The sequence below is a fragment of the Hydrogenophaga soli genome (assembly GCF_054777695.1).
The window spans coordinates 227,433-340,980 of sequence record NZ_BAAHAK010000002.1 but is presented as its reverse complement, the minus strand read 5'-3'; the positions used below and the strand labels follow the sequence as shown (position 1 = coordinate 340,980).

General features: G+C 66.9%; 105 protein-coding genes and 1 tRNA gene (2 of these 106 only partly in view). 34 read left to right on the top strand and 72 right to left on the bottom strand.

The window, feature by feature from the left end:
* Together ACYVB7_RS04710 and glmU are read right to left on the bottom strand one after the other, a co-directional pair.
* A protein-coding gene (locus tag ACYVB7_RS04710; protein ID WP_460505431.1) for a Dyp-type peroxidase crosses the window boundary here: on the bottom strand, positions 1-2,234 show its 5' portion. Its footprint begins 1,273 nt before the window's first position; the window shows 2,234 of its 3,507 coding nt (coding positions 1-2,234); the start codon lies at positions 2,232-2,234; its stop codon lies beyond the left edge, outside the window.
* 218 nt (positions 2,235-2,452) lie between these two features.
* Positions 2,453-3,877 carry a bifunctional UDP-N-acetylglucosamine diphosphorylase/glucosamine-1-phosphate N-acetyltransferase GlmU gene (gene glmU, locus ACYVB7_RS04705; protein WP_460505430.1) on the bottom strand — a complete coding sequence of 475 codons (1,425 nt, stop codon included), beginning with the start codon at positions 3,875-3,877 and terminating at the stop codon, positions 2,453-2,455.
* A gap of 360 nt (positions 3,878-4,237) precedes the next feature.
* Here glmU and ACYVB7_RS04700 point away from each other — a divergent pair, with 360 nt between their 5' ends.
* The 3 genes from ACYVB7_RS04700 to ACYVB7_RS04690 all read left to right on the top strand — a co-directional run bounded on the left by ACYVB7_RS04700 (position 4,238) and on the right by ACYVB7_RS04690 (position 9,296).
* The gene (locus tag ACYVB7_RS04700) at positions 4,238-7,081 is read left to right on the top strand and encodes a ribonucleoside-diphosphate reductase subunit alpha (protein WP_460505704.1); all 2,844 of its coding nucleotides are present in this window, start codon (positions 4,238-4,240) and stop codon (positions 7,079-7,081) included.
* Between the two features lie 119 nt (positions 7,082-7,200).
* Positions 7,201-8,367 (top strand): ribonucleotide-diphosphate reductase subunit beta, encoded by a 1,167-nt coding sequence (locus tag ACYVB7_RS04695; RefSeq protein ID WP_460505429.1) that lies wholly within the window; start codon positions 7,201-7,203, stop codon positions 8,365-8,367.
* A gap of 212 nt (positions 8,368-8,579) precedes the next feature.
* Entirely contained in the window at positions 8,580-9,296 is a 717-nt protein-coding gene (locus ACYVB7_RS04690; RefSeq protein ID WP_460505428.1) for a histone H1, read from the top strand.
* Between the two features lie 88 nt (positions 9,297-9,384).
* Here ACYVB7_RS04690 and ACYVB7_RS04685 read toward each other — a convergent pair whose 3' ends face one another.
* From ACYVB7_RS04685 to ACYVB7_RS04640, 10 genes are all read right to left on the bottom strand, one after another.
* Positions 9,385-10,629: a phosphopentomutase gene (locus ACYVB7_RS04685; protein ID WP_460505427.1), complete on the bottom strand. Its 1,245-nt coding sequence runs from the start codon at positions 10,627-10,629 to the stop codon at positions 9,385-9,387.
* Positions 10,626-11,969, bottom strand: coding sequence for a thymidine phosphorylase (gene deoA / locus ACYVB7_RS04680; RefSeq protein ID WP_460505426.1), 1,344 nt, complete (start codon positions 11,967-11,969; stop codon positions 10,626-10,628). The genes ACYVB7_RS04685 and deoA overlap by 4 nt, the downstream gene beginning before the upstream one ends.
* Before the next feature lie 150 nt (positions 11,970-12,119).
* Positions 12,120-12,950 (bottom strand): 2-deoxyribose-5-phosphate aldolase, encoded by an 831-nt coding sequence (deoC, locus tag ACYVB7_RS04675; RefSeq protein ID WP_460505425.1) that lies wholly within the window; start codon positions 12,948-12,950, stop codon positions 12,120-12,122.
* Positions 12,944-13,750, bottom strand: a complete 807-nt coding sequence (locus ACYVB7_RS04670; protein WP_460505423.1) for a purine-nucleoside phosphorylase — start codon at positions 13,748-13,750, stop codon at positions 12,944-12,946. Before ACYVB7_RS04670 ends, deoC begins: the two co-directional genes overlap by 7 nt.
* Complete coding sequence (locus ACYVB7_RS04665; RefSeq protein WP_460505422.1) at positions 13,747-14,205, bottom strand: cytidine deaminase family protein; 459 nt, start codon at positions 14,203-14,205, stop codon at positions 13,747-13,749. The genes ACYVB7_RS04670 and ACYVB7_RS04665 overlap by 4 nt, the downstream gene beginning before the upstream one ends.
* Positions 14,205-15,176 carry an ABC transporter permease gene (locus ACYVB7_RS04660; protein ID WP_460505421.1) on the bottom strand — a complete coding sequence of 324 codons (972 nt, stop codon included), beginning with the start codon at positions 15,174-15,176 and terminating at the stop codon, positions 14,205-14,207. The genes ACYVB7_RS04665 and ACYVB7_RS04660 overlap by 1 nt, the downstream gene beginning before the upstream one ends.
* Entirely contained in the window at positions 15,169-16,302 is a 1,134-nt protein-coding gene (locus tag ACYVB7_RS04655) for an ABC transporter permease (protein ID WP_460505420.1), read from the bottom strand. The genes ACYVB7_RS04660 and ACYVB7_RS04655 overlap by 8 nt, the downstream gene beginning before the upstream one ends.
* Positions 16,299-17,873, bottom strand: a complete 1,575-nt coding sequence (locus tag ACYVB7_RS04650) for an ABC transporter ATP-binding protein (RefSeq protein ID WP_460505418.1) — start codon at positions 17,871-17,873, stop codon at positions 16,299-16,301. Before ACYVB7_RS04650 ends, ACYVB7_RS04655 begins: the two co-directional genes overlap by 4 nt.
* A complete protein-coding gene (locus ACYVB7_RS04645; RefSeq protein WP_460505417.1) occupies positions 17,870-18,898 on the bottom strand; it encodes a LacI family DNA-binding transcriptional regulator in 1,029 nt (342 codons plus the stop codon). Before ACYVB7_RS04645 ends, ACYVB7_RS04650 begins: the two co-directional genes overlap by 4 nt.
* A 49-nt stretch (positions 18,899-18,947) precedes the next feature.
* Positions 18,948-19,928 (bottom strand): BMP family lipoprotein, encoded by a 981-nt coding sequence (locus ACYVB7_RS04640; RefSeq protein WP_460505416.1) that lies wholly within the window; start codon positions 19,926-19,928, stop codon positions 18,948-18,950.
* Positions 19,929-20,038: 110 nt separating this feature from the next.
* Between ACYVB7_RS04640 and add the strand changes: the two genes are divergently transcribed.
* From add to ACYVB7_RS04625, 3 genes are read left to right on the top strand one after another with little or no spacing between them, the layout of a single operon-like run.
* Positions 20,039-21,058 carry an adenosine deaminase family protein gene (add, locus tag ACYVB7_RS04635; protein ID WP_460505415.1) on the top strand — a complete coding sequence of 340 codons (1,020 nt, stop codon included), beginning with the start codon at positions 20,039-20,041 and terminating at the stop codon, positions 21,056-21,058.
* Complete coding sequence (locus ACYVB7_RS04630) at positions 21,055-22,008, top strand: carbohydrate kinase family protein (RefSeq protein ID WP_460505414.1); 954 nt, start codon at positions 21,055-21,057, stop codon at positions 22,006-22,008. Before add ends, ACYVB7_RS04630 begins: the two co-directional genes overlap by 4 nt.
* A 6-nt stretch (positions 22,009-22,014) precedes the next feature.
* Positions 22,015-22,953, top strand: a complete 939-nt coding sequence (locus tag ACYVB7_RS04625) for a pseudouridine-5'-phosphate glycosidase (protein WP_460505413.1) — start codon at positions 22,015-22,017, stop codon at positions 22,951-22,953.
* On the opposite strand, the gene ACYVB7_RS04620 is transcribed toward ACYVB7_RS04625, so the two are convergent.
* The 6 genes from ACYVB7_RS04620 to ACYVB7_RS04595 form a co-directional block, all read right to left on the bottom strand.
* A complete protein-coding gene (locus ACYVB7_RS04620) occupies positions 22,944-24,179 on the bottom strand; it encodes a DUF3426 domain-containing protein (protein WP_460505412.1) in 1,236 nt (411 codons plus the stop codon). The two genes, ACYVB7_RS04625 and ACYVB7_RS04620, sit on opposite strands and share 10 nt — an antisense overlap.
* A gap of 22 nt (positions 24,180-24,201) precedes the next feature.
* Positions 24,202-25,095: a 50S ribosomal protein L11 methyltransferase gene (prmA, locus tag ACYVB7_RS04615; RefSeq protein WP_460505411.1), complete on the bottom strand. Its 894-nt coding sequence runs from the start codon at positions 25,093-25,095 to the stop codon at positions 24,202-24,204.
* Between the two features lie 17 nt (positions 25,096-25,112).
* Positions 25,113-26,462 (bottom strand): acetyl-CoA carboxylase biotin carboxylase subunit, encoded by a 1,350-nt coding sequence (accC, locus tag ACYVB7_RS04610; RefSeq protein ID WP_460505410.1) that lies wholly within the window; start codon positions 26,460-26,462, stop codon positions 25,113-25,115.
* Between the two features lie 10 nt (positions 26,463-26,472).
* Positions 26,473-26,931, bottom strand: coding sequence for an acetyl-CoA carboxylase biotin carboxyl carrier protein (accB, locus tag ACYVB7_RS04605; protein WP_460505409.1), 459 nt, complete (start codon positions 26,929-26,931; stop codon positions 26,473-26,475).
* A 198-nt stretch (positions 26,932-27,129) separates the two neighbouring features.
* Positions 27,130-27,654, bottom strand: a complete 525-nt coding sequence (locus ACYVB7_RS04600) for a TlpA disulfide reductase family protein (protein ID WP_460505408.1) — start codon at positions 27,652-27,654, stop codon at positions 27,130-27,132.
* Entirely contained in the window at positions 27,651-28,268 is a 618-nt protein-coding gene (locus tag ACYVB7_RS04595; protein ID WP_460505407.1) for a hypothetical protein, read from the bottom strand. Before ACYVB7_RS04595 ends, ACYVB7_RS04600 begins: the two co-directional genes overlap by 4 nt.
* 56 nt (positions 28,269-28,324) lie before the next feature.
* Between ACYVB7_RS04595 and mpl the strand changes: the two genes are divergently transcribed.
* A complete protein-coding gene (mpl, locus tag ACYVB7_RS04590; protein ID WP_460505406.1) occupies positions 28,325-29,728 on the top strand; it encodes a UDP-N-acetylmuramate:L-alanyl-gamma-D-glutamyl-meso-diaminopimelate ligase in 1,404 nt (467 codons plus the stop codon).
* 34 nt (positions 29,729-29,762) lie between these two features.
* Here mpl and ACYVB7_RS04585 read toward each other — a convergent pair whose 3' ends face one another.
* The 7 genes from ACYVB7_RS04585 to rodA all read right to left on the bottom strand — a co-directional run bounded on the left by ACYVB7_RS04585 (position 29,763) and on the right by rodA (position 36,283).
* Positions 29,763-30,083 carry a hypothetical protein gene (locus ACYVB7_RS04585; RefSeq protein ID WP_460505405.1) on the bottom strand — a complete coding sequence of 107 codons (321 nt, stop codon included), beginning with the start codon at positions 30,081-30,083 and terminating at the stop codon, positions 29,763-29,765.
* Between the two features lie 70 nt (positions 30,084-30,153).
* Complete coding sequence (locus tag ACYVB7_RS04580; RefSeq protein WP_460505404.1) at positions 30,154-31,281, bottom strand: 3-deoxy-7-phosphoheptulonate synthase; 1,128 nt, start codon at positions 31,279-31,281, stop codon at positions 30,154-30,156.
* A 224-nt stretch (positions 31,282-31,505) separates the two neighbouring features.
* The gene (locus tag ACYVB7_RS04575; protein ID WP_460505703.1) at positions 31,506-32,093 is read right to left on the bottom strand and encodes an exosortase H-associated membrane protein; all 588 of its coding nucleotides are present in this window, start codon (positions 32,091-32,093) and stop codon (positions 31,506-31,508) included.
* Between the two features lie 16 nt (positions 32,094-32,109).
* Positions 32,110-32,598, bottom strand: coding sequence for an exosortase H (xrtH, locus tag ACYVB7_RS04570; RefSeq protein ID WP_460505403.1), 489 nt, complete (start codon positions 32,596-32,598; stop codon positions 32,110-32,112).
* A 34-nt stretch (positions 32,599-32,632) separates the two neighbouring features.
* Positions 32,633-34,126: a metalloprotease PmbA/TldD family protein gene (gene tldD / locus ACYVB7_RS04565; RefSeq protein WP_460505401.1), complete on the bottom strand. Its 1,494-nt coding sequence runs from the start codon at positions 34,124-34,126 to the stop codon at positions 32,633-32,635.
* A 71-nt stretch (positions 34,127-34,197) separates the two neighbouring features.
* Entirely contained in the window at positions 34,198-35,118 is a 921-nt protein-coding gene (locus ACYVB7_RS04560; RefSeq protein ID WP_460505400.1) for an NAD(P)-dependent oxidoreductase, read from the bottom strand.
* A gap of 10 nt (positions 35,119-35,128) precedes the next feature.
* Positions 35,129-36,283, bottom strand: a complete 1,155-nt coding sequence (gene rodA, locus ACYVB7_RS04555; RefSeq protein WP_460505702.1) for a rod shape-determining protein RodA — start codon at positions 36,281-36,283, stop codon at positions 35,129-35,131.
* Positions 36,284-36,301: 18 nt separating this feature from the next.
* Here rodA and ACYVB7_RS04550 point away from each other — a divergent pair, with 18 nt between their 5' ends.
* Entirely contained in the window at positions 36,302-36,910 is a 609-nt protein-coding gene (locus tag ACYVB7_RS04550; RefSeq protein WP_460505398.1) for a YqiA/YcfP family alpha/beta fold hydrolase, read from the top strand.
* On the opposite strand, the gene ACYVB7_RS04545 is transcribed toward ACYVB7_RS04550, so the two are convergent.
* Positions 36,911-38,110: a glycerophosphodiester phosphodiesterase gene (locus tag ACYVB7_RS04545; RefSeq protein ID WP_460505397.1), complete on the bottom strand. Its 1,200-nt coding sequence runs from the start codon at positions 38,108-38,110 to the stop codon at positions 36,911-36,913.
* Positions 38,111-38,241: 131 nt separating this feature from the next.
* On the opposite strand from ACYVB7_RS04545, the gene ACYVB7_RS04540 reads away from it, so the two are divergent.
* From ACYVB7_RS04540 to ACYVB7_RS04505, 8 genes are all read left to right on the top strand, one after another.
* Positions 38,242-40,344: a ribonuclease catalytic domain-containing protein gene (locus tag ACYVB7_RS04540; RefSeq protein WP_460505396.1), complete on the top strand. Its 2,103-nt coding sequence runs from the start codon at positions 38,242-38,244 to the stop codon at positions 40,342-40,344.
* Between the two features lie 42 nt (positions 40,345-40,386).
* Positions 40,387-41,319: an energy transducer TonB gene (locus ACYVB7_RS04535; protein ID WP_460505395.1), complete on the top strand. Its 933-nt coding sequence runs from the start codon at positions 40,387-40,389 to the stop codon at positions 41,317-41,319.
* A 41-nt stretch (positions 41,320-41,360) separates the two neighbouring features.
* A complete protein-coding gene (gene mtgA / locus ACYVB7_RS04530; protein ID WP_460505701.1) occupies positions 41,361-42,086 on the top strand; it encodes a monofunctional biosynthetic peptidoglycan transglycosylase in 726 nt (241 codons plus the stop codon).
* A gap of 10 nt (positions 42,087-42,096) precedes the next feature.
* Positions 42,097-42,717, top strand: a complete 621-nt coding sequence (locus ACYVB7_RS04525) for a lysophospholipid acyltransferase family protein (RefSeq protein ID WP_460505394.1) — start codon at positions 42,097-42,099, stop codon at positions 42,715-42,717.
* 25 nt (positions 42,718-42,742) lie between these two features.
* Positions 42,743-43,723: a phosphatidate cytidylyltransferase gene (locus ACYVB7_RS04520; protein ID WP_460505393.1), complete on the top strand. Its 981-nt coding sequence runs from the start codon at positions 42,743-42,745 to the stop codon at positions 43,721-43,723.
* A 64-nt stretch (positions 43,724-43,787) separates the two neighbouring features.
* Positions 43,788-44,336 (top strand): crossover junction endodeoxyribonuclease RuvC, encoded by a 549-nt coding sequence (ruvC, locus tag ACYVB7_RS04515; RefSeq protein ID WP_460505391.1) that lies wholly within the window; start codon positions 43,788-43,790, stop codon positions 44,334-44,336.
* Between the two features lie 114 nt (positions 44,337-44,450).
* Positions 44,451-44,903, top strand: coding sequence for a hypothetical protein (locus ACYVB7_RS04510; RefSeq protein ID WP_460505390.1), 453 nt, complete (start codon positions 44,451-44,453; stop codon positions 44,901-44,903).
* 37 nt (positions 44,904-44,940) lie between these two features.
* Positions 44,941-45,381 carry a hypothetical protein gene (locus tag ACYVB7_RS04505; RefSeq protein WP_460505389.1) on the top strand — a complete coding sequence of 147 codons (441 nt, stop codon included), beginning with the start codon at positions 44,941-44,943 and terminating at the stop codon, positions 45,379-45,381.
* Here the strand turns inward: ACYVB7_RS04505 and ACYVB7_RS04500 are convergent.
* The 34 genes from ACYVB7_RS04500 to ACYVB7_RS04335 all read right to left on the bottom strand — a co-directional run bounded on the left by ACYVB7_RS04500 (position 45,308) and on the right by ACYVB7_RS04335 (position 77,622).
* Positions 45,308-45,484 carry a hypothetical protein gene (locus ACYVB7_RS04500; protein WP_460505388.1) on the bottom strand — a complete coding sequence of 59 codons (177 nt, stop codon included), beginning with the start codon at positions 45,482-45,484 and terminating at the stop codon, positions 45,308-45,310. The two genes, ACYVB7_RS04505 and ACYVB7_RS04500, sit on opposite strands and share 74 nt — an antisense overlap.
* A gap of 25 nt (positions 45,485-45,509) precedes the next feature.
* On the bottom strand, positions 45,510-46,433 hold the full coding sequence (lpxC, locus tag ACYVB7_RS04495) for a UDP-3-O-acyl-N-acetylglucosamine deacetylase (protein WP_460505387.1): 924 nt from the start codon (positions 46,431-46,433) through the stop codon (positions 45,510-45,512).
* 5 nt (positions 46,434-46,438) lie between these two features.
* On the bottom strand, positions 46,439-47,665 hold the full coding sequence (ftsZ, locus tag ACYVB7_RS04490; protein ID WP_460505386.1) for a cell division protein FtsZ: 1,227 nt from the start codon (positions 47,663-47,665) through the stop codon (positions 46,439-46,441).
* 154 nt (positions 47,666-47,819) lie between these two features.
* Positions 47,820-49,049 (bottom strand): cell division protein FtsA, encoded by a 1,230-nt coding sequence (ftsA, locus tag ACYVB7_RS04485; RefSeq protein WP_460505385.1) that lies wholly within the window; start codon positions 49,047-49,049, stop codon positions 47,820-47,822.
* 38 nt (positions 49,050-49,087) lie between these two features.
* Complete coding sequence (locus ACYVB7_RS04480) at positions 49,088-49,915, bottom strand: cell division protein FtsQ/DivIB (RefSeq protein ID WP_460505384.1); 828 nt, start codon at positions 49,913-49,915, stop codon at positions 49,088-49,090.
* Positions 49,912-50,919, bottom strand: a complete 1,008-nt coding sequence (locus tag ACYVB7_RS04475; protein WP_460505700.1) for a D-alanine--D-alanine ligase — start codon at positions 50,917-50,919, stop codon at positions 49,912-49,914. Before ACYVB7_RS04475 ends, ACYVB7_RS04480 begins: the two co-directional genes overlap by 4 nt.
* 22 nt (positions 50,920-50,941) lie before the next feature.
* The gene (murC, locus tag ACYVB7_RS04470; RefSeq protein WP_460505383.1) at positions 50,942-52,402 is read right to left on the bottom strand and encodes a UDP-N-acetylmuramate--L-alanine ligase; all 1,461 of its coding nucleotides are present in this window, start codon (positions 52,400-52,402) and stop codon (positions 50,942-50,944) included.
* Complete coding sequence (murG, locus tag ACYVB7_RS04465) at positions 52,399-53,559, bottom strand: undecaprenyldiphospho-muramoylpentapeptide beta-N-acetylglucosaminyltransferase (protein WP_460505699.1); 1,161 nt, start codon at positions 53,557-53,559, stop codon at positions 52,399-52,401. The genes murC and murG overlap by 4 nt, the downstream gene beginning before the upstream one ends.
* Positions 53,560-53,672: 113 nt before the next feature.
* Positions 53,673-54,953, bottom strand: a complete 1,281-nt coding sequence (gene ftsW, locus ACYVB7_RS04460) for a peptidoglycan glycosyltransferase FtsW (RefSeq protein WP_460505382.1) — start codon at positions 54,951-54,953, stop codon at positions 53,673-53,675.
* Positions 54,950-56,599: a Mur ligase family protein gene (gene murD, locus ACYVB7_RS04455; protein ID WP_460505380.1), complete on the bottom strand. Its 1,650-nt coding sequence runs from the start codon at positions 56,597-56,599 to the stop codon at positions 54,950-54,952. The genes ftsW and murD overlap by 4 nt, the downstream gene beginning before the upstream one ends.
* A gap of 7 nt (positions 56,600-56,606) precedes the next feature.
* On the bottom strand, positions 56,607-57,785 hold the full coding sequence (mraY, locus tag ACYVB7_RS04450; protein WP_460505378.1) for an MraY family glycosyltransferase: 1,179 nt from the start codon (positions 57,783-57,785) through the stop codon (positions 56,607-56,609).
* Entirely contained in the window at positions 57,775-59,214 is a 1,440-nt protein-coding gene (locus ACYVB7_RS04445; protein ID WP_460505376.1) for a UDP-N-acetylmuramoyl-tripeptide--D-alanyl-D-alanine ligase, read from the bottom strand. Before ACYVB7_RS04445 ends, mraY begins: the two co-directional genes overlap by 11 nt.
* Entirely contained in the window at positions 59,211-60,872 is a 1,662-nt protein-coding gene (locus tag ACYVB7_RS04440; RefSeq protein ID WP_460505374.1) for a Mur ligase family protein, read from the bottom strand. The genes ACYVB7_RS04445 and ACYVB7_RS04440 overlap by 4 nt, the downstream gene beginning before the upstream one ends.
* Positions 60,872-62,608, bottom strand: coding sequence for a peptidoglycan D,D-transpeptidase FtsI family protein (locus tag ACYVB7_RS04435; RefSeq protein WP_460505372.1), 1,737 nt, complete (start codon positions 62,606-62,608; stop codon positions 60,872-60,874). The genes ACYVB7_RS04440 and ACYVB7_RS04435 overlap by 1 nt, the downstream gene beginning before the upstream one ends.
* On the bottom strand, positions 62,605-62,910 hold the full coding sequence (ftsL, locus tag ACYVB7_RS04430) for a cell division protein FtsL (RefSeq protein WP_460505370.1): 306 nt from the start codon (positions 62,908-62,910) through the stop codon (positions 62,605-62,607). Before ftsL ends, ACYVB7_RS04435 begins: the two co-directional genes overlap by 4 nt.
* The gene (rsmH, locus tag ACYVB7_RS04425; RefSeq protein ID WP_460505368.1) at positions 62,907-63,836 is read right to left on the bottom strand and encodes a 16S rRNA (cytosine(1402)-N(4))-methyltransferase; all 930 of its coding nucleotides are present in this window, start codon (positions 63,834-63,836) and stop codon (positions 62,907-62,909) included. Before rsmH ends, ftsL begins: the two co-directional genes overlap by 4 nt.
* A gap of 10 nt (positions 63,837-63,846) precedes the next feature.
* A complete protein-coding gene (mraZ, locus tag ACYVB7_RS04420) occupies positions 63,847-64,275 on the bottom strand; it encodes a division/cell wall cluster transcriptional repressor MraZ (RefSeq protein ID WP_460505366.1) in 429 nt (142 codons plus the stop codon).
* A gap of 442 nt (positions 64,276-64,717) precedes the next feature.
* A complete protein-coding gene (locus ACYVB7_RS04415) occupies positions 64,718-66,067 on the bottom strand; it encodes a hypothetical protein (protein WP_460505364.1) in 1,350 nt (449 codons plus the stop codon).
* On the bottom strand, positions 66,018-67,298 hold the full coding sequence (locus ACYVB7_RS04410) for an MbnH family di-heme enzyme (RefSeq protein ID WP_460505362.1): 1,281 nt from the start codon (positions 67,296-67,298) through the stop codon (positions 66,018-66,020). Before ACYVB7_RS04410 ends, ACYVB7_RS04415 begins: the two co-directional genes overlap by 50 nt.
* Positions 67,295-68,260, bottom strand: coding sequence for an MbnP family copper-binding protein (locus ACYVB7_RS04405; protein ID WP_460505361.1), 966 nt, complete (start codon positions 68,258-68,260; stop codon positions 67,295-67,297). The genes ACYVB7_RS04410 and ACYVB7_RS04405 overlap by 4 nt, the downstream gene beginning before the upstream one ends.
* A gap of 88 nt (positions 68,261-68,348) precedes the next feature.
* A complete protein-coding gene (locus ACYVB7_RS04400; protein WP_460505360.1) occupies positions 68,349-68,711 on the bottom strand; it encodes a hypothetical protein in 363 nt (120 codons plus the stop codon).
* A 131-nt stretch (positions 68,712-68,842) separates the two neighbouring features.
* On the bottom strand, positions 68,843-69,349 hold the full coding sequence (locus tag ACYVB7_RS04395) for a copper chaperone PCu(A)C (RefSeq protein ID WP_460505359.1): 507 nt from the start codon (positions 69,347-69,349) through the stop codon (positions 68,843-68,845).
* Between the two features lie 58 nt (positions 69,350-69,407).
* Entirely contained in the window at positions 69,408-70,073 is a 666-nt protein-coding gene (locus ACYVB7_RS04390; protein ID WP_460505358.1) for a cyclic nucleotide-binding domain-containing protein, read from the bottom strand.
* Between the two features lie 71 nt (positions 70,074-70,144).
* Positions 70,145-70,582: a DUF2946 family protein gene (locus ACYVB7_RS04385; protein WP_460505357.1), complete on the bottom strand. Its 438-nt coding sequence runs from the start codon at positions 70,580-70,582 to the stop codon at positions 70,145-70,147.
* An 8-nt stretch (positions 70,583-70,590) separates the two neighbouring features.
* Positions 70,591-71,076, bottom strand: a complete 486-nt coding sequence (locus ACYVB7_RS04380; protein WP_460505356.1) for a copper chaperone PCu(A)C — start codon at positions 71,074-71,076, stop codon at positions 70,591-70,593.
* Positions 71,077-71,111: 35 nt separating this feature from the next.
* Complete coding sequence (locus tag ACYVB7_RS04375) at positions 71,112-71,783, bottom strand: SCO family protein (protein WP_460505354.1); 672 nt, start codon at positions 71,781-71,783, stop codon at positions 71,112-71,114.
* A gap of 80 nt (positions 71,784-71,863) precedes the next feature.
* On the bottom strand, positions 71,864-72,289 hold the full coding sequence (locus ACYVB7_RS04370; protein WP_460505353.1) for a DUF2946 family protein: 426 nt from the start codon (positions 72,287-72,289) through the stop codon (positions 71,864-71,866).
* Between the two features lie 10 nt (positions 72,290-72,299).
* Positions 72,300-72,884, bottom strand: a complete 585-nt coding sequence (locus ACYVB7_RS04365; RefSeq protein WP_460505352.1) for a shikimate kinase — start codon at positions 72,882-72,884, stop codon at positions 72,300-72,302.
* Positions 72,881-73,630, bottom strand: a complete 750-nt coding sequence (locus ACYVB7_RS04360; RefSeq protein WP_460505351.1) for a lysophospholipid acyltransferase family protein — start codon at positions 73,628-73,630, stop codon at positions 72,881-72,883. Before ACYVB7_RS04360 ends, ACYVB7_RS04365 begins: the two co-directional genes overlap by 4 nt.
* Complete coding sequence (locus ACYVB7_RS04355; protein WP_460505350.1) at positions 73,627-74,952, bottom strand: dihydroorotase; 1,326 nt, start codon at positions 74,950-74,952, stop codon at positions 73,627-73,629. The genes ACYVB7_RS04360 and ACYVB7_RS04355 overlap by 4 nt, the downstream gene beginning before the upstream one ends.
* Positions 74,953-75,032: 80 nt before the next feature.
* Positions 75,033-75,995 (bottom strand): aspartate carbamoyltransferase catalytic subunit, encoded by a 963-nt coding sequence (locus tag ACYVB7_RS04350; protein ID WP_460505349.1) that lies wholly within the window; start codon positions 75,993-75,995, stop codon positions 75,033-75,035.
* A 66-nt stretch (positions 75,996-76,061) separates the two neighbouring features.
* Positions 76,062-76,595 carry a type I phosphoribosyltransferase gene (gene pyrR / locus ACYVB7_RS04345; protein ID WP_460505348.1) on the bottom strand — a complete coding sequence of 178 codons (534 nt, stop codon included), beginning with the start codon at positions 76,593-76,595 and terminating at the stop codon, positions 76,062-76,064.
* A complete protein-coding gene (gene ruvX, locus ACYVB7_RS04340; protein ID WP_460505346.1) occupies positions 76,592-77,035 on the bottom strand; it encodes a RuvX/YqgF family protein in 444 nt (147 codons plus the stop codon). The genes pyrR and ruvX overlap by 4 nt, the downstream gene beginning before the upstream one ends.
* Positions 77,032-77,622, bottom strand: a complete 591-nt coding sequence (locus ACYVB7_RS04335) for a YqgE/AlgH family protein (RefSeq protein WP_460505345.1) — start codon at positions 77,620-77,622, stop codon at positions 77,032-77,034. The genes ruvX and ACYVB7_RS04335 overlap by 4 nt, the downstream gene beginning before the upstream one ends.
* Before the next feature lie 37 nt (positions 77,623-77,659).
* Between ACYVB7_RS04335 and ACYVB7_RS04330 the strand changes: the two genes are divergently transcribed.
* The gene (locus ACYVB7_RS04330) at positions 77,660-79,204 is read left to right on the top strand and encodes a cryptochrome/photolyase family protein (protein ID WP_460505344.1); all 1,545 of its coding nucleotides are present in this window, start codon (positions 77,660-77,662) and stop codon (positions 79,202-79,204) included.
* 54 nt (positions 79,205-79,258) lie between these two features.
* On the opposite strand, the gene ACYVB7_RS04325 is transcribed toward ACYVB7_RS04330, so the two are convergent.
* From ACYVB7_RS04325 to ACYVB7_RS04300, 6 genes are read right to left on the bottom strand one after another with little or no spacing between them, the layout of a single operon-like run.
* Entirely contained in the window at positions 79,259-85,639 is a 6,381-nt protein-coding gene (locus ACYVB7_RS04325) for a hybrid sensor histidine kinase/response regulator (protein ID WP_460505343.1), read from the bottom strand.
* 55 nt (positions 85,640-85,694) lie between these two features.
* Positions 85,695-87,974: a methyl-accepting chemotaxis protein gene (locus ACYVB7_RS04320; RefSeq protein WP_460505342.1), complete on the bottom strand. Its 2,280-nt coding sequence runs from the start codon at positions 87,972-87,974 to the stop codon at positions 85,695-85,697.
* Between the two features lie 28 nt (positions 87,975-88,002).
* Positions 88,003-88,539 (bottom strand): chemotaxis protein CheW, encoded by a 537-nt coding sequence (locus ACYVB7_RS04315; RefSeq protein WP_460505341.1) that lies wholly within the window; start codon positions 88,537-88,539, stop codon positions 88,003-88,005.
* Positions 88,540-88,544: 5 nt separating this feature from the next.
* A complete protein-coding gene (locus ACYVB7_RS04310; RefSeq protein ID WP_460505340.1) occupies positions 88,545-88,907 on the bottom strand; it encodes a response regulator in 363 nt (120 codons plus the stop codon).
* Entirely contained in the window at positions 88,904-89,296 is a 393-nt protein-coding gene (locus tag ACYVB7_RS04305; protein WP_460505339.1) for a response regulator, read from the bottom strand. Before ACYVB7_RS04305 ends, ACYVB7_RS04310 begins: the two co-directional genes overlap by 4 nt.
* Positions 89,297-89,321: 25 nt before the next feature.
* Complete coding sequence (locus tag ACYVB7_RS04300) at positions 89,322-89,495, bottom strand: rubredoxin (protein WP_460505338.1); 174 nt, start codon at positions 89,493-89,495, stop codon at positions 89,322-89,324.
* Between the two features lie 133 nt (positions 89,496-89,628).
* Between ACYVB7_RS04300 and thiD the strand changes: the two genes are divergently transcribed.
* Positions 89,629-90,567 (top strand): bifunctional hydroxymethylpyrimidine kinase/phosphomethylpyrimidine kinase, encoded by a 939-nt coding sequence (thiD, locus tag ACYVB7_RS04295; RefSeq protein ID WP_460505698.1) that lies wholly within the window; start codon positions 89,629-89,631, stop codon positions 90,565-90,567.
* 67 nt (positions 90,568-90,634) lie between these two features.
* Entirely contained in the window at positions 90,635-91,936 is a 1,302-nt protein-coding gene (hemL, locus tag ACYVB7_RS04290; RefSeq protein ID WP_460505337.1) for a glutamate-1-semialdehyde 2,1-aminomutase, read from the top strand.
* A gap of 32 nt (positions 91,937-91,968) precedes the next feature.
* Here hemL and ACYVB7_RS04285 read toward each other — a convergent pair whose 3' ends face one another.
* The 4 genes from ACYVB7_RS04285 to dusB all read right to left on the bottom strand — a co-directional run bounded on the left by ACYVB7_RS04285 (position 91,969) and on the right by dusB (position 96,782).
* A complete protein-coding gene (locus ACYVB7_RS04285; RefSeq protein ID WP_460505336.1) occupies positions 91,969-93,654 on the bottom strand; it encodes an HDOD domain-containing protein in 1,686 nt (561 codons plus the stop codon).
* A 78-nt stretch (positions 93,655-93,732) separates the two neighbouring features.
* The gene (gene purH / locus ACYVB7_RS04280; protein ID WP_460505335.1) at positions 93,733-95,346 is read right to left on the bottom strand and encodes a bifunctional phosphoribosylaminoimidazolecarboxamide formyltransferase/inosine monophosphate cyclohydrolase; all 1,614 of its coding nucleotides are present in this window, start codon (positions 95,344-95,346) and stop codon (positions 93,733-93,735) included.
* A 96-nt stretch (positions 95,347-95,442) separates the two neighbouring features.
* Positions 95,443-95,703 (bottom strand): helix-turn-helix domain-containing protein, encoded by a 261-nt coding sequence (locus ACYVB7_RS04275; protein ID WP_460505697.1) that lies wholly within the window; start codon positions 95,701-95,703, stop codon positions 95,443-95,445.
* A 50-nt stretch (positions 95,704-95,753) separates the two neighbouring features.
* Positions 95,754-96,782, bottom strand: a complete 1,029-nt coding sequence (dusB, locus tag ACYVB7_RS04270) for a tRNA dihydrouridine synthase (protein WP_460505333.1) — start codon at positions 96,780-96,782, stop codon at positions 95,754-95,756.
* A gap of 109 nt (positions 96,783-96,891) precedes the next feature.
* Here dusB and ACYVB7_RS04265 point away from each other — a divergent pair, with 109 nt between their 5' ends.
* On the top strand, positions 96,892-97,374 hold the full coding sequence (locus ACYVB7_RS04265) for a YqaA family protein (protein WP_460505331.1): 483 nt from the start codon (positions 96,892-96,894) through the stop codon (positions 97,372-97,374).
* Between the two features lie 6 nt (positions 97,375-97,380).
* On the opposite strand, the gene ACYVB7_RS04260 is transcribed toward ACYVB7_RS04265, so the two are convergent.
* On the bottom strand, positions 97,381-99,918 hold the full coding sequence (locus ACYVB7_RS04260; RefSeq protein ID WP_460505330.1) for a cation-translocating P-type ATPase: 2,538 nt from the start codon (positions 99,916-99,918) through the stop codon (positions 97,381-97,383).
* 223 nt (positions 99,919-100,141) lie between these two features.
* On the opposite strand from ACYVB7_RS04260, the gene ACYVB7_RS04255 reads away from it, so the two are divergent.
* Positions 100,142-101,563, top strand: a complete 1,422-nt coding sequence (locus ACYVB7_RS04255) for an aspartate kinase (protein ID WP_460505329.1) — start codon at positions 100,142-100,144, stop codon at positions 101,561-101,563.
* A 179-nt stretch (positions 101,564-101,742) separates the two neighbouring features.
* On the opposite strand, the gene ychF is transcribed toward ACYVB7_RS04255, so the two are convergent.
* Positions 101,743-102,837, bottom strand: a complete 1,095-nt coding sequence (gene ychF, locus ACYVB7_RS04250; RefSeq protein WP_460505328.1) for a redox-regulated ATPase YchF — start codon at positions 102,835-102,837, stop codon at positions 101,743-101,745.
* A gap of 205 nt (positions 102,838-103,042) precedes the next feature.
* On the opposite strand from ychF, the gene ACYVB7_RS04245 reads away from it, so the two are divergent.
* From ACYVB7_RS04245 to ACYVB7_RS04185, 13 genes are all read left to right on the top strand, one after another.
* Complete coding sequence (locus tag ACYVB7_RS04245; protein WP_460505326.1) at positions 103,043-103,297, top strand: glycine zipper 2TM domain-containing protein; 255 nt, start codon at positions 103,043-103,045, stop codon at positions 103,295-103,297.
* A gap of 110 nt (positions 103,298-103,407) precedes the next feature.
* The gene (locus tag ACYVB7_RS04240) at positions 103,408-104,262 is read left to right on the top strand and encodes a tetratricopeptide repeat protein (RefSeq protein ID WP_460505696.1); all 855 of its coding nucleotides are present in this window, start codon (positions 103,408-103,410) and stop codon (positions 104,260-104,262) included.
* Between the two features lies 1 nt (position 104,263).
* Positions 104,264-104,719, top strand: coding sequence for a YccF domain-containing protein (locus tag ACYVB7_RS04235; protein ID WP_460505324.1), 456 nt, complete (start codon positions 104,264-104,266; stop codon positions 104,717-104,719).
* A gap of 34 nt (positions 104,720-104,753) precedes the next feature.
* Entirely contained in the window at positions 104,754-105,887 is a 1,134-nt protein-coding gene (locus ACYVB7_RS04230; protein WP_460505323.1) for an FAD-dependent monooxygenase, read from the top strand.
* Between the two features lie 69 nt (positions 105,888-105,956).
* Positions 105,957-106,697 carry a DsbC family protein gene (locus tag ACYVB7_RS04225; RefSeq protein ID WP_460505322.1) on the top strand — a complete coding sequence of 247 codons (741 nt, stop codon included), beginning with the start codon at positions 105,957-105,959 and terminating at the stop codon, positions 106,695-106,697.
* Between the two features lie 45 nt (positions 106,698-106,742).
* Positions 106,743-107,237, top strand: a complete 495-nt coding sequence (locus ACYVB7_RS04220) for a DUF3429 domain-containing protein (RefSeq protein ID WP_460505321.1) — start codon at positions 106,743-106,745, stop codon at positions 107,235-107,237.
* Positions 107,234-109,063: a M61 family metallopeptidase gene (locus tag ACYVB7_RS04215; protein ID WP_460505319.1), complete on the top strand. Its 1,830-nt coding sequence runs from the start codon at positions 107,234-107,236 to the stop codon at positions 109,061-109,063. Before ACYVB7_RS04220 ends, ACYVB7_RS04215 begins: the two co-directional genes overlap by 4 nt.
* A gap of 7 nt (positions 109,064-109,070) precedes the next feature.
* Entirely contained in the window at positions 109,071-110,270 is a 1,200-nt protein-coding gene (locus tag ACYVB7_RS04210; RefSeq protein WP_460505318.1) for a DUF3108 domain-containing protein, read from the top strand.
* 38 nt (positions 110,271-110,308) lie between these two features.
* A complete protein-coding gene (locus ACYVB7_RS04205) occupies positions 110,309-111,085 on the top strand; it encodes an enoyl-CoA hydratase (RefSeq protein WP_460505317.1) in 777 nt (258 codons plus the stop codon).
* A gap of 50 nt (positions 111,086-111,135) precedes the next feature.
* A tRNA-Met gene (locus ACYVB7_RS04200) sits at positions 111,136-111,212 on the top strand.
* Between the two features lie 76 nt (positions 111,213-111,288).
* Complete coding sequence (locus tag ACYVB7_RS04195; RefSeq protein WP_460505316.1) at positions 111,289-111,774, top strand: hypothetical protein; 486 nt, start codon at positions 111,289-111,291, stop codon at positions 111,772-111,774.
* A gap of 101 nt (positions 111,775-111,875) precedes the next feature.
* Positions 111,876-113,228, top strand: coding sequence for a MiaB/RimO family radical SAM methylthiotransferase (gene miaB, locus ACYVB7_RS04190; RefSeq protein WP_460505315.1), 1,353 nt, complete (start codon positions 111,876-111,878; stop codon positions 113,226-113,228).
* Positions 113,225-113,548, top strand: partial view of a class I SAM-dependent methyltransferase gene (locus ACYVB7_RS04185; RefSeq protein ID WP_460505314.1) — the 5' portion only. Its footprint extends 399 nt past the window's final position; the window shows 324 of its 723 coding nt (coding positions 1-324); the start codon lies at positions 113,225-113,227; the stop codon falls past the right edge of the window. The genes miaB and ACYVB7_RS04185 overlap by 4 nt, the downstream gene beginning before the upstream one ends.

The window sequence follows — 113,548 nt, the reverse complement described above, 5'->3', positions numbered from 1 at the left end:
TGGCCCGAACGGTGCAGCGCCATGCACAGCTTGTCGTCCTGGTACAGGATGGGGTGTGCGCCCCCGGCCAGCAGCGACTCGGCGGCGGCGTCCAGCACCTCTTGGGGCATGTCCTTGTAGACCCGCAGCGACAAGGTGGGTGCATTCACAGGGATGCGGCGTGCGGCCTTGAGGCACAACAGGGTGACGGGGTTGACGCCGCCCGTGGGCGTGGCGTCGTCGTTGGCCACGTAGCCGCCCACCGTGATTTGCTGCACCCACTGGTTGATGCCCCCGCCCTGCGGGAAGTTGCCCCCCAGGCCGCACACCGCCGTGGTGCCGTAGTTGACGTAGTCGGTGATGTTGGCGCGGTTGACGAAGGCGTTTTCGCCCATCTTGAGCCACAGGCAATCCACAATCTCCTGCGCCCGGGCCTCGTCCATGGGGTGTTTTTGCAGCAGTGGCCACAACATCTGGTCCAGCCGCCCGATGGCGGTCAGCTCGCCCAGCAGGTGCAGGCAGCAGTGGAAGGAGTAGATGAGCTGCACGCCGTCATGGAAATCGCGTGGCGGCTGGGTGCTGAGGTGGCGCAGGCGGGCGGCCACGTCCCGCATGTTCTGGGCGTCGTCGGGGGTGCTGGCTTGGGCCACGGCGTGCTCCGCGTGTTCGGCCCAGTTGCGCAAATACCCTTGCACCCCTTGCAGCGACCAAATGGCCCCTTGGTAGAAGTCGTGCTGGGCCGGGGTCAACCCCGGCTTGGCCATGCCCTGCTGCAACAGCGCCAGCAGCCCCTCCAGGCCCACGTCCAGCAGGCGTTGGTAGTGCGGCACCACATGGCCCATGGCCGACCACTCGTTCAGCTCTCCCTTGAGCCAGGCGGCAATGGTCTCTTCCTCGCTCAGGTAGGGCACCACCTCCTTGCCGCGGCCCAGGGTGAAGTCAGGGATGATGCCCACCAGCAGTTCTTCGGGGTAGATGCGCAGCAGCTGGTTGTCCCGCGCCAGGCGCGAGTGGGGGGCCGACAGCAACTCGGCCAGCGTCTTCTTGTTGGCCAGGCCCTTGCGCAGCGAGGCTGAGCCCTTGAGCACCGGGGCCTCGTCCGGCGTCACCAGGGTGGACAGGTGCGGCAGGCGGGGAAAGGGCTGGCGGCGCAGCCATCCGTCGTTCCAATGCGAGAAGGTGCGCCCCAGCAAGGCCAGCAGCCGGGGGCTGGGCGGGTCACCCGGCGCGTAGCCACCCTCGGCCATCTGGTGCAGATAGTCTTGCGAGTTGTAGAACAGGTAGCCGTTGCTGCTGCGCACGTCCCAGTGGGGGTCTTCTTCGGTGTCGGACACGCTGTGCACATGCGCCACCCCCAGCTCGGCGGCGGCCGGCACGTACCAGTACGCCCCGGCAACGCCTTGCACCACGCTCATGAGGCGATCGACCGGGCGATCGGGCATGTCGCCCATCAGGTGGTGGAGGATTTTTTCAAACCGCTCCTGCTCGTTGCAGAAGGCCACAAACATCAGCCCGGCTTCGCGGGCGGCATGGCCGGCCTGCTCGCCAAAGGGCAGCGCCTGCCGAAGCAGCTTTCGGTTGTCGCCATTGGCGTCGCGCACGTGGGCGCGGTGGATGTGGGCATCGGCAGGCCCCTGCGGCAGGATGGCCCCCTGGGTGTCGCGGCCAATCATCGCGTCCTCGCTGTCGGGGGACATGGCGGCGATGGAGCGCCAATCGAACAAAAACTTCTGGGTGAAGGCGAACGAGGCCCCTGGGTACGCGCCCGCCACCAGGATGTCTTCGGCCAGGCTCACCGGGTCGTTGGGGTTGGTGATGCCGTCCACATACCGCCCGCCGATGACGCGACCGTCTTCGCGCTTGCCCACTTCCACGGTTTCCATGTGGCTGGCCAAAGCGCCCAGCGCGGGCGTGAACGCGTCCAGCAGCTGGCGGGCGGTTTGCGCATCGGGTGTCTTCAGGAACAGCAACACGTCGCCCCCGGTGTCGCGCAGCTTGGGCGAGTGGTTGAGCACCTTGCGGCTGACGGGAATGGGACGCCCCTGCCATTGGCCCCACAACTCGGGCGCAAACGCCGCCACCAGCCCCGCGGGTTGTGCCGCCCTCTCGGCGGCTTGCGCCAGTTGGCGAACCAGCTCCAGCACCGCTGGCTGACTGGCGGGACCGGGGTCACGCAGGGTCAGCGTGATGACCTGGCCAAACACGGGCCTCAACAACAGGCCGCGCTGGGCCCCTTTGACGACATTGGCAAACATGCAATCTCCCTTCTTTCAAAAAAGGGAGACCCAGGTCGGCCAACCTCGCCGCCCCCATTCAAAAGCCTCCCCAGAGGGCGCAACGCTAACAGAGGTCAGCAACGCCCACCGCTAGGAATTACGCCCCCATGGATCTGGACGGAGGCGGCGCCCAAGGGAAATTCAATTTTGATAGCACCTTGCGCTTATGAATAAAGCGCAAGAGGCCAAAAACACACTCAAGCCTTGTTCTTGTGGGGCCGCTGCCAGTTGGCAATGCTGACCTGCTTGCCCCGGGCCACGCTCAGCGCACCGGGTGGGGTGTTCTTGGTGATGGTGCTGCCGCCGCCCACCGTGCCGCCCGCGCCGAGGGTGACCGGAGCCACCAGCACGCAGTTGCTGCCCACGTGCACGTCGGCCTCGATCACGGTGCGGTGTTTGTTGGCCCCGTCGTAATTGGCGGTGATGCTGCCCGCGCCGTAGTTGACACGTTCGCCCACGGTGGCGTCGCCCAGGTAGGCCAGGTGGTTGGCCTTGGCCCCGGCGGCCAGGGTGCTGTTCTTCACCTCCACAAAGTTGCCGATGTGCACCTCCGCCCCCAGGTCGGCCCCCGGGCGCAGGCGGGCAAACGGACCGATGAGGGCGCCCGGGCCGACCTTGACGCCCAGTTTCTCGCCGTCGATGTGGGTGAAGGGGTGGATGACCGCGCCATCGGCAATGGCGGCGTTGGCAATGACGCAGTTGGCACCGATGCGAACACCCTCGCCCAGGCTGACCTGGCCTTCGAACACGCAGTTGACGTCAATGTCCACGTCCTGCCCGCAGCTGAGCGTGCCGCGCAGGTCGAAACGGGCCGGGTCGGCCAGGCGCACGCCCTGGACCATCAGCGTCTCGGCCTGGCGGCGTTGGAAGGCGCGTTCCAGCTCGGCCAGCTGCAGCGGGCTGTTGACACCGGCCACCTGCACCGCGTCGGCAATGCAGTGGGCGCGCACGGGGCAACCGTCGGCCACGGCGAACTTGACCACGTCGGTCAGGTAGTACTCGTTCTGGGCGTTCTGGTTGTCCAGCCGGGCCAGCCAGCCGCGCAGCAGCCGGGTGGGCACGGCCATGATGCCGCTGTAAATCTCGCGGATGGCGCGCTGGGCCTCGGTGGCGTCCTTGTGTTCCACAATGGCTTGCACCGCCCCGTCCGCGGCCCGCACGATGCGGCCATACCCCGTGGGGTCGGGCATGTCCAGCGTGAGCAGGGCCAGTGCATCGCCAGCGCACAGGTCCAACAGGGCTTGCAGCGTGGGGGCCTGGGTCAGCGGCACGTCGCCCGACAACACCAGCGTGATGCCGTCGTCGGCCAGCAGCGGCACCGCCTGCTGCACGGCGTGGCCGGTGCCCAGTTGCGGTTCCTGGCGGGCAAAAGACAACAAGCTATTTTGGCCTCCAGCGCTTTTTCTGTTTGCAATGAATGCTTCCACTTCAGGAGCACCATGCCCGGTGATGACCACCACCTGCCGTGCCGACAGGCTGGCCGCCGTGTCGATCACATGCGCCACCAGCGCCCGCCCGCCCAGGCGGTGCAGCACCTTGGGGGTGCGGCTTTTCATGCGGGTGCCTTTGCCCGCGGCCATCACCACCACATCCAGCGGCGGGGTTGTTGTCTGATCGGTCATGTTGAACGCCTGTGCACGGAAGGGGTTGCCGATGATACGGGGCCGCCCGGCACGGTCCGGCACCGCCTTTCTGGGCTTTTCATCGCTTTTTCAGCAACCCCGCGCAAGGCCCGGGCGGCCTGAAAACCCTGCTCCCGTTTTGAGAGAAGTCAGCGTTTTCAGGGGTGCCGCATAGCATGTTTTGGGCCTGTTTTTGGGTTACAAAAAATATTCCAAAACACCATGGGTAGTGGTCCCAAAAGAAGCCAAACACTAGATATAGTGTCGTCCCGAAAGACAAGACATCTCCCAAAACGCCCCATAAGAGGAACCATGCAAGCCACCGCTTACCCGGACTCCGCCGCCCAAGCCGCCAACCCCATGCACACGCTCGACACCACCGAACGCGCCTCTTCGGCCACCAGCCTGAGCCACTACCAGATCATCCGCCGCAACGGCGCGGTGGTGCCGTTCGAGCCCAACAAGATTGCCGTGGCGTTGATGAAAGCCTTCCTGGCGGTGCACGGCACCCAGGGCGCGGCCTCGGCCAGCGTGCGCGAAACCGTGGAAGCCCTGACGCAAACGGTGGTCAAGGCCCTGATGCGCTCGCGCCCCGGTGGCGGCACCTTCCACATCGAAGACGTGCAAGACCATGTGGAACTGGGCCTGATGCGCGGCAGCCACCACGAAGTGGCCCGTGCCTATGTGCTGTACCGCGAACGCCGTGCGCAAGAGCGCGCCGCCCACGGCCAGGCCCCCGCCGCCCAGCCCACCGAACAGCTGCACGTGCTGGAAAACGGCCAACGCGTGCCCCTGGACATGACCGCCCTGACCGAGCGCATCCGCGCCGCCTGCGCCGGGCTGTCCACCGAGGTCAAGCCCGAGCCCATCGTGGCCGAAACCCTGCGCAACCTGTACGACGGCGTGCCGCTGGAAGAAGTGCACAAGGCCTCCATCCTGGCCGCCCGCACGCTGATCGAAAAAGACCCCGACTACACCTACGCCACCGCCCGCCTGCTGCTGCACACCATCGCCAAGGAAGTGCTGGGCCATGAGGTGACCTACACCGAGCTGGCCGAGGGTTATGCCGACTACTTCCCCCAGTTCATCAAGAAGGGCATTGCCAACGAACTGCTGGACGAAAAGCTGGCCCAGTTCGACCTGAAGCGCCTGGGTGCCGCCCTCCAGCCCCAGCGCGACATGCAGTTTGACTACCTGGGCCTGCAAACCCTGTACGACCGCTACTTCCTGCACGTGCGCAAGGCCCGCATCGAGCTGCCGCAAGCCTTCTTCATGCGTGTGGCCATGGGCCTGGCGCTGAACGAGATCGACCGCGAAGCCCGCGCCATCGAGTTCTACGAAGTGCTCTCCAGCTTCGACTTCATGAGCAGCACGCCCACGCTGTTCAACAGCGGCACGCGACGCAGCCAGCTCTCCAGCTGCTACCTCACCACCGTGGCCGACGACCTCGACGGCATCTACGAAGCCATCAAGGAAAACGCCCTGCTGTCCAAGTTTGCCGGCGGCCTGGGCAACGACTGGACCCGCGTGCGCGCCCTGGGCAGCCACATCAAGGGCACCAACGGCGAATCGCAAGGCGTGGTGCCCTTCCTGAAGGTGGTGAACGACACCGCCGTGGCCGTGAACCAAGGCGGCAAGCGCAAGGGCGCGGTCTGCGCCTACCTGGAAACCTGGCACCTGGACATTGAAGAATTCCTGGAGCTGCGCAAGAACACGGGTGACGACCGCCGCCGCACCCACGACATGAACACGGCCAACTGGATCCCCGACCTGTTCATGAAGCGCGTGATGGAAAAAGGCGACTGGACGCTGTTCAGCCCCTCCGACGTGCCCGACCTGCACGACCTGTACGGCACCGCCTTCGAAAAAGCCTATGTGGCCTACGAAGAACGGGCCGCCCGTGGCGACATCAAGCCGTCCAAGAAAGTGGCCGCCACCGACCTGTGGCGCAAGATGCTGTCCATGCTGTTCGAGACCGGCCACCCCTGGATCACGTTCAAGGACCCCTGCAACATCCGCAGCCCGCAGCAGCATGTGGGGGTGGTGCACAGCTCCAACCTGTGCACCGAAATCACGCTCAACACCAACGACGCCGAAACCGCCGTGTGCAACCTGGGCTCGGTCAACCTGGTGCAGCACATCACCAACGGCCAGCTCGACCACGCCAAGCTGCAACGCACCGTGTCCACCGCCATGCGCATGCTGGACAACGTGATCGACATCAACTACTACGCCGTGAAGAAGGCCCGCGACTCCAACCTGCGCCACCGCCCGGTGGGGCTGGGCATCATGGGCTTCCAGGACGCGCTGTACGCCCTGCGCGTGCCTTATGCGTCGCAAGAAGCCGTGGAGTTTGCCGACCGCTCCATGGAAGCCGTGTGTTACCACGCCTACTGGGCCTCCACCGAACTGGCCGCCGAGCGGGGCCGCTACAGCAGCTACAAGGGCTCGCTGTGGGACCGTGGCATCCTGCCACTGGACACGCTGAACATGCTGGCCGAGCAACGCGGTGGCTACGTGGAAACCGACCGCAACGCCACCCTGGACTGGAACGCCCTGCGCGCCAAGATCGCCAAGGACGGCATGCGCAACAGCAACTGCGTGGCCATTGCGCCCACGGCCACCATCAGCAACATCATCGGGGTGGACGCGTCCATCGAGCCCTCGTTCGGCAACCTGTCAGTCAAGTCCAACCTGTCGGGCGAGTTCACCGTGGTCAACAGCTACCTGGTGCGTGACCTCAAGCGCCTGGGCCTGTGGGACGACGTGATGGTCATGGACCTGAAGCACTTCGACGGTTCGCTGCGCGCCATCGACCGCGTGCCCCAGGACATCAAGGCCCTGTACGCCACCGCCTTCGAAATCGAAACCCAGTGGCTGGTGGAAGCCGCCGCACGCCGCCAGAAGTGGATCGACCAGGCCCAGAGCCTCAACATCTACATGGCCGGTGCCTCGGGCAAGAAGCTGGACGACACCTACAAGCTGGCCTGGGTGCGGGGTCTCAAGACCACCTACTACCTGCGCACCATGGCCGCCACACACGCCGAAAAATCCACCGGCCGCACCGGCCAGCTCAACGCGGTGAACAACACGCCCGAGCCGGTCATGGCCGCCCCCGTGGCCGCGGCACCCGCCGCCATTGAAGCGGCCACCGACATCAAGTTCTGCGCCATCGACGACCCTGGCTGCGAAGCCTGCCAGTGAGTGTGTGTGCCCATGCCGATGCATGGGCACAACACCCCGTTGACGGCTTGCTTTGGCGGGCGGCAAGCCGCTATGCAATTCAACCCGCCGCTTCCATAATGCAAGTGAAGGAACCCATCATGCTCACCTGGGACGACGACGTCACGCCCACCCCGCAAACTGCCCCTGTCCAACCTGCTTTCGGTGGGTCGGCCGTTCCTCCCTCCTCGGCACCCCAGCTCCAGCCCGTGCGGGCTGACGCCCCCCCAGCCGCCGTGGCCAGCACCGGCCGCCGCGTCAACGCCGCCGACAAACGCATCATCAACGGCCAGACCGACGTCAACCAGCTGGTGCCCTTCAAGTACAAGTGGGCCTGGGAAAAATACCTGGCCACCTGCGCCAACCACTGGATGCCGCAGGAAGTGAACATGAACCGCGACATCGCCCTCTGGAAAGACCCCAACGGGCTCACCGAGGACGAGCGCCGCATCGTCAAGCGCAACCTGGGCTTCTTCACCACCGCCGACAGCCTGGCCGCCAACAACATCGTGCTGGGCACCTACCGGCACATCACCGCGCCCGAGTGCCGCCAGTTCCTGCTGCGTCAGGCGTTTGAAGAGGCCATCCACACCCACGCCTACCAGTACATCGTGGAAAGCCTGGGCCTGGACGAAGGCGAGATCTTCAACGCCTACAACGAAATCCCGTCCATCCGCGCCAAGGACGAGTTCCTGATCCCGTTCATCGACGTGATCATGAACCCCGAGTTCAAGACCGGCACCCCCGAGGCCGACCAGACGCTGCTGAAATCCATCATCGTCTTCGCCTGCCTGATGGAAGGGCTGTTCTTCTACGTGGGCTTCACGCAAATTTTGGCGCTGGGCCGCCAGAACAAGATGACCGGTGCCGCTGAGCAGTACCAGTACATCCTGCGCGACGAGTCCATGCACTGCAACTTCGGCATCGACCTGATCAACCAGCTCAAGCTCGAAAACCCCCACCTGTGGACGCCCGAGTTCAAGGCCGAAATCACCGCCCTGTTCATGAAGGCGGTGGAGCTGGAGTACCAGTACGCCGAAGACACCATGCCCCGCGGCGTGCTGGGCCTCAACGCCAGCATGTTCAAGGGTTACCTGCGCTACATCGCCAACCGGCGTGCCACCCAGATCGGGCTGGACACCCTGTTCCCCAACGAGGAAAACCCCTTCCCCTGGATGAGCGAGATGATCGACCTGAAGAAGGAACGCAACTTCTTCGAAACCCGCGTCATCGAGTACCAATCGGGCGGGGCCCTGTCCTGGGACTGACCCCACGCCTGCCCGCATGCCGTCTTTTTTCCTGCTCCGCCCCCCGTCAACGGACACCGCCATCCGTTGGGGCGGCAGGTTCACCCCATTCAGCGCCCCGCTGCCGCCATCCGGCCTCACGGTCGAAGACTGCGGTGCACTGAATCGCTTCCCGTCAGTCCGGCTCCTCGGGGAGGAAGCGTTCTTTGCAACCCACTCCTGGAGATGACCCCATGGCAACTGCAAAAAAGACAGCACCCGCTGCAAAGAGTGAACCGGTGAAAAAAGCGGCTGCCCCCGCCAAGAAAGCGGCTGCCAAGGCAGCCCCCAAGGCCGCCCCCGCAGCCAAGAAGGCGGTGGCACCCGCCAAGAAAGCTGCGACCCCTGCTGTGAAGAAGGCCGCCGCCCAACCGGCTGAAAAACCCGCGGCCAAGGCCCCCGCAAAAGCCGCCCCCAAAGCCGCTGCCGCGAAACCCGCCGCAAAGGCCGCCGTCAAAGCCCCCGCCAAGGCCGCCACCCCCGCCAAAAAGGCGGCTGCACCGAAAGCTGCCGCCAAGGCTGCTCCCGCGGTGAAGGCCGCGGCCAAACCGGCGGCAAAGGCGGCTGCGAAGGCAGCAGCCAAACCCGCTGCTGCCGCCAAACCAGTGGCCAAGAAGGCCGCAGCCAAGGCTGCCCCTGCTGCAGCCCCCAAGGCCCCCGCCAAAGCGGCCGTCAAAGCCGCAGCCAAGCCTGCCGAGAAGCCCGCCAAGGCACCGGCCAAAAAAGCCGCTGCAGCCACAAAACCTGCGGCCAAGGCGCCTGCAAAAGCCCCCGCCAAAGCCGCTGCAAAGGTCGAGGCCAAGCCCGCTGCCGCAAAGAAGGCTGCGCCCGCCAAAAAGGCCGCTGCTGCGGCCCAAACCAAGCTCAACCCCCACGCCGCCTGGCCTTTCCCCACCTCGGCCAAGCCCTGAACCTGGCATCCGTCAGCCAAAGAAAAGCCCCGCATGCGGGGCTTTTTTCATGGGGAAGCGAGGGCTTTCCCCGGGGCCGGTACGCGCTTCAGCGCCAGCACGCGTGGCCGTGCGCCAGGGGCCCCACCCGCAGGTGCTGGGCCAGGGTCTGCCCCATGTCGGCAAAGCTGGTGCTCACGGGCAAGGCACCGCAGGGGGCACAGCCGGGGCCGCTGAACAGCATGGGCACGTGCTCCCGGGTGTGGTCCGAGCCGGGCCAGCTGGGGTCGCAACCGTGGTCGGCGGTCAGCAGCAGCAGGTCGCCCGGGCGCAGGCGGGTCTGCAGCTGCGGCAGCCAGGCGTCCAGGGCTTCCAGGGCCTGGGCGTAACCCGCCAGGTCGCGGCGGTGGCCGTACAGCATGTCAAAGTCCACCAGGTTGGCAAACACCAGGCCACCGTCCGGGCAGGCTTCCAGGGCTTGCAGGGTGTGCTCGCACAGGGCGGCATTGCCCTCGGCCTTGTAGACGTGGCTGATGCCCCGGTCGGCAAAAATGTCCGGGATCTTGCCCACGGCATGCACCTCGCGCCCGCGTTCCCGCAGGCGGTCCAGCAGGGTTTCGGACGGCGGTGGGGTGGTGTAGTCGTGGCGGTTGCCGGTGCGGCGAAAGGGCACCCCGGCCCCGCCGGTGAAGGGGCGGGCAATGACGCGGGCGATGTTGGCCCGGTCGAAAATCGGTTTGGCCGCTTCGCAGATGGCGTAGAGCCGTTGCAGGCCAAACGCGCCTTCGTGTGCGGCCACCTGGAACACGCTGTCCGCGCTGGTGTAACAAATGGGCAGGCCGGTGCGCAGGTGTTCGTCGCCCAGGCGTTCGATGATTTCGGTGCCGCTGGCATGGCTGTTGCCCAGGCTGCCGCTCAGGCCGCAGGCCTGGTACCACTCGGCCATGAGGTCGGCGGGGAAGATGCCCACACGCGCCGGGTCGCTCTCGGGCAGGTGGCGGGTGGCGGGGGTGGGGAACACGCCCCATTCGAACGGCACGGGACAGCCCATCATTTCCCAGTGGCCGCTGGGGGTGTCCTTGCCCAGGCTGGTTTCGCTGGCCGCCCCAAAGGCCACAGGGTGGCGCAACACGGGCAAGGTGGGCAGGCCCTCGGGCCAGTGCCCGCTGGCGACCTGCGCCGCGTGGCCCAGGCCCAGCGCCATCAGGTGGGGCAGTTGCAGGGGCTGGCCCTGCTGCGCCCGCCATGCGGCGATGTGGCCCAAGGTGTTGGCCCCCACGTCGCCAAAACGCACAGCGTCGGGCGTGGCACCCAGGCCAAACGAGTCCAGCACCAGCACCACGGCGCGGGTCATGCCTGGGCTCCGGTGGCTGGGGCCTGCACGCGCTGCACCAGCACGGGCTGGGCGCTGCACGCGGTGTCCGACAGGGTGAAGGCGGCCCGCAAGGCCTGCGCGGCGCGTTCGGCGCTGGTGGCGTCACGGGCGTGCACGGTGGCCAGGCGGTCACCGGCTTGCACGGGTTGGCCGATGGCGGGGAGGTGGGTGTAGCCCACGGCGTGGTCCACGGGGTCAGACGCTTTGCGGCGGCCACCGCCCAGTTCGATGACGGCCACGCCCACGTCCCGCGTGCGCACCGCCGACAGCCAGCCCGCGTGCGGCGCGGTCACCGTGAGTTGCACCGGGGCGGCGGGCAGGTGTTGGGCGCTGTGCGCCAGGAAGTCGGACGGGCCGCCCAGGGCGTGCACCATGCGCTCGAAGCGCTCGGCCGCGGCGCCGCTGTCCAGCGCGTGGTCCAGGCGGGTGAAGGCCTCGGCCTCGGTTTCCACCAAGCGGCCCAACAGCAACATGTCGGCGGCCAGGGCGCGGGTCACTTCCCACAGGCGGTGTTCGCGCTGGGCGCCGGTGAGGAAGTCAACCGCCTCCTGCATTTCCACCGCGTTGCCCGCAGTGGTGCCCAGCACCTGGTTCATGTCGGTCAGCAGGGCGCGGGTGGGCAGGCCCGCCCCTTGCGCCACGGTGACCAGGGATTGGGCCAGCTCCTGCGCCATGGGCAGGTTGTCGGCAAAAGCGCCGTTGCCCACCTTGACGTCCATGACCAGGCCTTGCAGGCCGGCGGCCAGCTTTTTGGACAGGATGCTGGCGGTGATCAGGGGCACCGACTCCACCGTGGCGGTCACGTCGCGGATGCCGTACAGCCGCCGGTCCGCCGGGGCCAAGTCGGCCGTCTGACCGATGATGGCGCAGCCCACCTGCGCCACGGTCTGGCGCAGCAGTTCCAGGGACGGGGCGGTCTGGTAGCCGGGGATGCTGTCGAACTTGTCCAGCGTGCCACCGGTGTGGCCCAGGCCGCGCCCGGAAATCATGGGCACAAACCCACCGCAAGCAGCCACCCAGGGGGCCAGCATCAGGCTGACCTTGTCGCCCACGCCGCCGGTGGAGTGTTTGTCCAGCACCGGGCCACCCAGGTGGGCCTGGCTCCAGTCCAGCACGTCGCCCGAGGTCATCATGGCGCGGGTCAGGGCCACGCGCTCGGGCATGTCCATGCCCCGAAAGAAGATGGCCATGGCCAGCGCGGCGGCCTGGCCCTCGCTCCACGAGCCATCGACCAGGCCGCGCACAAAGGCCTGGATGTGGGCGGCGTCCAGCGGAGCACCGTCGCGTTTGAGGCGGATGATTTCTTGAGGCAGCAGCATGGGAGGGGTGGGGTCAAAAAAAGGGGGCAAAGGGGTCTGGGGCATCGCGGCGGCCCAAAAATTCAAAGCCTTTTTGGCACATACCGCTTTATTTGAAAGCGCGAGAAGCTATAAATTTAAGAGCATTGATGGACCCACCCAGTGCAGGGGTCAATACCCCGAGGTGGCCGCGGGTGCACCGGGCGCACGGCCTTGCAGCACCGCCGCCAGCTCGTCCCACAGGCTGCTGGCCCCCACGCGAAAGCGCCGGGGGTTGACGGCATGGGTGCCCAGGGTCTGTTGGGTGAGCTGCATGTAGGGCCACACGTCGGCCAGGGTGCGCAAGCCACCCGAGGGTTTGAAGCCCAGCACCGCCGAGGCCCCCAGGGGCAGGGCTTGGGCGCGGGCCCGCAACACGGCCAGCATGGCCTGGGCCGCGGGCAGGCTGGCCCCTTGCGGGGTTTTGCCGGTGCTGGTCTTGATGAAGTCGGCCCCGCAGGCCAGCGCCAGCTCGCTGAGCTGGGCCACCCGCTCGGGCGAGGGCAGTTCGCCCGTTTCCAGGATGACCTTGAGCAGCAGGCCGGGGCTGGCCTGGCGCACGGCCAGCAGCAGGCCACGGGCCGCGGCCAGCGCCGCCGCCGAGGCCTCTGCCCCGCACAGCGCCTGGTAGGGCAGCACGCAGTCCACCTCCTGGCCGCCGCTGCGGGCGATCAGGTCCACCTCGGCCAGCACCTCGTCCACCCCGCCCTGCCCGGACGGGAAGTTGACCACCGCCGCCACCCCCACGTGCAGGGGCAGTTGCTGGCGGGCGTGAGCCACCAGGCGGGGCCACACACACACGGCGGCCACGGGGGGCAAGGCCCCATCCAGGCCGCGGGCCTTGTGGCACAGGGTGTCGATGGCGGCCTCGTTGCTGGTGGTGTTGAGGTCGGTCAGGTCCAGGCAGGCCAGCGCCGTGGCGGCGGCCTGTTGGCGCTGGGCCGGGGTGTCCAGGTTCACCATGTCAAACCCTCCACCACGGCGGTCAGCACGCGGGCGGCGTTGTCGCCCGCCAGGTTGGCCTGGGCCAGGGTGTGGGCGTGGCTCAGGTTTTCGTTGGACAGGCCAGCGCCCATGTTGGTCAGCAGCGAGATGGCCAGCACCTTCAGGCCCGCGTGGCGGGCGATGATGGTTTCGGGCACGGTGCTCATGCCCACGGCCTGGGCACCCAGCAGCGCGGCCATGCGGATTTCCGCCGGGGTTTCGAACTGCGGCCCCACGAACCAGGCGTACACACCCTGGTGCAGGGTGACGCCCAGCGCCTGCGCGGTGGCCACGGCCTGGGCGCGCAGCGCGGGGTCGTAGGCGTCGAGCATGCTCACAAAGCGGTCGTTGCCGGGCTCGCCGATCAGCGGGGAGCGTTGCGAGAGGTTGAGGTGGTCGCTCAGGGCCATGAGGCTGCCGGGGGGCATGTCGACACTGAGGCTGCCGGCGGCGTTGGTTTGCACCAGCACCTCGCACCCCCAGTCGCGCAGGGTGCGCAGGGGCAGTTTCATGCCGTCGGGCTGGCCGGTTTCGTAGGTGTGTTTGCGCCCGGTCAGCACCACCACCTCGTGCGGGCCCAGGCGGCCCCACACCAGGTCGCTGGCATGGCCTTGCACGCTGGGCAGAGGGAAGCCGGGCAGCTCGGCATAAGGGATGCGGACGGGGTCCTGGATGTGGTCCACCACCCCACCCCAGCCTGAGCCCAGCACCAGCGCCACGCGGGGGCGGGCCTGGGGCAGGCGTTGTTGCAGCACTTGCAAAGCGGTGGGGGTGGTCATGGTGCGTCGGCTTTCAGGGAGTCGGTCAGGTGGTCGGGGCCGAAACTGTGGGGCAGCAGGGTTTGCAGCGTCAGTCGGGCCTGCACGGTCTGGGTGTTGGCCACCCACACCGGCGTGTGAGGGGCGGCAAATTCGCGGATTTTCTGGCGGCAGCCGCCACAGGGCGTGACCCATTGCGCCCCGGAGCCCACCACCAGCAGGCCACGGATGTGCTGCCCACCCGCGGCCACCATGGCGCTGATGGCCCCGGCCTCGGCGCACACGCCTTCGGGGTAGGCGGCGTTTTCGACGTTGCACCCGGCGTGGATGCGCCCGGTTTCGTCCACCAGCGCCGCCCCCACCTGAAAGCGGGAGTACGGGGCGTGGGCGCGCTGCTGCACCGTCAGGGCCTGGGCCCACAGGGCGTGGGCCAGGGCCTGTTCGTCGTCGTCCAGGAAGAGGGGGGTGTCGCTCATCAGCTGCGTTCCTTCACATAGGGGGTGCCCAGGGCCTTGGGGGCCACGGCCTTGCCGATGAAGCCGGCCAGCAGCACCACGGTCAGGCCATAGGGCAGCGCCTGGATCCATTGCACCGGCACCTCGCCCACCACGGGCAGGGATACGCCTTGCAAACGGATGGCCACGGCATCCAGAAAACCAAACAACAAACAGGCCCACAGCGCCCCGGCGGGCCGCCATTTGCCAAAGATGAGGGCAGCCAGCGCCATGAAGCCCCGGCCCGCCGTCATGTTGGGCACAAAAGACGCGCTTTGGGCCAGCACCAGGTAACACCCGGCCAGCCCGCACAGCAGGCCGTTGAGGCTGAGGGCCGCATACCGCATGCCCTGCACCGACACGCCCGCAGCCTCCACCATGGCGGGGTTTTCGCCCACGGCCCGCAGGCGCAGGCCAAAGCGGGTGCGCCACAGCAGGAACCACACGGCGGGCACCATCAGCAAGGCCAGGTACAGCAAGGCGTTGTGGCTGAGCAGGCCCTGCCCCAGCACCGCACCCAGCCACGGAATGCCTTGCAGGGCGGCCACGGCCTGGGGCCACAGCGTGCCCAGGCGCACGGCGTCGCCCAGGGGCGGGGTCTGCCCGCCCTGGTGGAACCAGGCGGCCCCCAGCACCGCGGTGAGCCCGGCGGCAATGATGTTGATGGCCACGCCCGACACCACCTGGTCGCCGGTGTGGCTGACACAGGCCACGCCATGCAGCCACGACAGGGCCACGGCCACCGCCAGCGCGGCCAGCACGGCCCACACCAGCTGTCCGCTGAGGGCCCCCGCGGCGGCGGCGGCAAAGGCGGCGGCCAGCATCTTGCCCTCCAGCCCAATGTCCACCACCCCGCTGCGCTCGCTCAGCAGCCCGGCCAGGGCGCAAAACATCAAGGGTGCGGCCACGCGCAGGGTGGAGCCCAACAGCGAGCCCAGCATCAACTCATCCATGCGACACCTCCGCCCCCGCAGCCTGCCCCCGGCGGGTCCACCAGCCCAGGGCCCGCGCCAGCCACGGGGCCAGCACATAGGCCATGGCCCCGGAGAACAGCACGATGAAACCTTGCAGGGTGACCACCATGTCGCGGGTGAAGCCCTGCACCTCAAAAGCCACCTCGGCCCCGCCCTGGAACAGCGCACCGAACAGCAGGCTGGCCAGCACGATGCCCACCGGGTGGTTGCGGCCCATCAGCGCCACGGCAATGCCGGTGAAGCCCGCGCCCGCCACAAAGTCCAGCAGCAAGCGGCCCGACACCCCGGCGATTTCGTTCACGCCCACCAGCCCGGCCAGCGCCCCGGACAAGGCCATGGACCGCATGACCTGTTGGCGCGCATCGATGCCCGCGTACTGCGCCGCGGTTTCGCTGGAACCCACGGCCCGCAGGCGGTAACCCGAGCGGGTGCGCCAGAGGAACAGCTGCACCCCCGCCGCCGCCAGCACCGCCAGCAGCACGCTGGCGTTGAGCGGGGACGAGGGCCATTCCACCCCCACCCAGGCCAGCATCTCGTGCATGCCGGGCAGCTTGGCCGAATCGGCAAAGGGGGCGCTTTCCACCGCCATGGAGCCGGGCACCTTGAGCCAGTTGACCAGCAGGTACACCAGCAGGGTGGACGCCAGGAAGTTGAACATGATGGTGGTGATGACGATGTGGCTGCCGCGGTAGGCCTGCAGGTAGGCGGGCACCGCCGCCCACAGGGTGCCGAACAGCGCGGCGGCCAGCACCATCAGCGGCAGCATCAGCCACGCGGGCAGGTGGGCCGACCACCACAGCGCCACCAGCCCGGCCCCCAGCCCGCCCAGCACGGCTTGGCCTTCGCCGCCGATGTTGAACAGCCCGCCATGGAAGGCCACGGCCACAGCCAGGCCGGTGAACACAAAGGTGGTGGCGTAGTACAGGGTGTAGCTGAGGTTGCGCGGGGTGCCCACGGCCCCGTGGACCAGGGCGGCCAGCACCTCTGAAGGGCTTTGGCCCACCAGGGCCACCACGCCCCCGGCCACCAGCAGGGCCACGGCCAGGTTGACCAGCGGCAGGGCCACCACATCGGCCCAGCGTGGCAAGGTGTGGGGATGGCTCATGCGGCAGATCCTCCGGCCATCATCAGGCCCAGGCGGGTTTCGGTGCATTCGGCCACCGGCAGCTCGCCCGTGACCGCCCCTTGGCACATGACCACCACGCGGTCGGACAGGGCCAGGATTTCGTCCAGCTCGCTGGACACCAGCAGCACCGCGCAGCCCGCTTCACGCAGGCGGCGCAGCTGGCCGTGGATGAACTCAATGGCCCCGATGTCCACCCCCCGGGTGGGCTGGCCGATCAGCAGCACCGAGGGCGCCCGCCCCAGCTCCCGCGCCAGCACCAGCTTTTGCTGGTTGCCGCCGGAGAACTTGGCGCTGGTCAGCCAGGGGTCGCGGGGGCGCACGTCGAAACGCTCCATCATGTCGGCGGTGTGCGCCTGCATGGTGTGGGGATGCATCCAGCCCCAGGCGGTGGAGTAGTCGGGCCACTGCTCGTAGCCCAGCACGGCGGACTCCCAGGCGGCAAACCCCATGACCATGGCCCGCGCGTGGCGGTCTTCGGGCACGTGGGCCAGCCCCAGCTGGCGGGCCTGCGTGGGGTGCAGCCAGGCGGCGGGCTCGAAGGTGTTGCCGTTGACCACGAGGCGGCCCGTGCGCGGGGCCAACAGGCCGGACAGCACCTCCAGCAACTCGCTCTGGCCATTGCCCGACACCCCGGCCACGCCCACGATTTCGCCCGCCCGCAGCTGCAGGCTGACGCCCTTGAGGCGCTCCACGCCCCAGGCGTCCACCACCCGCAGGTCGTGTGCGTCCAGGCGCACCTCAGGGGGCGTGGCGGTGTCGGTCTGGGTGGCGGTGTTGGGGGCCATCAGGTGCACCTTGCGGCCCACCATGGCTTCGGCCAGGGCTTGCACGCTGGTGTCGGCCACCGGGGTTTCGTGCACCACGGTGCCCGCGCGCATCACGGTGACGTGGTCGCACAGGCCCACCACCTCTTTCAGCTTGTGGGTGATGATGATGACGGTGGTGCCCTGCTCGCGCAGGCGGCGCAGCACCTCGAACAGCTGGCCGATTTCCTGCGGCGTGAGCACCGCCGTGGGTTCGTCCAGGATGAGGATGTTGGCCCCGCGGAACAGGGCCTTGAGGATTTCGACCCGCTGGCGGTCGCCCACAGGCAGGTCGCCCACCGGGGTGTCCAGGTCCACGTGCAGGCCGGTGTCACGCATGAGGCCGTTCAGGCGCTCGCGGGCCACCGGCGCCGCCTTGCTGAGCCAGCGCGACGACTCGGCCCCCAGCATCACGTTGTCCAGGGCCGACAGGGTTTCAACCAGCATGAAGTGCTGGTGCACCATGCCCACGCCCAGCGCAATGGCGTCCTGGGCGTTGCGGATGCGCACCTCGCGCCCGGCCACACGCAGCGTGCCGCTGTCGGCCTCGTAAAAGCCGTACAGGATGGACATGAGCGTGCTTTTGCCCGCGCCGTTCTCACCCACCAGGGCATGGATGTGGCCCGGACGCACCCGCAGGTCCACGCCATGGTTGGCCCGCACCGCGCCAAAACGTTTGTGCACGCCGAGCATTTCCACCGCCCACGTGGGGGTGGCATCGGCCGTCGTCCTGCGGGTCTGTGTCATGCGGCCCCCAGTTCGGGCGCACGCCCGGTCGATTCGCGTTGCACCACGGCCATGGTGCGCCAGTGTTTTTGCAAGGGCATGTCGGGGTGCTGGATGCGGTTCAGCAGCATGTCCGCCGCTTCTTGCCCCACGCGCTGGAGCGAGCTGCCCACGGTGGTCAGTGCCGGGTGGGTGTAGCGCCCCAGGTCGATGCCGTCCATGCCGATGACCGAGAGGCGCTGCGGCACCGGCACGCCCAGCTGGGCGGCTGCACGCAGCACCCCCAGGGCCATCAGGTCGTTGCTGGCAAACACCGCCGTCACGCGCCCCTGGCGCAACCAGGCCGCGCCCTGCTGATGGCCGGACTCCAAGCTGAAGTCGCCTTCGGCCAGCCAGTCGGGCTCGGGCACCACCTGGGCCTCGGCCAGGGCCGCGCGCCAACCGGCCACGCGCTCCTGGCTGATGCTGAGGTTGGCCGGGCCACTCAGGCAGGCTATGCGCCGGTGCCCCAGCGCCAGCAGGTGGCGGGTGGCCTCGCGGGCGGCGTCGTACTGGTGGGCCAGCAAGGCGTCGCAGCGCAAGTCCGTGGGGTTGCGGTCCAGCAGCAGCAAGGGCATGCGCGCGCGCACCACCGAGCGTTTGAGCACCTGGGTGACGCGTGAGCTGTCAAACCCGCCCGCCACCACCACCAGCCCATCGACCCGGCGGGCAATGAGGCTGTCGATCTGCTGCTGCAAGTCGTCGGCGTCCAGGTCGGTGCTGCACAGCAGCAGCGAATACCCCGCACGCCGGGCGGTTTTTTCCAGCCCCAGCATCAGCTCCGCACAGAACGGGTTGCTGATGTCGGGCACCAAGGCCCCCAGGATGTGGGCCTTGCCCCCGCGCAGCGCACGCGCCGCGGCACTGGGCACGTAGCCGCTGTCAGAAATGGCTTGCAACACCCGCTGGCGGGCCACGTCGCTCACCCGGCGGGTGCCGTTGATGACGTGAGACACCGTGGTGTACGACACCCCCGCCAGGCGGGCCACATCCTTGATCGAGCTCATTGATGATGAAAAATGGCCCTAGCGCTTTATTGATAAGCGCCAGGTGCTATCAATATTTACAAGCGTTGTCGGCCATGTAGTCGGCCACCTTGACCTTGCCGCTGAGGATGTCGGCCTTGGCGTCTTCCACGGCCTTCTTCATCTCGGGCGTGACCAGCTTGGCGTTGTATTCGTCCATGGCGTAGTCCACGCCACCTTCCTTCAGGCCCAGCACGGTCAGGCCGGGGGTGTGCGCCTTGGCCACGTTGTAGATGGCCACGTCCACACGCTTGAGCATGGAGGTCAGCATGGTGCCGGGCTGCAGGTGGTTCTGGTTGCTGTCCACGCCAATGGCCAGCTTGCCCGCGTCCTTGGCGGCCTGGTACACACCCACGCCGGTGCCCCCGGCGGCGGCAAACACCACGTCCACCCCGCGGTTGAACTGGGCCTTGGTCAGCTCACCCCCACGAGCGGGGTCGTTCCAGGCCGCGCCGGTGGTGCCGGTCATGTTGGCAATGACTTCGGCCTTGGGGTTCGTGGCTTTCACGCCTTGTTCGTAGCCACACTGGAACTTGCGGATCAGCGGAATGTCCATGCCGCCCACAAAGCCCAGCTTGCCCGTCTTGCTGGCCTTGGCCGCCATCACGCCCACCAAGTAGCTGCCTTCATGCTCCTTGAACACCACCGATTGCACGTTGGGCAGGTTGACCACCATGTCGATGATGGCGAACTTCAGCTTGGGGAACTCCTTGGCCACCTTCTCGATGCTGGAGGCCTGGCCAAAACCGATGCCGATGATGGGACTGGCCCCACGCTCGGCCATGCGGCGAATGGCCTGTTCACGCTGGGTTTCGTTGGCGATTTCAAAATCCAGGTACTTGCCGCCGGTTTCCTTCTTCCAGCGCTCCATGCCCTCGTAAGCCGCCTGGTTGAAGGACTTGTCGAACTTGCCCCCCATGTCAAACACCACCGCCGGTTCGGCGTGGGCGGTCACGGCAGCAGCACACAGGGCGGCAACAGCGCCCAACTTGAAAGAAGCAAACAGCGTCATGGGATAGGCCCTCGGTTCAAAAAGCAACACCAAAACAGGGTGGCAAACGTTTGCCACGCACTTCATAATACTTGAGTTTTGCGTTTTCGAACCCCCACTCTTTCAACACCATGACCCAGTCTGTCACCCCAGCCCCTCAAACCACCGCCCAATGGCTGGCCCTGCCCAAAATCAGCCTGCACGAGCACATCGACGGCAGCCTGCGCCCGCAAACCCTGTGGGAGCTGTGCCTGCAACGCGGCCTGAGCCTGCCCTGCGCCAACGCCAGCGACGTGGCCGCCTGGATGTGGAACAACGCCAACGCAGGCAGCCTGGAAAAGTACCTGGAAGGCTTTCGCTACACCGTGGAAGCCATGGCCAGCGAAGCCGCCTGCGAACGCGTGGCCCGTGAACTGGCCGAAGACGCCCACGCCGATGGCTGCGTGCTGGCCGAGTTCCGGTTTGCACCCCAGCTGTTCATCGACCTGGGCCTGAGCCCCGAAGCCGCCACCGAGGCCGTGCTGCGTGGTTTTGCCCAAAGCCCCATCCCCTGCGGCCTCATCGTGTGTGGCATGCGCCACCACAACCCCAGCGTCACCCGCGAAGCCGCGGCGCTGGCCGTGCGTTACGCCGGTCAGGGCGTGGTGGGTTTTGACCTGGCCGGGCCAGAGTTTGGCTTTCCCGCCACCGACCACACCGACGCCATCCGCGTGGCCCTGGACGGCGGCCTGGGCGTGACCCTGCACGCCGGTGAGGCCGACGCCGGTCACCGGGTGCTGGAAGCCGCCCGCCTGGGCGCCACCCGCATCGGCCACGGCGTGCGCGTGGTCGACCAGGCCGACTGGGCCGAGGAAGCCCGCGCCCTGGGTCTGCACTTCGAGGTGTGCCCCACCAGCAACGTGCAGACCGGTGCCGCCCGCTCGGTGGCCGAACACCCCATTGCCGCCATGCTGGCCGCGGGCCTGAGCGTGTCCTGCTCCACCGACAACCGGCTGGTCTCCGGCACCACCCTCAGCCGTGAGCTGGAGCGCCTGCACACCGAACGCGGCATCGCCCTCCCCGCCCTGCAGCACATGCAGCAGCAGGCCCTGGCCGCTTCGTTCCTGCCTGCGGCGGTCAAGCAACAGGTGGCGCAACGCCTGAACGCTTGAGTCCAGACACCGCCGTGCCCCCACGCTTTGCCTGCATGGGCGCCGCCAACTGGGACCACAAGCTGGTGACCCAGGGCGAACTGCGCCCCGCCAGTTCCAACCCGGTGAGCGCCTGGCCGTCCACCCCGGGCGGCGTGGCCCGCAACCTGGCCGAAAACCTGGTGGCCCTGGGGGCCGACGTGGCCTTGGCCTGTGTGCTGGGCGACGACCCGGCCGGGCACGCCCTGCACGACCACGCCCGCCGCCACGGCATCGACACCCGCCCCGTGCTGTTCGAACCGGCGCAGCCCACCGGCAGTTACACCGCCGTGCTCAACCCCCAGGGCGGGCTGGAATGGGCGTTTTCGGCCATGCCCAGCAGCCAGCACCCACCGCCCGACTTCCTGCCCCGCGCACAGGCGGCCCTGGTGACCCAAGGCCGGGGCGTGGCCGACCTGAACCTGCCCCAGGCCTGGTTGCAGGCCCTGGTGGACCACGCGGCGCAGCTCCATTGCCCCTTGGCACTGGTGGCCGTGTCCGAAGCCAAGATGGCCCACCTGCCCCAGCGGCTGGAGGGCGTTGCCCTGCTGGTGCTCAACCAGGGCGAATTGGCCGCCCTGGGCGACACCCCGACTTCAGACGGCACACTGGCTGACCTCGGCACCCTGGAAGCGGTCTGGGCCACCCTGCACGCGCGGGGCCTGCAGCACCTGCTGGTGACCCGCGGGGCCGAAGGGGCGGCTTATTCCGACGGTCCGCGGTTGCGCACGCTGCCCGCACCGCGCCCGTCCCGCCACGCCATTGCCGACGTCACCGGCGCGGGCGATGCGTTTTCCGCCGCCGCCGTGTGGACCCTGATGGGCCTGCAACAACCGCTGGCGCAGGCCTGCGAAGCGGGCATCCAGGCGGCCATGCAGGTGTTGACCTCGCGCCACAGCGCCCTGCCCTCTTCCTCTCACACTGGACACTGAACCACCATGACCCACCCTCTGTTGCTGTCCGCCGAGGTGCAAACCGCCCAAGACCGCGGGCTGCCCATCGTGGCCCTGGAATCCACCATCGTCGCCCATGGCATGCCCTGGCCTCAGAACCTGGAGACTGCGCTGGCCGTGGAGCAGGTGGTGCGCGACCACGGGGCCGTGCCCGCCACCCTGGCGGTGCTGGACGGCCAGCTGTGCATCGGCCTCAACGCCGAGCAATTGCGCCGCGTGGCCACCAGCCCGGACATGGCCAAGGCCAGCCGTCGCGACCTGGCCCATGCCGTCTCCCAGCGCAGCAGCGCCGCCACCACCGTGGCCGCCACCATGATCCTGGCCCACCTGGCGGGCATTGAGGTGTTTGTGACCGGCGGCATTGGCGGCGTGCACCGTGACGCGGCCCAAACCTTCGACATTTCCGCCGACCTGCAAGAACTCGCCCGCACCCCCGTGGCCGTGGTGTGTGCAGGGGCCAAGTCCATCCTGGACATTGGTCTGACGCTGGAGTACCTGGAAACCCACGGCGTGCCGGTGCTGTCCTGCGGCCAAGACCACTTTGCGGCCTTCTACTGCCGCGACAGCGGCTTCAAGGCCGACTTCCGGCTGGACGACCCGGCCCAGCAGGCCAACTTTGTGCGCGCCCACTGGAACCTGGGTCTGGGCAGCGGCGTGGTCCTCAGCACCCCGGTGCCCGAAGCCCAGGCCCTGCCCCGTGCCGAAGTGGACGCCTGGATTGCCCAGGCCCTGGCCGAAGCCAAGGCCCAGCACATCACCGGCAAGGCCATCACGCCGTTCCTGCTGGCGCGCATCAAGGCCCTCAGCCAGGGCCGCAGCCTGGTCACCAACCAGGCCCTGGTGCTGCACAACGCCGAAGTGGGGGCCCGCCTGGCGGTGGCCCTGCAAGCCAACCGCCCGTCGCGGTCCACCGTTCAGGGGTAGAACACCAACACGCGGTACCCGGCGGAGCGCAGGTCCTTCAGGCCCAGGCGCACGCTCAGGACGGTGGTGGTTTGCGGCGGCAGGGTGGTCTGCGGCGCAGACCAATCGCCGGGCAGCAGCACCCGGCGCACCGCCACGTCGTCCTGGGCATCGGTGAGGCTCAGCTCCAGCGCGGGCATGGCCACCGGCACGTGGGCATGGCTTTTCAGCCCCACCTCCAACCGGTACACCCCATCGCGCTCGCGCACAAGGGCGGAACTGTCGATGGACACCGACTCGATGTGCCGCCAGGGCTCCACGGCACAGCCCACGCGCTGGCACACCGCGTCCAGCGCGGGCCGCAGTTCGGGCACCGCGGCAGCCAGCCAGTCGCGCCGGTCAAACGCCACCTGGGCGGCCAGCGCCAGCACCAACAGCAGCAGCGACACGGCCAGCCCCCCCACCACCCACGGGCGCTGCCAGAAGGCCTGGCGCCGGGCCTGTCGCACAAAGCCGATGCGCGACGTGTCCAGCACAGGGGCGGGTTCTTCCGCCAGGGCGTCCGGTCCATCGGGTTCGACGACCGGAGCCTCCTCGGCTGACACGGGTTGTGATGTCGGCTCAGGTTCGGGGGTGGCCTCCGGCCCGTCCAGGGACTCTGCCATGGGCTGGGTTTCGGGGGCAGACGCATCCAGCTTGGCGGAGGCGTCGGGTTGGGTGTCCGCGTTGGGCTGGGTGGGGGAAAAATCAGACGGGGCGGACGGCATCACCACCGGAAGCAGGGTCACCCGCGGTTTGAAAGCCGCCGACGGCTCCGATCGCGGCATGGTCAGCAGGAACCTGGGCACATCCAAGGGTGGAGTGCCTGCCGGGGGCAACGGAACGTCCGCCTCCATCGGGGCGGCACCCGGAGATGACTCTGGCTCTGGCTCTGGCTCTGGTGTCGGCACCTGCGCCATGATGGGTTCTGGAACAGGGGCCGCAACGGGAGCCGGAACAGGCGGCGTCGGCACCGGTTCTGGCGCGGGCACCTCCCGGGACTCCTGGCGCAACACGATCGACACCTGCGAGGGCACCGCCGCGGTGGGCGTGCGTGCGCCCGCGGGCTCCGCCACGCCCATGGCGCTGCGGGCGTCGAACACCTCGCTGCACTTGCCGCAACGCACCCAGCCCTGAGAGATTTTGAGCTGATCCGGCACCACCCTGAACCGGGTGCCACAGGCGGGGCACTGGGTGATGGAGGCCATGGGCAAACGGATCAGTGCAAGCTCAGTCGGCACCCGGCGCGGTGGCCGTCATGAGGATCCAGCCCTCTTGCTCATCGGCCACGTCCAGCCGCACATGGGGGGCGTAGGCTTCCTTGAGCTCATCGGCCTGCCGCGACAGGATGCCCGCCAGCACCAGCGATGCCCCCGGGGCCAGGTGGCCGCACAGCAAGGGAGCCAGCACCTTGAGCGGCGTGGCCAGGATGTTGGCCAGCACCACCTGGTACTGCCCTTGGGCACGGTCGGGCAAACCTGCGTTCAGCGCCACATGGTTGGCGGCCGCGTTGATCTGGGTGGACGAGACCGCGGCGGGATCGATGTCCACCGCGTCGGTGTCACCGGCGCCATGCAGCTTGGCGGCCATGGCCAAGATGCCCGAGCCGCACCCGTAGTCGAGCACGCGCCGACCGCTGAGGTCGTGACCGGCAATCCACCGCAAGCACATGCGGGTGGTGGGGTGGGTGCCGGTGCCGAACGCCAAGCCTGGGTCCAGGCGCAGCACCTTCTGTGCAGCGGCGGGCGGCTCGTGCCAGGTGGGCACGATCCAGAACGTGGGGGTGATGTCCACCGGGTCGAACTGCGACTGTGTCAAGCGCACCCAATCTTGCTCCGGCACGGGCTGAACGCCCACCACTTCCGCACCCTCAAAAAAGTCCTGCACCACCAGCAAGCGCGCGGCATCGTCGGCCTGCGCTTGGGTGGCAAACAGCGCCGTCACCGTGGACCGCTGCCAACCCGCCTTGGGCGCGGGCATGCCCGGCTCACCGAACAAGGCCTGCTCGTGCGGGGTTTGGGCATCGGCATCCTCCACCGACACACTGAGCGCATCCAGCGACTCCAGCGCCTCGCTGACGGGTTCGACGCCCTCTTCGGGCACGCGCAGCACCAGTTCAAACATGCAGATGTCCTACGGTTTCAGCGCTGGCGTTGGGCCAGCCACTCTTCCAGGTAATGGATGTTGGTGCCGCCGGTGATGAAGTTGGCGTCCACCATCAGTTCGCGGTGCAGCGGAATGTTGGTGTGGATGCCTTCCACCACCGTCTCGGCCAGGGCCGTGCGCATGCGGGCCAGCGCCTGTTCGCGGGTGTCCCCGTGCACAATGATCTTGCCCACCATGGAGTCGTAGTTGGACGGCACAAAGTAGTTGGCGTACACGTGCGAGTCGACCCGCACACCGGGGCCGCCGGGCGCGTGCCAAGTGGTGATGCGGCCAGGCGACGGCGTGAACTTGTAAGGGTCTTCGGCGTTGATGCGGCACTCGATGGCATGCCCACGCAACTGCACCTGACGCTGGGTGAAGGGCAGCTTCTCGCCGTAAGCCACCGCGATTTGGGTGCGCACGATGTCGATGCCGGTGATCCACTCCGTGACCGGGTGCTCCACCTGCACGCGGGTGTTCATTTCGATGAAATAGAACTCGCCGTTTTCGTACAGGAACTCGAAGGTGCCCGCACCGCGGTAGCCGATCTTCTTGCACGCGGCAGCACAGCGTTCGCCAATTTTTTCGATCAGGCGACGGGGGATGCCGGGGGCCGGGGCTTCCTCAATCACCTTCTGGTGGCGCCGCTGCATGGAGCAGTCGCGCTCGTGCAGGTACACCGCGTTGCGGTGCTGGTCGGCCAGCACCTGGATTTCGATGTGGCGCGGGTTCTGGAGGAATTTCTCCATGTACACCGCCGGGTTGCCAAACGCGGCACCGGCTTCGGCCTTGGTGGTCTGCACCGCGTGCAGCAGGGCCGCCTCGGTGTGCACCACGCGCATGCCACGGCCACCGCCACCGCCCGCGGCCTTGATGATGACGGGGTAACCAATGGCCTTGGCCGTGCGTTTGATGACCACCGGGTCGTCAGGCAGTGCACCTTCGGAGCCCGGCACCGTGGGCACACCCGCACGGATCATGGCCTGCTTGGCAGACACCTTGTCGCCCATCAGGCGAATGGATTCCGGGGTGGGGCCAATGAACTTGAACCCACTTTTCTCGACCCGCTCGGCAAAGTCGGCGTTTTCACTCAGGAAGCCATAACCGGGGTGGATGGCCTCGGCGTCGGTGACTTCGGCCGCCGAAATGATGGCCGGCATGTTCAGGTAGCTCTGCCCGGAGGGTGCCGGGCCGATGCACACGGCCTCGTCAGCCAGGCGGACGTATTTGGCGTCGCGGTCGGCCTCGGAGTAGACCATCACGGCTTTGATGCCCATCTCGCGGCAGGCCCGCTGCACGCGCAGCGCAATTTCGCCGCGGTTGGCGATCAGGATCTTTTTGAACATGGATGCGGGCTCACTCGATCACGAACAGGGGCTGACCGTACTCCACGGCGTCGCCGTTCTCCATGAGGATCTGGGTGACGGTGCCGGACTTGTCCGCTTCGATCTCGTTGAGGATCTTCATGGCCTCGACGATGCAGATGGTCTCGCCTTCCTTGACCGTGCTGCCCACTTCCACGAAGGGCTTGGCACCCGGGCTGGACGCACGGTAGAACGTGCCCACCATGGGGGACTTGACCACATGGCCGCTCGGTGCAGCAGGCGCTTCAACCACAGGCGCTGCAGCGGGTGCAGCGGCCAAGGCGACCGCTGGTGCCGGTGCCATTGCTGGGGCGTAGGCCACCACCGGGGCGACACCGCCCACCGGGCCCTTGACGATGCGAACCTTGCCTTCAGCTTCGGTGATCTCCAGCTCCGAGACGTTGGATTCGGAGACCAGATCGATCAGGGTTTTCAGTTTGCGCAAGTCCATGACATCTCCAGCGATTTATCAGCAATTGAATCGAATTTGAGCCAAAAATCTGACCTCAATCCATCGGGCCCAGGCACCCGAAGCCGGGCAGTTTACACGAGGCTTTCACACCACCGCGGACTTCCACCCTCTGCACGCACCAATCAAAAGTCGAAACTTATCGAAAAATCAACCCAGAAGGGTATCTTTCAATCCAATTCACAGAAGTTCCCAGGCCTTCAGATCATCCGGCGTCAGCTTGCCCAGCTTGCGCTGCACCACCGTGCCCGACGTGTCGAAAACCACCGAAAAAGGCAGGCCGCCACTCACATTGCCCAAGGCCCGGGACAACTCCACCCCCTGGGAGCCCGCCAACCCCACGGGGAACGACAGGGGTCGAGCCTGCAAAAAACGCTGAACAGGCGCCAACTGATCCACGGCCAAGCCCACCACCCGCCAACCCCGGGCCTGCTGCGCCCGGTGAAACGCGTCGAGCATGGGCAGCTCTTCCACACAGGGCGGGCACCAAGTGGCCCAAAAATTGAGCACCAGGCGCTGGCCACGCAGGTCGGCCAAGCGCAACACCCCGCCCTGCGGAGATTCGAAACCCTGCGACCAGAGCGCCTGAACCACGTCATCCTCCACCGGAGCGGGACGCATCCGCCACCAGGCGGTTCCAGCGCCAGCCAACGCGGCCAGCGCTGCCACCCCCAGCCAGGTTCGGCGATTCCGTGCGGGCATCATGGTCGACCCTTCCCTGCAACGGGCTCCGCCGCCAACAACGCACGCACCGCAGCCACATCGCCCCGCGCCTTGCGGCCCTGGGCATCGGGCCGGAGCGCCCCACGCAGGTCATCGGCGTCGTACAACACCAAGTGCACACCCACATCTTCGTTCAGTTCCGGGCAGCGTGCTGACACGCTCAACACCTCCACGGTACGCCCGGTGAACCCGGTGGTGGTCCCCACGTCGTACCGCACGCCACGGTTGATCAATTCGATTTCGGCGGATTTGGGGTCGTCACAAAACAACTGCAACCAGACATCGGTCAATCGGGTGGCCGTGCCGTTCCAGACCGCGCCCGTCAGGTGAGGGTGAAAAGCCTGCAAGCGCACCATCCACACCAAAGCCAAGGCCCGCAACGCGGCCAGTTCAGTGGGCTGGGTGTCGCTGCAGAACACCGCCAGGTGTTCGCGCACGGCAGCCTCCAGCACGTCGTTGTCGGGCAGGCGGGTACGCTGGGGCAAGCCCAACTGCTGCACGGCACGGCGTTTGGCGGGGCCGTATTCCAGCCCTTCGTCCACCACCAGCCGGGCGGCGGTGGCGGCGATTTCCAATTCAAGGGTGTCGGTTGACATGGGCGCATTGTGCCCGGGCAACCATCCCTCGGGTGGCGGGTTCTTAGAATCGCCCCATGCACATTCACATCCTGGGCATTTGCGGCACCTTCATGGGGGGTGTCGCCGCCCTGGCCCGCGAGGCCGGCCACCGCGTCACCGGTTGCGACGCGGGCGTCTACCCCCCCATGAGCGACCAGTTGCGGGCATTGGGCATCGACCTGATCGAAGGTTTTGGTGCCGACCAGATGGCGTTGAAGCCCGACGTGTTCGTGGTGGGCAACGTGGTGTCGCGCGCACGCCTGCCCGACGGCTCGCCCAAGTTTCCATTGATGGAAGCCATCCTGGACGCCGGAGCCCGCTACACCAGCGGCCCCCAATGGCTGGCGGAACACGTCTTGCACGGACGGCATGTGCTGGCGGTGGCGGGCACCCACGGCAAGACCACCACCACCTCCATGCTGGCGTGGATCCTGGAATGCGCTGGCCTGCAGCCGGGTTTTCTGGTGGGTGGTGTGCCGCTGAACTTTGGTGTGTCAGCCCGGCTGGGTCAGCAGCCTTGCTTCGTGATCGAAGCCGACGAGTACGACACGGCGTTTTTTGACAAGCGCAGCAAGTTCGTCCACTACCGCCCCCGCACGGCGGTGCTGAACAACCTGGAGTTTGACCACGCCGACATCTTCGACGACTTGGCCGCCATCGAACGCCAATTCCACCACCTGGTGCGCACCGTCCCCCCCAGCGGCCGCGTGGTGGTCAACGACCTGGAGGAAAGCCTCACCCGAGTGTTGCACCAGGGCTGCTGGAGCGAAGTGCGCAGCTTTGGCAGCACGGTGGCCGACTTCAGCGCCGATGGCGATGCCTCGGACTTTGTGGTGCGAACGGCTGCGGCCCACCCCGCCGAAGCGCCCCGTGTGCAATGGTCGCTGAGCGGCACCCACAACCAGCTCAACGCCTTGGCCGCGATGGCAGCAGCTGAACATGTGGGCGTGCCGCCCGCGGTGGCGGCAAAAGCCCTGGCCAGCTTCCAGAACGTGCGCCGCCGCCTGGAGGTGCGTGGCGAGGTGGCAGGGGTGACGGTGTACGACGACTTCGCCCACCACCCCACCGCCATCCGCACCACGGTGGATGGCCTGCGGCAGCGCCTGAACCGGGAAGGGCGTCAGGCCGATCGCATCCTGGCGGTGTTTGAACCCCGCAGCAACACCATGAAGCTGGGGGCCATGAAGGCCCAACTGCCCTGGAGCCTGGAAAGTGCTGACATGGCGTTTTGCCACGCCGCCGGTCTGGGCTGGGATGCAGGCGAAGCCCTGGCCCCCATGGGTGAACGCGCCCAGGTGGCGCAAAACATCGAGGCCCTGGCCGCTCAAGTGCTGTCAGCCGCCCGCCCCGGTGACCACCTGCTGTGCATGAGCAACGGTGGATTCGGCAACATTCACCAGATTCTGCTGGACAAATTGCTAAACAAAACGCAGCAATGAATTCAATCAGAAAAAGCGCTAGAGGCCAATTTCATCAATAACCAATGGTGAGCGTGGGCACATCCACCCTCACCACCGGTTTGGCCAGCGCCGCGCTGGCGGCGCGCGCAAACGCCTGGGCCCAGTCGCGATGTTCGGCATCTGCAAACCGATCCTGCCCTGCGCCCACTGCCACCGCCACCACCTTGTCGGCCGTCAGCACCTTGCCGGTGGCACGAACGGGCTCACATTCCAGCGCCACAAACTGCTCGTCCAGCCAGACGCGGGCGGCCTCGTGCGTCATGGGTTGCACTTCGTCCAGGTCGAAGCGGTACGTGGCTGCATCGCTCCAGCTGACGCTGACTTCACTTTTCATGGTGGCGATTCCTTGAGATCAGGGATGAGACGGATGCGTTTCATTGTGCACCAGCCCCACCCCCACCTCCTCAACGCTGGCGACGCGCCGCCACGGCGTTGGACAGCACCTCCAAGGCCTGGACGGAGTCGTCCCAGCCCAGGCAGGCGTCGGTGATGCTCTTGCCGTACTCCAGGTTGCAGGGATCGTCCTTGCCGGGCGTGAACTTCTGGGCACCGGCCTCCAGGTGGCTTTCGATCATCACCCCGAAGATTCGGGTGGACCCACCGGCGATCTGCCCGGCCACGTCACGCGCCACATCCAACTGCTTCTCGTGTTGTTTGCTGCTGTTGGCGTGGCTGAAGTCCACCATCAGGCTGGGGTGCAGCTTGGCCGCTTCGAGGTCTTTGCAGGCCACCTCGACGCTTGCGGCGTCGTAGTTGGGCCCTTTGCCGCCGCGCAGGATGACGTGGCAGTCTTTGTTGCCCTTGGTCTGCACGATGGCCACCTGGCCATTCTTGTGCACCGACAGGAAGTGGTGGCCACGAGACGCCGCCTGGATGGCATCGGTGGCGATGCGGATGTTGCCGTCGGTGCCATTCTTGAAACCGATGGGCGCTGACAGACCGGAGGCCAGCTCGCGGTGCACCTGGCTTTCGGTGGTGCGGGCCCCGATGGCACCCCAGGAAATCAGGTCGCCAATGTACTGAGGGGAAATCACGTCCAGGAACTCGCTGCCGGCGGGCAAGCCCAGGCGGTTGATCTCGATCAGCAGCTGACGGGCCATGCGCAGACCTTCGTCGATGCGGAAGCTGCCGTCCAGGTACGGGTCGTTGATCAAACCCTTCCAGCCCACGGTGGTGCGGGGCTTTTCGAAATAGACGCGCATCACGATTTCCAGCGTGTCGGCGTATTGGTCACGCACGGCCTTCAGGCGACGGGCGTAGTCAATGGCCGCCGCCGGGTCGTGGATGGAGCAGGGCCCGGTGACGACCAGCAGGCGATCATCCTTCCCGTTCATGATGCGGTGGATGTTCTGGCGCGTCTGGCTGATCAGTGCCTCCACCGCCGTGCCGTGGATGGGGAAGAAGCGAATGAGGTGTTCTGGAGGGGGCAACACGGTGATGTCCTGGATGCGTTCGTCGTCGGTCTGGCTGGTTTTTTCGGCGGTCGCATACCAAGAAGACGGTTGATGCTTGGGGTTCGCAGGGGCGTTCATGCAGGTTCTCCAGGAATCGATTCAGGCCAGGGACAAAAAAAAACCGCCGGGGTTTCCGGCGGTTGGCTTGAGGTGCTTGGGTGCGCTTTTTGAGGGCTCAGGCTTGCATCTCTCGACCGCCGTTGGGGCGTGAGAACCAAAAGTGAGCAAAGTAAAAGCGAGCCGTTTGCATGTCTTGCAATGTAGCACAGTCTGCGAGGAGCGCCGATGCCCATCCGCCGACATCAGCGAAGCTTCTGGCCAAGCGCTGCCGACAAACTGGCCTCCAACCAAACTTGCCTTACAAACTGACGATCCAAGGCCAGCCACAACAGCACAGGCATCAGCGGGGTGAGCATCAGAAAACCAAACTGATACCCATAGGCAATCACCTCCATGAACCACCGTGGCAAGCCCGTCTGTTGCCAAACGCCCGGATCGGTGGATAGCAGCGCTTCGCGCAACCACCGAAAACACATGCTCACAACCTGAGAGGGCACCAATACTGCGGTGCCCAAAGCCAGCTTCCACCACCAGCGCGGGGGGCGAGATGCCAGCAGCAATGCCCACAACAACGCCAAGCCGTAGCCGTACGTCCGGTAATTGACTTCTGGCGCAAGCTCTGCAGACAGCAGCCGCCCGTTCTGTGGCACCAGGACATGCAGTGATGTAAACAACGTGCCCACCGTGCCATGCCGTTCGAAGCCGTGCACCCAATCAAACGTGAACTGCATCACTTCACCTGCCACAGCGATCACCGGTGCCGCCAAATAGGGCGACAGGTAGTACCAAGGCATGATCAACACCAGCAAAACCCCCATGCTGGATAACACAAAACGCAAGATTCGGTTATGCCGTAGCAAGATGGACACCCGACTTGCGAGCCACAGTACGCATCCACAGCAACCACACGATCAACACATCCAGCATGATGAGTGCCTGCCAAAGGTAGAGGTGAGCAAATTCAAAGGCTTCCATGCTCCATTGCCCCAGGTAATACAAGCTGATCACCCGAGCCACATTGGCCACTTGCACGGCCAACAACCCCACGATCACACCCATCAGCTTCAGCAGCCATGGCGACGGAAAGGCCAACATGCCTGCCATGAGGATGATGGCAGCCTCCACCCCATTGCAACCTGCCTCAATGGAAACCCCCATCCCCGTGGCTTGGCTTTGCAACACCCGCCCATGGCTGACCACGTCTGCATCGAAACCGGTCATCAGCCATGCGCATGTCCGCGCCAAAAAATGCGTCCACGGCTCAATCACTGCCACCTGCACAGGATTGAGCATTTCAACCCCGAACAAGAGAGCCAGCACGATCACGAACAGCAAGAAAAAACGAGCCATCCTTACCTCATGACACGACTCACGCCGTTCCGCCCACGGTCAGGCCATCGATGCGCAAGGTGGGCTGGCCCACGCCCACGGGCACGCTCTGGCCTTCCTTGCCACAGGTGCCCACGCCACTGTCCAGCTTCAGGTCGTTGCCGATCATGCCGATGCGGGTCAGGGCCTCGGGGCCATTGCCGATGAGGGTGGCCCCTTTCACCGGATACTGGATCTTTCCGTTCTCCACCCAGTAGGCCTGGCTCGCGCTGAACACGAACTTGCCGCTGGTGATGTCCACCTGCCCGCCACCAAAGTTGGTGGCGTACAAGCCCTTCTGGATGCTGGCCACGATTTCCTGGGGGTCCTTGTCACCGGCCAGCATGTAGGTGTTGGTCATGCGGGGCATGGGCACATGGGCGTAACTTTCGCGGCGGCCATTGCCGGTGGGAGCCACGCCCATCAGGCGGGCGTTCAGGCTGTCCTGGATGTAGCCCTTGAGGATGCCGTCTTCGATCAGCACGTTCTTCTGGCTGACACAGCCCTCGTCGTCCACGTTCAGGCTGCCGCGGCGGTCGGCGATGGTGCCGTCGTCCAGCACCGTGACCCCCTTGGCCGCCACACGCTGCCCCACCCGTCCGCTGAACGCGCTGGAACCCTTGCGGTTGAAATCGCCCTCCAGACCGTGGCCCACCGCCTCGTGCAACAGCACACCAGGCCAACCCGGGCCCAGCACCACGGTCATTTCACCGGCCGGTGCGGGGCGCGACTCCAGGTTGACCAGCGCCGAGTTCACGGCCTCGTCCACATACTGGTCCACCAGCGCATCGTCGAAATGCGCCATGCCGAAGCGCCCGCCACCGCCGGACGAACCGGTTTCGCGGCGCCCGTTGTGCTCCGCAATCACCGACACCGACAGGCGCACCAACGGGCGCACATCGGCCGCCAGGGTGCCGTCGGCGCGGGCCACCAGCACCACGTCGTACTCACCCGCCAGACCGGCCATGACCTGCACGACGCGCGGGTCCTTGGCCTTGGCCTTTTTTTCCACCTTTTCCAGCAAGGCCACCTTGGCCGTGCTGTCCAGCGTGGCGATGGGGTCCAGACCGGGGTAGAGCGAACGCGAACGGGCCACCTTCTTGGCCCCCACCTTGCGGGCCACCACAGGATTCGACGCCACCTTGACCCGCTTGGTCTGTCCCTGCGCACCGATGGCGCGCACGGTCTGGGCGGCGTCGGACAGGGCGGCCCAGCTCAAATCGTCGGAATAGGCAAAGGCGGTTTTTTCGCCGCTGACGGCGCGCACGCCCACGCCCTGGTCGATGCTGAAGCTGCCGGTCTTGACGATGCCTTCTTCCAGGCTCCAGCCTTCGGCGCGGGTGTACTGGAAGTACAGGTCGGCGTCGTCCACCCCGGGTTGGGACAGGATGTCGCCCAACGCACGTTTGAGGTGGGCTTCGGTCAGGTCATAGGGGGCCAGCAGCAGGCTCTGGGCCACGGCCAGTCGTTCCAGGGTGGGTTCGCGTGAAATCATGGGGCCATTGTAGAAACACCCGAACGCAACTGCTTTCGGGTGGTTTTAAACACAGAAAACGGCTTCGCCGCTTATCTGACCTGCCCGTGCTGCTGCAAAAACAACAGCAACGCGCCATCGTCCAGATCAGACAAACCCCGCTCACACGCAGCGGCAAACACAGCGGCAGCCCGCGCCCCCAATGGACCCGCAAACCCGGAAGACGCTGCCGCCTGTTGCGCCAGGCCCGTGTCCTTGGCCAGCAGGCTCATGTGGGCACGGGGGTTCAAATCACCCTCAATGGCCCGGCGCATGCGGTCACTGCCAATCCAGCTCTGGCCGCTGGATTGCTCGATCACCTCCAGCGTCTGCCCCAGGTCCAGGCCCATCTGCCCCGCCAGGGCCAGCACCTCGGCGGCGCCCACCAGGTTGATGCCCGCCAACAGGTTGTTGACCAGCTTGGTCCGGGCCCCATCGCCCAGGCGCTCTCCCAGCCGAAACACGGGCTGGGCCAATTGAGCCAACACGGCCTCGTGGCGGGCCACCACCGCCTCGGCCCCGGCCACCATGAGGCTCATGGTGCCCGCGCGGGCCCGCACCGGGCCACCGGACATGGGGGCGTCCATGCTGTGCACGCCCTGTGTGGCCAGCCGATCGGCCATGGACACAACATCCTCAGGAGAAATGGTGGGGCACCACATCACGGTCTGTCCGGCTTGCAGCGTCGCAGCGGCAGCCTCATCCCCCCAGCTGTGGCCATCGGGAGTCGGTTCGCCCCACATCACGTCGCGGCATTGAGGGGCATCGACCACCGCCACCACCAACAGGCCATCTGCAGGCAAGGCGCGCACCACGGCGGCGGGTGTGGGCTGAACCGTCAAGCCCAAGGCCGACGCCTGATCGCACCGCGCGGCGTCAATGTCGCACACGTGCACCGCCCAACCGCCCTCCTGCAGCCTGGCGGCCATGGCCAGGCCCATGTTGCCAATGCCGATCACACCCACCTGTTTCATCGCGGAGCCCTCAGGTCTGCACCAGCCGCTTGGCCTTGGCGATGGACATCAAAATGCCCAGCCCCAGGCCCAGGGTCACCATGGCGGTGCCCCCGTAACTGATGAAGGGCAAAGGCACCCCCACCACGGGCAGGATGCCGCTGACCATGCCCATGTTCACAAAGGCATAGACAAAAAAGATCATGGACACCGCGCCGGCCATCAGCCGGGCAAACAGCGTCGGGGCTTCGGCAGCGATCATCAGCCCCCGTGCCACCAGGAACAGCAGGCAGGCGATGAGGGCCAGCACACCCACCAAGCCAAACTCTTCGGAGAACGCGGCAAAAATGAAATCGGTGGTCCGCTCGGGAATGAACTCCAGGTGCGTTTGCGTGCCCTGCATGAACCCCTTGCCCCACACCCCTCCAGAGCCGATGGCGATCATGCCCTGGATGGTGTGAAACCCTTTGCCGAGGGCATCGCGGGTGGGGTCCATGAGTGTGCAAACGCGCTGCTTCTGGTATTCCCGCAGCACTTTCCAGTCCACATCGGGCATGCAGAGCTGGTCGCTGAACGACACCAGCAAGGTCACGCCCACCACCCCCAGCAGCATCGGGGGGAGGATGAGCTTCCAGCTCAGACCGGCGAAATAGATGACAAACAAGCCCGCGGAAAACACCAGCAGGGCGGTGCCCAGGTCCGGCTGCTTCATGATGAGTCCAAAGGGCACCAGCAGCAGCACACCGGCCACCGCAAAGTCGAAGGGGCGCAGTTGCCCCTCGCGCCGCTGGAACCACCACGACAGCATGAGCGGCATGGCAATTTTCATGATCTCGCTGGGCTGGATGACCATGCCCACGTTCAGCCAGCGCGTGGCCCCTTTCTTGGTGATGCCAAACAGGGCGACGGCGATGAGCAGCGACACCCCGAACACGTACAGCGGAACCGCAAACCCCATCAGCCGCTGGGGCGGCACTTGCGCCACCACAAACACCACGGTGGCCGCAATCAGCATGTTGCGGGCATGATCAGCAAAGCGGGTGCCATGATCAAAACCCGCTGAATACATGGTCATCAGCCCCAGGCCGCACAGCAGCAGCGTGGCCAGAACGAGCCAACGGTCAAACCCCAGAAACCAGGGAGACAGACGTTGAAGGAGGGAGGGTTTGTTGATGACGGCAGACACCCGCCTATTATCCCGGCCATGGACCAGCCCTCTGCCGTCACCCACTTGCTTTACCTGCATGGCTTTCGCTCATCCCCTCAGTCCATGAAGGCGATGAAGATGGCGCAGTGGGTGGCCCAGCACCGGCCCGGGCTCACGTTCTGGTGCCCGCAGCTCCCCCCATCCCCCACCGAAGCCATGGCCCTGGTCCGCCAAACCCTGGACACCTGGCCCGCGCACATGGCGGTGATGGGATCTTCCCTGGGCGGCTTTTACGCCACCTGGGTGGCCGAGCACCTGCCGTCTGCCCGTCATGCTCCGGTGGTGTTGATCAACCCCGCCGTGGACCCCGCGCGGGACCTGGCCCGCCACATCGGCGAGCAAACCGCCTGGCACCACCCGGAAGAACGGTTTTTCTTCGAACCCCACTTTGTGGACGAACTCCGGCAGTTGGGCCAGCCGCCGCTGACCGACCCGCAGCGTTACCAGGTGTGGGCGGCCACGGCGGACGAGGTGCTGGATTGGCGGGACATGCAAGCGCGTTACGCGCACGGCCAACTGCAGGTGGTCCAGGGCTCGGACCACGCCCTGAGCGACTTCGACCAGCACCAGCCCCGGATGCTGAAGCACCTGGGGCTGGTGGGCTGATCAGCGGCCCAGCTCTTTCAGGTAATCGGCCCGGGCGGCCACGGCAGTGTCGGAAAAGTCAGAGAACAGGCCGTCGATGCCCGCACGGTAGAACAGCAGGTACTCGGACTTGGGGTCGCCCTTGAGGTCGGCGGTCAGGCGCTTGGCTTCGTTGCGGAAGGTCCAGGTGTGCACGGTCAGGCCCAGCTTGTGGGCATCGGCAATCAGCGTGGTGGGAGTGGACGTGCTGGCGTCCATGTAGTTGACCACGCCATCCTTGTTCACGTCCACCATCTTGCCGTCGGCGCCATAGGTGCCCTTGACGGGGATGATGTAGGGCTTCCAGGGGCCCACGCCATCGGCGTACTTGGCGATTTCAGCCAGCCCGGCGGGGGTGACCATGGAGCCGAACAGCTCGGTCTTGCCGACGCGGGTCCAGTCGTAGGGGCGGTCGAACGGTGCGGCAAAGGTGACGGCCCCGGTCTTGAAGTCGTAGTCGTCCCCGTCCACCAGCTGCACCAGGCGAACCTGGGTCTTGGTGCGCAGGTACTTGAGGTTGGCGGTCTCGAACGATTGGATGATGACCGGCGACGTTTTCTGGGTGTAGCCGTACTCGTTCAGGATGGCCAGCAGGCGGTCTTCCAGCTTCAGGCCCGCGTCCTCGTGGTAGGTGGGGTGTTTGGTTTCGGGGTACACACCGATGGTCTTGCCACGCTTGGCCCCTTCGGTCTTGGCCAGGTTCAGCACCTCGCGGAAGGTGGGAATCTGGTAGAGGCCGTTGTAGGCGGTGCTGCGGTCGGAGAGCGGCTGGATGGCGCGAAGGGTCTTGATCTCGGCCAGGGTGAAGTCGGTGGCAAACCAGCCGGTTTCGGCCACGCCATCCACCATCCGGGTGGTCTTGCGGCTGGCGAACTCGGGGCGGCTGGCCACGTCGGTGGTGCCGGTGATGTTGGGTTCGTGGCGGGCAATCAGTTCGCCATCCTTGGTGGCCACCAGGTCGGGTTCGATGAAATCGGCCCCCATCTCAATGGCCTTCAGGTAGCCCTCCAGCGTGTGGTCGGGCAGGTAACCGGCGGCGCCGCGGTGACCAATGACCAGCGGTTGTTGGCCGTTGAGGGTCTGGAAGGGCAGCGGATCGCTGCCACCACAGGCCGTCAGCGCGACCACCGCAGCACAAACCACGGACGGAACCAAGGCCCAACGATGGAGAAGGGATGACATGGACAAACTCCTGAACGGTGAAAGAAAGATGACAATCTAGTGAGCCAATGTGGCCGCTGTGTGACAGCGACGCGGCACCATCGGCGGGCTACACTGCGCCCTCGCTGACACTCCAACCCCGAAAGTTCCCCTTGTTTGTCCTGTTCGACGACGCCGGCAAATTCCTGACCGGCCGCATCCTGTCCGAAGCCGATGCCTCCCTCCAGGTGGAGCTGGAATCCGGCAAGCGGGTGAAGGTCAAGGCCGCCAACGCGCTGCTCAAGTTCGAAAAGCCCGAGCCCGCCGCGCTGATGGCCAGCGCCCAGGCGGTAGCTTCGGGCATGGAACTGGAAATGGCCTGGGAATTTGCGCCGGAAGACGAATTCGGCTTTGCCGACCTGGCGCGGGACTATTTCTCGGCCAACGCCCCGTTGTCTGAACAGGTGGGCACCCTGCTGGCCTTGTTCGAGGCCCCCCATTACTTCCGCCGTGCGGGCAAAGGCCGCTTCAAGAAAGCCCCGCAGGAACAGGTGCAGCAAGCCCTGGCCGCCATCGAAAAGAAAAAGGCGCTGCAAGCCCAGATCGACGCCTGGGTGGCCGAACTGGCCTCCGGTCAATGCCCTGAGGCCATTCGCCAGCAGCTCTACAAGATCCTGTTCAAGCCCGACAAGAACGCCGCTGAATACAAGGCCGTGGTCGAGGCCGCCAAACAAACCCACACCGCGCCCCTGGCGCTGCTGAAACAGGTGGGGGCCATCCGCAACGCCTACCAGTTCCACTGGCAGCGCTTCCTGTTCGAACACTTCCCCAAGGGCACGGGGTTTCCAACGCTGCAAGCCCCGCCCGTCACCGACGAGTTGCCCCTGGCCAGCGTGCGCGCCTTCTCGGTGGACGACTCGTCCACCACCGAGATCGACGACGCCCTTTCCATCCAGGGTCTGGGCACCGGCACGGTCACCCTGGGCATCCACATCGCCGCGCCGGGCCTGGCCATTGCACCCGACAGCGCCATCGACCAGGTGGCCCGCAGCCGCCTGAGCACCGTCTACATGCCCGGCCACAAGGTCACCATGCTGCCCGATGAGGTGGTGCAGACCTACACCCTGCAGGAAGGGCGCGACTGCCCCGCGCTGTCGCTGTACGTCTCCATCGACGAAGCCACCCTGGCCTTCACCGCCACCCGCACCCTGGCCGAGCGCGTCCCCATTGCCGCCAACCTGCGCCACGACCAGCTCGACGACGTGCTGACGGACTCCTTTTTTGAGAGCGCCTCACGCTTATCAGAAAAGTGCGAGGAGGCAAAAACACCTGAAGCCGACGCCCCCCACATCGCCCTGACCTGGAGCGACGAACTGCGGTTTCTGTACCGCCTGGCCAAGCACCTCAAGGCCCAGCGCGAGGTGGTGCGCGGCAAACCCGAAACCTTCAACCGGCCCGACTACACCTTCAAGCTGGTGGGCGACGCACCCTTGGCCGACGGCCCCCAGGGCACCGAAACCGTGGTCATCGGCACCCGCCGCCGGGGTTCACCACTCGACCTGATCGTGGCCGAGTCCATGATCGTGGCCAACAGCACCTGGGGCCAGTTGCTGGCCGGCAGCGGCGTGCCCGGCATCTACCGCAGCCAGGCCAGCCTGGCCCCGGGCGTGAAGGTGCGCATGGGCACCAAGGCCCAGCCCCACGCCGGCATTGGCGTCAAGTGTTACGCCTGGAGCACATCGCCCCTGCGCCGCTACACCGACCTGGTCAACCAGTGGCAAATCCTGGCGTGCGCCCGCAACGGCAACACCGCCGCGCTGGTGGCCCCGTTCAAACCCAAGGACGCGGCGCTGTTTTCCATCATCAGTGCCTTTGACGCCGCCTACACCGCCTACAACCAGTTCCAGAACGGCATGGAGCGCTACTGGACGCTGAAGCACCTGGAGCAGGCGGGCATCACCGAGCTGGAAGGCGCGGTCATCAAGGACGGCGTGGTGCGCGCCGACACCCTGCCCCTGGTGTTCAATGCCCTGGGCTCGGAGGGCTTGCCGCGCCACGCCCGGGTGAAGGTGCGCCTGGGCGCGGTGGACGAGATCAGCCTGGACCTGGGCGGCACCGTGGTCGAACGCCTGGACGCCCCGGTGACCGACGAGGCCACGGATGACGACGACCTGGACGCCGACGACCTGGGCGGCCCGCTGACCATCGCCGTGGACATGGACGATGCCAGCCCCGCGGCGACCACCGACACCCCACCCCCCACCGAAGCCGCCTGACCGTCCTTTACCATCGCGACCTGCACGCCACGTCCTGATCGCATGAGTGCCGCCACAGCCCCCACCGTCCACGCCCTTCCCGCCGCGTCAGCCGCCCCCGCCACCTGGGGGGGCTTGAGCGTGTTGCATTGGGCGTTGGCCTTGTCCTTGGCGGTGCATGGCGGCTTGCTGACTTGGCGTTTTGCCGCGCCACAAACCTTCAACCGCGTGTTCAAGGACACGCCACTGGAGGTGGTGCTGGTCAACGCCCGCAGCCACGAACGCCCCGACAAGGCCCAGGCCATCGCCCAGGCCAACCTGATGGGCGGTGGTGAGGCCGCCAAAGGCCGTGCCACCTCTCCCCTGCCCCCGCTGGCCCGCCTGCGTGCGGGTGAAGACGCTTCGGATGCCGACGAGCGCCGCCTGGAGGCCATGAAGGCCGAACAGACCTTGCTGCTGGCGCGGCTGAAAAAGGAACTGGCCACCTACGCCCCGCCGCAGCCCACCCCCCAAAACCTCACCCCACAACAGCAGGAGCAGGAGCGCAAGCGCCAGCAGATGGTCAAGCTGCTGGCCGAGATCGAAAAACGCGTCAACGAGGAAAACGCCCGCCCCCGCAAGCGCTTCCTCGGCCCCTCCACCCGCGAAGAGGTCTATGCGCTGTATTACGACGAGTTGCGCCGCAGGATCGAACACCATGGCACCTCCCACTTCCCCGAAGTGGGCGGCAAGAAGCTGTATGGCGAGCTGACCATGATCATCACCGTCAACCACGATGGCCGTGTGCTCGACACCGAAGTGGTGGAACGCTCGGGCAAGCGGGTGCTGGACGAACGGGCGCAAGCCATCGTGCGCAGCCTCAGCTTTGGCCCCTTCTCCGACGCCATGCGCCAGCGGGCCGACCAGATCGTGGTGGTGTCGCGCTTCAAGTTCACCCGGGACGAGGCGCTGAACACCACCTTGAGCACGCCCGTCGTGGCCAACACCCAACCATGAATCGGCCTCAAACGTCGCGGCACGGTGGGCTGTGGGGGGGGTTGGCGGCCTTGCAACGTTGGGTCCTGTGGAGCGTGGTGGCCCTGGTCGCCCTGCAACTGTTTTTTGCGGCTCGCATCGCCGCCATGGCCCACCTGGACCCGCACAGCACCGCCTTCATGCGCTCGGAAATCTGGCGGCGCACCCACCAGGCCACGCCTGGTCAAGGGCCGTGGAGCCAACAGTGGGTGGATGCCGAGCACATCTCGGTTCACCTCAAGCGCGCAGTCATTGCTTCCGAAGACGACGGTTTCGCCCAGCACCGCGGCGTGGACTGGTCGGCCATGGAATCGGCCTGGAGCAAAAACCAGAAGCAGGCGAAGCGCAACGGTGCGGAGCGGGCAACCGAGCGTCCCCTCAAGATCGTCGGGGGCTCCACCATCACCCAGCAGTTGGCCAAGAACCTGCTGTTGTCCGGCGAACGCAGCTTGGTGCGCAAGGGCCAGGAGTTCATCCTCACCCTGTGCCTGGAGGCCTTGCTGGACAAGCGGCGCATCCTGGAGCTGTACCTCAACAGCGTGGAGTGGGGCGACGGCGTGTTCGGGGCCGAGGCCGCCGCCCGACGCTACTTTGGCGTCAGCGCCCAGCAGCTCAACCCCGAGCAGGCCGCCCGCCTGGCCGTGATGCTGCCCGCGCCCAAGGCGTTTGAGCGGCGGCCCCAGTCCGCCTACCTCAGCCGCCGCACGGGCACCATCCTCGCCCGCATGGCCTCGGCCAACCTGCCCTGAGCCCCACGCCATGGCCCCACTGCCTGCCAAACTCTTCGGTTGGTTGCTGCTGGGTTTTGTGCGCCTGCTCACCGGGGCGCAGGCCCGCTGGCTGGGCTGTCCGGCCAAGGCCGAGCAGCGCATCTACTTTGCCAACCACCAGAGCCACGCCGACCTGGTGATGATCTGGGCCGCGCTGCCGCACGAGCTGCGCAACATCACCCGCCCCATTGCCGCCAAGGACTACTGGACCCGCGGGCGGTTTCGGGCCTGGATCACCCGCGAGGTGTTCAACGCGGTGTATGTGGACCGCCAGCGCACCGACGACAGCGACCCGCTGGAACCCCTGATCCAAGCCCTGGCCCAGGGCGACTCCATCATCCTGTTCCCCGAAGGCACCCGCGGGCATGAAGAGCTGCCGCAGCCATTCAAGGCCGGGCTGTACAACCTGGCCCGGCGTTTCCCCGAGGTGGTGCTGGTGCCCGCCTGGATCCACAACGTGCAACGCCTCATGCCCAAGGGCGAGGTGGTGCCGGTGCCCATCCTGTGTTCGGTGACCTTTGGTGAACCCATCGCCCTGCAAGCGGGCGAAGACCGCGGGGCCTTCCTCACCCGTGCCCGCGACGCCGTCGTGGCGCTGAAAGACGCCTGAAAGCCCGCTCCATGGACTCACGAGCATGAACCGTTTCCTGCGCAGCCTCAGCCCGGAGCAGCAGCTCAGCCTGCTGTTCGTGGTGCTGTTCGGCACGCTGCTGCTGGCGTCGTCGGCGGTGTTCCTGCTGTCGATGCGTGAGCGCCCTGACACCGACCCCGTGCGCTGGCGACTCAAACGCGTGAGCAACGGGTTGCGGCGCACCTGGGTGATGATGGGGCTGATCTGGCTGGCCCTGGCGCTGGGCAAGGTGGGGGCCTTGTGGCTGTTTGCCGTGGCCTCGCTGCTGAGCCTGCGCGAGTTCGTCAGCCTCACGCCCACGCGGCGAGCCGACCACAAGGCCCTGCTGCTGGCCTTTTTCGGCGTGCTGCCCGCCCAGTACCTGCTGATGGGCACCGGCCACACCGACCTGTTCACGGTGTTCGTCCCGGTGTACGTGTTTTTGTTGGTGCCCCTGGTCAGCAGCCTGGGCGACGACCCCCACCGTTTCCTGGAACGCAACGCCACGGTGCAGTGGGGCATCATGGTGTGTGTGTACGGGCTCAGCCACGTGCCCGCGCTGCTGTTTTTGCAGGTGCCGGGCACCCAGGGCTCCAGCGTGTTCCTGGTGTTCTGGCTGGTGATGGTGGTGCAGACCGCCATGGTGGTGCAACACGTGGCTGGACGCAGCCTGCGCCGCCCGGCATCGCTGCCCCACATCAGCGACGGCTTCCGTTGGCCCGCCTGTGCGCTGGGCGTGCTCGCCGGGGGGGTGATGGGCGGCATGCTGGCGGGATTGACCCCGTTCAAGCCCGGCCAGGGCCTGGCCATGGGCCTCATTGCCAGCGGTTCCGGGGCACTGGGCCACCTGGTCATGAAGGCCATCAAGCGAGACCGGGGTGTGCCACACTGGGGCGCCCTGGGGCGCTCGGTGACGGGTGCCGTGGGCTTGCTCGACCGGGTGGATGCCCTGTGTTTTGCCGCACCGGTGCTGTACCAGTCCATCCACTGGTATTTTCGCGCCTGAATTTTATAAACCTTTTTGACCTCTAGCGCTTTTACCGCTTGGGTTGTTTGCTAGGCTTTTTGCAATGCGCATTCTGGGCATCGACCCCGGCCTCCTCACCACCGGCTTTGGCCTGATTGACGCCGAAGGGGGCCAACTGCGCTACGTGGCCAGCGGCACCATCAGCACCGCCAAGGTGGACACGCGTTTGCTGCCCCAGCGCCTGAAGGTGCTGTTTGACGGCATTGGCGAGGTGGTGCAACGCTACCAACCCGACGTCTCCGCTTGCGAAATCGTGTTCGTCAACGTGGACCCCCAAGCCACCCTCAAGTTGGGGCAAGCCCGGGGGGCCTGCCTCACGGCCTTGGTGGCCAATGGCCTGGAGGTGAGCGAATACACCGCGCTGCAAATGAAAAAGGCCGTGGTCGGCCACGGCAAGGCGGCCAAGCCGCAGGTGCAGGAAATGGTGCGCCGCCTGCTGGACCTGCCCGGCCTGCCCGGCACCGATGCCGCCGACGCCCTGGGGCTGGCCATCACCCATGCCCAGGTGGCACGTTCCACAGCGGCCATTGCCCGGGTTGCGCCCCTGAACGCACGGGTCAGCGCCGCCTACAAGGCGGGGCGCAGCTACTGACCCTCGCCCCAACGTGGCGGCGGCGACGTTGACGCATGGCAAACAGCATCAGGATTTCCTGACATTCACAGGAATTCCTGATAGCCTATCCCCGTTCAGGGAAAGGACGCCACCATGCCATTCGAAGCCCACTGGCAGCATCGCTGCCTGTACAAGCGTTTTTTTGGAACGGTCACAGGCCGTGAGTTCTTGCTCTCGGTCCTGCACACCCACAACGACCCGCGTTACGAAGACCTGTCTTACTCGGTCAACGACCTGACCGACGCCCGCATCGCGGCGTTGAGTCCCCAGGACATGTCCCTGGTGACCGAGCGCACCATCGGCGTGGCCTTCAGCCAATGCAACTGGAAGCTGCGCATCGCCATCATCACCGGCGACGCCCAAGCGATGGCCATGGCCCGCCGGTTTGCGGAAGAAACCCCGCACGAAACGCATGTCTTCGAATCCCGTGCACACGCCAACGAATGGCTGCCGCCCATGTACCACTTGAAGTTGGAGCCCGCGCTGGTCCACCCCGCATGGATGGCCAACGCCGCGGCGGGGGCCCCCACCCACCTTCGTCATTGACGCTCCGGTTCTCTGCCGGGAAGAGGAGAAAACGCACATGGGCCTCGAAACCCAGTGGCAACGCCACTTCCTGTACAAGCGTTTTGTGGGGCATGTGACCGCTCAGGAGCTCATCCGCTCGGTGGAGCTGACGCACAACGACCCCCGTTACGACGACCTGAGCTATTCGGTCAATGACTTCTCAGACGCCGAACTGGGGCAGCTCAGCGATGAGCAGTTGATGTTGGTGGCGGCGGCCACCATTGGGGCTGGGTACAGCAACCGCAAGTTGCGCATCGTGCTGATCCTCAGTGACCCCCGAGCCTTGCGTCTGGCCGGGCAGTTCGCTGCACTGTCGCCGTTTGAAACCCATGTGTTTCCCGACCGTGCGCAAGCCAACGCCTGGCTGCCGCAAGCTCACCAAATCAGACCAGACGCTCCAGGATCAGCACCCCAAAAAAACCCATCGCCGCCAGCACCCCCCACTTCACCAGCTTGAAGCCCAGCGTGCGGTACTTGGTTTGGCCCGTGGCCACGTAAAACACCATGGACACCACCACGCCCAGCAGCAGGAACATCATGGCGAAGCGAAACAACAGCATGGCGCGCTCCCGATGAAAGTTCAGTTCACCACGCGGGCACCAGTTCGGTGAACCCGGCGGGGGCGTCCCGGATGCTGTCGAACGTGACCTCGTCCCAGGCATCCGGTTGCTTCAGCAAGGCGTGCAGCAACTGGTTGTTGAGGCCATGCCCCGAGCGAAACGCGCTGTAATGCGCCAGCAACGGTTTGCCCACGATGTACAGGTCGCCCATGGCGTCCAGGATCTTGTGCTTGGCAAACTCATCGCCGTAGCGCAGACCATCGGCGTTGAGAACCTTCTCATCGTCCATCACGATGGCGTTGTCCAGGCCACCGCCCCGGGCCAGCCCGGCGGCGCGCAGCATTTCGACATCGCGGGTAAACCCGAAGGTGCGGGCCCGGGCGATTTCGCGGGCGTAACGGCCGCTGCCCAGATCGAAGGTGACACACTGCCCGGTGGAGTCGACGGCCGGGTGGTCGAACTCGATTTCGAACGTGAGTTTGTACCCATGGTAGGGGTCCAACCGCGCCCACTTGAGGTTGCGCCCCTCACCCTCGCGAATCTCGATGGGCTTGAGCACGCGGATGAAGCGCCGCGGCGCGTCCTGGTTGACCACCCCGGCGCTTTGCAACAGGTAAACGAACGATGCCGCCGAGCCGTCGAGGATGGGCACTTCCTCGGCGGTGATGTCGATGAGCAGGTTGTCCAAGCCCAAACCGCAGCAGGCGGACATCAGGTGCTCCACCGTCAGCACCCGGGCGTCGCCCTGGGCCAGGGTGGACGCCATGCGCGTGTCGCTGACCGACGTGGCCCGCACCGGGATGTCCACCGGGCGGGGCAAGTCCACCCGGCGAAACACGATCCCTTGGTCGGGCGGCGCAGGGCGCAAGGTCAACTCCACCCGCTGCCCGCTGTGCAGGCCCACCCCCACAGCGCGGGTGACGGTCTTGAGGGTGCGCTGCTTGAGCAAGGAACTCAGTCGGCCTGCTTGCGCAGGAAGGCCGGAATCTCAAAGTCGTCCATGCCACCGGCCGACAGGGCGTCCACACGGGCGGTGGCCTGCGTCCGGTTGGTGCGCCACACGCTGGGGACAGAGACGGCGTCGGGACCGACCGCATGTTGCGCTGCCGAGCCCAGGGTGGGCATGGCCCCCCCCAGCGACAGGCCCTGGGGCTGAAGGGCCACGTTGTCGGTGCCGGTGCGCAGGACTTGCAGCGGAGGAGCGGTGCGACGTGCGGCCTGCGCCTTGGTCAGGCCCGTGGCCACCACGGTGACGCGGATGGCCTCGCCCAGGCTGTCGTCGTAGGCGGCGCCGTAAATGACATGCGCATCTTCGGCGGCATAAGCCTGGATGGCCGTCATGGCTTCCTTGGATTCCTTCAGCTTCAGGGTGCCCTTGGAGGCGGTGACCAGCACCAGCACGCCCTTGGCACCTTTGAGGTCGGCCCCTTCCAGCAACGGGCAGGCCACGGCCTGCTCGGCGGCAATGCGGGCGCGGTCCGGGCCGGTGGCCGTGGCGGTGCCCATCATGGCCTTGCCGGGCTCGCCCATGACGGTGCGGACGTCTTCAAAGTCAACGTTGACGTTGCCGTAGTCGTTGATGATTTCGGCAATGCCGCCCACGGCGTTCTTCAGCACGTCGTTGGCCTGGCCAAAGGCTTCGTCCTGGGTGATGTCGTCGCCCAGCTCGTCGAGCAGCTTTTCGTTGAGCACAACGATCAGCGAATCGACATGCTCTTCCAGCTCCTTGAGGCCGTTGTCGGCGTTGCCCATGCGGCGCACACCTTCCCATTCGAAAGGCTTGGTCACCACACCCACGGTGAGGATGCCCATTTCCTTGGCCACACGGGCGATGACGGGTGCAGCACCGGTGCCGGTGCCACCGCCCATGCCGGCGGTGATGAACAGCATGTGTGCGCCTTCGATGGAGGCGCGGATGTCTTCAATGGCGGCCTCGGCGGCTTCGCGGGCTTTTTCAGGTTTGCTGCCTGCCCCCAGACCGGTGGAGCCCAGTTGCACCACACGTTGTGCGGAGCTGCGAGACAGGGCCTGGGCGTCGGTGTTGGCGCAAATGAACTCCACGCCCTGCACGCCCTTTTGCATCATGTACTCAACGGCGTTGCCGCCGCCGCCACCCACCCCGATGACCTTGATTTGTGTTCCTTGGTTGAACTCTTCAATTTCGATCATTTCAATGCTCATGAGTGGCTCCTGCTATGAATTTTAAACGGCGTGGTTGGGGTAAACGAACGGGTCAGCGACCTTTTTTTGACCGGCGGACCGGTGTGCAAAAGGCCTGGATTTGGGTTGAGCGGCGGAGGCTGCTCCAGGGGGTTGATTGCTTGTTGAAACGCCATCAAAAGTTCCCCACAAACCAGTCTTTCACACGACCCAGCGCGCTTTGCACCGAGCCCGCCTTCTGCGCCACCTTGTGGCCGCGCATGCGGCCCAGCCGGGCCTCTTCCAACAGCCCCATGACGGTGGCCGCACGGGGCTGGGCCACCATGTCGGACAGGTGGCTGGCGTACTTGGGAATGCCACGGCGCACGGGCTTCAAGAAGATGTCCTCGCCCAGTTCCACCATGCCCGGCATGACGGCGCTGCCGCCGGTGATGACGATGCCCGAGGACAACACCTCCTCGTAGCCAGAATCGCGGATGACCTGCTGCACCAGCGCAAAGATTTCTTCCACCCGCGGCTCAATCACCCCGGCCAGCGCCTGCTTGCCCAGCATGCGCGGGCCACGGTCGCCCAGGCCGGGCACTTCCACCTGCGTTTGCGGGTCGGCCAGCAGCTGTTTGGCGCACCCGCTTTCCACCTTGATGTCCTCGGCGTCCTTGGTGGGCGTGCGCAAGGCCATGGCAATGTCGCTGGTGATCAAGTCGCCGGCAATGGGAATGACCGCCGTGTGCCGGATGGCCCCGCCCGAGAAGATGGCCACGTCGGTGGTGCCTGCGCCAATGTCCACCAGCGCCACGCCCAGTTCCTTCTCGTCGTCGGTCAGGATGGCCTGGCTGCTGGCCAGCGGGTTGAGCATGAGCTGATCCACCTCCAGGCCACAGCGGCGCACACACTTCATGATGTTTTCCGCCGCGCTTTGCGCCCCGGTCACGATGTGCACCTTGGCCTCCAGGCGGATGCCGCTCATGCCGATGGGCTCCTTCACGTCCTGCCCGTCGATCACGAACTCCTGCGGTTCGACCAGCAGCAAGCGCTGGTCGGTGGAGATGTTGATGGCCTTGGCGGTTTCGATCACGCGGGCCACGTCGGTGGGCGTGACCTCGCGGTCCTTGATGGCCACCATGCCCGCCGAGTTGATGCCGCGGATGTGGCTGCCGGTGATGCCGGTGGACACGCGGGCAATGCGGCAGTCGGCCATCAGCTCGGCCTCTTTCAGGGCCTGCTGAATGCTTTGCACCGTGGCGTCGATGTTGACCACCACCCCGCGCTTGAGGCCGTTGCTGGGTGCCACACCCAAACCGGCGAGTTTGAGCTGCCCGTCGAGGGTGACCTCGGCGACCACCACCATGATTTTGGAGGTGCCGATGTCCAGTCCAACCACCAGATCTTTGTAGTCCTTGGCCATGATGAAAGTGCGTGTCGGGTTTGGGTTGAAAGGGGTGTTCAGGGGTGCTTGGCCACGGGCTTTGCAGCAGGCTTTGGCGCGGTCTTGGGGGCGGGGGCGCCTGGCTCCACGGTGGTGATGCCTTGCAAGCGCACGGCGTATCCGGTCGGGTAGCGCAAATCGGCGGTCATCACCTTGCGGCCCAACTGCCCCGTGACCTGATCGACGGTGCCCAGGTACTGGTGCAGCCGGGCCTCCACCGCGGCGGCGTCGCCCCGGCCCAGTTCGATGCGAGCCCCGCTGTCCAGCGCCAGGCGCCAGCTGCCTTGGGCCGACAGCTCCAGCCGTTCAATCTTTTGGTCGTGTGCGGCGAACTGGGGCGACAGGCGTTCGTACAAGGCCATGACCTCCTGCGCGTGCCCCTCCGGCCCAGCCAGTTCGGGCAGGCGCTCGGTGTCCTCGTCGTCCGAGCCCACTTCAAACACCTCACCCTGCCGGTTCACCAGCAGGGAGCCCCCCGAATCGCCCCACCACGCCACGGGCTGGTGTTCGGAGAGCGTGACCTTGAGGCCGTTGGGAAACTGCCGCTGCACCACCGCACGGCGCACCCAGGGCACCGATTCAAACGCCTGCTTCACTTCGGCCAGGTCCAGGGTCACGAAGCTGCCCCGCAGCTTGGACGCCAGGTGGGCGCGGAAGGTGACCTCGTTCTGATGGGCCACGTCGCCCTGCACCTCAATCTGCCGCAAGGTCCACACGGGGTGGCGAACCGCCCACAGACCCACCGCCGCCAGCACCATGACCACCAGCGCCCAGCCCATGAGGCTGGTGGCCAGCCGCATGAGTCGGACGTCGAGGGGCAAAGGCCAGGCGGCAGCGTGGTTCATGACGCAGCACGCTCCGGTTGAGCGGCGGCCTCCCGGCGCTGGGTGTCCAGACTGGCCGTGCGCAGCAGGCCCACGCACAGGGCCTCGTAGCTCAGGCCCGCAGCCCGCGCCGCCATGGGCACCAGCGAATGGCCGGTCATGCCCGGCGAGGTGTTCATTTCCAGCAGAAACGGCTTGCCGTCCCGGGCACGGATCATGATGTCCGCCCGGCCCCAGCCGCGGCAGCCCAGCATGCGGTAGGCCTCCACCGTGATGCGCTGGATTTCAGCCTCCAGCTCGGGCGCCAGCCCGCAGGGGCAGAGGTAGCGGGTGTCTTCAGAGATGTACTTGTGCTCGAAGTCGTAGTTGCCGTCGGGGGCCTGGATGCGGATGACCGGCAGCGCCACCGCGTCGTCGCCCTCACCCAGCACCGCGCAGGTGACCTCGTCGCCCTCGATGAACTCTTCGCACAACACGTTGGCGTCGAACCCCGCAGCCAGCGTCACCGCGTCCAGCATTTCGCTGTAGCCCGTCACCTTGGTCACCCCGAAGGACGAGCCTTCGTGCGCGGGCTTGACGATCAGCGGCAGGCCCAGTGCATCGGGCACGGTGCGGCTGTGCGCCACGTCGTGCTGCCCGGCCCCCAGGCGCACCCAGCGCGGCGTGGGCAGGCCCTCGCTCAGCCACAGGCGCTTGGTCATGATCTTGTCCATGGCCAGGCTGGACGCCAGCACGCCGGAGCCGGTGTAGGGAATGCCCATCAGCTCCAGTGCGCCCTGCACCGTACCGTCTTCGCCGTGGCGGCCGTGCAAGGCGATGAAGCAGCGGTCAAACCCGGCGGACTTGAGCTCGGCCAGCGGTCGCTCGGCCGGGTCGAAGGCGTGGGCATCCACGCCTTGCGATTGCAGCGCCTTCAGCACCCCGCCACCCGACATCAGCGACACCGGGCGCTCGGCGGACGTTCCGCCCATCAACACCGCCACCTTGCCCAACGCGGACACGGGGGGCTGCACGGGTGCCAGCATGCGCGCCAGTGCGTTCGAACCGTCAGGCATGTGCAGCCTCCTGAGAATTTGGGGAAGTGCAAGCCGGGCCACCTTGTTGCAGCCCCAGCGTCACGATTTGCCCGGCCACCGCGCCGATGGAGCCTGCGCCCATGCACAGCACCACGTCGCCGTCGCGGGCGTTGTCCAGCACGGCCTGGGGCATGGCGGCGATGTCGTCCACGAACACCGGCTCCACCTTGCCCGCCACGCGCAAGGCCCGCGCCAGGCTGCGGCCATCGGCGGCGACGATGGGGGCCTCACCCGCGGCATACACCTCGGACAACAGCACCGAGTCGGCCTGGCCGATGACCTTCACAAAGTCTTCGAAGCAGTCGCGGGTGCGGGTGTAGCGGTGCGGCTGGAAGGCCAGCACCAGCCGCTTGCCTGGGAAGGCCCCGCGCGCCGCGGCCAGCGTGGCGGCCATTTCCACCGGGTGGTGGCCGTAGTCTTCCACCACCTGGAACAGCCCCCCGCCCTGCGCGGCGGGCACGGCCACCTCGCCATGGCGCTGGAAGCGGCGGCCCACGCCGTGGAACTCGGCCAGGGCCTTTTGCACCGCGGCGTCGGGCACGCCCAGCTCCACCGCCACGGCAATGGCGGCCAGGGCGTTTTGCACGTTGTGGCGGCCCGGCAGGTTGAGCACAATGGGCAGGTCGGGCAACTGGATGCCGTTGCGCCGCTGCGCAATGAAGTGCATCTGCGTGCCCACGGCCTGCACGTCCACCGCCCGCACCTGGGCGTCTTCGGCAAAGCCGTAGCTGGTGATGGGCCGCGCAATGTCGGGCAGCAGGCTGCGGATGGCGGGGTCGTCCACACACAGCACCGCCGCGCCATAAAACGGCATGCGGTGCAAAAAGTCCACGAACGCGCCTTTGAGGCGGTTGAAGTCGTGGCCGTAGGTGTCCATGTGGTCGGCGTCGATGTTGGTCACCACCGACAGCATGGGCAGCAGGTTCAGGAAGGAGGCGTCCGACTCGTCGGCCTCCACCACGATGTACTCGCCCTTGCCCAGGCGGGCGTTGGCCCCGGCGCTGTTGAGACGCCCGCCGATGACAAAGGTGGGGTCCAGGTCCGCGGCGGCCAGCACGCTGGTCACCAGGCTGGTGGTGGTGGTCTTGCCGTGGGTGCCGGCAATGGCCACGCCCTTCTGGCTGCGCATCAGCTCGGCCAGCATCACCGCCCGGGGCACCACCGGCAGCAGCTTGGCGTGGGCGGCCACCACTTCGGGGTTGTCGGCACTCACCGCGGTGGAGGTGACCAGACAATCGGCCCCGGCGATGTGCGCCGCGTCGTGCCCGAGGTGCACGCGTGCGCCCAGGTCGGCCAGGCGCTGGGCCGCCGCGCCCATGGACAGGTCGCTGCCCGAAATGGTGAAGCCCTGGTTGAGCAGCACCTCGGCAATGCCGCTCATGCCGGCCCCGCCGATGCCCACGAAATGGATGTGACGAATGGCGTGTTTCATGCCCGTCCCTTGGTGGTGGCGTTGGCCTGTGGGGTGGAGCCATGGCCGGGGCCGCGGCCCGCCAGCTGTTCGCAGGCACTCACCACGTCGGCCACCGCTTGAATTTTTTGCATCTTTTTGGCACTTTGCGCTTGTTTCAAAAGCGCAGAACGCTCTGATTTTTGAAGTATTTCAGCCAGTCCCTGAGGGGTCAGGTCCCGCTGCTGCACCAGTTGCGCCGCCCCGGCGTCCACCAGGAAGCGGGCGTTGTGCGTCTGGTGGTCGTCCACCGCAAACGGGAAGGGCACAAACACCGCCGCCGCCCCCACCGCGGCCAGCTCGGTCACGGTGCTGGCACCGGCGCGGCACAGCACCAGGTCGGCCTCGGCCATGGCACGGGCGGTGTCCAGGATGAACGGCACGGCCCGCACCTCGGCCACGCTGGACGGCCACGCCTCGGCGCTGGCGCTTTCCGCGGGCACGGGGTCCAGCAAGGCCACCCCGGCCTGGGCGTAGGCGGTGCGCAGCGCCGCCAGGTGCTGCTGGCCGCTCTGGTGCAGCACCAGGGGGCGGGCTTCGGGTGGCATCAGCGCCAAGGCGGCGGGCACGGCGTCGTTCAAACCCTTGGCCCCCAGGCTGCCGCCCAGCACCAGCAGCTTGAGCGGGCCTGTGCGACCGCCAAACCGCTGGGTCGGTGCAGGCTGCACCATGAATTCGGCCCGCAAGGGGTTGCCCACCCACTCGCCCCCGGGCAGGGCGTTGGGATAGGCGGTGAAGATGCGGTCGGCCACCTTGGCCAGCACCTTGTTGGCCAGCCCGGCCACCGAGTTCTGCTCGTGCAGCACCAGGGGTTTGCCCGCCAGCACGCCCATCATGCCGCCGGGAAAGGTGATGTAGCCCCCCAGGCCCACCACCACGTCGGGGCGCACGCGGCGCACCACCTTCAGGCTTTGCCAGAAGGCGCGCAGCAGCTTGAGCGGGGCCAGTGCCAGGGTGGCAAAACCCTTGCCGCGCAGGCCACCGAACTGCACGCCTTCAAACGCAAAGCCGCGGGGCACCACCAGGCGCTCTTCCATGGCCCCGGGCACGCCCAGCCAGTGCACGCGCCAGCCACGCGCCCGCAGCGCCTCGGCCACGGCCAAGCCGGGGAAAATGTGGCCGCCGGTGCCTCCGGCCATGACAAGTGCAACGCCCCCACGCTCACTGCGTTCGCTGCCCCCCAAGGGGGCGCTCGCCAGCTTGGGGCGGCCCTGCGCTGGCTCGGCTGCACTGCTGCGCTGAAGGTCCGTGGTCATACCCGGCCCCCCTTCATCAGCACGCGGTTTTCGGCGTCCACGCGCAGCACGATGGCGATGGCCGCCAGGTTGAGCAGGATGGCGGAGCCGCCGTAACTCATCAGCGGCAGCGTCAGGCCCTTGGTGGGCAGTGCGCCCAGGTTCACCCCGATGTTGATGAAGGCCTGGAAGCCCATCCACAGGCCCACGCCTTGCGCCACCAGCCCGGAGAACACCTGGTCCAGCGCAATGGCCTGACGGCCAATCTGCATGATGCGCCGCGTCAGCCACATGAACACGCCAATGACCACGAGCACGCCCACCAGCCCGAACTCCTCGCCAATGACGGCCAGCAGAAAGTCGGTGTGCGCCTCGGGCAGCCAGTGCAGTTTTTCGACGCTGCCGCCCAGGCCCACGCCAAAAATCTCACCGCGCCCGAAGGCAATGAGCGAGTGCGACAACTGGTAGCCCTTGCCCAGGGCGTGCTGTTCGCTCCAGGGGTCCAGGTACGCAAAAATCCGCTCGCGCCGCCAGGGGCTGGTGGCCACGATGAGGGCAAACGCCGTCACCACCAGCGCCGCCATCAGGAAGAACATGCGGGCGTTGACGCCACCCAAAAAGAGAATGCCCATGGCGATCACCACGATCACCATGAACGCACCCATGTCGGGCTCGGCCAGCAGCAGCATGCCCACCACCAGCACCGCCGCCGCCATGGGCAGCACGGCGCGGAAGAAGCGTTCCTTCACCTCCATGCGGCGCACCATGTAGTCGGCGGCGTACATCAGCACACCCAGCTTGGCCAGCTCGGAGGGCTGGAAGTTGATGATGCCCAGCGCAATCCAGCGCCGCGCCCCGTTGACGCCCTTGCCGATGAAGGGGATGAGCACCAGCACCAGCAGCACGATGGACGCGGCAAACAGCCACGGCGCCACTTTTTCCCATGCTTTCAGCGGCACCTGGAACACCACCAATGCCCCCACCCCGCCCATGACCATGGAGAAGGCATGCCGCACCACAAAGTGGGTGGACGCGTAGTTGCCAAAACGCGGGTTGTCGGGCAGCGCGATGGAGGCGGAATACACCATCACCAGGCTCCAGGCCATCAGCGCCACCACCACCCACACCAGGGGTTGGTCAAAGCCCAGCTCGCGCACGGCCAGCGGGCGGGTGTGCACAAAGTCATGGCTGCGGGTGCGCACCGGCAGGCCGTCGTGGCGTGCATCGCCCCGGCCCCCCACCCAACCGGCAAAACGGTCCCACAGCCGCACGACCGGGGTTTGTGCGGCGGCGCTCATGCCCCCACCCCCGTCACGCCCTGCTCGGTGGCCAGTTCGGCCACGGTGTCGCAGAACACCTGCGCCCGGTGGGCGTAGTTCTTGAACATGTCCAGGCTGGCACAGGCGGGCGACATGACCACGGCCTGCCCTTCCAACGCCTGCGCCGCCGCCAGCCGAACGGCCTGCGGCATGTCGGGGGCATCGAACAGTGGCACGCCCGTGGGGGCCAGCACCTCGCGCAGCAAGGGGGCGTCGCGCCCGATCAGCACCACCGCCTGCACATGGCGGCGCACGGCGTCGGCCAGCGGCGAAAAGTCCTGCCCCTTGCCGTCGCCGCCCAGAATCAGCACCAGGCGGCGCTCGGCCCCCAGGCCCAGGATGGCGGCCAGCGTGGCCCCCACGTTGGTGCCCTTGCTGTCGTCGAAATACTCCACCCCGCCGATCACGCCCACCGACTCCACCCGGTGCGGCTCGCCCCGGTACTCGCGCAGGCCGTGCAGCATGGGGGCCAGCGTGGCCCCTGCGGTGGTGGCCAGCGCCAGCGCGGCCAGGGCGTTGGACGCGTTGTGCCGCCCGCGGATGCGCAGCGCCTCGGCGGGCATCAGGCGTTGCAGCACCACGTCTTCGGGCTCGGCGGCCTTGCGGCGGCGGGTGGTCACCCGGGTTTCGTCACTGGGTTGGGCGCGCACCAGCCAGGTCATGCCGTTGACGGTTTCCAGGCCCCAGTCGCCGGGGCGGGTGGGCAGGTCGGTGCCAAAGGAGGTCCAGAGCACGGCGGCGTCGGCAGGGCGGGCGGCCATCACCGCGGCATCGTCGCGGTTGAGCACCCGCACCCCGGCCGCGCCATACACGCGCTGCTTGGCGGCGGCGTAGGCGTCCATGCTGCCGTGCCAGTCCAGGTGGTCTTGCGTGAGGTTGAGCACCGTGGCCGCCGTGGGCTCGAACCCCTGGGCCCCAAGGGGCACGCCGTCGAGCTGAAAGCTGGACAGCTCCAGCACCCACACCTGCGGCAAGGTGGACGCGGGGGCCTCGGTGGGGGGGGCATCGGCATTGGCGTCTGCACCGGCTTCCACAACGGGAACCGCTATGTTTTCAGTAGCTGTTTGCGCTTCATTTGAAAGCGCTGTAGCCGAATTTTCCTCAGCGTCCATGGCCTCACCCAGCACGTCCAGCAAGGCGGGGCCGATGTTGCCGGCCACCGCCACACGCCACCCGGCGCGTTGCAACAGCTGGCCGGTGAGCGAGGTGGTGGTGGTCTTGCCGTTGGTGCCGGTGATGGCCAACACCTTGGGGGCAAACCCGGCCTGGGCGTAGGCCAGGCGCAAGCCGTCGGCCCACAAGGCCAGTTCACCCAACACGGGCACGCCGCGCTCGTCGGCAGCGGCCTGAACCGCCGCCAGTTGGGCGGGTGACAGGCCAGGGCTTTTGCCGATCAGCGCCCAGGGTTGGCGCTGCACCAGGGCGGCGTCAAACGCGCCCGCCACCACGTCCACACCCGGCAGCCACTCGCGCAGTTGCGCCATGCGCTCGGGCTGCTCGCGGGTGTCGGCCAGCGTGACCCGCGCACCCAGGCGCTGGCACCAACGCGCCATGGCCAGGCCCGAAATGCCATGGCCCAGCACCAGCACGGCCTGGTTGTGGAGGGGGTGAGCGTGGAGGTCCATCACAGTTTCAGCGCAGCTTCAACGTGGACAGGCCCATCAGGCACAGCAGCATGGTGATGATCCAGAAGCGGACCACCACCTGCGTTTCCTTCCAGCCGCTTTTTTCAAAGTGGTGGTGCAGCGGGGCCATCTTGAGGATGCGGCGGCCCTCGCCGTATTTCTTCTTGGTGTACTTGAAGTAGGTGACCTGCAGCATGACCGACAGGGCCTCGGCCACGAACACGCCGCCCATGATGGCCAGCACGATCTCCTGGCGCACGATCACCGCCACGGTGCCCAGCGCACCGCCCAGGGCCAGTGCGCCCACGTCGCCCATGAACACCTGGGCCGGGTGGGCGTTGAACCACAGAAACGCCAGCCCCGCCCCCGCAATGGCGGCGCAGAACACCAGCAGTTCACCCGCGCCGGGGATGTAGGGAATGAGCAGGTAACGGGCAAACACGGCGTTGCCGGTCACATAGGCAAACACGCCCAGCGCCGAACCCACCATGACCACCGGCATGATGGCCAGGCCGTCCAGCCCGTCGGTCAGGTTGACGGCGTTGCTGGAGCCCACGATGACGAGGTAGGTCATGATCACAAAACCCAGCACGCCCAGCGGGTAGGCCACTTCCTTGAAGAAGGGCACCCACAGCCCCGCCGTGGAGGGCAGCGACACTTGGAAGCCCGAGGTGATCCATTCCAGGAACAGTTCGATCACCCGCAGGTTGGAGCGTTCGGAAATGGCAAACACCAGGTACAGCGCGGCCACCAGCCCGATGAGGCTTTGCCAGAAGTACTTTTCGCGTGAGCGCATGCCCTCGGGGTCCTTGCGCACCACCTTGCGCCAGTCGTCCACCCAGCCAATGGCCCCGAAGCCGCCGGTGACGATCATCACGATCCACACAAAGCGGTTGCTCAGGTCGGCCCACAGCAGCGTGGACAGCGCGATGGCCATGAGGATGAGCACCCCGCCCATGGTGGGCGTGCCGCTTTTCACCAAATGGGTTTCCATGGCGTAGCCACGCACGGGCTGGCCGATCTTGAGCGCCGTGAGGTGGCGGATGACCGCAGGCCCCGCCACCACGCCGATGAGCAGCGCCGTGACCGCGCCCATGACGGCGCGGAAGGTCAGGTACTGGAACACCCGGAAAAAACCGAATTCGGGCGACAGCCCTTGCAGCCATTGGGCCAGGTTAAGCAGCATGGGCCGTGTCTCCCTTTGTTGTTGTGGGGGTGACCGCGGGCCACGCTGCCTGCAGGTCGTGCACCACCCGTTCCATCTTCATGAAGCGCGAGCCTTTGACCAGCACGCTGCCGCCGCCCTGCACCGCCTCGCGCACCAAGGGCAGCAGGTCGGCGAGGTCGGCGCTGTGGGGCACAAAGCGGGCCTGGGGGTGGGCCCCGGCTGCCACCGCGTCGGCCATGTGGCTGCCGGTGCAGAACACACGGTCCAGACCCAGGGCCGCCGCACGGGCCAGCACCTCGGTGTGGAAGGCCAGGGCCTGGTCGCCCACCTCGCCCATGTCGCCCACCACCAGGGTGCGCGGCGCGGGCAAGGCGGCCAGCACGTCCAGCGCGGCCAGCATGGAGTCGGGGTTGGCGTTGTAGGTGTCGTCCACCACGGTCAAGCGACCGGCGGGCGTGGTGAGGGCAAACGCCCGGGAGCGGCCCTGCACCGGGGCAAAGGCACCCAGGCCCTTGACCACCGAGTCCAGGTCCACCCCGGCGGCCAGGGCGCAGGCGGTGGCGGCCAGGGCGTTGCGCACGTTGTGGCGGCCCGCCACTTGCAGTTGGGCGGTGGCCTGCCCCACCGGGGTCACCAGCTTCAGGGTCCAGGCCAGCCCGGTCCATTCGGCGGTGGCGGTCACGTCGGCCTGGGCGTCGGTGTCGCTGAAGGTGAAGCAGCGGCGGGCCCCGGCCAGCTCGCGCCACAGCGGCGTGTGGGTGTCGTCGCTGGGGAACACGGCGGTGCCGTCTGCCCCCAGGGCCGAGAGCACCGCGCCGTTTTCGCGCGCCACGGCCTCGACCGTGCCCATGAATTCCTGGTGCTCGCGCTGCGCGTTGTTGACCAGCGCCACCGTGGGCCGGGTCATGGCGGCCAGCGTGGCGATTTCGCCCGGGTGGTTCATGCCCAGCTCCACCACCGCCAGCCGGTGGCGGCGGGCCAGGCGCAGCAGCGTCTGCGGCACGCCAATGTGGTTGTTGAGGTTGCCACGGGTGGCCAGGGCATCTTCACCGTCGCCGCCCACCGCCACGCGCAGGATGCTGGCCACCATCTGTGTGGTGGTGGTCTTGCCGTTGCTGCCGGTGACGGCGATCACGGGAATGGTGTACTGCGCCCGCCACAAGGCGGCCAGTTCGCCCAGGGCGGCCAGGCTGTCGGGCACCTCCACCCCGGGCAGCCCGGCGTCGGCCAGACCACGCTCGGCCACCGCCGCCACGGCACCGCTGCGGGCGGCCTGGGGCAGGAAGTCGTGGGCGTCAAACGTTTCGCCCTTGAGGGCCACGAACAGGTCACCCGGCTGCAGGCTGCGGGTGTCGGTGTGCACGCGGTGGGCGGGCCATTGGCAACGGCCCACGGTGCGGGCACCGGTCAGCAGCGGCAACAGGTCGGTGAACGATGAGTAGGTCATGAAGCAAAGCCTCCCCGTGCGAGCAGGGCGGCGCGGGCGTGGGCCACGTCGGAAAAAGGATGTTTGACCCCGGCCACGTCCTGCGTGGTCTCGTGGCCTTTGCCCGCCACCAGCACCACGTCGGCCGGAGCGGCCTGGGCCACCACCTGGGCGATGGCGGCGGCGCGGTCGGGTTGCACCGTGACGGCCTGGGGTTGGCGCAGCCCAACCACCATCTGGGCCAGGATGGCCTGGGGGTCTTCGCTGCGGGGGTTGTCGCTGGTCAGGCACAAGACGTCGGCGGCGGCTTCGGCGGCAGCGGCCATCAAGGGGCGTTTGACCGGGTCACGGTCGCCGCCGCAGCCCACCACGCAATGCAGGCGCCCACCACGCACCGCCACCAGGGGGTGCAGGGCGGTCAGTGCCTGGGTGAGGGCATCGGGGGTGTGGGCGTAGTCCACCAGCACCAGGGGGGCGGCCTGCGCCGCTGCGCTGGCGCCTTCAGGGGTGGCGCTGACCGGTTCCATGCGCCCGGGCACCGCGCCCACACGGGCGCAGGCGGCCACGGCGTCGGCCAGGGGCACGCCCAGCGCCCGCAGCGTTGCGATCACGCCCAGCAGGTTGCTGGCGTTGTAGCGGCCCACAAAGGGCACTTGCAGGTGGGCCGAGGCACGCGGGGCCTCGGTGGCTTGGGCTGAACGGTGTTCCACCACGTCAAACGCCATGCCCTGGGCGGTGACGCGCAAGCCTGCAGCGTGCAGGTGACCGCCGGGGCCATCCAGGGGCACGGCATCTGGAGCCTGCGTGGCTCCATCGGCGGAGGTTACGGGAGCGTTCAGGCTGACGGTCCAGACCGGGGGGGTTTGAGACTGTGCGCTCCAATACAACCCCACCTCACGGGCCAGCGCGGCGCCCTGGGCGTCATCGGTGTTGATGACCACCGCCCCCAGTTCGGGCCAGGTGAACAGCCGGGCCTTGGCCGCCCAGTAGGCCGCCATGTTGCCGTGGTAGTCCAGGTGGTCCTGGGTGAAATTGGTGAACAGGGCCACGGCCACGCGAGTGCCGTCCAGGCGGTGTTCGGCCAGCCCGATGGACGAGGCTTCGATGGCGCAGGCGCTCACCCCGGCGTCCACCCACTCGCGCAGCTGGGCCTGCCAGGCCACCGGGTCGGGCGTGGTGAGCCCGGTGGGGCGGAAAGCGGCCAAGGGGTCGGTGTGGGCCCCGGGTGTGGGGGGCAGGCCCAGGCCCAGCGTGCCGGCCACGCCGCAGCGGCGGCCCAGCCCGGCCAAGGCTTGCGCCAGCCACCAGGCCGACGAGGTTTTGCCGTTGGTGCCGGTGATGGCCACCACGTCCAGCGCGTGGCTGGGCTCGTCCCAGAACGCCGAGGCCAACGCCCCGGTGTCGGCCTTCAGCGCAGGCAGGCTGCCCACGACGGCATCGGGCCAGGTGGCGACCTCGGGCAGCGCGGCCAGCCCGTGTTCGTCCACCACCGCGGCCACCGCACCGGCGGCCAGGGCCGAGGTCACGAACCGCCGCCCGTCCACGGCAAAGCCGGGCCAGGCCACAAAGGCATCGCCCGGCTGGATGCGGCGGCTGTCGGTGCACAGGCGGCGCACGCCCCGGGCACGCAGCCAGGCCAGGGCCTGGTCCAAACCTTGAAGTGGCAAGGGTGCGCTCATCAGAACGATTCCTCCACCGCCTGGGTGACGATTTGCGGCTTGACGTTCATGTCAGGCTGCACCCCCAGGATGCGCAGCGTCTGCTGCACGGTTTCGCTGAACACCGGGGCGGCCACCAGGCCGCCGAAGTACTGACCGTTGCTGGGCTCGTCCAGCATCACGCCCACCACCACGCGGGGTTTGTCGATGGGGGCCATGCCCGTGAACCACGAGCGGTATTTGTTGCTGGCGTAGCCCTTGCCCACCTGCTTGTGCGCGGTGCCCGACTTGCCGCCCACCGAATAACCCACGGTCTGCGCCTTCTGGCCGGTGCCGCCCGGGCCTGCGGCCATTTGCAGCATCTTGCGCACGGCGGCGGCGGTCTGTGCCGAGAACACGCGGTGGCCCACCACCGGCTCGTTGCTCTTGAGCATGGTGGCGGGGATGACCTGGCCATCGTGCGCAAAAGCGGTGTACGAGTGCACCATCTGGAACAGCGAAGCCGACAGGCCGTAGCCATACGACATGGTGGCCTGCTCGATGGGTCGCCAGTTCTTCCAGGGCCGCACGCGGCCGCTGACGGCGCCCGGGAACTCGATCTTGGGCTTTTGCCCGTACCCCAGCGCCGCGTAGGTGTCCCACATTTCTTGGGGGCTCATCTTCTGGGCGATTTTCAGCGCCCCCACGTTGCTGGACTTCTGGATCACCCCTTCCACCGTCAGCACGCCGTAGTTGTGGGTGTCGGTGATGGTGAAGCCGCCCATGGAGTAGCGGCCCGGCGATGTGTCGATGATGGTCTGCGGGGTGATGCGCCCGGCCTCCAGCGCCATGGCCACGGTGATGGGCTTCATGGTGGAGCCGGGCTCGAAGGTGTCGGTCAGCGCCCGGTTGCGCAGTTGCTCGCCGCTGAGGTTTTCGCGCCGGTTGGGGTTGTAGGTGGGGTAGTTGGCCAGCGCCAGCACCTCGCCGCTCAACACGTCCATCACCACCACACTGCCGGCCTTGGCCTTGTGCTGCTCCACAGCCTCCTTGAGCTTCTGAAAGGCAAAGAACTGGATCTTGCTGTCGATGGACAGTTGCAGGTCCGGCCCGTCCACCGGGGGAATGGCGTCGCGCACATCTTCCACCACACGGCCCAGGCGGTCCTTGATGACGCGGCGCGAGCCCGGAGTGCCGGAGAGCTGCTTGTTGAAGATCAGCTCCACGCCTTCCTGGCCTTTGTCTTCCACGTTGGTGAAGCCCACCACATGGGCCGCGGCCTCGCCTTCGGGGTACTGACGCTTGTAGTCCTTGCGCAGGTAAATGCCTTTGAGGCCCAGGGCCTCGACCTGCCGGGCCACGGGCTCGTCCACCTGGCGTTTGACCCAGACGAAGGTCTTGTCCTCGTTGGACAGGCTTTTCTTCAGGTCGGGCAGTTTCAGGCCCAGCAGCTTGGCCAGTTCTGCCAGCTTGGCGTCGTCCTTGTCCACGTCTTCAGGGATGGCCCAGATGCTTTGGGCCGCCACGCTGGAGGCCAGGATCAGGCCGTTGCGGTCCAGCACCCGCCCGCGGTTGGCGGGCAGCTCCAGCGTGCGGGCAAAACGCACCTCGCCTTGGCGCTGGAAAAAGTCGTTGCCCCACACCTGCACATAACTGGCCCGCACCGCCAGACCGACAAACGCCAGCCCCAGCGCCGCCACGATGAACTTGCTGCGCCAGACCGGCGTTTTGCTGGCCAGCAGCGGGCTGGCGTGGTAGGCAATGCTGCGCTGGCTCATGGCTTGCCCCCCTGGGCCTTGGCGTCGTCCGCCGCGGCACCTTTCCAGGTGGCGTACTGGGTGATGGCCGGGTTGGCCGGGCGCATCTGCAACTGTTGGCTGGCGATGCTCTGCACCCGGGCCGACGTGGCCTCGGCCCGCTTTTGCACCTGCAGCTGCTCGTGCTCCGACTCCAGCTTGCGGGCCTGGCTGCGGGCGCGGTCGATCTGGGTGTAGACGTGGCGCGACTCGTACTGGGTGTGCACCAGGTAGAAGGCGCTCAGCAGCACGGCCAGCAGCAGCATGAGGTTGAGGCGGGTCATGCAGCCACCTCGGTGCGCTGGGCCACGCGCATCACGGCGCTGCGGGAACGGGGGTTGGCCTGCACTTCGGCGTCCGACGGCATCACGCGGCCCAGGGCTTGCAGGCGCAGTGCGGCAGGGGCGGCAAACGGCACACGGCGGTCCACCACCTCGCGCGAGTGTTTGGCAATGAACTGCTTGACGATGCGGTCTTCCAGCGAGTGGAAGCTGATGACCACCAGCCGCCCGCCCGGACGCAGCACCGACAGCGAGGCCTCTAGCGCCTGTTGCAGCTCTTCAAGCTCGGCGTTGATGAAAATCCGAAAAGCCTGAAATGTGCGCGTTGCAGGGTCCTTGCCCGGCTCGCGGGTTTTGACCGCGCCAGCCACGACTTCGGCCAGCTCGGCGGTGGTTCGAAAAGGGCCCCGTTCTTGTCGGCGACGATCAATCGCCTTTGCAATCGGTTGAGCAAACCGTTCTTCGCCGTAGTCACGTATCACCTCCGTCAGGGTGGGGATGTCGGCCGTTTCCAGCCACTGCGCCACGCTCTGGCCCCGGGTGGGGTCCATGCGCATGTCCAGCGGGCCGTCATGGCGGAAGGAAAAACCGCGTTGCGGGTCGTCGATCTGGGGCGAACTGACGCCCAGGTCCAGCAGCAGCCCGTCGGCACTGGCCGCGGGCAGGTCACCCAGGTGGGCAAAACCTTCGTGTCGGATGGACAGCCGCCCCTGCCCTGCCCCTTGGGCCAGGGCCTGCGCGGTGGCGATGGCCAGCGGGTCCTTGTCGAACACCGTGAGGTGCCCGCCAGCGCCCAGATGCGACAGGATCAGGCGCGAATGCCCGCCACGGCCAAAGGTGCCGTCGATGTAAGCACCGTCAGGCTGAACAGAGAGGGCTTCGACCGCTTCGTTCAGCAGGACGGTTTGGTGGACCAACTCGTCTTGCATGGTGTCCCGGTCAGAAAGAGAAGTCCTTGAACACATCGGGCATTTCGCCCTTCATGGCCTCGGCCTCCTGGGCCGCGTAGGTGGCCGCGTCCCACAGCTCGAAATAGCCGCCCATGCCCAGCAGCACCGCGTCCTTCTGGATGCCGGCGGCCGTGCGCAGTTCGGGGGAGATGAGCACGCGCCCGGTGGCGTCCATCTCGACGTCCATGGCGTTGCCCAGAAAGATGCGCTTCCACCACTGGGCCTGCATGGGCAGCGCGGCAATGCGCTCCCGGAACTTTTCCCACTCGGAGCGGGGAAACAGCATGAGGCAGCCGTGGGGGTGTTTGGTGATGGTGAGCTGGCTCGCAGACGTTGCGCTCAGGACGTCACGGTGCCGGGTCGGCACGGACAGCCGCCCCTTGGCATCGAGACTGAGAGACGAAGCGCCTTGGAACACCTTGGATCAACCCTGAGAGAGCACTTTTCACCACGAAATTGCACTTCTCCCCACTTTATCAGCAAAACCCTGCAAAGCCAGGAGGTTGACCGGGAGAATTTCAATGAAATCAAATACTTACACCGCCTTTGCGGACAAAATGAAATATTAATTTTCCTTGCAAATGAAGCACTTACAAGCACCTGTGAAAGTGCCAGATCAGGGATTTGGGTCGCACCGCGTGCCGACGAGCGGTGGGAGAGCGGGCCGGAGCGGGGGAACCCCGCCGCCGCCGTCAAGGGCAGGTGCCCGGGCCACAAACGGACCACAAATGGGCCATGACCGGACGGCAACCGGGCATGCACGGCCAGGGTGCCGCGCCGCATACACAACAGAAAGAATAGCATCCACCGCTTTCATTGAAAGCGGTGGAGCCCATTTTCATTGAAAAAACGTCAAGCGCTCAACGCCCGGCCACAAACCAGCCATCCAGCCGCCAGATCCAGCGCAGCGCGGCGTAGCGCACCGACGGGGTTCCCGCCAGGGCGCCGCGCTCCTGCCCCAGCTCCAGCGCCAGGGTGTGCTGCGGCTGGGGTTGCCAGTTCAGCACCCAGGCGTTTCGGGTGGCGGCGCGCTGGGCCAGCAGCCCAGCGTCAGTCGCCACCAGACTGGCCCCGGCGCCTTGCAGGCGTTGCGAGGTCCAGGCCCGCTCGGTGCGCAGCCCCGTGTCCCAACCGGGGGCCACGGTCCACAGCGCTTGCAGCCAGGTGCCGCGCAGGCGGGCGCTGTACTGTGCCAAGCCGTTGGTCGACTCCAACCTGCCCGATTCCTGCCGCAGCCAGCCGCTGGCGGTGAGCGTCAGCGGCCATTGCAGTGCCGAACGGCGGGCGTCCCACACCGCGCTGGCCCCGGCCACGGTGCTGTGGCCGCCAAAGCACACCACATCTTTGAGGCTGGCGGTACAGGTCGGGCTGGCATGGGTGTGGCCGGACTGGCTGTTGACCCGGCTGCCCCGGTGGTCGGGGCTGACGCGGGCCACCCAGCCGTCCAGCGCCCACGCCCCGCCCTGCCAGCCCAGGTGCAGGCTGGGAGCGAGCGGACCGTCCTGCCCACCGGGGAACACGCGGCCACGCCACAGGCCCAGGTCGGCACGCCACTGGCCCGCGGGGCTGTTGGCGTCACCCGCGCCGCGCCAACCGAGTTGCAGGCCATCGTCGATCCAATCGCCGGTCAGGGTGAGTTGCTTGGCCAGGGGCATCAGGCCCCAGCGGTCCATGTGCCCGGCGTGGGACATGGCCGCCCCCAGCGCGGGGCGCTGGCGGCCTGCGGTCAGCAGCCACACGGTGTCGCCCTCGGGCTGGGCCTGGTCCCAGCGCCACTGCACCGAGGCCTCTTCCATGTGGGCGCGGTCGCTGCCGTGTTTGCCCAGCACCAGCTGGCCGCCCACGTGGTCGGTGGCGCGCCAGGCAGCCCCCACGGTGCCGTGCTCCAGCGTCAGGCCCTGGCGGTCGGTGCCCGCATCGCCTTGCAGCAAGAAGCCGCGCAGGCGCTGGCTGGGCAGCTCGGCCCGGGCGTCGAGCGCTGAGAGGGCCAGCGCGGCGTCCAGCCGCACACCGGGCTCGGTGGGCAAGGGATCGTCCATTTCGCCATGCGCCTGGGCCTGCATGGGCAGCAGGCCCAGGCCGCCGAGGCAGGCCCCCGCCGCCCAGGCCAGGGCCGTGCGGGGCCAGCCCATGCCGCTCCGGGGGATGCGGTGGGCGGCTTCACTGGGCCGGGAAGGGGTCGGCGTGTTGGGGGTTGGTGACGAATTCATGGTCGGTCAGGGTTTTGAGGAAAGCGACGAGGTCGGCCTTTTCCTGGGCGTTGAGGTCGATGCGGGCCACCAGGTCGCTCTTGTTGGGGTTGAGGCGTCCATCCCCTTTGTGGGGGCCGCTGGTGATGTTGCGTCCCCCGGCGGCGTAGAAGTCCAACACGTCGTCCAGGGTGGCGATGCTGCCGTCGTGCATGTAGGGCGCGGTCAGGGCCACGTTGCGCAGGCTCTGGGCGCGGAACAGGCCGCGATCGGTGGCCTTGGCGGTGAACTCGAACAGCCCCTGGTTGCCCATGGGGAAGCCGCCCGTGCCGTCCACGTTGTACAGCCCCGTGTTGTGGAAAGGCGTTTCCACGATGCGGCTGGCGGCGTGCACCACCTGGTCGTTGAAGTTGAAGCTGCCGTGGCAGTGGAAGCACTCGGCCTTTTCACCATAAAACAGGCGCATGCCGCGTTCTTCCGACGCGCTCAAGGTGGCCTTGCCCTGGGTGTACTGGTCGTACTTGCTGTTGCCGGAAATGAGCGTGCGCTGGAAGGCGGCAATGGCCTGGATGACGTGCACCCAGCTCACCCCCTCGGCGCTGCCCGGAAAGGCGGCGGCGAACTTGGGTGGGTACATCGGGTCGGCGGCCACGCGGGCCAGCACGGCGGCCTTGTTGCCGTCGTTCACGCCCATTTCCACCGGCGCATCGCCAAAAAACGGCACCTCCATCTGCTTTTCCAGCGTCACCAGGCTGGGGTTGGCCCAGGTGATGGTGGCGTTGTAGGCCACGTTGGCCAGCGGCTGCGGCCCGCGCACATGCGATTCGCCGGTGGAGCCCAGCCCCACGCGAAGGCCATCGGTGAAGGCCAGGGCCTGCTGGTGGCAACTGGCGCACGACTGTGTGCCGTTGCCCGACAGGCGTTTGTCATAGAACAGGAAACGCCCCAGGTCCACCTTGGCGGCGTTCATGGGGTTGCCCTCGGGCACCTTGGGCACCGGAAAACCGCTGGGCAGGTTCCAGGTCCACGCGGTGCTGCCGCCTCCGCTGCCGGGGGATGGGGTGGACCCGCCCGCGGTGTCCACCACCGTGGTGCCACCACCGCCGCAACCGCTGACCCAGACCACCCCCGTCACAGCCACCGCGGCCGCAACCACCCATGCTGCCGTCCCCAGGCCAGCACCGGCCACCCCGCGCAGGGTGGCCTGTGGGGCCGGGGCAGGCAGCGCCTCAGGACGCTGCCGGGCCGTCATTTGGCAATGGCCCTGAACAGGGTTTGTGCCGCGCCGCCGTTGATGGGCAGGCCCGTGCCGGTGCCGTCGGCCTTCCAATCCACGGCCAGGGCCTTGAACACGTTGTCGCACTCGGGGTCGGTGCCGCCCGACATGCAGCCTGCGGCAGCAGCCCTGTTCTGGGTGATGTCGGTGCCGGCCAGCAGGGCCTTCACGTCCACCGCCACCTTTTGGGTGGCCGGGTTGAAACTGGCCAGCTTGAAGTCCATGCGGTTGGGGGCCGAGCAGCTGCTGACCTGCGTGCCCGTGGCCGGGTTGCCAATGCAGCCGGTGGAGCCCAGGTGGAAGTTGAAGGTGGTGTAGGTGCCGGTGGCCGGTTGCGTCCACTTGCCCGCGGTGCCTGCGGGTGCTGCGGCCAGCGGGTCCGCCACTTCGATCTTGGCGAACTTGCGCCCGGCCTGCCAACTCCAGGCCATGGCCTGGATGTCCAGCGGGGCCTTGGTGGTGCTGGGGTTGGCCCAGTCGGAATGGTTGAGGGCAAACGGCACGCCCAGGGTCATCTTCACGCCCGTGTAGGTCCCTGCGGGCACGGTGCCTTTGATGAAGGCGTTGGTGCCCGTGGTGCCGGTGGAGGTGGGGCAGTCTCCGGTGGCGTTTTCCAGGTCGATCAGCGTCACGCTGTCGGACCCTGCCGTGTGGTTCCAGCTGTCGTTGGCGCTGAGGGTGAGCGGCACTTCCACGCCGTCGTTGCGCACCAGCTTGACCTGGGAGATGTAGAAGCGGAAGTCCTTGACGTTGCCAGAGGCCCCGGTGCTGCCCAGCCCGCTCACAGTGGAGCCGCAGCCGATGGCGGTGTCGCCCGCCACGGCGGCAAACTGGATTTCGACGTTCTGGGGCGAGGCGTCACCACCGCCACCGCCGCAAGCCACCAGGGTTGCGGCCAGGGCCACGGAAGACAGGGAGAAGAAGGCAATTTTTTTCATGGATGAAATGGATGTCGGAAAGAAAAAGAAAACATGCCGCCACAGCCCCCGCTCACCGTGGGCCGACCGGCTCAACAAGAACCATGGCTCAGCCCCGCACCGGCGGGGCCCGCATGGCCGACATCAACAACACCCGCTGCGCGGTGTCGGGCAGGTGCAGCACCCGCTCCAGCCCCAGCGGGCACGGCACGGGGTGATTCGCCCCGCACCAGCCGCCGCGCTCCCACCCCCCCCAGGCGCCCAGCGCACTGTGGGCGGCGCTCCAGGCGCAAGGCTTGGCCAGGCCCTGGGGCCAGTCAGACGGGGCCTGGGGCTGGCCCGCCTCGGTGGCATCCAGCACCCGCCACTGCAAGCCCTGCGGCGTGCACACCTCCACCACCCGCTGCGAAGGCGCGGCCAGGGCAGACACCACCCAAGCCCCCAGCAAACCCTGCAGGGCAGAAAACAGCATGGCCACCAGGCATGCGCGCAGCCACACCCGGCGCAGGGCAACGCCTGGCCGCCACGGCGTGGCCCGCCACAGACCTGAAGAAAAATCAGCCTTCACCGCTTGATTTGATTGCGCAGGTTGCTATCCATTTTTCAATGGTTGTGCTCACCCACCGAGCGGGCCTTTTGCACCCACACGTTCACCGTGTGTTCGCCCGCCCGCCGAAAGCGCAGGGTCACGGCAAAGCGGTCACCGTCCTTCAGCGGCTGCGTCAGGCCCTGCAACATGAGGTGGTAGCCCTCGGTCTGGTTGTGGCGAATCTTGAGTTCGCTGCGCGGCGGCAGGGCGATGGCATCGACCGCACGCATGCGCATGACGTGGCCGTCCATCTGCATGCGGTGCAACTCCACCGAAGCCGCTGCGGGGGTGGAGGCACCCAGCAGTTCGTCCGCCTCGTCCCCCGTGTTGCGCAGGGTGCGCAGGTACACGGCCCCCGCCGCCTGGCCGGGCACGGTGGGGGTGGCGTAGGGGTGATCGATGCGCAAATCGCCCGCCTTGAAGTCGTGCGCCAGGGCCACCCCGGGCAGCCCCGCGCCCACTGCGGCAAGGGTCAGGGTGAGGCAGGCGGCCTTCAGGCCACGGCGTTTCAATGCGTCCATGTGATGTGTCCTTGTGAATCGGTGTGCCACGGGGGCGGGTTCTGAGGCGCCTGGCGGGTCATCCCCAGGCGCCCTGCAGGGAGGCTTGCCCCTGAGAAAGGGTCACGGCCTGCCGCGAGAAGGCCTTGGGGCCGGGTTTGGGGCCACCCTTGCGGGTGCGTGGGGGCAGCAGTTGGGCCAGGGCGCGGCAAACGGTTTCGGGCTTGGCATCGACCACCTCGGCCAATTCGCGCAGCGGCGGCAGGCTGGAGCGCAGGGCGTCGGGGTCCAGCCCCGCGTGGTTCAAAAAACCGGGGGCGGGCATGAAGCCCAGCAGGCGCAGCATTTCGCCCACCCGCGCCAGCACCGGGCCGGTGCGCATGCGGGCCATGTCGTGGCTGCGCTGGGGTTGGAGCAGCAGGGCCTCCACCATCAACGCTTGGCGTTCGGCGTCGGTGCGGGGCGTCAGACGGCGCAGCCGGGCGGGCACCAGCACCGTGGCGTCGAACGAATGTGCTTGCCCCAGCAGGGTTTCATACCCGATGAGGTCGCCGGGCAAGGCCACCGACACCAGCACCGAGGTGTCTTTGCCGCGTTGGTCCAGGCGGATGACACCGCCGCTCACCCGCCACAGACCGTCCTGGCCGCCGCGCTGGAACAGCGTGGCACCACCGGCCAGGAACACGTCGTCTGCCGGGGACGAAGCCGATGCCGCGGCGGGCATCGCAAAGGAAAGGAATGACATGGGCACGTCCTTGAAAAATCCGTTGAACAGGCGGGAGGCCACACACCGAGGCCCCCGCCGCCGAAGGGGTTTCAAGACGCGACCGGCGGCCCGCGGGCCGAAAACTCCAGCGAAGGCGGCACCCAGCGCCGCGGGGGAAGGTGGGACACCACGCGCAGCGTGGCCTGGGGCAGGCCTGTCCAGGCCAGCACCGGGGGCAGCGGTGGGGTGAATCGGTCGAGCGCCAGCGAGCAATGCCCGCAGGCGTCCAGGTGAGCCAGCAGGCCGGAGGCCGGGTCTGACACGGGATCAACGGCATCGGCCCGGACCCAGACCATGCCGTCGCGGGTGCACACCTCCACCCAGTCGGACGGGGTGGCGCGGGCATGCGCCCCCAGGCGGGACAGGCCGGGCGCCAAGGTGGCCAGCACCCACAACGCCCACACCAGCGCCAGCAGCCAGCGCCTGGGCTGCCACGGCCAGGGCGCTGGCCTGCGGGCCAGGGGTGAACGGAGGGGTGCGAAGGTCACAGGGCAGATCAGTGCTTCATGGCACCGTGGTTGCCGTGCTGCATGGGCGCGGCACTGCTGCTGCCCAGGGCGGTGACGGGGGCCTTGATGTCTTGGGTGAAGGGCTTCTTGGCCTCGTCTTCAAACACCAGGGTGATGGGCACCACGTCGCCACCCTTGAGGGGTTGCTTCAGGTCCATCAGCATCACGTGGTAGCCGCCGGGCTTGAGTTCGGTGGTGCGGCCCGCGGGCAGGTCCAGGCCGGGGATCTGGCGCATCTTCATCACGTTGTCCACCATGGCCATTTCGTGGATTTCCACCACACCGGCCACCGGCGAGCTGGCCGACACCAGGCGGGCGTTCTTGTCGGCGGTGAGGCGCATGAAGGCGCCAGTGGCTTTCTGGGTGGCCACGGTGCCACGCACCCAGGCATCTTCGACCTTGACGGTCTGCGCCCACAGGCTGGACGCGGACAGGGCCAGCACGGCGGCGGCGAACAGGTTGGTGTGTTTCATGAAAACTCCTTGGTGAAAAACGGACACAAAAAAACTCAGGCCCCGGCCAGCAGGGCGGCAATGTCGGCGGTGTGGTCGGCGGCGGTTTGTTCGTGGCGCAAGGCCACGCGCAAACGGCCCTGGGGGTCGAACAGGTAACTCAGGGCCGAATGGTCCATGGTGTAGCTGCTGCCCGTCGGCACCTTTTGGTAGAAGGCCTTGAACTCGGCGGCGGTGGCCTTGGTCTGTTCGGCATTGCCACGCAGGGCCAGAAAACGCGGGTTGAAGGCGGCCATGTAGTGGCGCAGCAGTTCGGGGGTGTCGCGCTCCGGGTCCACGGTGACGAACAGCACCTGCACACGGGCGGCACGTTCGGGGCCCAGTTGGGTCAACACCTCGTTGGCACGGGTGAGTGCGGTGGGGCAGACGTCGGGGCACTGCACAAAACCAAAGTACAGCAAAACCACCTGGCCCTTGAAGTCGGACAGCGTGCGCGGCTGGCCGTGCATGTCGGTCAGGGCAAAGCCCTTGCCGTAGGGTGCGCCGGTGAGGTCGATGCCGCGAAAGGCGACCGCGGCGGCACCGCTTTCAGCGGTTTTTTGTGGCTCGCAACCCGCCGTCAACGCCCCCAGCGCAGCCACCACCGCCGCCAGCAAGCCCCCCCCGACGAACCAACGCCGCCCGCCCCGACGGGCGGAACCCTGCGTCACCGAAACATGAACCGACATGAAACGCTCCTCGAAACCGAACACCGGACCGGCCCCGCGCAGCGGCACTGCCGCTGGCCATGGCCAGCCCACCAGGGTGGTCAGATCGAGGAGGGAGGCGCCCGCGAATGGGCGGTGGACCAAACCGCCAGCAGGTGGGGGGCCTGGAGGAAAGCGTCGGGCACCCAGCGGGCACCGATGAGGGGGAGTGGCTCCAAGGCCGTCACCGGGGGCAGGCCCAGCGCAGGCGCGTGGGTGGCGCACCACACACAGCCCGGCATGGCCATGCCCAGGCTGCCTTGGGCGGGCGGTTGGGACCCGTCGTCCGACGCGGCCGACTCGGGGGCCTGTCGCACCCAGGCCATGCCGCTGACGGTGCACACCTCCACCCAGCCCTGGCCGGGTTGGGGCGCACGCACCGCGGCGTGGGACAACACCGGCAGCAAGGCCCCCAGCACCAAAGACCACAGCGCCAACCAGGCGGTGAGCCGCTGGCGCAGGGTGATGGACCTTGGGGGGGTGTGCATGGGGTGCAGTTTAACCGCCCGGTTGCTGCAACGCCCGCTGTTCCAACTGCATGGCGATGTGGTTGACCAGGGTGTGAACCGAAGGCCGCCCGGTCTCCACGCTGTGGTGGGCCACCTCGCGGTACAGCGGGTCGCGCACCTGGTACAGGTCCTTGAGCTTTTGCAGGGGGTCGCTCCCCTGGAGCAAGGGGCGGGTCTTGTCGTGGCGCAGGCGTTTGAACAGTTCTTGCGGACTGGACTTGAGGTAGACCACCCAGCCATGGACCCTGAGCACCTGGCGGTTGGCCGGGCGCAGCACCGAACCGCCACCGGTGGACAGCACGATGCCCCGCCGTTGCACCAGCTCGGCCAGCACCGCCTGCTCCAGGTCGCGGAAGGCCTGCTCGCCCTCGCGCTCGAAATACTCGCGGATGGAGCAGCCCAGGCGCTCTTCGATCACATGGTCGGAATCCACAAAGTTCACCCCCAGCCGCCGGGCCAGCTGGCGGCCCACGGTGGACTTGCCCGATCCGGGCAGACCCACCAGCACCACCGTGGGGGTGGCTGCGGCGTGGCCTGTGGGGGCGTCCGGGAGAGAGGGCGTCAGGGTGTTCATGGCCGGGCGTGCGGGCTCAACAGGTCTTGGATGCACCCGCGCAGGTCGGCAGCCCAGGTGCGGCGGTCACGCCCTTGGGCAGTTTCGGCCTCGCCCAGGGTGACGTGCACCTCCAGGCGCTTGGCGCACAGGGTTTGCCACAGCGACGAGAGCAGCGTGGTGTCGCCCACGTACAGCGCGGCGCTGCTGCGCTGGCCGCTGCGGCCATCGACATAGGCCAGGGCCACGGGTTGCACCGGCACGTGGGTGGCAATGGCGGCCTGCAACAGGTTGGCGTGAAAGGGCAGCACGGCTTGGCCGTCGCCCGTGGTGCCCTCAGGGAACACGGCCACCACGTCGCCCGCCCCCAGGGCCTCGGCCATGTGGTGGACCACGCGCATGGCGTCACGGCGGCTTTCGCGCTCGATGAACAGGGTACCCGCCCCCGCCACCAGCGCCCCCAGGACCGGCCAGTGCTTCACGTCGGCCTTGGACACGAAACGCGCGGGCTGCACGGCGTTCATCACCAGGATGTCCAGCCACGACAGGTGGTTGGCCACCCACAGCAGCGGCCCGTGGGCCGCATCAGCCCCGGTGCACCGCAGGCGCACCCCCAGGGCCGACAGCATGCGCTGCGACCACAGGCGCAGCAATGCCTGTCGCTGGGCGGCGGGCAGGCGTGCAAACCCGGTGTGCACCTTCCACACGCCCCACAGCACCCACAGCAGCACCAGGGCCAGGCGCCCCAGGGCGCGCAAGGCGGTCATCCGGCGCGGGCGGGTTCAGGGCGTTGGTGGGCGATTTGCCCACCCACCACCGTGGTGCGCACGCAGCCCGGCAGCTCCTGCCCCAGGAAGGGCGTGTGACGGCCTTGGCTGCGCAGGTTCTGGGGGGTGGGCGTCCACCAGGCGGCGGCATCGACCACACACAGGTCGGCCACGCCGCCTTCCACCAGCCGCCCGGCACTGGCTTGCAGGGTGCCCAGGCTGCTGCCCAGCACGCCCACCGGGCCGGTGGTGACGGTGGCCAGCGCCCTTGCCAGCGGCACACCGTCGGCCTGGGCCCAGTGCAGGGCCAGGGACAGCAGCAGTTCCACGGCGGATGCGCCCACTTCCGATTCGGCAAAGGGCAGCACCTTGGCGTCGGCCTCCACCGGGGTGTGGTCGGACACCAGGGCGTCGAGGGTGCCGTCGGCCAGCGCGGCGCGCAGGGCCTCGCGGTCGCGCTGCTGGCGCAGCGGCGGGGCCAGGCGGGTGTTGCTGTCGAAGTAGCCCAGGTCCACATCGATCAGGTGCAGGTTGTGCACGCTCACGTCGGCGGTGATGGGCAGGCCCTCGGCCTTGGCCTGGCGCACCAGCTCCACCCCCGCCGCGCTGGACAGGCGGCACAGGTGCACGCGGGCGCGGGTGCTGCGCACCAGCTCGAAGATGGTGTGCAGCGCAATCAGCTCGGCCGCCACCGGAATGCCCGACAGGCCCATGCGCGTGGCCAGCGGGCCGCTGGCGGCCACGCCCTTGCCCAGCCAGGCGTCTTGCGGGCGCAGCCACACGGTGTAGCCGAAGGTGGCGGCGTATTGCAGCGCCCGTTGCAGCGATTGGGTGTTGACCACGGGCACCTCGGCCTGGCCAAAGCCCACGCAACCGGCTTCGGTGAGTTCGACCATTTCGGTCAGCGCCTCGCCCTTGAGGCCGCGGGTGAGCGCGCCCAGCGGGAACACGCGGGCTTGGTGCAGCTTTTCGGCACGGTACTTGAGCATGTCCACCAGGCCGGGCTCGTCCAGCACGGGGTCGGTGTCGGGCGGGCACACCAGGCTGGTGACGCCCCCGGCCACGGCGGCGGCCATTTCGCTTTCCAGCATGCCAGCGTGTTCCTGGCCGGGTTCGCGCAGGCGCACCGACAGGTCCACCAGCCCGGGCAGCACCAGGCAGCCGGTGGCGTCGATGGTGCGGTTGGCTTCGAAGCCGCTGCCCGCTGCCGCCAGGCCAGGACGCATGGCGATGATGCGGCCTGCGGCCAGGGCCACGTCGCACAGCTCGTCGCGTCCGCTGGCGGGGTCGATCACCCGGCCACCACTGATCAGCACTTTCATGTTCGCTCCAATTTCAAGCTTTTTGGCCTCTAGCGCTTTATTTAAAAGCGCAAGCAGCTATCATTTTTATATCAACCACTTCAGGCGGAATGCCCGGCCACGATGCTCATGACGGCCATGCGAACCGCAATGCCGAAGGTCACCTGGTTGAGCACCACGCTGCGTGGGCCGTCGAGCACCGCCGAGTCGATCTCCACGCCGCGGTTGACCGGGCCGGGGTGCATGACGATGGCGTCGGGCTTGGCCCAGGCCAGGCGCTCGGGCGTCAGGCCAAAGCTCTTGGCAAATTCCTGGCTGGAGGGCAGCAGCGCACCGCTCATGCGTTCGTTTTGCAGGCGCAGGGTCATGACCACGTCGGCGCCGCTGATGCCTTCCTTCAGGTCGTGGCACACGCGCACGCCCATGGCCGCCATGTCGGACGGCACCAGGGTGCGCGGCCCCACCACGCGCACCTCGGCACAGCCCAGGGTGGTGAGGGCGTGGATGTTGGAGCGGGCCACGCGCGAGTGCAGCACGTCGCCCACGATGGCCACGGTCAGGTTGGCAAAGTCGCCCTTGAAGTGGCGGATGGTGTAGGCGTCCAGCAGGCCCTGGGTGGGGTGGGCGTGGCGGCCATCACCGGCGTTGACCACGTGCACATGCGGGGCCACATGCTGGGCAATCAGGTAGGGGGCACCGCTTTCGCTGTGGCGCACCACAAAGATGTCGGCGGCCATGGCCGACAGGTTGGCGATGGTGTCCAGCAGGCTCTCGCCCTTGGCGGTGGAGCTGCGCGCGATGTCGAGGTTGATGACGTCGGCACTCAGGCGCGTGGCCGCGATCTCGAAGGTGGTGCGGGTGCGGGTGCTGTTCTCGAAGAACAGGTTGAACACGCTTTTGCCGCGCAGCAGCGGCACCTTCTTCACCTCGCGGTCGCTGACCGAGACGAAGTTGGTGGCGGTGTCCAGGATGTGGGTCAGGATGTCCTTGGACAGGCCTTCGGTGGACAGCAGGTGGATGAGCTCGCCGTTCTTGTTGAGCTGCGGGTTGCGGTGGATCTTCATGGCAGGCGTCACCAGTCGGGGGAAGCGGACGGAAAAAGGAGCTTGGGGTGAGCGGCGGGCGGGGCGTCAGCCGCCCACCACGGCGTCCACCGCAAAGCTGAAGCGGCCCTGCTCGTCGCGGGCCAGTTGCAACGAGCGGTCGGCGGGCAGGGTGATGCGGGCGGCCGACCAGGCGGCTTCGATGGGCAGTTGGCGACCGTCGCGGTCCACCAGCACCATCAGGTTCACGCTGGCGGGGCGGCCGTGGTCGAACAGCTCGTTCAGCACGGCGCGGATGGTGCGACCGGTGTAGAGCACGTCGTCCAGCAGCAGCACATGGGTGCCGTTGACGTCGAAGCCCAACCGGGTCTGCACCGAGCTGGCCAGACCGCGGCGGGCAAAGTCGTCGCGGTGCAGGGCCGACGACACCACGCCCGGCTCGGCGTCCAGCCCCAGGTCGGCCCGCAGGCGCTGGGCCAGCCACACACCGCCCGAGGCAATGCCCACCAGCTGCACCGGCTGGCCCACCTGCACCAGCCAGCCGCGCACATGGCGCAGCAGCGACTGGTACAGCACTTCGGCCTCCAGGTGGATGGATTTTTCCGGGGTGGACACGCTCACGGCAGGCTCCTCAAAAACTGTTCCAGGATGATGCAGGCGGAGGCCGCATCGGCATCGGTGGCACCCAGCGACAGCGCCTCGGTGGTGCTGTAGCGTTCGTCCACCTCGTAGACGCTCAGTTTGGTGCGCTCGCGCAACTGGTTGGCAAATTTGCGGGCGCGCTTGGTGTTCTCGTGGGCCGCGCCATCGGGGTGGAAGGGCACACCCACCACCAGCGCGTCGGGCTGCCACTCCTTGACCTTTTGCACCACGGCCAGCAGCTGCGCCTCGCCGCTGGCCTTGATGCTGCCCTGCGGGCTGGCGCTGCGGGTGATGCGGTTGCCCGAGGCCACGCCGGTGCGCTTGATGCCGTAGTCCAGCGCCAGAAACATCTGTTGCCCGGCGGGCACGTTCACCGGTCCGGCCAGGTTGGCCCCGGGTGCGGTGGGGGCAGCGCTCATGAGTGGCCCGCCTCGGGGGAAATCATCCAGGCCTGCAAACCCAGCAGGGCCAGGGCGGCGTCGTAACGCTGCTCCACCGGCACGTCAAAAATGATGTCGGGCGACGCGGGCACGGTGAGCCAGCTGTTTTCGGCCAGCTCCGACTCCAGCTGCCCTTGGGCCCAGGACGAGTACCCCAGCGTCACCAACAAACGTTTGGGTCCAGCCCCGGCGGACAGGGCTTCCAGCACGTCGCGCGAGGTGGTCATTTCCAGGTCGGCCCCTTCCACCGTGAGGGTGGAGGCGTAGGCGTGCTGGTCGTCGGCGCCCATGGGCTCGTGCAGCACAAACCCGCGCTCGGTCTGCACCGGGCCGCCCTGGAACACCGGCTGGATGGCCAGCTCAGGGCGGTCCAGCGGCAGTTCCACCTTGGCGAACAGGTCGGACAGGTGGATGCCCGCAGGCTTGTTGACCATGAGGCCCATGGCACCGCGTTCACTGTGGTCGCACAGGTAGACCACGCTGCGTGCGAACACGTCGTCGGCCAGATTGGGCATGGCGATCAGGAAGTGATGGGTGAGGTTGATCGCGGCGGAATCCTTGGACATTGCCCGATTTTAAGGGCGGGGCTATGCTGGCCCGACCATGCCCCCAGCCCCGCCGTCACGCCACGCCGTTGCCCTCCACCCCACCGCCTCACCGCCGACGGGCGCGGGCTCACCCCGGCGGTACGACCGGGGGCTGGTCTGGTTGCGGCGCGACCTGCGTACACAGGACCACGCGGCGCTGTACCACGCCCTCAAAAGCTGCCGCCAAGTGTGGTGTGTGTTTGTGTTCGACACCGACATCCTGGCCCCCCTGCCCCGCGCCGACCGACGGGTGGAATTCATCCGCGAGTCGCTGGTGGAGGTGGACCAGCAGTTGCGCGACTGGGGTCCTGCCGACGGCTCGGCGCGCCTGCTGGTGCGCCACGGCCAGCCCCAGCAAGTGATCCCTCGGCTGGCCGTGGAGCTGGGCGTGCAGGCCGTGTTCGCCAACCACGACGACGAACCCGCCGCACTGGCCCGCGACGCCCGCGTGCGCGGCGGCCTGGCCCACCACGGGGTGATGCTGCACACCTTCAAGGACCATGTGATTTTTGAGCGCAGCGAGGTGCTCACCCAGCAGGGTCGCCCGTTCGGGGTGTTCACCCCGTACAAAAACGCGTGGCTGAAGGCGGTGACCGACTTTCACCTCAAGCCCTACCCCACCCAACGCCATGCCGCCGCCCTGGCCCCCGTGCCGCCCGGGCAGCCCGTGGGCGTGCCCACGCTCGCAGACATTGGCTTCGAGACCACCGACCTTCATCACCTTAAGTTGCCCCCAGGCTTTTCTGGCGCGGAAAGTTTGCTACAGGACTTTTTGCACCGCATCGGCCAGTACGGCCATGCGCGCGACTACCCCGCCGTCAAAGGGCCCAGCTACCTGAGCGTGCACCTGCGGTTTGGCACCGTGTCCATCCGGCGCTTGGCGGGCCTGGCCCACGCCCTGCACCTTCAGGGCCATGCCGGGGCCAGCACCTGGCTGAGTGAGCTGATCTGGCGCGATTTCTACCACCAGATCCTGGCCCACCACCCCCATGTGGTGGAGCGTTCGTTCAAACCCGAGTACGACGCCATTCGCTGGGAACACGGCGCCCATGCCCAGGCACTGTTTCAGGCCTGGTGCGAGGGCCGCACCGGCTACCCGCTGGTGGACGCGGCCATGGCCCAGCTCAACCGCACCGGCTACATGCACAACCGCCTGCGCATGGTGACCGCCAGCTTCCTGTGCAAGGACCTGGGGCTGGACTGGCGCTGGGGCGAGCGCTACTTTGCCGAAAAGCTCAACGACTTTGACCTGGCCGCCAACAACGGGGGCTGGCAGTGGGCCAGTTCCAGCGGCTGTGACGCGCAGCCCTATTTCCGCATCTTCAACCCGGTGAGCCAGAGCGAGAAGTTCGACCCCGAGGGCAAGTTCATCCACCGCTACCTGCCGGTGCTGGCCCACCTGCAAGGGCCTGCACTGCATGCACCGTGGCAGGCCGATGCACTGGAGCTGGCCGCTGCCGATGTGCGACTGGGGGACAACTACCCCCACCCCATCGTGGACCACGCCCAAGCCCGCGAAAAAACCCTGCAGCGCTACGCGGTGGTGAAAAAGCAGGGGTGAAAAAGCAGGGGTGAAACAGCAGATGTGAAAAAGGCCGGATGACCGGCCTTGGGTTCAAGCGTCCACCGCGGCGGCGATGGAAGTGGGCTGCTGACAGTAGTACTGGATCCAGTGCAGCAGTTCGTCTTCCGCGTAGGGCTTGCCCAGGTAGTGGTCCACCCCCAACTGGCGGGCGTGTTCGCGGTGCTTCTCGGCAATGCGCGAGGTGATCATGATCACCGGCAGGTCGGCCAGCGCCGGGTCGGAGCGGATGTTGCGCACCAGGTCGAAACCGTCCATGCGCGGCATTTCGATGTCCGACAGCACCACCGTGGGCCGTTCGCCTTGCAGCTTTTCCAGCGCTTGCAAGCCGTCAGCGGCCAGCACCACACGGTAGCCTTCCCGCACCAGCAAACGCTGGGTGACACGGCGCACAGTAATAGAGTCGTCCACCACCAAGATGAGCGGGGCCTGTGCCCGGGCGGCCGCCTCGCGCGGCACCAGGCCTTGCTCGGCCCCAGCCGCTTCGGCGGCCTCGGGTTGCTCGCCTTCGGGGGAAGGCGCCAACCAGGCCCGCACCTGTTCGCCATACACCGCCGACAAGGCCACCGGGTTGTAGATCAGGGCCACTGCGCCGGACGCCAGCACGGTGGTCGCCGCCAAGCCCGGCAGACGCGAGAGCTGCGGCCCCAGGTTTTTCACCACCACTTCCTGGTTGCCCAGCACTTCGTCGATGTGCAAGGCCACGCGCTGAGAGGCGCTTCGGAAAATCACCACCGGGTAGGTGCGCGCTTCCTGCGCGGTGCTGCGGCGTGAGGTTTGCAACAGCGCCCCACCCCAGTAGAACGGCACCGCCTCGCCCGCCACATTGAGCGTGTGTGCAGCCTGGGCGGCCGACAGCTCGGCGCCGCTGACACGCCGCACCACTTCCACCAGGCTGGCGGGCACCCCGAACGTGAACTCACCAGCACGCAACAGCACCACCTGCGTGACCGCCGTGGTCAGCGGCAGCACCATGCGGAACCGTGTGCCCTGGCCTGCATGGGTGGTGGTCTCGATGCGACCACCCAGCCCCACCACCTCGGCGCGCACCACGTCCATGCCAATGCCTCGCCCGGCCAGGTCGGTCAGCGTGTCGGCCGTGCTCAGACCGGGGGCAAAGATCAGCTGCGACAGTTCAGCCTCAGACGGCGCGTCGTCGGCAGACAACAACCCCAGCGAGACGGCTTTGGTCCAGATGGCCACCAAGTCCAGTCCACGGCCATCGTCGGCAAAGGCCACCGACACGTCGTTGCCTTCTTGGCTCAGCTCGATGTTGATGCGGCCTTCGGGCGACTTGCCTGCGGCTTCACGCAGCTCCGCTGTCTCGATGCCGTGCACCACGCAATTGCGCAGCAGGTGTTCGAACGCCGGGGTCATGCGGTCCAGCACGGCCCGGTCCATCTCGATGCGCCCGCCCACAATGTCCAGCCGCACCTGCTTGCCGGTTTCCTTGGAGGCCTGGCGCACCACGCGGTAGAGCCGGTCGGCAATGCCTTCGAACTCCACCATGCGCGTGCGCAGCAGGTCGCGCTGCAACTCGCGGGTCTGGCGGGCCTGGGCGGTCAAACCGTCTTCGGTGGCGTCCACGGCCTTTTGCAGGTTGCGCTGCACCGTGGCCACGTCGTTGACGGACTCGGCCATCATGCGGGTGAGTTCCTGCACGCGGGTGAAGCGGTCGAACTCCAAGGGGTCGAAGGCGTGATCGGCCTCTTTGGCCTGCGCCAAACGGGACTGCATCTGGCTTTCGGCCTGCAACTCGATGTCGCGCAGTTGGTGGCGCAAACGGTCCAGGTTGTCGGTCAAGTCGGTGAGGGAGCCACGCAGTTGGGCCAGTTCGGCCTCCATGCGAGAGCGGGTGATCATGACTTCACCGGTCTGGTTGACCAGGCGATCCAGCAGTTCCGGGCGCACCCGGACGGCTGCCGCCGTGGACGACGCATGCACCGATGCGGGCAGACGGGCCACCGCCATGGACGAGTCCACCGGCACCGACGCCTTGACCACCGGATCGACAGTCCCTTCGCCCGGCACGTCCGACACAGGTTCGGGAACCACGGGCTGCACCGCCGCCTGTTCAGGCAGGGTGGTGACCCGGTGCGGCACGGCCACCTCATCGGGCTGCCGCAAGGCATCCAGTCGGGCGGTGAGACCGTCCAGGCTGGTGAGCAAGGGTTCGATCAATGTGCCGTCCGACACTTCCGAGCCCAGGCGTTCTGCCTGGGTCTCCATGCGGTGGGCCATTTCACCCAGCCGCAAGGCACCGGCCAAGCGGGCGCTGCCTTTGAGGGTGTGCAGGTTTCGCAGCACCTCCACACGGGCCGACGCGTTTTCGGGCCGGGCCACCCATTGGCGCAATGCCGTGCCCAGGCGGGGAATCAGGTCTTGCGCCTCTTCATCGAAGATCTGGAAGAGGTCGGCATCCAGGGTGTCCACCGCATCGATGTCGTCGTCCACCGAGTGCACCGGCGAGTCCAGGTTCACGGTGGCCTCTCGTTCCACCGCCAAGGCGACCGGCGCCACAGGCAAAACGGATGGTGCAACCGAAGGCTCGGGCTCGGGCTCGGGCTCGGGCTCGGGCTCGGGCTCGGGCTCGGGCTCGACAGCAGGCTCACCCAGGCCGGCCTCGCCATCGAGCGCTTCGGCATCCAGCGGCAGCGGTGCATCCTCCGACGGCAACGCACCTTCCAACTGCGGCTCGTCTTCCAGCTCCGAGAAGCCATCGTTGAGCAGCGCGTCTTCGGGCAACGAAGCTTCTTCCGGCAGGGTGCGGTGAATGAGCTGCTCCAACGCGGGGATGAGGTCCGGCAGAGGGTCCTTCAGGAAACCGGCTGCAAACTGATGCAGCAGACGGCGAATGTCTTCGGCGGCATCCACACACAGACGTGCATCGGGGACATTGGCCAAATGCCCGGCGGCCGCGTGAAGCCCCAGCGTGTCCAACGCATGCTCCAACGCCCTCGACAGCCCCGACAGGGCCTCAAAACCAATGGCAGCCGATGCGCCCGCCAAGGAATGGGCGTACGCGGCAACCCCCTCGGGAACCGGCTGTGCCTCGCATTCCAGCAGCCATTCGTTCAAATCGTGGCTCAAGCGGCGGGACCATTCGTCCGCTTCGTTGAGGAACACATTGAACAGTTTCACCCCCAGACGCAGCGGGCCAATGACCTTGGTGTCATCGTCCATCGCCCCCAACGCCGCGGGCTCTGGCTCTGGCTCTGGCTCTGGCTCTGGCTCTGGCTCTGGCTCTGGCTCTGGCTCTGGCTCTGGCTCTGGCTCTGGCTCTGGCTCTGGCTCTGGCTCTGGCTCTGGCTCTGGCTCTGGCTCTGGCAATGATTGTGGCTGCGCCACGTCCAGCCCGCTGGTGTCTTCGGGGGTCTCGGGCAAATCGAAATCGAGGTGGAATTCGTTGTCGGCCGAGGACTCGGCGACGGGCTCGAGCGCGGCGTCCACGGACACCACTTCACTGGGAGACTCGGGCAGCAAGGCTTCAACGGACAATGCCGACAGGTCTTCTTGGGGCGCCTCGGACGCCGCCACATCCACCGCGGGCTCCAAGTCAGGCAAGTCAAACTCCGGTACGTCGGCCAACGCATCGGGCGACGTGACAGGGGTGGCCTCGGGCAGGCTGAGCAGGGCATCCAGGTCCAGCGTCAACATGCCATCATCTGCGGGCACATCGTCCAAGGCCACCTCGACAGCCTGTTCAGCGCCGTCGGCCTCCAGTGAAGGTGCTGCGTCGATGGTCTCCACCTGAACGGGTTCGCTCTGATCAAACTCGAACCGCGAATCGGGTTCTGGGACGCTGCCGCCTGGCTCGGGCAGTGCTTCAACGGCTGTGTCGGCCCCCAGTGGCAACCGCACCCCATCGTTGCGCATGGCTTCCGACGCCCGCTGAAACGGCTGTGCAGACCATGGATGGTCTGCATGTCCCGCGATGTCCTCCACCCAGCGGGCCAAGCGCGCCAGGGCTTCGGTGCCCAGCTCACACAACTCGGGAGTGACAGGGCGTGCTGCTGCCAACCAAGCGTTCATCACCTGTTCCATCGCCCAGGCGGCTTCACCAAATTCATTCAGCCCCACCATGCGGGAGCTGCCCTTGAGGGTGTGGAACGCACGCCGCAACGTGGTCTGGTCGGCCATGCTGCCCGGCGCTTCACGCAAGGCCACCAAAGCAGCCTCGCCAGCCTGAATGACGTCCCGGGCTTCTTCCAGGAAGATGTCGCGCAAATCGTCTTCGACGATGTCTTCGGCCTCGGCCTCTGGCGCAACGGCCAGTGGTGACGCCTCTGTGGGTGCCGCTGCGAGACTGGCCAACTCCACCAGGGCTTGTGCGCCAGCTTCGGCATCACTGGCCACAGCGGAAGCCGCCTGTCGGGCCGCGGCCGCCAACGGGGCGTGATCAGACAATGCGGCTTGATCCGCCAAGCTGTCGAGCTGGAGGCTCAGGGCCGACAAGTCCACCGGGATGGATGGATCACTCACCGCCTGGAGCATGTCACCCACATGCGATTGCAATGAGTCGCCGGGCATCGTGACCTGGGAGTCCAGCACCTCGTCATGGGGCAAGGCTTGCGGCTGCGCGGCCGTTTCTTCGGACGTGCTCGGCTGTTCGGGGGTCGGAGCAAGCGCAGCAGGTGCCGCGGCAACCCGCCCCATCACCGGGTTCAATTCACCCGAAACCGGGTCAAACACAAACAGCTTGCGCGCCAACGCCGGCTGGTAGTGCAGCATGTCAATGAGGAAACTGAGTGCACTCAGGTTGTTGGCCAGGCGGCTGAAGGTACCGGCTTGGCGGGCCTGCTCGGCATCGACCTCGTCAGCCAGCATGTCCTCGACCGTGGTGCGCATGTGCATCACCGCGGACACGGCATGGTCCAGGCCCAGCACCGACAGCACGCCCCGCATCTGGTGAAGCCGCTGGGGCACACGCATCAGGGGAGCCTTGTCGCCAGGCTCGCGCACGAACTGATCGAGTTCACGCTCAAGCTCGGTGAGGCTGACCTTGAGCTCGCCAACCACACTGCCCATGGTCTGGCGATCACTGACCTTGCGGTACAGGTCTTCCATCCACTGTTCCAGCGGTGGCGAGGACTGGCCTGCACAGGCCTGCTCGACCCGCTGCCCCATCTGGACCAAACGCGAGGGCAACTGGGGGTCATCCACCTCAAGGTCTTGCAACAAGGCTTCCAGGAACAACAGGGCCGTGGCCACTTCCATGCCCAACTCGGCCCCGGGGGTCCCACCCGACTGACGCACCTGGTCAATCGCGTGAACCAAGCCTTGTGCCAATCCTGCGGCATCAGGCAACACCTTGTGCAACGAGTCGGCCACCAAAGTGAACTGGTCACCAACCTGACGAAGCTTGTCGGTGTCCCCCCCGGCCAGCAGGGACCATCCCTCTTTGGCCGACAACACCCTGCGCCGGGCCTGCGCCAACAGCGCGGGGTCGAAGCGGCCCAGGGTCGAACTCTCGTAATCAATGGGGGGAAGTGCCGTGGAACCCAGCGCGGCGCGCACCAGATCGAGCACCGGCGTCTCAGCCTTCGGGGCGTCTTTGGCCCTCGCGACAAAAAACAGCAGGTCCTGGAGCAGGACATGAGACACCTCAAGCTTGCCCTGCGCCTGGGCGGAATACTGCAACAACACCCGGGAAGCAGCCCGTTTGACATACACATCTGCGGGCAACAAACCGTGCTGAATGGCTTCAAAATAGGCCGCAGCCACCACCCAGAACGTGGACTGAGTCCGACCCGAAGCCCCTGCGGCCAAGCCCAATGCCGCGCTGCGCAGATGCCCCGCCGCAATCGGGTGCAGGTTCTTGACCACATGCAGCACATAGCGGTCAAAACGCGCACGCACGTCCACACCGGGGGCCAACGGTTGGACCTGCCATTCGGCAGGCACCGTCAACGACAGCCCTCCCACCGGATTTCTCCACAAATCGGCCGGATGAATCCGCGCCGCAGCTGCCAGCTCCTGCACGTCCCGATATTGGGGGAACAACGCCACCGGGCTGATGGGCTTGCCATGCAGCACCGATTCGAGGTATTCCACCAGTGCAAAGCCTGCTCGCTCCAACTTGCCCACAGCAGCTTCTGTGCAGGTCAACGGCCGGTTCAGAAACCGCTGCACCGCGGTTTCCATGGCCCGCACCACGCTGGCTGGCGCATGAAAATCCACCATCTCCAAGGCCCCCACCACCTGATGCAGCTGGCTGCGGGCCAGACGCAAAGGGGTGGGGTCGATGGCCGACAGGTCAGAACCACGGGCATCGGCCACATCGGCCGCAAAGCGCTTCAGGGCCTTGTGGGCTCCATCCAGAGACTTGCGCAGTTCATCGAACACCCAGGCCAGGGGGCCGAGGTCGTTTTCGGCCCCATCGGTAGGGTGAGAAAGATTGCTGACGGTGAGCATGGATGGGTTCCGACTGGAGAGGGGCTGACCACAAAAGGAGAGGCAGGAATGATCGTCAGCTGATCTTGAATCGCGCCACGGACTGACGCAGTTCCTCGGCCATGCGTGACAGTTCTCGCACCTGTTGAGCCGTGGAGCGAGTGCCCTCTCCGGTTTGTTCGGTCACCGCAAAAATGTGCTGGATGTTGCCGGCCACTTCGTTGGCCGACTCGGCTTCCTGGGAGGCGGAATCCGAAATCTGCTCAATCAGCAAAGCCAGACGGCGCGACACGCTGTCGATCTCGGACAGTGCGGCACCGGCGTTGTCGGACAGTTTGGCCCCTTCCACCACACCCTGCGTGGAACGCTCCATGGCGGCCACGGCGTCCTGGGTGTCGGTCTGAATGGCTTTCACAAGTGCGGCAATCTGGCGCGTGGCGTCGGCAGAACGTTCGGCCAGTCGCTGCACTTCTTCCGCCACCACCGAGAAGCCGCGACCGGCTTCACCGGCAGACGCGGCCTGGATGGCGGCGTTGAGGGCCAGCACGTTGGTCTGTTCGGTAATGTCGGAAATCAGCTCGGTGATTTCACCAATCTCCTGGGACGACTCACCCAGCCGCTTGATCCGCTTGGAGGTGTCCTGGATCTGGTCCCGGATGGCGTTCATACCGCCGATGGCGTTCTGCACGGCCTGCAAGCCCGACTCGGCCGCCTGCAGCGATTGGCGGGCCACCTGGGCTGACTCTTGCGCCTGAGCGGACACCTGGTTGATGCGCTGCGCCATGTCCAGCACCGACTGACCGGTTTCGCGAATTTCACGCAGTTGCTCGGACGAAGCCGCCAGCAGCTCGGTGGACGTGTTTTCCACCATCGAGGTGGTCTGCGCCACGCGGGTGACCGTGTTCTGCACGTTGCCCACCAGGGAGCGGAGTTCTTCCACCGTGTAGTTCACCGAGTCGGCGATGGCACCGGTGATGTCTTCGGTCACCGTGGCTTCCTGGGTCAAGTCGCCTTCAGCCACCGTCTGCAACTCGTTCATCAACCGCAGAATGGCCGCCTGGTTGGCGTCGTTCACGCGCTTGGCTTCCTGCTCCAGCTCCACGGCGCTCAGGCGCTGTTGCTCTGCCAGCAACTGGCGCTGGCGGCTGTCTTGCAGCTGCACAAAGGCCAAACCACCAGCGGCCACCAACGCAAACAAGGCCGACATCAGCAGCAAGGCCAGCTGCACCCCACCGAGACCCGTGTGTGCGGACAGATCACCCTGCAACTTCTCAAAACCCAAACGCAAAGGCTCACTGTCGGCAATGATGGACGCTTGGGCCTCGCGAGCTGTCACCAAGCCTTGCAAGTTGCCCAAGATGGCGCCCGCCTCGGTGCGGGTGCTTTCATACAGTTTGATCAGGGATTCCAGGCGCTCCCGCACTTCGGGATCGTTGGCGGCGTTCAGCTTGAGTTCCGCGCTGCCTTTGAGCAGGCCGGTGGCGATTTCCCGGAAGGAGTTCAAGTCCTTGCCCAACAAAAACACGGCCTCGGGGCTCACACCCTCCATGGTCAGGAACTCGTTGGCCGACTTGCCGATGCGCTGGGTCAACATCACCAGTTGCCCTGCCGCGGAAATTTCAGCGGCGGGCGCGTTCTGTTGAAGCTTGAGAGAGGAAATGGTTTCGGCGATCTCCAGCAAGTCAGAGGACTGGCGGTTGATGGCCCGCAGGGCCTCGCCCACCTGGGTCAACACATCCTTTTGCTTCAGGACGATTTCCGCGGACTTTTTGGCCCGCTCAACCTGCGGCATCAGGGCCTTCAGGGTGTCCTGGTGCTCGGTATCCAAGGGCTTCAGATCGGGTGCGTGTTCGTGCTGGGAGACGCCCTGCGCGTGCTCAGCCGTGTCGCCAGACATCAGTGCCATGGCGTTGTCGAACAACACTTCCGAGCTGCTCTCGACTTCTTTGAACGCCCCAGGGCTGCCCACCAGCGCCTGCGACACGCTTTTGGCCAGCCGCTGGGACTGCATCAGGGCCTGACCGGTGGCCGCCACCTGCTGGCTGGCGCGATCGGCCTGACCCAAGGTCATCAGCGTCACCCCGCCCAGCACCACCAGACCGGCTGCCAACAAGGCCGCCAAGGTGCGCTGGTGCTGCGCCGCGGGACGATTGCCCAACAGCGGCAAGGCCACCATGGCCACCGCATCCTCTTCGGGGCCCATGCGGGTTTCGAGGATGTCCGTCTTGCGATCCAGATTGGGGGCCTGAGCAGGTGCGGCTTGCACAGAAGACTCCATGGACACGATGGAATCCTCCAGGGTATTCACATCGGGCTTGCTGCCCACCAAGCCTTTGACACGATTGATCCACGACATCTCTGTATTTCCTTGGATAGAGGGCCGTTCAGGCCAACACGCTCAAAAAATCCGGCCAATCGGCCAGCGCCTGGAGGTTGAGTTCCTGCCAGCGATCACCTTTGGCATCGGTCAGCACCTGCCCCAGAATGGGCGCAGTGCCTTCTGCTCGCGGTTCTGCGCCGGTGAACATGCCCACACCACGCAAACCCACCAGCCGATCCACCCACAACGCGGCGTTGACGCCCAGTGCGGGATGCAAGGCCACCAGCTTGGCATCCCCGGTCACCGCGGAGGAGGACACGGACTGATCCCCAGCAAGAAACGCACCCAGATCGACCACACCCATCAAACCACCGCGCAACGCGGCAACCCCCAGGAACCAAGGTTGGGTGTAGGGCACCCGCTGCACAAAGGGCACGGGAAAAATTTCGCCCGACTGAACCAAGGGCAGCAGATAACGTCGCCCATGGGCTTCAATGGCGAGCCACGCGGCATCGGCACCGGACGCCTGCGCAGCCGCCAGCCGACTGGCCAGGCGCTCCTGCAAGGCCTTGAGGGATTGACGGGTTTGGCTGTTGGACATGCCGCTCAGCCCAGTGCCTGAATCTTGGCCAACAGTTCCTTGGGATCCACGGGCTTGGTCACGTAATCCTTGGCCCCCTGCCGCATGCCCCAGACCCGGTCGGTCTCCTGGTTCTTGCTGGTGCACAGGATGATGGGCACGTGCGCAAACTTGGGGTCGCGGGAAATGGCCCGGGTGAGCTGAAACCCATTCTGACCGGGCATGACCACATCCATCAGGATGAGGTCGGGCGTCTTCTCGGCCAGACAGCGGTAGGTCTCGTCAGCGCTGTCGGCCGTGCGAACGCCATAACCTTGCCGACTCAGCAAATCGGACAACACCATGAGTTCGGTCTTGGAGTCATCCACCAACAAAATGTCGTTGATCATCGTTCACCTCCGTGCGTTCCACCATACTGGAGAACTGCCTGAAGCAGCTGATCCTTGGTGAACGGCTTGGTTAAATAGTCCTGGGAGCCGACCATGCGACCCCGCGCCTTGTCAAACACCCCGTCTTTGGACGACAGCATCACCACCGGCGTCGAGGCAAACCGCGCATTGCGCTTGATGATGGCGCAAGTCTGGTAACCATCCAAGCGGGGCATGAGGATGTCGCAAAAAATCAGGTCGGGCTCGGCATCACTGATTTTGGCCAGCGCATCGAAGCCGTCCTCGGCCAGCAACACCTCGTGCCCACCTTGCTTGAGAAAGATTTCAGCACTGCGTCGGATGGTGTTCGAGTCATCGACCACCATGATCTTGAGGGGTTTGTGGCTCATGTCGGCAGAATCTCCCGGTGGACAGTCAGATCTGGACCATTTCGAAGTCGTCCTTGCGTGCCCCGCATTCAGGACACACCCAGTTCATGGGCACCTGCGCCCAGGGCGTGCCCGGTGCAATGCCATGGTCGGGCGCTCCCGCGGCTTCGTCATAGATCCAACCGCAAATCAGGCACATCCAGGTCTTGGCTTCGTTCATGTCCAACGGCTTGTCAGTCTTAAAATGAATTTCATTGTATCGACACCCCCACGCAGGCCGGACCTTTGCAACAAGCCACCTGTCGCGCCCCGACAACCACTCCGGGGAAAACCCCCATCCGGTCCCGCCCATGATGTCCACTTCTGACCCCCAAACCCCCGATGACACCCCCGAAGCCGAGTCCGCTTCGTTGCCCTGTGTCATGAGTTTCAACGCCAACGACCCCAGTGGAGCCGGGGGCTTGGCCGCCGACCTCACCACCATCGCGTCGGCCTCGTGCCATGGCCTGCCGGTGGTCACTGGAGCCTACGTGCGCGACACCACCGAAATCCGCGACCACTTCGCCTTTGACGAAGAAGCCGTGGAAGAACAGGCCCGCATCACGTTGGAAGACGTGGACGTGGCCGCGTTCAAGGTGGGGTTTGTCGGCTCGCCCGACAACCTCAGCCGCATTGCCGAAATCACGTCCGACTACCCCGAGGTGCCGGTGATCGCCTACCTGGCCGACCTGTCGTGGTGGGACGAACTGTCCATCGACACCTACCTGGACGCCATGGCCGAGCTGCTGCTGCCGCAGACCACGGTGCTGGTGGGCAACCACAGCACCCTCTCACGCTGGCTGCTGCCCGACTGGGAGGCCGACCGCCCCCCCGCCCCGCGCGACCTGGCCCGTGCCGCGGCCGCCCATGGCACCCCCTACGTGCTGGTGACGGGCTTCAACGCCGCCGATCAGCACCTGGAAAGCCACCTGGCCTCGCCCGAAAGCGTGCTGGCCTCGGCCCGGTACGAACGTTTTGACGCCACCTTCTGCGGTGCGGGCGACACGCTGTCGGCCGCGCTCACGGCCCTGCTGGCGGCGGGTGCCGACCTGCAAACCGCCACGGCTGAAGCCCTGACCTACCTGGACCAGTGCCTCAACGGCGGCTACCAGCCCGGCATGGGCCATGCCGTGCCCGACCGCATGTTCTGGGCCCACGACGAAGACGACCCCGACGCCCCCGCCGATGGCACCCCAGTGGGCGACCCCACCACCGTCACCATGGATTTCCCGCTGGACAAGACCCGGCACTGAATTGCAAGCTTTTTTGGCCTCCAGCTCTTTCAGAAAAAGTGCAAGAAGCTACATTTTCAATAGCACCATGACCTCCACCGACCGCAACCAACACCTGTTCGACCGCGCCAAAGCCCTCATCCCCGGCGGCGTCAACTCGCCCGTGCGGGCCTTCAAGGCCGTGGGTGGCACGCCACGCTTCGTGGCCCGGGCCCAGGGCGCGTATTTCTGGGACGCCAACGGCAAACAGCACATCGACTACATCGGTTCCTGGGGCCCCATGATCCTGGGCCACGGCCACCCGGCGGTGCTGGAAGCCGTGCAGAAAGCGCTGCTGGAAGGTTTCAGCTTCGGCGCCCCCACCGAGCGCGAGGTGGAACTGGCCGAGGAAATCATCAAGCTGGTGCCCAGCATCGACATGGTGCGCCTGGTCAGCTCGGGCACCGAAGCGGGCATGAGCACCATCCGCCTGGCCCGGGGGGCCACGGGCCGCAAGAAGATCATCAAGTTCGAAGGCTGTTACCACGGCCACGCCGACGCGCTGCTGGTCAAGGCCGGTTCGGGCCTGGCCACCTTTGGCAACCCCACCAGCGCGGGTGTGCCGCCCGAGGTGGTGCAGCACACCCTGGTGCTGGAGTACAACAACCTGCAGCAACTGGAAGAGGCGTTTGCCCAGCACGGGGCCGACATCGCCTGCCTGATCATCGAACCCATCGCGGGCAACATGAACTTCGTGCGGGCCAGCGTGCCCTTCGTCACCCGCTGCCGCGAGCTGTGCACCCAGCACGGTGCGCTGCTGGCCTTTGACGAGGTGATGACCGGCTTCCGCGTGGGCTTGGGCAGCGCCCAGGGCCATTACGCCAGCCTGATCCCCGGCTTCGAGCCCGACCTGACCGTGATGGGCAAGGTCATCGGCGGTGGCATGCCGCTGGCAGCCTTCGGCGGCAAACGCGCCGTCATGGAACAACTGGCCCCGCTGGGCGGCGTGTACCAGGCCGGCACCCTGAGCGGCAACCCCGTGGCCACCGCCTGCGGCCTGGCCACGCTGAAAGAAATTCAAAAGCCCGGCTTCTTCGAAGCCCTGAGCACCCGCACCCAACAGCTCACCGCGGGCCTGCAAGCCGCCGCCGACGCCGCGGGTGTGCCCTTTGCCACCGACAGCCAGGGCGGCATGTTCGGCTTCTTCCTGATGAAGGACCTGCCGCAGAACTACGCCACCGTCATGACCACCGACGGCCCGCGTTTCAACACCTTCTTCCACGGCATGCTGGACCGGGGCATCTACTTCGCCCCGGCGCTGTATGAGGCGGGTTTTGTGAGCGCCGCCCACACCGAGGCCGACGTGCAGGCCACGGTGGAAGCCGCCGCCGAGGTGTTCCGCGGCCTCTGACGGCCTTTTGACCGCGACGGCCCGCCCCACTCTCAGGTGGTCAGGCCCCGGTGCGCCAGGGCCTGCAACACGCCGTCGCGCACCGATTTCAGCAAAGCCATTTCCGATTCATTGAGCACCAGGGTGCCGGGTGTGGGCCGGTCGGCGTACATCAGCCCGTGCACGCGGGCGTGTTGGGTCAGCGGCAACAGCACAAAGGTCCGCGCCCCCACCTTGGGGCCAAACCAACTGGGCAGCCGCTTGGCAATCACGGCGTCTGAGGTGTCGGAGATGAGTGCGTCCTTGGCATTCAGGCACAACACGCTGAACAGGTCCGGGCTGCCGCCCAAGGGCACCTGAAAGGCCGCACAGACCGCAGCGGCCCGCACGCCCGTGGCCAGGTGGCCTTGCAGCCCGTCCTGACCCGGTGGGCGCAGACACACCACCATGCGCTGCAAGGCCAGGGTGTCGGACAGATCGGTCATCACCTGGCGCAGCACATCGTCCAGCGGTGCGCTGGACGATGCCATGTCGGTGAGGCGCTGCAAGGTCAGCTCCAACCCCTTGGCAATGCGCTGAGGCCCCGTGGGCAGACGCAAGGGCTTGTTGGCGGAACCCCCCGTCGTCGCCGCGGCGCTGCCTGCACGCGCTGCTGGCGCGGGCGGGGACACACCGGGCCGGATGCCCAGCAGCTCGGCAATGTCGGCCCAATGGTCCATGGCTTCTTCGCCCAGGGCTTGCAGGGATTCGGGGTCGAGCTTCAGCACCTGCCCCAGGGTTGCACCGAAATGGGCCATGCAGGCGTCCCGTGCGGCGGCCACCAGCTCAGGATCGCCAGTGCGGGGAATGTGGTGCAGCTCCACCGACAGGTCGGAAGCGGCCGTGCACAACACCCGCAGGTACTCGTCGGCCCGCAACTCCGCCGCCAGGTCGTCGGGGTACAGGCGCCGCAGCTGCTGGGCCAGGGGGTCGGGCCAGCCCCATTGGCGGGCCACTTCCACACCCAGGTCTTCGTGCGACAGCCCCAACACCTGGCGCGACACCCGCTCGCGGATGCCATGCACCTGCGCGGCCCCCGGTGGTTGTGGTGGTGCCTTGACGGCCCCGGTGTGCAAGGCGGCATTGGCCTCGGCCTGGCGGATCAGGCTGGCCACGGCCTCGTCCACCCGGGACTGGATGGCGCGGGCGTCCTCCGGGAAGTGTTTGGCCACCAACATGCGCCCCAGGTTCATGAACAGGGCGGCCAGGTACACCGACTCGCCATGGCGCTGCGTGCGGCACAGGCGCTGTGCCAACAGGCCGGCCAACAACGCCCGGCTGCATTCGTGGCGGGCGGCCTCGCCATCCCGACCCTTGGGCATGCGTTCGAACAACATCAGCGACGCGGCCAGCATGCCCACGCTCTCGAACCCCATCAGGGCCACCGCACGTTGCATGCTGGTGATGTTGCCGCCGCCCGCCGAGCGGTAGAACGCGGCGTTGATGATGCGCAGCAGCTTGCTGGTCATGCCCACGTCGCTGAGCACCTGGTTGGACAACTGGTCCAGGTGTGAGCGGTCGGAACGGGCAATGCTTTGAATGGCGCCAATGGACTCCCGCAGCGTGGGGAAATCGGCGTGTTCGGAAATGCGGGCCATCAGCCGGGCCAAAGCCTGGGCCCGGCGGGTGGCGGCATCGGCCTCGTCGCCGCTCGACGAGGCCACGGAAGGGTCAGGCGGGGATTCGAGGGTTGGGGTCATGGCAGGTCCACATCAGGCCCAGTGTGCCTGCAAGCCCTGTGCCTGCCCATGCGGACAACCCCAAGACCCGGTGACCGCTCAGTGGCGGAAGTGACGCACGCCGCTGAACACCATGGCCACGCCACGCTCGTTGGCGGCGTCGATCACTTCCTGGTCGCGCATGCTGCCACCGGGCTGGATGATGCAGGTGGCGCCAGCATCCACCACCACGTCCAACCCGTCGCGGAACGGGAAGAAGGCATCGCTGGCCACCGCCGTGCCCGACAGCGACAGGCCCGCGGCCTGCGCCTTGATGCTGGCGATGCGGGCCGAGTCCAGGCGGCTCATCTGGCCTGCGCCCACGCCGTAGGTCATGCCGTTGGCGCAGAACACGATGGCGTTGCTCTTGACGTAGGTGGCCACCTTCCAGGCAAACAGCAGGTCTTGCAGCTGCTGTTCGGTGGGTTGCAGCTTCGTCACCACCTTCAGGTCGGACAGTTTGAGTTCATGGATGTCAGACGTTTGCAGCAGCAGGCCCGAGCCCACGCGCTTGGCGTCCATGAAGTTGCGGCCCTGGTCCCAGGCGGTGGGGCCGCCGGGCGGCAGCGCGATTTTCAGGATGCGCACGTTGACCTTGGTCTTGAACACCTCCAGCGCCTCGTCGGTGAAGTCGGGGGCCATCAGCACCTCGACAAACTGCTTGGACACCTGCTGCGCCGCCGCGCCGTCCAGCGGGCGGTTGAAGGCGATGATGCCGCCAAAGGCGCTGGTGGGGTCGGTCTGGAAGGCCTTGCTGTAGGCCTCCAACGGGTTGGCACCCACGGCCACGCCGCAGGGGTTGGCGTGTTTGATGATGACGCAGGCCGGGGTGTCGAAGCTCTTGACGCATTCCCACGCCGCATCGGCGTCGGCAATGTTGTTGTAGCTCAGCTCCTTGCCCTGCAGCTGCACCGCCGTGACCAGCGAGCCGGGGGCGGGGTACAGGTCGCGGTACAGCGCGGCCTGCTGGTGGCTGTTTTCGCCGTAGCGCAGGTCTTGCAGCTTGACGAAGCGGCCATTGCTCTGGCCGGGGAACAGGTTGCGCACGGGCGCGGCCTCTTGCTCGGGCAGGCCGTTGGACAGGTCGATGGCCGACAGGAAATCGCTGATGGCGGCGTCGTAGTTGCTGATGCGGTTGAAGGCGGCCACGGCCAGCTTGAAGCGGGTGGCGTCAGAAACCTGCATGGTGTTCACGGCCTTGCTCGCCTTCAGCTCGGCCACCACCTCGGCGTACTGGCTGGCGTCGGTCAGCACGGCCACGTCTTTCCAGTTCTTGGCGGCGCTGCGCACCATGGCGGGGCCGCCGATGTCGATGTTCTCGATGGCGTCGGCCAGCGTGCAGCCGGGCTTGGCCACGGTGGCTTCAAACGGGTACAGGTTGACCACCAGCAGGTCGATGGTCTCGATGCCGTGCGCGGCCAGGGCGGCCATGTGTTCGGGCGTGTCGCGGCGGGCCAGCAGACCGCCGTGCACCTTGGGGTGCAGGGTCTTGACGCGACCGTCCAGCATTTCGGGGAAACCGGTGACCTCGGCCACCTCGGTCACCGGCAGGCCGGCGTCGGCCAGCAACTTGGCGGTGCCGCCGGTGGAGATGAGGCCCACGCCCAGGGCGTGCAGTTCACGCGCCAGTTCGAGGACGCCGGTTTTGTCGGAAACGGAAAGGAGGGCTCGCATGGATGGCCTTGACAAGGTTGGAAGTTGAAAAAACAAGAAACTTTTTTGGCACCTACCGCTTTATTTGCTTAAGGTGTTTGCTACACATTCAGAAGTTCACTCCGCCAAGCCGTGTTCCAGCAGCTTTTTGCGCAGGGTGTTGCGGTTGAGGCCCAGCCACTGGGCCGCGCGCGACTGGTTGTTCTGGGCACGCGCCATCACCTCTTCCAGCAGCGGTTTTTCCACGGCCTTGACCAGCATGTCGTGCAGGTTGGCTGGCTCGGTGCCGTCCAGGTCGGCAAAGTAGCGGCGCAGGTTGTCGCGCACGCAATCGGGCAGGTGGTTGGGCTCGGGGGCCGCGGCGGGCTCGGCCCGCACCGGGCTGGCCAGGCTGCCGGTCGGCAGCGATGTGTTCAGGTCGTCGAAGCTCATGACACGCAGGTGTCCCATTCGTCAAAAAAATCGTGCACGGCGGCCAACTGGGCGTCGGCTGCCTCCACGGCGTTGATGCGCTGGCGGAAGGCCTCGGCCAGCGCCGGGGGCACGTCGCCAAAGGCCTTGGCATACCAGGCCAGGTGTTTGCGGGCGCTGCGCACCCCGGTGCGCTCGCCGTACAGGGCGTGGTGTTCGCGCAGGTGGTCCAGCATCCAGGTGCGCAACTCGGTGCGGGTGGGGGGTGGCAGGTGCTCCCCGGTGGCCAGGTAATGCGCCATTTCCCGAAAAATCCACGGGCGGCCCTGCGCAGCACGCCCCACCATCACGGCGTCGGCCCCGGTGTGGGCCAGCACGCGCCGGGCGGCCTCGGGGCTGTCCACGTCGCCATTGGCCACCACCGGGATGGTGATGCGGCTTTTGATGTGGGCCACGGTGTCGTGTTCGGCCTGGCCGCGGTAGCCCTGCTCGCGGGTGCGCCCGTGCACGGTGAGCATCTGCACCCCCGCAGCCTCGGCGGCCTGGGCGATGGCGGGGGCGTTCCTGGCCTGGTCGGCCCAACCGGTGCGCATCTTCAGCGTCACCGGCACGCCTTGTGGCGAGCAGGCAGCCACCACAGCCTCGATGATCTGCAGGGCCAGGGGTTCGTTCTGCATCAGCGCCGAACCCGCCCATTTGTTGCACACCTTCTTGGCCGGGCAGCCCATGTTGATGTCGATGATCTGCGCGCCGCGGTCGATGTTGTAGCGGGCGGCGTCGGCCATCATGGCGGCGTCGGTCCCGGCAATCTGCACGGCGATGGGGGCGGTTTCACCCTCGTGGTCGGCCCGGCGCGAGGTCTTGAGGCTGTCCCACAGGTCGGGGCGGGAGGTGACCATCTCACTCACCGCATGGCCCGCCCCCAGCTTCTTGCACAGCTTGCGAAAGGGCCGGTCGGTCACCCCCGCCATGGGCGCCACGAACAGCCGATTGGGCAGCACATGGGGCCCCAGGCGCAAGGGCTGGGCAACGGCAACGGGGGGCATGGGGGAATGGGCTGCTGAAAAAAGAGGCAGGATTGTAACGCCACCGACATCGTTCTTCCGCCCCTCCTCTCCATGGGTGAAGGACCCTTGCCCTACACTGCGCCGCGCCATGGACGCCTTCACCACCCAATTCCTGCAATGGCTCAGCCTGCCCGAGGTGGGGCTGAGCACCGTGTTTGTGGTGGCCACACTGTCGGCCACCCTGTTGCCCATGGGGTCGGAGCCGGTGGTGTTCGGGCTGGTGAAGCTCAACCCCGAACTGTTCTGGCCTGCGGTGCTGGTGGCCACGGCGGGCAACACGCTGGGCGGAGGCATCAGTTACTGGATGGGGGTGGGCACACACGCCGCGGTGGACCGCGCCCGCGGCCACCCCACCGAGCTGCGGGCGCTGGCCTGGTTGCGGCGCTTTGGGGCCAAGGCCTGTCTGCTGGCCTGGCTGCCCGGGGTGGGCGACCCGTTGTGCGCGGTGGCGGGTTGGCTGAAGCTGCCGTTCTGGCCGTGTGTGGCCTACATGGCGGTGGGCAAGCTGCTGCGTTACGTGACCCTGACGGCGGGGCTGTTGTGGGTGTTCCCGGGCGCGTTGCAGCCCTGAGAACGTTCAGCCCACCCGGCCCCGGGTGACCCAGCGCAGCGCCTCCAGCCACCACCAGCACACGGCCACCAGGACCAGCAGCGCCACCGCGTCGCGCCCGCCGGGCGCCACCAGACCCAACAGATCGCGCAAGGGCGGCACCGTCCAGGCCAGCACCAGCAGTGCCGCCTGCCCCGCAGCCATCCAACCCAGCCACCGGTTGGGCAAGCGCCAGGCGCGCCACACCGGGCGGTGGGGCTGGCGGTTGGCCAGCACCAGCAGCATCACCCCCGCCACCAGGGCGGCAAACCCCAGGGAACGGACCTGGGCCAACGTCCCGTCGGCCTGCATCATCCAGCCACAGCCCAGCAGCAACACGGCGGCCACACCCAGCCCCTGCAACAGGGCGGGCACCAGGTGGTGCCACCCAAAAGGTGACTCGCCGGGCGCACGGGGCGGACGGGCCATGCTCCGCGGGTCCTCGGGCTCGTCCTCGAACACCACCGAGCAGGCCGGGTCGATCAACAACTCCAGCAGCACGATGTGCACGGGCAACAGCAGCGTGGGCCAGTGCAGCAGGGTGGGCACCAAGGTCAGGCCGATGATGGGCAGGTGCACCGCAAACACGAAGCGGCTGGCCTTGGTGATGTTGTCGTAGATGCGCCGCCCCTGGCGCAGGGCCGCGACGATGCTGGCAAAGCTGTCGTCCAGCAGCACCAGCGAGGCGGCCTCGCGCGCCACGTCGGTGCCGCGCTGGCCCATGGCCACCCCCACGTCGGCGGCCTTGAGGGCGGGGGCATCGTTGACGCCATCCCCCGTCATGGCCACCACCTCGCCGTTGGCCTGCAACAGGCGCACCAGCCGCAACTTGTGGGTGGGTTGAAGACGGGCGCACAGGTCCACCTGTTTCAGCCGGGCTTGCAGGTGGGTGTCGTCCAGGGCGTCCATGTCGGCCCCGGTGAGCACGTCGGGCCGTTCCGACAACCCCACCTGCCGGGCAATGGCCCGGGCGGTGGCCGGGTGGTCGCCCGTCATCATGATGACCCGCACCCCCGCCTGGCGGCATTGCGCCAGGGCGTCCGGCACTTCGGGGCGGGGTGGGTCGGCCAAGGCCACCAGGCCCAGGAACTCAAAATCGAAATCGTGCTGGCTGCCCGGCCAGGCATCGGCTTGGGTGTTTTGCCAACGGCCACAGGCCACCCCCAGCACCCGCAGGCCCCGCGCGGCCATGGCCTCCACCTGCACTCGCCAGGCGGCGCGGTGGGGTTCGTCCAGGTGGCACAGGTCGGCCACCGCTTCGGGCGCACCCTTGGCGGCCAACAGGTGCAGCTCGGGTTGTGCGGTGGAATACACCCGGGTCATGGCCAGGATGTCGGCGGACAGCGGGTACTCCTGCTCAGGGGTGCGCCCGTCGTGGACGTGTTCGGTCCCCGCCAGCCGGTCGTACCCAAAACGCTGGATGGCCTTTTCCATGGGGTCGAACGGGTCCGCAGGGGTGGCCAGCATGGCGAATTCGATCAACCGGTGAAAGGCCTCGGGCAGCGCCGGGCCAGTGCCCGCCGCGGGCTCCGTGAAGGTGGCGTCGGCCACCGCCAACTCGGCCACCGCCATGCGGTTCTGGGTGAGCGTGCCCGTCTTGTCCACCGCCAGCACGGTGATGGCCCCCAGGGCTTCCACAGAGGTCACGCGCCGGGTCAGCACCTTCTGGCGCGACAGTCGCCACGCCCCCAGCGCCAGGAACACGGTCAGGATGACCGGAATTTCCTCCGGCAGCACCGCCATGGCCAAGGCAATGCCGGACAACAGGCTGTCAAGCACGGGCCGCCCGCTCCACCACCAGGCCAAGCCCACTTGACTCACCGCCAGCGCCACGGCAGCCCAACCCAGTCCGCGCACCATGCGCCGCGAGCTTTGCTGCAAGCCGGAGGGCGGCTCGACGGTGGTGGCCAGGTCCGCCCCGATGCGCCCCACCGCCGTGTGGGCCCCGGTGGCGGTGACCTCGGCCAACGCCACCCCGCGGGTGACCACGGTGCTGGCCGACACGTCGGGCGTGGCGGGGTTCTTGGCCACCGGCACGGCCTCGCCGGTCAACAGCGACTCGTCCACCTCCAGGCTGCCCTGCAACAGCCGGGCGTCGGCGGCAATGCGGTCGCCCTCGTGCAGCACCAGGAGATCGCCCCGCACCACGTCGCGGCCCGGCACGCGAAGCTCCTGCCCGTCGCGGACGACCAGCGCCCGCGGCGCGGACAAGTCGCGCAGCGACTCGATGGCCCGCTGGGTGCGCCGCTCCTGCACCAGCGTGATGCCGATGACCACCCCCACAAAGCCCAGCAGGAACAGGGCCTCGGCCCGGTCCCCCAGCACCAGGTAGATGCCGCCCGCCGCCAATAGCATGAGGAACATGGGCTCGGTCACCACCTCGCGCACCAGGGCCAGCAGGCTCTTGGGCTCGCTGCCGGGCAAGGTGTTGGGGCCGTCGGTCTGCAGGCGTTGGACCGCCTCTGCGGCACTGAGCCCTTGGCCATGCTCAGAACGGGGTGGGCAAATGGAATCGGAAGGGGTCATGCGCCCAATCTAGACCGATTTGCCGTGGTGTGCGCCCGAGCCACATCAAGGTTCCGTCGAATTCTTGACCCAAGCCCCCCCGCGCACCACGGCGAAAGGCAGCCCTGCATGCTTTCTGTGGGGCGGCGATGTGGGCCCGTTGCAGCCCTCGAAAGGGGAGAGGGCGCCTTGTGGTGGACAATCGAGGGTTGACCCTATTGCTCAAACCCTTTTCAGCAACGGCATGCAAAACGCTTCAAAACCCCAGATCTCTGTCGAGAAGATCGGCGGCACCTCGATGTCCGCCTTTGGCGATGTGCTGCGGCACATCATGCTCCACGACCCCCACCGCATTTACGGGCGGATTTACGTGGTGTCGGCCTACTCGGGCGTGACCAACCAGCTGCTGGAGCACAAAAAGACCGGCGAACGCGGCATTTACGCCCTGTTTGCCGAAGGCAAGGGCTACCAGGATGCGCTGGCCCAACTGGCCACCAGCCTGAAGAAGCTCAACGCCGGGTTTGCCGAGTTCGGCCTGCCGCTGGACGTGGCCGACGCCTTCATCGACCACCGCATTGCCCAGGCCCGCGAGTACCTGAGCGCCATGCAGCATGTGCTGGCCAGCGGCTACCTGAGCCGCAAGGACGTGCTGCTGGCCGCCCGCGAGGTGCTGGCCTCCATCGGAGAATCGCACAGCGCCTTCAACGCCGTGGAAATGCTCAAGGCCAAAGGCGTCCAGGCCATCCTGCTGGACCTGGCCGGGTTTGACGACAACGAGGCCTGGACCATCGACGAGCGCATTGCCCAAAGCTTCAAGGACCTGGACCTGGCCCACAACGTCATCGTGGCCACCGGTTACACCAAGGGCATTGAAGGCATCATGCGTGAGTTCGACCGCGGTTACTCCGAGGTCACGTTCAGCAAGATCGCCGTGGAAGTGCGCCCCGCCGAGGCCGTGATCCACAAAGAATTCCACCTGTCGTCCGCCGACCCCAACCTGGTGGGCCTGGAAAACGCCGTGATCGTGGGGGCCACCAACTACGACGTGGCCGACCAACTGGCTGACGTGGGCATGGAGGCCATCCACCCCAAGGCAGCCAAGCCCATGGAGCTGGCCGGCATCCCCATCCGGCTGAAGAACACCTTCGAGCCTGACCACCCCGGCACGCTCATCACCAAGGACTTCGTGGGCGAACGCGCCCGTGTCGAGATGGTGACCGGCAGCGACAAGGTCACGCTGGTCGAGATCCACGACCCCAGCATGGTGGGCACCGTGGGTTTTGACGCCGAGCTGATGCAGATCTTCACCCAGCACGAAATCAGCTACATCCTCAAGGCCACCAACGCCAACTCCATCGCTCACCTGGTGTGGGACAACGCCATCACGCCCGAGCTGGTGGCCGAGCTGGAAACGCGTTACCAGGTGGTGACGGTGAAAAAGAGCGCCATCGTCTGCGCCATCGGCTCCAACATCGGCATCCCCGGGGTGCTGGCCAAGGCCGCACAGGCGCTGGCCGATGCCGGGGTCAACGTCAACTGCGTGTCGCAAACCCTGCGCCAGGTGAGCATGCAGTTCGTGATCGAACGCGAGGACTACAAGACCGCCGTCAAGGCCCTGAACCAGGTGCTGTGCGTCAACTCGGGCGCCCCCGTGCCCCGGCGCTGAGCCACCTGAGTGCGCCGGGGGCATTCCAGTCCCCGGCGCAGCAAAAAGCCCGCTTGCAGCGGGCTTTTTCATTACTCACAAATTTATAGCATCTTACGCTTATAGATAAAGCGCCAGATGCCATTTTTGCCCACAGTCCTCATCCTCCATGCAAGGGGCTGAAGAACCGCCGAGGGGCGTCAAACGTTGAACAGGAAGTTGAGCACATCGCCATCCTTGACGACGTATTCCTTGCCTTCGGCGCGCATCTTGCCCGCGTCCTTGGCACCCTGCTCACCCTTGTAGGTGATGAAGTCGTCAAACGCGATGGTCTGGGCACGGATGAAGCCGCGCTCGAAGTCGCCGTGGATCACACCCGCCGCCTTGGGCGCGGTGTCGCCGATGTGGATGGTCCAGGCGCGCACTTCCTTCACCCCGGCGGTGAAGTAGGTTTGCAGGCCCAGCAGCTTGAACCCGGCGCGGATCAGGCGGTTCAGGCCCGGCTCGTCCTGGCCCAGCTCCTTCAGGAACTCCAGCCGGTCGGCGTCGTCCATTTCGCTCAGTTCGGCCTCGATCTTGGCGCAAATGGCCACCACCGGGGCGTTCTGGCCCTCGGCGTACGCCTTGAGCTTGTCGAGCAGCGGGTTGTTCTCGAAACCGTCTTCACTGACGTTGCCCACGAACATGGCGGGCTTGGCGGTGATGAGGCACAGGGGCTTGAGCAGCACCTTGTCCTGGTCGCTCAGGTCCAGCGTGCGCACGGGCTTGCCTTCGTTCAGCACGGCCTGCACCTTGGTGAGGATCTGCACCAGGGCGGCGGCTTCCTTGTCGTTGCCACTCTTGGCGGCCTTGGTGTAGCGCTGCAGGCTCTTGTCCACCGTGCCCAGGTCGGCCAGGCACAGCTCGGTCTGAATCACTTCGATGTCGGCAATCGGGTCCACCCGACCGGCCACGTGGATGACGTTGTCGTCCTCGAAGCAGCGCACCACGTTGACGATGGCGTCGGTCTCGCGGATGTGGGCCAGGAACTGGTTGCCCAGGCCTTCGCCCTGGCTGGCCCCGGCCACCAGGCCGGCAATGTCCACAAACTCGACGATGGCCGGCACGATGCGCTCAGGCTTGATGATGTCGGCCAGCTGATCCAGCCGCGGATCAGGCACTTCCACCACGCCCACGTTGGGCTCGATGGTGCAGAAGGGGTAGTTCTCCGCCGCGATGCCCGCTTTGGTCAGTGCGTTGAACAGGGTGCTTTTGCCGACGTTGGGCAAGCCAACGATGCCGCATTTCAAACTCATGGAAGGTCCTTAGAGGGGGGGCCACCCACGAAGCAAGCCCAACGGCACATGCACGGCAACCCAGGAAAATGGGGGCCGATTGTACCGAGGGGCTGGGCACGTTCCCGTTACAGCTTGGCACAACTGCGCCGCGCATCGAGTCGTCAGCCCCCTCATCCCTCGAAATAATGAACGCCAACATTCATTCCAAGAGGAGTCCTTGACCATGAACCCCAAAGCAACCCTGTCCAAACTGCTGATCACCGCCATCGTCCTGCCGTCCATGGTGGCGTGCTCCAACCTGTCCCATCGCCAACAAAATGCGGCCATCGGCGCGGGCGTGGGGGCTGTGGCAGGCTCTGTCCTTACCGGCGGCAGCACCGTGGGCACCCTGGGCGGCGCGGCCATTGGCGGCGTGATCGGCCACGGGGTGGACGGTGGCGGCAAAAAGAAATGCACCAACCCCCGTGGTTGCCCTTGAAATCAGCCCCGCCACCACGACGTGCTGGGCCGGGGCCACGGCAAGTGCCCCGGCAAACCGACAGGTGAAAGGCTGAATCCATGACCCGTTTTGCGTTGGCCCCTGTGCGCATGGGGCTGCTGGCCGTGCTGCTGAGTGCATCGGCATGGGCCTTGGCCCTGCCTGCCCCCAAAGACATCGAGGCTTCCGTGCAGTCGGGCAACCTGAGCCAGGCTGAGCAGCAACTGCGGGAGGTGCTGGCCGTCAAACCCACCAGCGCCCGGGCCCACTACGAACTGGGGCAGGTGCTGGCCCGCGAGGGCCGTTACGCACAAGCGCTGGAGTCCCTGCAACAGGCCCAGCGGCTGGATTCGTCGCTCAAGTTTGCGTCCAGCAAACAACAGTTCAACAGCCTGCTGAAGACCGTGGAGGCCAAGGCCAGCGCCGCCAACCTGTCCGCCCCAGCGGCCTCAACGACCACGGCGGACCGAAGCCACGCCACGGTCACGCCTTCGACGGCCCCCAGCCCGGCACACCCCTCAGTCGCCCCGTCAGCCCCGGCCTCGGGCATGCCGTGGTCCCTGATGTTGGGGTTGGGCGGGCTGGCCGCGGTGGTGTGGTGGCTGATGGGGCGACGCAGCACCCCAACCGCCGCCAGCAGTGCCCCCTACACCCCAAGTTCTCCCTATTCGCCTTACGGCGGCGTGCCTCCTGCGGCCACCAGCGGTGCGGGGTCCATGGCCAAAGGTGCCGTGCTGGGGGGATTGGCAGGCATGGCCGCGGGTTATGCGCTGTCCAAGGCCTTGGAAGACGAGCATCCGTCCTCATCCTCCCGGGAACCCAGCGGCACCACCAGCACCACCAGCCACGGCGGTGGCGACTACATCCCTTTTGACAACACCCCCAGCAACGACTTGGGCAGCTTCGACGCAGGCCAAGGTGACAGCTGGGACAGCGCCTCCAGCGGCGGATCGGACGAGTGGTGACATGAGCGCCATTGGCAACTTCTTGTGGTTTGTTCTGGGCGGTGCCGTCATGGGCCTGGGCTGGTGGCTGGCGGGTCTGATCTGCGCCATCACTGTCATCGGTCTGCCCTGGGCCAGGGCGTGTTTTGTCATCGGGCAGTTCGCCTTCTTCCCCTTTGGGCGGGAAGCGATCGCCCGCAATGACTTGTCGGGCCGCGACGACATCGGCACCGGTGCCTGGGGCACCGTGGGCAATGTGCTGTGGTTTCTGGCGGTCGGCATCTGGCTGGCCTTGGGTCACGTGGTGGCGGCCGTGGGGTGTTTTGTCACCGTCATCGGCATCCCCTTCGGCATCCAGCACCTCAAACTGGCCGGACTGGCGCTGGCCCCCATCGGCAAGACCATCGTGACCCGCGACGAGGCCGCCGCTGCGCGGCTGCTGTCGGCCCAGCTTGAAGTGGCCAAACGCCGCAGCTGAAGCGCCACGACCGCCTGGAACCTAGAATCCGGGCATGAGCCAGAACTTTGATGTGTGCATCCGCGGCAGCGGCATCGTGGGCAGCACGCTGGCCCTGCTGCTGGCCCAACAGCGCCTGCGCGTGGCGTTGGTGTCCCCCGCAGGCCAACAGGTTTCCCCGGGGCCGGATGGCCATGCCGATGTGCGGGCCTATGCCCTCAACAGCGCCTCCCGCCAGTTGCTGACGTCGTTGCGTGTCTGGCCCGACACCGACGCCAACCCACCCGCGACCACCCCTGTCACCCGCATGGAAGTGCAGGGCGACCATGGCGGCGCCCTGGCCTTTGACGCCACCCAAGTGGGCACCGACGCCTTGAACTGGATCGTGGACGTGCCGGCGCTGGAACACCGCTTGGCCGACGCGTTGCGCTACCAGGCGCAGGTGGAGCGTTTCACCGCCGACCAGCCGTTGCCCGACACCAAACTGACCGTCGTGTGTGAAGGCCGACGCAGCGCCACCCGCACCGAGTGGGGGCTGGACTACCGCGTCAACACCTACCCCCACCATGCCCTCGCCGCCCGCCTGGACCTGGGTCAGCCCCACGGGGGCGTGGCCCGCCAGTGGTTCAGCGGCCAGGACATCGTGGCATGGCTGCCCTTGGGCGGTGCCGCAGGCACCCAGGTGGCGCTGGTGTGGTCCACCACCATCGAACGGGTGCGGCATGTGCTGACGCTGGATGCCGAAGCCTTTCTGTCCGAGCTCCGTCCCCTGTGTGGCCCTGAGCCCCGCACCTTGACCCTCACCCACCCGCCACAATCGTGGCCGCTGGAGCTGTCACAGGCTTCGCCCTGGGTCAGCCCCGGCCTCGCCCTGGCGGGCGACGCCGCCCACGCCATGCACCCCCTGGCCGGGCAGGGGCTGAACGTCGGGCTGGGCGATGCTGCCGAACTGGCCGGGGTGTTGCAGGCGCGAGAGTACTGGCGCGACATTGGCGATCTTCGGCTGCTGCGCCGTTACGAGCGCGCCCGCAAGGCGGCGTTTGCCGCCATGGGTGGAGTCACCGACAGCCTGTTCACGCTGTTCAACACCGCGACACCCAGCGTGCAGAACCTGCGAAACTGGGGCCTGACCGGGGTGGACCGGCTGCCTCCCCTCAAGCGCTGGCTGGCCCAGCAGGCCATGCGCTGAAGCCGCCTGGCTGAACTTTTCGGGGCCACCCCACCCCAACCCTCCATTCTTTTTTTCACCCGGACCTTCATGCACACCCTGCTCGCCCGCATCCGATCCGCCGCCCTGTGGGGTGCCGCACTCACCGCTTTGTGCCTGCATGGCACGGTGTCGGCCCAGGAGGCCAACATCCGCAAGAACCTGACCGAGCGTTTGCCCAACTTCCCCAAAATTGAAGAAGTCACCAAGACCCCCATGGACGGGCTGTACGAGATCCGGGTCAATGGTTCCGAAATCCTCTACACCGACGCCGACGGCAACTTCCTGATCCAGGGCTCGCTGATCGACACCCAGGCCAAGGTCAACCTGACCGAGGCCCGCGTGGACAAGCTGACGGCCATCCCGTTCAAGGACCTGCCATTCAAGGATGCCTTCACCATCGTCAAAGGCAACGGCAAGCGCAAGCTGGCGGTGTTCGAAGACCCCAACTGCGGCTACTGCAAACGGTTTGAACGCGACCTGGCCAAACTCGACAACGTCACGGTCCATGTGTTCCTGTACCCCATCCTGAGCAAAGACTCCGGCGAAAAATCCAAGGCCGTGTGGTGCGCCAAGGACAAGGCCAAAACCTTCACCGACTGGATGGTGAAAGACATCCCCATCCCCGCGGCCACTTGCGACAGCGCCGCCGTGGACCGCAATTTTGAATTTGGCAAAAAGAACCGCATCACCGGCACCCCCACCATGTTTTTCGTGGATGGCACGCGGGTGCCCGGGGCCATTCCGCCCGAGCGCATCGAAAAATTGCTGGCCGACGCCAAGCAGCCCTGATCCCCTGCGGGCGCGGGCCTTGTCCGCTTTGGCGACAATCCAGGCATGACACCACCGCTGCCCGCCTCTCCCTCGCCCGCCCACACCCCCCCCATTCCCCAGCTGATCCGCACCCTGGGCCACGCCGGGCTGGTCCCGTTCATCGGACTGGCGCTGCTGGCCTGGGTGGTCAACGAGCAGGCGCTGCCCTACGTCGCCCTCATCCTGGTGGCCTATGCGGCACTGATCGCGTCCTTCCTGGGAGGCATCCATTGGGGGGTGGCCTGGCTCAATGACATGGGGGCCACCCATGTCCCGGTGAGCGATGCCGCCGCCGCCCAGCACCTCAAATGGGGCGTGGCGCCAGCCTTGCTGGCCTGGCCCGGCATCCTGATGCCGGCTTATGCCGCCCTGCCCTGGCTGGGCACGTTGCTGGTGGTCTGCTACCTGGTGGACCGTCGGCTGTATGCCTCGGCCGGCTTGACCCATTGGCTCAACCTGCGCTTTCGCCTGTCAGCCGGTGCCGCCCTGTGCTGTTTTCTCGCGGCGGGGGCGGTATGACGCACTACCGCGTTGAACCCCTGGACCTGCACGCCCACCTGTACCGGGTGACGCTGACGGTGCAACCCCATGCCCCGGAACTGCTGCTGTCGCTGCCCGTGTGGATTCCAGGCAGCTACCTGGTGCGTGAATTCGCCCAGCACCTGCAATCCCTGCGGGCTGACGTGGCCGGGCACGCGGTGCCGGTGCGCCAACTCGACAAGCACCGCTGGCAAGTGGACGGCCTGGCCTGCGGCCCCCAGGCCCCGGCGCTGGTGGTGACGTGCGAGGTCTACGCCTTCGACCCCTCGGTCCGCACCGCGTGGCTGGACAGCCAGCGGGGTTTCTTCAATGGCACCAGCCTGTGCCTGCGGGTGGTGGGCCAGGAGCACACCCCGCAGCGCATCGCCATCACCCCACCCAGCCCCGACCGCTGGCCACACACGCACTCGTGGCAACTGGCCACGGGACTGGACCCGGTGGAGGTCAACGCCCAGGGCTTTGGCACCTACTGCGCCCCTGACTACGTCACCCTGGTTGATGCCCCGGTGGAGATGGGCGCGTTCTGGAGCGGCCAATTCGAGGTGCGGGGCGTGCCCCATCGCTTTGTGGTTCAAGGAGCCCCCGCGGGTTTCGATGGCGACCGGCTGCTGGCCGACACCCAGCGCATCTGCGAAGCCGAAATGGCGTTCTGGCACGGTGCAGACGGTGCACCGCCGTTCAGCCGTTATGTGTTCATGCTCAATGCCACCCACGACGGTTATGGCGGCCTGGAACACCTGAACTCCACCGCGCTGATTGCCCCGCGCAGCGACCTGCCATTGCGTCCACGGCCCGGAGCCACCCCACCCGCCCTGACCGCGACCGACGGCTACACCGGCCTGCTGGGGCTCATCAGCCACGAGTACTTCCACACCTGGAACGTCAAGCGCCTGCGCCCGTCGGAACTCACCCAGCCCGACCTGGACCGTGAAAACTTCACCGAGCTGCTGTGGTGGTTCGAAGGGTTCACCAGCCATTACGACGACCTGTTCCTGCTGCGGGCCGGGCTGATCGACACACCCACCTACCTTCAGCTGGTGGCCAAGACCCTCCACCAGGTGGCCCAGACGCCCGGGCGGCACCTCCACAGCGTGGCTCAGGCCAGCTTCGAAGCCTGGACCAAGTACTACCGGGTGCAGGAGAACACCCCCAACGCCACCGTCAGCTACTACACCAAGGGGGCGCTGGTGGGTCTGTGCCTGGACCTCACCCTGCGCCAACACGGCACCAGCCTGGACCACGCCATGCGTGCCCTGTGGCAACGCAGTGGGGGCGGCCCCATCACCGAAGCCGACATCCGGGCCGAACTGGCCACGCTGGCGGGCCGGTCCCTGGATGCCGAACTGGACACCTGGGTGCACGGCACCGCCGATCTGCCCGTGCTGGAGCTGCTGGAACAGGCGGGTCTGACCCTCACCGCCGAGCCTGCGCCCCTGGCGCAACGCCTGGGCCTGCGGGTGTCGGAAACGCAGGGCGTGGTGTTGCGCAACGTGCTCCGGGGCGGCCTGGCGGAACAGGCGGGCATGGCCGCGGGTGATGAATGGCTGGCCATCCAACCCCCCGAGGGCAGCACCTGGCGGGTGCTGAAGCTGGACGACCTGCCCGTGTTGCTGCGTGAACCCGGCCCCGTCACCGCCTGGGTGAGCCGGGACCGCCGCATCCTCTCCTGCACACTGCAATGGCCCGGTTTGCCGCCAGCGTCGGTGTCACCCCAACAGGTGTGGACCGGTGACGCCACGTTGAAACTCGCCCCCCCCGCCTCGACGCCCGACGGGGCGCCAACGTGGCCACACGCCCGGGCCTGACGCCTGCATGCCCGCACCCAAACGCATCGGCCTGGTGTTGGGGGTGACGCTGGCGCACCTGCTGGCGTTGGACGCCTGGGTGCGCTGGCAGACCCAGCAGAGTGTGCTGGCGGACATGGACACCCCCGTGTTCAACCCAACGACCTCCCTGACGGCGTTGCCACGCCAGGCACTGGACGGCACCAATCCCTTGGAGCCGGGGACCGCCCCTCCCTCAACCGTGGGGCAGGTGGTGCAGGCCAGGCAAGTACCCGCCCGTGTCCCACGTGGGGTGGACCGCCCTTCCCGCCCGGCACCTCACCCCAAGCCCGCCCGCAAGAGGGACCCAGGCGGTTCGCCCCCTGCCCCCTCCGAGGCCACGTCAGCCCCACAAGACACCACACCCGTTGAGGCCACCACACCACCACGGGACACCCCCGCGACCGCTCCCCTCCCGACACCGGGGGCCGCCACGCCACCCGAAGCGCCACCGGTGGCGAGCACCGCCCCCACCGAGGCAGCGGTCACCGCCTCCGCCGGGGCGGGTGACCCCGGCCCCCAAGACGACCCCAGCCGCTGGCTGAACGCCTGGCCCCGCAACACCCGCCTCAGCTACCAACTGCGCGGGTACTTCCGGGGTGACTTTCACGGAACCGCCAACGTGCAGTGGCAAAGGGCGCAAACCCGTTACCAGGCCCAAGTCAACCTCAACGTCGCCCTGCTGCTCAGCATGAGCCTGACCAGCCAGGGGCGCATCCTCCCCTCCCAGCTGTGGCCCGAGGTGTACGAAGAAGACCGCCGCGGCAAGAAACGCGGCGTGCGCTTTGGCGACCAACTGGTGGCGCTGAACAACGGCGATTCGGTCCCCCGCCCCGCCGGGTTGCAAGACACCGCCAGCCAGTTCGTGCAGTTGGCCCAGGACTTCTCCACCGGGCGCGTCAAGCTGGCGGTGGGCCATGTGGTCCCGGTGATGCTGGGCCGCCCGGGCGGCGTGGACGAGTGGCGTTACGAGGTGGTGGCCCTGGACACCGTCCAAACCCCCCTGGGCGCCCTGTCGGCCTACCACCTGCGCCCCCAACCGCTGGCCAACCCGCGGGGCCCGGTCAGTGCCGAGATCTGGGTGGCCCCCGCACTGCAACACCTGCCCGTGCGCATCCGGCTCACCCTCAACCCGGAAACCTGGATGGACCTGACGCTGGAACAGGTGCAGCAGGCTGGTTTAGACTGATTGGCAATTTACGTGAACGTCAACCAGGAGACCCGCGCATGTCGTTCGAACTCATCACCGTCCGCACCGAAGGGCGTGTGGGCATCGTCACCCTCAACCGCCCCAAACAGCTCAATGCGCTCAACGACGCGCTGATGAACGAACTGGGCCAAGCCCTCAAGGCCTTCGACGACAACGCCGACATCGGCTGCATGGTCCTCACCGGCAGCGAAAAGGCCTTTGCCGCAGGTGCCGACATCGGAGCCATGGCCAGCTACAGCTTTGCCGACGTGTACAAGGGCGACTACATCACCCGCAACTGGGAAACCATCCGCTCCATCCGCAAACCGGTGATTGCCGCGGTGGCCGGTTTTGCACTGGGCGGCGGCTGCGAGCTGGCCATGATGTGCGACTTCATCATTGCCGCCGACAACGCCAAGTTCGGGCAACCCGAGATCAAGCTGGGCATCATCCCCGGCGCGGGCGGCACCCAGCGCCTGCCGCGCGCCGTGGGCAAGGCCAAGGCCATGGACCTGGCCCTCACCGGCCGCATGATGGACGCCACCGAAGCCGAGCGCTCCGGGCTGGTCAGCCGCGTGGTGCCGCTGGACAAGCTGATGGACGAGGCCCTGGGCGCCGCCCTGCAAATCTGCGAGTTTTCGCAGATCGCCGTGATGGCGGCCAAGGAATCGGTGAACCGCGCTTTCGAAGGCACGCTGTCCGACGGCGTGATGTTCGAACGCCGCATGTTCCACGCCCTGTTTGCCACCGCCGACCAGAAGGAAGGCATGGATGCCTTCGTGAACAAGCGCAAGGCCAACTTCACCCACCAGTGAGTGACGCCTTGCAACAGACCCGAAAAAATGGTCTATAATGCAGGGCTTTCGGCGATATAGCTCAGTTGGTTAGAGCGCAGCATTCATAATGCTGATGTCCCAGGTTCGAGTCCCGGTATCGCCACCAGAATTCTTCCCACAATCCGCAAAGCCCCAAGCTCAACCCTTGGGGCTTTGTTGTCTTCAGCCTCTGGACACACACCATGAACCGCTGGACCCGGCCTGCCGCCCCTGGCACCTCGCCAAACTCCCTCTCCCTCGTGGGCCGCAAGGCCATGACCCTCGCCAACCGGTGGGCCGTTCTGTGCATCGGCGCCAGCCTGCTTGGTGCCAGTGTGCAGGCGCAGGTCAACTTCAAGGCCTCTCAGTTTGCGGGGCAACCCAACGGCACCCCCCGCAGCTTTCCCGCCCAGGCCCGGCGGGGGGCCATGGAGGTGATCGACGTCCACCAGGTCAAGATGAACGGCGCCCTGGTGCGGCTGTCCCCCGGCTCGCGCATCCACAGCATCACCAACGCGCTGGTGACCAGCGGCAGCCTGGTGGGCCAGACCGTGCTGGTGAACTACACGCTGGATGTGATGGGGCAACCCCATGAAATCTGGGTCCTCACCGAGCGCGAAGCCGCCGAAAAGCGCCCCGGCGCCGAGGGCGTGACGACCACCAACATCGTCACCGAAATCCCGCGCTGACCCCGACCGGCCGACGGGTGCGATGCCCCGCCCGGTGAAATTCAGCATCAAAAACACCTCCAGCGCTTGATGTGAAAGCGCAACCAGCTCTCATTTTTGACATGACGAAAAAAGTTTTCATCAAAACCTTTGGCTGCCAGATGAACGAGTACGACTCGGACAAGATGGCCGACGTGCTGGGCGCCGCCCAAGGTTACGAACCCACCGACGACCCCGAGCAGGCCGACCTGATCCTGTTCAACACCTGCTCGGTGCGGGAGAAGGCACAGGAAAAGGTGTTTTCCGACCTGGGCCGCGTCAAGCACCTCAAGAAAAAGGGCGTGCTCATCGGCGTGGGCGGCTGCGTGGCCAGCCAGGAAGGCGCGGCCATCATCGAGCGTGCGCCCTATGTGGACGTGGTGTTCGGCCCCCAGACCCTGCACCGCCTGCCCGAAATGCTCAAGGCCCGCGAACGCCAGGCCCGGCCCCAGGTGGACATCAGCTTCCCCGAGATCGAGAAGTTCGACCACCTGCCCCCGGCGCGGGTGGAAGGGGCCAGTGCCTTTGTGTCCATCATGGAAGGCTGCTCCAAATACTGCAGCTACTGCGTGGTGCCCTACACCCGCGGCGAAGAGGTCAGCCGCCCGTTTGAAGACGTGCTGGTGGAGGTGGCCGGGTTGGCCGAGCAGGGCGTGAAAGAGGTCAACCTGTTGGGCCAGAACGTCAACGCCTACCGCGGCAAGATGGGGGACACGGACGAGATCGCCGACTTTGCCCTGCTGCTGGAGTACGTGGCCGACATCCCCGGCATCGAACGCATCCGCTACACCACCAGCCACCCCAACGAATTCACCCAGCGCCTGATCGACGCCTACGGCAAGATTCCGCAGCTGGTGAGCCACCTGCACCTGCCGGTGCAGCACGGCTCCGACAAGGTGCTGATGGCCATGAAGCGCGGCTACACCGCGCTGGAATACAAAAGCACCATCCGCAAGCTGCGCGCCGTGCGGCCCGACATCAGCCTGTCCAGCGACTTCATCGTGGGCTTCCCTGGCGAAACCGACGACGACTTTGCCAAGATGATGAAACTCATAGACGACGTGGGGTTTGACGCCTCGTTCAGCTTCATCTTCAGCCCCCGCCCGGGCACCCCCGCCGCCAACCTGGCCGACGACACCCCGCACGAGGTCAAGCTCAAGCGCCTGCAAACCCTGCAAGCCGCCATCGAGGCCAACGTGCGCCGCATCAGCGAAAGCCGCGCGGGCACGGTGCAACGCATCCTGGTGGAAGGCCCTTCGCGCAAGGACGCCTCCGAGCTGATGGGCCGCACCGAGTGCAACCGCATCGTCAACTTCCCCGGTGGTCCAAACGCAGCACGGTTGGTGGGCCAGCTGATCGACGTGCACATCACCCAGGCCCTGCCGCACTCGCTGCGCGGCGAGGTGGTGCTGAAAGACGAAGGCGTGTTGGCATGAGTCCCCACACCACGCTGGTGTCCAACGAGTTGGACGTGCTGGCCGCCCTGGTGCCGCTGCAGGACCGGGCGGCACAGAAGCAGCCGGTCGAGGTGATCGAACTGGGCTGCGGTGCCGCCCGCCTGGCCCGCGAGCTGCTGGAGCTGAAGCTGGCCCGCTCGGTGGCCGCGCTGGAAACCGATGCCCAGCAGCACGCGCAAAACCTGAGCCGCCCGCAGGACAACCTGCACTTCATGCTGGGCAGCGCGGCCCAACTGCCCTTCATGGACGGCAGTTTTGACCTGGCGCTGATGCTCAAGAGCCTGCACCACGTGCCCCTG

Coding starts and splice junctions, on each gene's coding strand:
- glmU (WP_460505430.1), bottom strand. CDS start 3,877: ATGACCGATCAGACAACAACCCCGCCGCTGGATGTGGTGGTGATGGCC.
- ACYVB7_RS04700 (WP_460505704.1), top strand. CDS start 4,238: ATGCACACGCTCGACACCACCGAACGCGCCTCTTCGGCCACCAGCCTG.
- ACYVB7_RS04695 (WP_460505429.1), top strand. CDS start 7,201: ATGCTCACCTGGGACGACGACGTCACGCCCACCCCGCAAACTGCCCCT.
- ACYVB7_RS04690 (WP_460505428.1), top strand. CDS start 8,580: ATGGCAACTGCAAAAAAGACAGCACCCGCTGCAAAGAGTGAACCGGTG.
- ACYVB7_RS04685 (WP_460505427.1), bottom strand. CDS start 10,629: ATGACCCGCGCCGTGGTGCTGGTGCTGGACTCGTTTGGCCTGGGTGCC.
- deoA (WP_460505426.1), bottom strand. CDS start 11,969: ATGCTGCTGCCTCAAGAAATCATCCGCCTCAAACGCGACGGTGCTCCG.
- deoC (WP_460505425.1), bottom strand. CDS start 12,950: ATGGTGAACCTGGACACCCCGGCCCAGCGCCAACAGGCCGCCGCCACG.
- ACYVB7_RS04670 (WP_460505423.1), bottom strand. CDS start 13,750: ATGACCACCCCCACCGCTTTGCAAGTGCTGCAACAACGCCTGCCCCAG.
- ACYVB7_RS04665 (WP_460505422.1), bottom strand. CDS start 14,205: ATGAGCGACACCCCCCTCTTCCTGGACGACGACGAACAGGCCCTGGCC.
- ACYVB7_RS04660 (WP_460505421.1), bottom strand. CDS start 15,176: ATGGATGAGTTGATGCTGGGCTCGCTGTTGGGCTCCACCCTGCGCGTG.
- ACYVB7_RS04655 (WP_460505420.1), bottom strand. CDS start 16,302: ATGAGCCATCCCCACACCTTGCCACGCTGGGCCGATGTGGTGGCCCTG.
- ACYVB7_RS04650 (WP_460505418.1), bottom strand. CDS start 17,873: ATGACACAGACCCGCAGGACGACGGCCGATGCCACCCCCACGTGGGCG.
- ACYVB7_RS04645 (WP_460505417.1), bottom strand. CDS start 18,898: ATGAGCTCGATCAAGGATGTGGCCCGCCTGGCGGGGGTGTCGTACACC.
- ACYVB7_RS04640 (WP_460505416.1), bottom strand. CDS start 19,928: ATGACGCTGTTTGCTTCTTTCAAGTTGGGCGCTGTTGCCGCCCTGTGT.
- add (WP_460505415.1), top strand. CDS start 20,039: ATGACCCAGTCTGTCACCCCAGCCCCTCAAACCACCGCCCAATGGCTG.
- ACYVB7_RS04625 (WP_460505413.1), top strand. CDS start 22,015: ATGACCCACCCTCTGTTGCTGTCCGCCGAGGTGCAAACCGCCCAAGAC.
- ACYVB7_RS04620 (WP_460505412.1), bottom strand. CDS start 24,179: ATGGCCTCCATCACCCAGTGCCCCGCCTGTGGCACCCGGTTCAGGGTG.
- prmA (WP_460505411.1), bottom strand. CDS start 25,095: ATGTTTGAACTGGTGCTGCGCGTGCCCGAAGAGGGCGTCGAACCCGTC.
- accC (WP_460505410.1), bottom strand. CDS start 26,462: ATGTTCAAAAAGATCCTGATCGCCAACCGCGGCGAAATTGCGCTGCGC.
- accB (WP_460505409.1), bottom strand. CDS start 26,931: ATGGACTTGCGCAAACTGAAAACCCTGATCGATCTGGTCTCCGAATCC.
- ACYVB7_RS04600 (WP_460505408.1), bottom strand. CDS start 27,654: ATGATGCCCGCACGGAATCGCCGAACCTGGCTGGGGGTGGCAGCGCTG.
- ACYVB7_RS04595 (WP_460505407.1), bottom strand. CDS start 28,268: ATGTCAACCGACACCCTTGAATTGGAAATCGCCGCCACCGCCGCCCGG.
- mpl (WP_460505406.1), top strand. CDS start 28,325: ATGCACATTCACATCCTGGGCATTTGCGGCACCTTCATGGGGGGTGTC.
- ACYVB7_RS04585 (WP_460505405.1), bottom strand. CDS start 30,083: ATGAAAAGTGAAGTCAGCGTCAGCTGGAGCGATGCAGCCACGTACCGC.
- ACYVB7_RS04580 (WP_460505404.1), bottom strand. CDS start 31,281: ATGAACGCCCCTGCGAACCCCAAGCATCAACCGTCTTCTTGGTATGCG.
- tldD (WP_460505401.1), bottom strand. CDS start 34,126: ATGATTTCACGCGAACCCACCCTGGAACGACTGGCCGTGGCCCAGAGC.
- ACYVB7_RS04560 (WP_460505400.1), bottom strand. CDS start 35,118: ATGAAACAGGTGGGTGTGATCGGCATTGGCAACATGGGCCTGGCCATG.
- ACYVB7_RS04550 (WP_460505398.1), top strand. CDS start 36,302: ATGGACCAGCCCTCTGCCGTCACCCACTTGCTTTACCTGCATGGCTTT.
- ACYVB7_RS04545 (WP_460505397.1), bottom strand. CDS start 38,110: ATGTCATCCCTTCTCCATCGTTGGGCCTTGGTTCCGTCCGTGGTTTGT.
- ACYVB7_RS04535 (WP_460505395.1), top strand. CDS start 40,387: ATGAGTGCCGCCACAGCCCCCACCGTCCACGCCCTTCCCGCCGCGTCA.
- ACYVB7_RS04525 (WP_460505394.1), top strand. CDS start 42,097: ATGGCCCCACTGCCTGCCAAACTCTTCGGTTGGTTGCTGCTGGGTTTT.
- ACYVB7_RS04520 (WP_460505393.1), top strand. CDS start 42,743: ATGAACCGTTTCCTGCGCAGCCTCAGCCCGGAGCAGCAGCTCAGCCTG.
- ruvC (WP_460505391.1), top strand. CDS start 43,788: ATGCGCATTCTGGGCATCGACCCCGGCCTCCTCACCACCGGCTTTGGC.
- ACYVB7_RS04510 (WP_460505390.1), top strand. CDS start 44,451: ATGCCATTCGAAGCCCACTGGCAGCATCGCTGCCTGTACAAGCGTTTT.
- ACYVB7_RS04505 (WP_460505389.1), top strand. CDS start 44,941: ATGGGCCTCGAAACCCAGTGGCAACGCCACTTCCTGTACAAGCGTTTT.
- ACYVB7_RS04500 (WP_460505388.1), bottom strand. CDS start 45,484: ATGCTGTTGTTTCGCTTCGCCATGATGTTCCTGCTGCTGGGCGTGGTG.
- ftsZ (WP_460505386.1), bottom strand. CDS start 47,665: ATGAGCATTGAAATGATCGAAATTGAAGAGTTCAACCAAGGAACACAA.
- ftsA (WP_460505385.1), bottom strand. CDS start 49,049: ATGGCCAAGGACTACAAAGATCTGGTGGTTGGACTGGACATCGGCACC.
- ACYVB7_RS04480 (WP_460505384.1), bottom strand. CDS start 49,915: ATGAACCACGCTGCCGCCTGGCCTTTGCCCCTCGACGTCCGACTCATG.
- ACYVB7_RS04475 (WP_460505700.1), bottom strand. CDS start 50,919: ATGCTGGCACCCGTGCAGCCCCCCGTGTCCGCGTTGGGCAAGGTGGCG.
- murC (WP_460505383.1), bottom strand. CDS start 52,402: ATGAAACACGCCATTCGTCACATCCATTTCGTGGGCATCGGCGGGGCC.
- murG (WP_460505699.1), bottom strand. CDS start 53,559: ATGGCCGGAGGCACCGGCGGCCACATTTTCCCCGGCTTGGCCGTGGCC.
- ftsW (WP_460505382.1), bottom strand. CDS start 54,953: ATGAGCGCCGCCGCACAAACCCCGGTCGTGCGGCTGTGGGACCGTTTT.
- murD (WP_460505380.1), bottom strand. CDS start 56,599: ATGGACCTCCACGCTCACCCCCTCCACAACCAGGCCGTGCTGGTGCTG.
- mraY (WP_460505378.1), bottom strand. CDS start 57,785: ATGCTGCTTAACCTGGCCCAATGGCTGCAAGGGCTGTCGCCCGAATTC.
- ACYVB7_RS04445 (WP_460505376.1), bottom strand. CDS start 59,214: ATGACCTACTCATCGTTCACCGACCTGTTGCCGCTGCTGACCGGTGCC.
- ACYVB7_RS04440 (WP_460505374.1), bottom strand. CDS start 60,872: ATGAGCGCACCCTTGCCACTTCAAGGTTTGGACCAGGCCCTGGCCTGG.
- ACYVB7_RS04435 (WP_460505372.1), bottom strand. CDS start 62,608: ATGAGCCAGCGCAGCATTGCCTACCACGCCAGCCCGCTGCTGGCCAGC.
- ftsL (WP_460505370.1), bottom strand. CDS start 62,910: ATGACCCGCCTCAACCTCATGCTGCTGCTGGCCGTGCTGCTGAGCGCC.
- rsmH (WP_460505368.1), bottom strand. CDS start 63,836: ATGCAAGACGAGTTGGTCCACCAAACCGTCCTGCTGAACGAAGCGGTC.
- ACYVB7_RS04415 (WP_460505364.1), bottom strand. CDS start 66,067: ATGAATTCGTCACCAACCCCCAACACGCCGACCCCTTCCCGGCCCAGT.
- ACYVB7_RS04410 (WP_460505362.1), bottom strand. CDS start 67,298: ATGACGGCCCGGCAGCGTCCTGAGGCGCTGCCTGCCCCGGCCCCACAG.
- ACYVB7_RS04405 (WP_460505361.1), bottom strand. CDS start 68,260: ATGAAAAAAATTGCCTTCTTCTCCCTGTCTTCCGTGGCCCTGGCCGCA.
- ACYVB7_RS04400 (WP_460505360.1), bottom strand. CDS start 68,711: ATGCTGTTTTCTGCCCTGCAGGGTTTGCTGGGGGCTTGGGTGGTGTCT.
- ACYVB7_RS04395 (WP_460505359.1), bottom strand. CDS start 69,349: ATGGACGCATTGAAACGCCGTGGCCTGAAGGCCGCCTGCCTCACCCTG.
- ACYVB7_RS04390 (WP_460505358.1), bottom strand. CDS start 70,073: ATGTCATTCCTTTCCTTTGCGATGCCCGCCGCGGCATCGGCTTCGTCC.
- ACYVB7_RS04380 (WP_460505356.1), bottom strand. CDS start 71,076: ATGAAACACACCAACCTGTTCGCCGCCGCCGTGCTGGCCCTGTCCGCG.
- ACYVB7_RS04375 (WP_460505354.1), bottom strand. CDS start 71,783: ATGTCGGTTCATGTTTCGGTGACGCAGGGTTCCGCCCGTCGGGGCGGG.
- ACYVB7_RS04370 (WP_460505353.1), bottom strand. CDS start 72,289: ATGCACACCCCCCCAAGGTCCATCACCCTGCGCCAGCGGCTCACCGCC.
- ACYVB7_RS04365 (WP_460505352.1), bottom strand. CDS start 72,884: ATGAACACCCTGACGCCCTCTCTCCCGGACGCCCCCACAGGCCACGCC.
- ACYVB7_RS04360 (WP_460505351.1), bottom strand. CDS start 73,630: ATGACCGCCTTGCGCGCCCTGGGGCGCCTGGCCCTGGTGCTGCTGTGG.
- ACYVB7_RS04355 (WP_460505350.1), bottom strand. CDS start 74,952: ATGAAAGTGCTGATCAGTGGTGGCCGGGTGATCGACCCCGCCAGCGGA.
- ACYVB7_RS04350 (WP_460505349.1), bottom strand. CDS start 75,995: ATGAAGATCCACCGCAACCCGCAGCTCAACAAGAACGGCGAGCTCATC.
- ruvX (WP_460505346.1), bottom strand. CDS start 77,035: ATGAGCGCTGCCCCCACCGCACCCGGGGCCAACCTGGCCGGACCGGTG.
- ACYVB7_RS04335 (WP_460505345.1), bottom strand. CDS start 77,622: ATGTCCAAGGATTCCGCCGCGATCAACCTCACCCATCACTTCCTGATC.
- ACYVB7_RS04330 (WP_460505344.1), top strand. CDS start 77,660: ATGCCCCCAGCCCCGCCGTCACGCCACGCCGTTGCCCTCCACCCCACC.
- ACYVB7_RS04325 (WP_460505343.1), bottom strand. CDS start 85,639: ATGCTCACCGTCAGCAATCTTTCTCACCCTACCGATGGGGCCGAAAAC.
- ACYVB7_RS04320 (WP_460505342.1), bottom strand. CDS start 87,974: ATGTCGTGGATCAATCGTGTCAAAGGCTTGGTGGGCAGCAAGCCCGAT.
- ACYVB7_RS04315 (WP_460505341.1), bottom strand. CDS start 88,539: ATGTCCAACAGCCAAACCCGTCAATCCCTCAAGGCCTTGCAGGAGCGC.
- ACYVB7_RS04310 (WP_460505340.1), bottom strand. CDS start 88,907: ATGATCAACGACATTTTGTTGGTGGATGACTCCAAGACCGAACTCATG.
- ACYVB7_RS04305 (WP_460505339.1), bottom strand. CDS start 89,296: ATGAGCCACAAACCCCTCAAGATCATGGTGGTCGATGACTCGAACACC.
- ACYVB7_RS04300 (WP_460505338.1), bottom strand. CDS start 89,495: ATGAACGAAGCCAAGACCTGGATGTGCCTGATTTGCGGTTGGATCTAT.
- thiD (WP_460505698.1), top strand. CDS start 89,629: ATGTCCACTTCTGACCCCCAAACCCCCGATGACACCCCCGAAGCCGAG.
- hemL (WP_460505337.1), top strand. CDS start 90,635: ATGACCTCCACCGACCGCAACCAACACCTGTTCGACCGCGCCAAAGCC.
- ACYVB7_RS04285 (WP_460505336.1), bottom strand. CDS start 93,654: ATGACCCCAACCCTCGAATCCCCGCCTGACCCTTCCGTGGCCTCGTCG.
- purH (WP_460505335.1), bottom strand. CDS start 95,346: ATGCGAGCCCTCCTTTCCGTTTCCGACAAAACCGGCGTCCTCGAACTG.
- dusB (WP_460505333.1), bottom strand. CDS start 96,782: ATGCCCCCCGTTGCCGTTGCCCAGCCCTTGCGCCTGGGGCCCCATGTG.
- ACYVB7_RS04265 (WP_460505331.1), top strand. CDS start 96,892: ATGGACGCCTTCACCACCCAATTCCTGCAATGGCTCAGCCTGCCCGAG.
- ACYVB7_RS04260 (WP_460505330.1), bottom strand. CDS start 99,918: ATGACCCCTTCCGATTCCATTTGCCCACCCCGTTCTGAGCATGGCCAA.
- ACYVB7_RS04255 (WP_460505329.1), top strand. CDS start 100,142: ATGCAAAACGCTTCAAAACCCCAGATCTCTGTCGAGAAGATCGGCGGC.
- ychF (WP_460505328.1), bottom strand. CDS start 102,837: ATGAGTTTGAAATGCGGCATCGTTGGCTTGCCCAACGTCGGCAAAAGC.
- ACYVB7_RS04245 (WP_460505326.1), top strand. CDS start 103,043: ATGAACCCCAAAGCAACCCTGTCCAAACTGCTGATCACCGCCATCGTC.
- ACYVB7_RS04240 (WP_460505696.1), top strand. CDS start 103,408: ATGGGGCTGCTGGCCGTGCTGCTGAGTGCATCGGCATGGGCCTTGGCC.
- ACYVB7_RS04235 (WP_460505324.1), top strand. CDS start 104,264: ATGAGCGCCATTGGCAACTTCTTGTGGTTTGTTCTGGGCGGTGCCGTC.
- ACYVB7_RS04230 (WP_460505323.1), top strand. CDS start 104,754: ATGAGCCAGAACTTTGATGTGTGCATCCGCGGCAGCGGCATCGTGGGC.
- ACYVB7_RS04225 (WP_460505322.1), top strand. CDS start 105,957: ATGCACACCCTGCTCGCCCGCATCCGATCCGCCGCCCTGTGGGGTGCC.
- ACYVB7_RS04220 (WP_460505321.1), top strand. CDS start 106,743: ATGACACCACCGCTGCCCGCCTCTCCCTCGCCCGCCCACACCCCCCCC.
- ACYVB7_RS04215 (WP_460505319.1), top strand. CDS start 107,234: ATGACGCACTACCGCGTTGAACCCCTGGACCTGCACGCCCACCTGTAC.
- ACYVB7_RS04210 (WP_460505318.1), top strand. CDS start 109,071: ATGCCCGCACCCAAACGCATCGGCCTGGTGTTGGGGGTGACGCTGGCG.
- ACYVB7_RS04205 (WP_460505317.1), top strand. CDS start 110,309: ATGTCGTTCGAACTCATCACCGTCCGCACCGAAGGGCGTGTGGGCATC.
- ACYVB7_RS04195 (WP_460505316.1), top strand. CDS start 111,289: ATGAACCGCTGGACCCGGCCTGCCGCCCCTGGCACCTCGCCAAACTCC.
- miaB (WP_460505315.1), top strand. CDS start 111,876: ATGACGAAAAAAGTTTTCATCAAAACCTTTGGCTGCCAGATGAACGAG.